The sequence below is a fragment of the uncultured Parabacteroides sp. genome (assembly GCF_902493135.1).
GTDB lineage: Bacteria > Bacteroidota > Bacteroidia > Bacteroidales > Tannerellaceae > Parabacteroides.
The window spans coordinates 1-103,902 of the sequence record NZ_CABUOD010000016.1 but is presented as its reverse complement, the minus strand read 5'-3'; the positions used below and the strand labels follow the sequence as shown (position 1 = coordinate 103,902).

The window sequence follows — 103,902 nt, the reverse complement described above, 5'->3', positions numbered from 1 at the left end:
TTCTATCCGAACCGGGTAAGGGAACTATATCTCTATTTTTCAGTTAAATGAAAGAGCCGTGGTGTTAAGAAAAGCCTATAAAACCGAGGAGAAAGAAAACGGATATAATCGAAGTAAACAAACCATCATCTCTGAAACCGAAATTAAATTCCTATATTTATGCCCTATAAAAGAAAGACAGGCAAACAGCATTGCCGGATTCTGGATGAATAACAAACAAATACAAAGTTATGATTGATTCTTTAACATCACTGCGGTTTATATTTGCCATAATGGTCTTTGGTGCACACTGTTACGTGATAGACAGTTTTTTCAGCACCCACTTTTTCAAAGAAGGATTTGTCGGCGTCAGCTTCTTTTTTGTATTGAGCGGTTTCATCATAGCTTATAATTATCAAAAGCGACTCAGCGAAAACAAGATAACCAAGCGAACGTTTTGGGTGGCACGCATAGCTCGCATTTATCCGCTGCACTGGTTGACCTTACTGATCGCCGTCGCATTGGGCAACAATGTAATCGCATCGGGGGCAACGGATTGGCTCAAACACTTTTTGGCTTCACTCACATTGACAAACAGCTACATACCTAAAGCCGATTATTTTTTCTCATTCAACAGCCCTTCCTGGAGCCTATGTTGCGAACAGCTTTTTTACTTCTGTTTTCCTTTCCTTATACCGCTAACCAGGAATTACAAACGCCTGCTCTGCGTTTTTATAATTGCAGCCATCCTGGTCATTACCGGCATGTATTTCACACCGGAAAACGACATTAAAGGATATTGGTACGTGAATCCGATCACCCGGCTTCCGGATTTCATTGTCGGTATGCTCCTATTCCAACTATACGACCGGCTGAAAGACAAGAAGATCTCTTTGTATCAAGGGACTATCATCGAAATAGCCTCCATAGCCTTATTCTTTGCCTTTTATTTCTATGCGATTGAGATACCCAAGGTATATCGCTACTCCTGTTACTATTGGCTTCCGGTCGCAATGATCCTGATCAGTTTCTCCCTGCAAAAAGGCCATGTCTCGCGTCTCCTGTCCAACCGCTTTTTAGTAATAGGAGGAGAGATCAGTTACAGTTTTTATCTGATTCATCTTTTTGTTCTGCTCACCTATTCGGAATGGCAGAAAGGAAGCAGTGTCCATATAGCGTGGTATATCGCAGTTCCGGTTCTATTCGGTATCGTCGTACTGCTCAGCCTGCTTTCCTACAACTATTTTGAAAAGCCGATGAATAAGCGTATCAAAAATACTTCAGGGCTGAAATTGAATCATACTTATTAACGATTATTTTTTCCACTCCAATGCTCTGAATCTGTCTTGCAAATCCTGTAACCGACCCATAATCTCATCGAAAGAGGGTGCATCGGCATAAATAAAGCCGATTTGCATTTGCTTATAGTCTTCCCGTAAAACATCTTCTATACTTGCAGGAGGAAGAAAAGATATTGTGTAGGGAAGATGAGTCGTGTAATCCAACCCGCTCCATGCAGTGAACTTCTTGCGATGAGCAACAATGTCCTCGTATAATTGTACATTCTGAATGGCTTCCATTGCAAACGGTTTGTCCATCATCTTTACAATGTCATACATGTGCCGTGTAATACGTTCGATATGCGTACAGCCCTGCGGACGGTTAAACTCCTCATGTAACAGAAAAACCTTTTCCAAAAATGTCCGTCCCGGCACTACGGTAGGGACTGTAAATATTGGTAATGAAAACTCTTCACTCGGATAAGCGTCTTCAATCATCGAACGCATTTCAACGTTTTCAGACGGTTCCATAAGAGAACGACAACTTATCTCAATCTTAACTCGCTCTGGTATATATTGCATCTTTGTTTGCAACACCGAATTATACTCAATAAACAGAACTACAGGGTCAAGGTCGCTGACTGATGTTTCCGGGACTATTATCTTACAACATTCTAATAACCCAAACTCCTTTAGCTTAGTTTCAATATCAATAGCAAAAATACCATCAATAAATTTCTTGGAGTCTTTCCGCAACTTAGTCCGTTGGCTTTTAGTTGCAACATCTGTAAAACCAAGATGTCGAGGAGCTATTGCGAGGTCAATATCTTCCGAAAAGCGTTCTATCAACCCCCAACCTTTGCTAAGACTTGTTCCTCCCTTGAATACAAAAGCTCTGGCATATGGCAAACAAAATATAGCGCGCAATGCCATACTGACCCAATAGTCCTTTTCTACGGCATTGTCCACAATCCCTTTATCCTCGGCGACATTAGCCAAAATGGTAAGTTGCTCTTCTTTTGTAAGCTTAGTCCAATTATTCATAATACAAGCCTTTGTTTAATCCATTGTGGAGCAATGCTGTAATCGTATCTAATCTCATCAGGCCTGCCATATTTTTCAATGGCTTGTTTTATAATAATAATCTGCTCATCAGTCACATTATCTTTCCCTAATTCTTTCATGGCTGCAACTATCAGTGGAAATAAAGCTGTCTTATAAGCAAAATTACGAGGCACGCTACGCTTGAAGATGATTTTACGGTTTCCGATAGTAAGCACCCGTGCTGTAGCATCTGTCAAATAGACCGCATTCATTGTAACTTGCGTGGAAAGTCCTAATTTGTTCAAAGCCGTCAGTCCACAAGGAATAATGCGAGCTTTATCCTTTTCCGCAATGGCATATGCTATATCTTCAATGGATGGACGAAGTACACCGAACTTATTTCGTAACGGATATAAATATAGACCTTGCGAAAGACGTATGAGCACACCCTCTTTCTCCAGTCGGGAAAGTGCACGAGTAACCAGGCCGTCGTTATTCAGATGGGCAAAGTCACTTACCATATAAAGCTTATTAGGTCCGTTTCTATCAATGATACTTCGTATCTCTTTCGTTAGTATTGTCTTCATAACCAATATGATTCATAGTACAAAGATATGATATTCCACTTGACGCGGCAACAAAATGTCCGAAATTCTTAAAGAAAATCGGACTATTTGAGCTTAGTTTAAGCTAAGCTAAATCTATTGATTAAGATTTATGTGTTTTCAAGTAAATGACAATAACCCCTTTTTTCTCCTTTTTCTATTTCATCTGAAATTCCAGTTCATTTCAATCTTACATTTTATCTCATCGGGCGGTTTTTATTTGACAACAGAGAATATGTGATCGGCAACTTATCCCGTCATCAGCATTGTTTCGTCAGCCTGACCGGGAAAAACGAGAAAATATGATAAAGCTAAACTCCCGGTGAATCGTATATTTGCAGACAAAGCCGGGACACTTTCCGTTTATGCCAAAACCTTTTTTCCGGTTTTCCCCCGTGAGGTGCGCAGAAAATTTCCACGACGACCGTCTTCGTTACCGTGAGGTGCCGATGTTATGGGTAATGACGACCGTCTTCCTGGCGATAAAGGCCGTTGTCATGGCGATGAAGACGGTCATCGTGAGAAAAAGCCGGCGAATAAATGAAAAAAGGCCCGTTTTCACCTTTCCGGACGAGCCTCCCGGATCTTTTCATCATTAAGTCCGACAATTGTTAAATAACCTGTTTTTTACAATAAGCAATAAAGGATTGGTAAAGGTAATTCCTTCCGGAGGATACAAAAAAATCAGGGGGCAAAGATAATCCCTGCCCCCTTTCTTGATTTTTAGTCCGTTATTATTTTGATTCCGGTGTCTTACTGAAAATAGCGTGGATACGTTTCATGTCGAACTTAGGGGTACGGTCGTAATAATAAATACCGTTTTGCTCCTGTTCCACATCCGTCAGTTGCGTATAGCAATAGCCCCAAATATCATTGGAAAGAGACAAGACAGCGTCTACCTGACCTGCCAGGCGTGCATAAAACTCTTCCAGTGAGCGGGGAGGTTCGCCATAGCCCCAAGAGGTATTCTGGGTACTCTCCATCTGCTGTGCCGGGTTCCATTTGATACCGCCGAACTCATCCACCAGATAAGGCATATCTTTCTTATATTCCGGGAAAGCATACTGGTCGGTATATTTCAGGCCGTTGTAACCGATATTCATCGGCATCAGATGAATTTCCCATTTCGGGGCTTCCATCAGTTTGCCGCCGTTATACAGTTTTTCCTTCAACTTGACAGGGTCCTGTTCATAGTTATGAACGGTCCAGATATCAGTTGCGATATGTGTTCCGCCGCTTGCCCCGTGGAAAGGACGCGTCGGGTCGATCATTTTCGTCAAGTTGTAGAGGTCGTGCATCAGACGCGGATACTGTACGCGGTCCGGCCAGAACTCCTCGTTGGTCGGCGTCCAGATCAAGAGCGACGGATGGTTACGGTCGCGCTGTACAATTTCACTCCATTCGGTAATGAAATTACGAGCCGTTTCCGTGTCGTTACAATCCATTCCCCAGCTGGAAGCTTCCCCCCAAGTCAGATAACCCATCTTATCCGCCCAATAATAGAAACGTTCCTCAAAAACCTTCTGATGCAGGCGGGCACCATTGAAACCAGCCTCCATAGAGAGTTCGATATCCCGTTTCAACGCCTCGTCACTCGGAGCCGTCCAGATGCCGTCAGGATAGAAACCCTGGTCGAGCACCAGACGCTGGTAGTAAGGCTTATTGTTCAGATAAATCTTATTGCCTTCGATATGCACCTTGCGCATACCGGCATAACCATTGACCTCATCAACAATATTGCCATTCTTATCCAAAACCTTGTACTCCAGATCGTAGAGGAAAGGGCTTTCCGGGCTCCAGGTCTTCATCTTCTTGACCGGAAGAACCACGGAAGACAAGGCGCTTGCCGAAACGGTCCGGCTGGCAACCATCTTGCCGTTGTCTTTCAGCGTCACCTGCAATTGTCCTCCTGCTTCCCTGTAAAAGCGGGGACGGACCACCAATTGCTGCTGATCGATATCCGGCAACACCTGAACCGACTGCAATCCTTCCGGATGGACCGCTTCCATCCAGACCGTCTGCCAAATACCGGTCGTACGGGTATAATTACAAGCATACGACTCAAATTGCAGGTTCTGCTTTCCGGCCGGCTGTGCCGCCCCGCGCACATCACTCTCCACGTAAACGACCAAGCTATGTGTCCGACCGGGTTTCACCAGAGAAGTGATATCCACGGCAAACGATGAAGTCCCGCCGAAGTGACGGTTCGCCAAAACACCGTCGATATAGACTTCCGACTTATAGTAGACCGCACCGAAATTAAGCAGGATGTTCTTTCCGTTCCATTCCTGCGGGATCGTGATCGGACGCTGGTACCAGAAATAATTGATAAAATCCGTATATCCTATGCCGGACAATTTACTTTCCGGGCAGAAGGGAACGGTGATCTTCTTGTCAAAGCCGTTCGATTTATAGAACTCGCGCTCCATTCCCGAACCGCCGAAATCAAACGAGCAGGTCCATTCCCCATTCAGGTTGACCCAGCCCGCCCGCTCGAACTGCGGACGGGGATATTCGGGACGCGGCATGGACCAGACAGCGGCCACGCACAGAAAAAGAGATAAAAAAGCGATGCTAATCCGTTTCATGCTTTTACTTTAATTCGTTAATAACCGATTGATTGGCTTTCTTTATGGCAGCTTCGTCGATCTTGATCACTTTGCGGTCGTAGGTCATCAAACCGTTTACTTCCCCTTCCACATCAGTTGTCTGCGTGTAGACGGCGGCAGAGAAGCCACGTTTCACATAATCTTTCAGGATATTGGCATATTTGACATATTCAGCCGTCACTTCGTCGCTGTTCTTAAATTGCACATATCCCCAGTTACGTTTGTTCCACCACAGGTGATTTTCCACCGGAAGGCCGATTCCGCCGTATTCACCCAACACATTCACCCGTTTCGGGTCGAACAGGAACATATCGGGAGCCGGATAGTTATGCAAATCCAGGATATCACCGCAAGGACGATGGTTACCGCCGCTTGCCGGGTTCACCAAGCGGGAAGGATCGTAAGTTTTTGTCCATTCGGCCGCTTTTTCCGTTTCAAACTGTCCCCATGCTTCGTTGAAAGGAACCCAAACGACTACGGAAGGATTAGATACGCAAAGATCCATAATCTCTTTCCATTCACGGTAATAATTCGCCTTGGATTCTGGCGTACGTTCATGGTCTTTTCCACCGTTATACACGTGGTGATCCCAGATGTAAGAGCCATGATCGCCGCTCGGCATGTCCTGCCATACCAGGATACCTTCCTTATCGCAATGATAATACCAGCGTGCCGGCTCCACTTTCACGTGCTTACGGATCATATTGAAGCCCCAGTCTTTCGTTTTCTTGATGTCGAACAGCAATGCTTCATCCGTCGGAGCCGTGTAAAGTCCGTCGGGCCACCATCCCTGATCCAACGGGCCGTATTGGAATAAATCCTGGTTATTCAACTGCATGCGCATGATGCCGGCGGCATCGCGTTTGGAAGAAATCTTGCGGAAAGCCGTATATGATTTTACTTCATCCAACACCTTCCCGTCTTTCGACAAAGAAACCGTCATATCATACAGATAGGGATTGGACGGACTCCAGAGTGTCGGGTTCTGCACGGATAAACGCAATTCCTTTCCCTGAACGCCTTTTGCGGAAGCCACGACCTGTCCTTTGTCCAACAACTTCACGGTTACGATACCGGAATTGCAGTCGCAGGAAGTTCCTACCGTCACATTCAATGTATTATTGTCGATATTGGGAATCGACTTTACGGAAGTCACATGGGCAGCAGCTACCGGTTCCAACCATACTGTCTGCCAGATACCGGTTACAGGCGTGTACCAGATACCTTCCGGACGGGAAGTCTGTTTGCCGCGCGGTTGATATCCCTTATCGCTCGGGTCCCAAACACGGACAACCAGCTTCTGGTTGCTCTTTCCTGTCAGATACGGAGTGATGTTGAAAGAGAACGGGGTGAAACCACCCTTATGGGAACCGATCAGAATGTCGTTGACAAACACATCCGCTTTCCAATCTACCGCACCGAAATTCAATACGATATCTTTATTTTTCCAGGCTGAAGGAACAGAGAAAGTACGCTTATACCATAATTCGTTCTTTTCGCCTACTTCTTTCTGTACGCCTGAAAGAGACGATTCGACAGCAAAAGGGACCAAAATCTTGCCATCAAATGTTGCCGGTTCTACATCGCCAACCGGTTTGATGGCATATTCCCATTCCCCGTTCAGATTTTGCCAATCGCCACGTTCCAACTGAGGACGGGGATATTCGGGAAGGACATTCGCCGGGTTTACCTGTTCCGACCACGGTGTCTTGATCTTATCTCCTACCGGTTTCCATTGAGCCTGTGCGCCCAAGGTCAGTGCCAATGCACAACATACAAATAAGGTCTTTTTCATGATTTATAATTTATGATTTATGAATGATTATAATTTTCAATTAACAAACTCCGGAGCTTCCGCCTCCAGCGAAGGGCTTGCCCCTTCGACTTCCGGCCAGCCGTCTTTCCAACGGATCCGGTCCAACATCAGGACACGCCCGGTGGGATTCTCACAACTCACGGCATGATAAAGAATCCAGTCGTTCCCACGATCGTCCGTAACGATTTCCGAGTTATGCCCCGTACCGACAAAAGCGTCATTCCCATGTATCAAGATTTCGTGATGGTTTTCCATCATCGGTCGTCCCTGTTTGTCCGTGAACGGACCGAACAGGTTGTCAGAACGGCCTACAACTGTAGTATAGGTACTTTTCAATCCCTCACAACAACTCCCTATCGAGGCAAACAGATAATAATAATCGCCTCTTTTATGGATGTAAGTACCTTCGTAGGCGGTTCCGGCAACCTGTTTCTTTTTGACTCCGTCCCGAACAGATAGGCCGTCTCCCGACAGCTCTATCCCATAGATACCGCGGAAACTACCCCAAAACAGGTATTTTTTCCCGTTATCTTCCATGAAAAATTGGTCTATTGAATTTTGAACTTGAATTGTCTTGCTTCGGAACAGCGGTCCCTTGTCTACGAACGGCCCTTCCGGCTTGTCTGACGTAGCGGCACCGATCCCGCAGGTCCATTCGCCTCCCCAGACAGACATGGAATAATAGAGTACATACCGTCCGTCGATATAATTAATGTCCGGAGCCCATAAGCCGCCTTTCGGCTCGAAAGTCGGACGTGTTTCTTCCGTAAAAGCCGTCCCTATCTCCTCCCAGTCCACCAAGTTGCGTGAACGGTGGATAGGCGTGTTGCGGATATCTTCGGTTGCATACAAGTAAAAATAGCCATCATCCGCTTTGATGACGGTCGGATCAGGCAAGCTGTAATCGATCACCGGATTCCGGTAAGTGCTCTTGGCCTCCGTAACCGGTTCTTCCGTCGGTTCGGGACGGGAAGAGGGTTTATACATCTGCTTTTCCAGCATCTTCATAAAAAAGCCGCCTACCACGGAACGGGCACGCATGTTGATGGACCGGCCATCGGTAGCCTCGTACCAATCGGTCAGGGGCACGCGGGGTTCGGTTTCGTTCACATATTTATAGGCGGGCGATAGCAAGCGGGAGAAATCATCCTGTGTATCAGCCAGGCAAGCCGTCCATAGGATCCAATCGATCTTGGTATAGGTCTTGCGGCTGTCAAGCGGAAGGCCGAACGGCTGTTGCCGGCTCAAATAAAAAGCGACCTCTTTCCGGGCGATCCTGTCCGGGAAGATATGCAAACCCAAAACTTTATCCCAAACCAGATTGTACTTCTGGCTCCAAGTGTTTTCCCGGTCGAATGTCAACCGGAAATGATCTCCATCGTCAGCCATCCGTTCCCATTTCTCCGCCATCCCGCGAGCGGCGGAAACATACCGGACCGCCTGTTCCTTATCTCCCAACATCTCGGCCAGCTTTCCGTATCCGGCAATACCCATGATCGCCTTTATCGAAAGGTTGGCATTATGGGCCAGATGTCCGGCAAAATCATCCGTGCACAACTGGTTTTCCGGATCAAGTCCTTCTTTCAACAAATAATTAGCCCAAACGCCCAATGTCTTCCAATGTTCACGGGCATAATCCGCATTCCCTTCACGCAGAGCGATGGCAGTTGTCAGAATCAACATATTCCCACATTCTTCAACCGGCATATCAAAGGGATACGTTTGCCCGTTGGCATGCGGGTAAGTTCCGACGTCATGGGCGGCAAAAGGCTTGTTCCATTGTCCGCTTTCGCTATAATAAAAAATCGGATTCAACATTCCTTTCAACAAATCCGGGTTATAAAGCAAAAACAAGGGAGCGGATGGATACGTCACATCGACCGTACCGATCGAACCATTACTGAAATTTTCCTTAGAAAGGAACAACAGGTTTCCATCTTTGTCTTCCACCAACTTATGCGCCGCCACTGCCTGCCTGTAAGCCAAAGCACACAAATCGGCATATTTTTTTCCACCGGCGCGCTCTGCATCCACCATCAGACGATTGTCAAAATCCCGACAACGCTTCATAAGGGAACGATATTCTTTGGCCGACTCTTCAAACGCTTGCCGGATATTTTTCTTTCCGTTATGTTTCCAATACGCCATCCGGTTGTCCTTGAAATACTGGATGGCATACAAGTCGTCATAGCCCACCATCAGGAACCCGGCCTTCGGAGAAGAAGACACTGCCTCCAAAATATGGCTGTAGACAAGTTGTTTCCGATCGCCAACCTCCATCACCGTCTCCTTTTCCACTTGTGCCGCCAAATAGAAATAGCCCCAGTCAATACGGACATCATCCCCTTTGCGTAACAAAACAGCCTGCTCAGCCGTTCCTGTCTTCAAATAAGAGATACCGTTTTCCACCTCCCTCTCAACCACGACCGCCTGATCCTCCGTGTTGACAGCCAAAGATGAAAAAGCCTCGACACTCACCCGTACCTCATGTTTCTTTTGATCTGTCGAACGAACCTGCCAAGAAATATAATTGACCGGCATGGACATCCGATCCAAATCATCCAGCAATAACGGAGCCGTAAAAACGACATCGAGCAAAACCGGACCACATTCAAATGTATAATAAGTTTGCGTGGGAAGGACATTCACAGACAACTGCCGGGCAGCAGTCGCAAAACGAACCGATGCTCCCTCTTCCGGTGTTTCCTTTCCCATGAAACGATAAGAAACACCATCCACATCCACTACCCCCAACAAGGCCTGTTCCTTGCCGGTCCAATGGCGGGTCACATCAGCATTCAATTCATCTGCAAACGACCAAACGCTGGTATATGGATCTACGGAAATAAGCGGATAAGAAGGAGCGCGCAATGCGTTCCTTTTATCCGGCTCAAACAAACTCCCTGAACCGCAGGACACGTTCAGCAGTATCCCTTGGCAACAAATCAATAGTATCAGAAAGGCCTTCTTCATTTCTAATAAATATATATATAATTAAACACAAACTGACTTGATAATAAATCATGTGCAAAGGTATTCTTTCGCCTTCTACCACATTTTCAATTATCAATCATTTACTTTCAAATATCAATCAAAACTACATGAAATCAGCTTGATACGCAAAACCGGATAGAATAACCGTTTTTCAAGCATCCTATCCGGCAATAACCTTATCACTTCAACCGAACCACTGGCGAATAGATAGCCTGATCCGCTCCGTTAGCCAAAACACCGACACGAGCGTAAAGGGCTTTTGCCTTTGCGATTTCAGTGTTACCACTAATATCGGCAGACAAGTTCACGCTACCGGGAGCGACATCCGAGAAGTCCTGACGGAACAAGTTGTTCACATCATCCGCAAACTGCGTCTTGCTCAATAACAACATCACCCGGCTGATCTTCGCATCCGGCACAATCCTGTTAATCGTAAACGACGCGTTCATTGCCGATCCCGTAATAGACAATTGTTCGTTCGAAATCGTAAAATACGGAGTAACTTCCAGATTCACTTCCGTATGTCCTTTCAAATTCACGGTTACGGACTCATGATTATTCACCCACGGTCCGTTCCCGTCTCTTGTCGTCAAACGATATTCACCATCAAACAAAAGAGCGGAGAAAGTACCATCTTGTCCTACAAAAACAGAAATCGGATCATTCTTCTCATAGCCATCCTGATACAACTGCAACTGGACTGCTTCGCCGGTACCACGCAAGTTCAAAGCCTGCCCCTGATAAGTAACTCTACCAACCAGTTTGGATTCTGGCGCATCAAAATTATCTTTTCCACAGCCGGAAAACAATACCAGCAGTAAAATTACCGAAAAAATATTAGATATAATCTTCATACTCATGCATTTTTAATTATTGATACGGGTTCTTTACCAACTTAGGATTATTGTTAACCCAGCCCAAATCGAGGAAGTTGTAATAATTCTGCATCCGGAAATAACGTGCATTCGGAGACATGAACAAGAAGTCTTCCACAAACACCCACTTGCCGTCATTCGGGTCACCCGGTGCAACCACACGATACGGCCAGAGGCGACGGTGACGAGCCTGCGGATCATTGTTGTTTCCATTCCAGACCTTATCAGCCAAACGCCAACGCTTCATATCCCAATAACGATGGTCTTCGAAAGCAAACTCAACGCGATATTCATGCACAATATTATCAAACGTCACATTAGCCAACGGCTTCACACCTGCACGATTACGCACGGCATTGATAAATTCGGCTGCACGTCCGTTTTCCAGTTCGAAAGACGCTTCGGCCGCAATCATATAGGCTTCAGACATACGGAAACGAGGCATCCACATTTCGGAATTACGACCACGTGTCGATGCCCCAGGAGTTTCATCAATAAATTTACGATAATAAAAACCTGTCTTATTAACATACTGTTCATTAGACTCTTTCGGGCCGTTCAATGCAGTCAAAGCATTTCCATTGGCGTCTTTAGAGTCCAAATCACCAGCTATCAGCTCCCATTCTCCATTATTCTTTACCAACTGACCTGCCTGCAATACGACCGGAACACTTTTCAATTCCGCACCCGGATAAAGGATAGTTCCCCATAAACGAGGATCACGGTCTTTGAATGGAGCATCAGACGAATCATAAAACTTAAATGTCCCATTTTCAGAAGTCACGACCTTACTATCCGCCCCAGGGGTATCCGTATCAAGCAATTCATAGGCTTCAACCAGATTTAAAACAGGACCGCCATAACTATTGTCAATATCCTCCGCATGAGACTTAGGAATATTATATTTCGTAAACTCAACAGTCTGCCCCGGATATTTATAATCCCGTGCCCAAATAACTTCTGTATTATTGTCTTTTACGGATGTCGCCTCATAAAAGTTTAATCCCTTATTGTCCGGACGCCGATCCTGCAGAATATAAGGACTGTCTTTAATCACATTTTCTGCGGCAGCCAAAGCCGTCTTATAATAATCGGATGCCTTATCAGCCGGAATCCCAACTTCCCCTCCATCTGTTCTAATCGGAGTTGACATTTTATTATTATAATTAGCGATCGAAGCAGCATAGACAGCGGCACGCGCTTCCAACATCTTAGCCGTCCACCTATTTGCACGAGCAGAATTTATCTGTTTCTCCGCCGGCAATAAATTATAAACAGCCTGACATTCACTTATGATATAATCATACATCTCTGCTTCCGTCGAACGCGGGAACTGCATCGTAGTTATATCCATACCGGATTGATAGTCAAACACCTCATCTCCGATTATCGGCATACCGCCCAAGCCACGGCACATATTGAAATAACACCAAGCACGTAAAAAACGCGCCTCCCCTTCTAATGGAGCTTTCTCAGAATCTTTCAGGACTTCCGTTTCACGCAACCCTTTTAAAAACTGATTCACATTACGGATGAACGTATAATCATACACTCGCCAAAGATCATCTTCGAACGTAGAGCGTTGATCCGGTCCTCCATCCATTTTTGCCGCATCATCAATATAAGTCATGGAATAGCTATCATTTATGTGTTGCCCCCATGTTACGCGACCATAATAATTCGCTAAAACAGATTTAATCATCACCGCATCACCAAAAATCTGGTCATCCGTCATGATCTTATCTGGCTCACGATCCAAAAAATCACTACAAGCCGTTGCCGAGAACAAACAAACTGCCAAGGCCGACATTATATATATCTTCTTCATTTCTACCTAAAATTTAAGGTTTACACCAATATTTATAATACGTGTTGTCGGATATCCCAAACCATTTCCTTCCGTCGATTCAGGATCAATACCCGGAGCATTGGTAAATGTCAACAAGTTGGTTCCCGCCACATAAAAGCGCAGATCCGAGATCAACGCTTTTTCCACAATATGTTTCGGGAGCGTGTATCCCAACTCCAAATTACGTAATTTGACATACCGGACATTCTTTTTCCAGAAGGTACTGTTCCAATAATTACTGTGCGAACTATTTCCAATCAACAACATCGGATATTTTCCCGGTATCAATTCACTGTCTGCATCCCAAATATCAGACAAACGCCATGTATCTTCCATATAATATTGCGGGTTGTTACCGCCATCATGGAACGGGTTACGTTGTTCCCATTGCTGATACCAGGATCCCATCGCGCCACCGGTAAAATCGAACGCCAAATCAAATCCTTTCCAACCGAATGAAAAATTCAAACCGAAATTAAGAATCGGAGTGGAATCTTCCCGATATCCAATCGGACGTTCATCCAAACTATTAATCACACCGTCACCATTCACATCCTTATATTTGATGTCACCCGGACGAAGCGTCTTATTACCCTGACGGTCATTGTCGATCGGATAAGTGGCGATCTCTTCCCAACTATTGAATTGTCCGATTGCTTCCAATCCCCAGTTCAGATAACCGAAACGATGGTTCAACGAATTGCGATACACATCCCAAGAATTAGAGAAACGCGGTTTATACTGTTCCCAATCATAGAAACGGGAATACGTAATATTACCACCGATAGAATACGTGAAATCCTCTACCCGATCCGTCCAACGAACAGCCGCATCATACCCCATGTGCACATCTGAATTCAAGTTTTCTTTCGGCAAACTGAAACCGACTTCCGAGGGCAACAGGACATCATAACGAGAAGCGGGAAGCCCGTCGCGCTGACGGCGGAAGAAGTCGAACTGTCCGGTCAAACGATTATCCAAGAAAGCGACATCAAAACCGACATCCAGAATCTTAGCTTTGATCCAAGACAATGTCGTCACCGGAAGTCCGCGCGGAACCGAACCTATCGTATATTTCCCATCAATAACAGAACCACCATTCTTATAGTTATAACCGCTCATATAATCAAATGCCGCATATCCGGAAACGTTATCGTCACCCACCATACCGTATGATCCACGGATTTTCAAATCGCTGAAAATATTCGAAAGCTTGGATTCCTTCCAGAAATTTTCTTCCGAAATACGCCAACCGACAGAAGCGGATGGGAAGAATCCCCAACGATGATTGGGCGGAAATTTCCAAGATCCGTCATAACGAGCCGAAAATTCAACCAGATATTTATTGGCATAATCATAGTTGCCACGGAACATCCAACCCAAACGAGCCTCCGTCTCATTCCCCTCATCATTATACGTATCCATTGTTTCGTAATCAATCAGATGCAAAGCATTAGCCGTCGGAATAGCATGAAGCCAAGAAGTCGGCGTATCTCGCTTAATCGATTCAAAACCAACAATAGCAGCCACATTATGATCTCCGAATCTTTTATTATAGGAAAGTTGAATATTCGACATCAATTCTTCATTATGTCCAACGCGTCTTTCTCTCCAAGGATTATTATTTTCGAAAATCACCGGATAAGTATCCGTGGCTTCATCATAACCATACAATTTATACGTATATTCCTGGTTATTCATCTGCTGATATGCCAGATAATACCCGACCAAAGCCTTTGCCTTCAAACCATCGAAAATATCATACTCCGCCGTGGCCTGTAATTGCGCCACACGCCAAGTTTCTTTATATTCTCCGGACAATTCATAATTCAACCATCCGAAATTCGTCGCGGCATTAGAAGAAGTCAATGTCGGATATTTAGGATTGTCATTTGCAAAAGGACGCTTTGTCGGCAAATTTCGATATGTCCCGAAACGAGGCATCCAATAATCATCTGCCTCCGGAACACCCGGGTTTTTCCTTTCTTCTATACGGCCATTCATGGAAGCTCCCACTTTCAAACGAGAAGTAATTTGCGTGTCTATGTTCATCTGAACATTGGTACGTTTAAATCCACCATAATTTACAATCATCGCGTCTTGGCTCATGTGACCGACAGAAACATAATAGTTCGTCTTATCCGAACCACCGGAGATATTGGCATTCAGATAATACTGAGGATTGGTTTCCCAGATGAAGTCATACCAGTCAAACGGCACATATCCCTTTTCTTTTCCCGCCAACCATTTCTGATAGTCTTCCTTACTATATGTATAGTCGGTCTTTCCTTGAACCGTTTCAGACTGGATATAATTGGTGATATAGGTCGCCGCATCCGCCGGTTTCGGGAAAGTAGACGGATTCTGCCAACCGTAGTATGCGTTCAAAGAAACCGTATTCTTAGTGTTCCGTTTACCTTTTTTCGTATTGACAACAACAACACCATTTGCCGCACGCACACCATAAATAGCGGCAGAAGCATCTTTCAACACAGAAATGCTCTCGATATCATTGAAGTCGATATTATTGAATTGGCCTGCATCCGATTGTACACCGTCGATCACATACAACGGATCACCCATGTTACGGATCTGGATACTGGTCGTAGCCCCCGGACGGCCATCCGTCTGGCGCGTGTTCAAACCGGCGATCTTACCGACCAGTGCACCCGAAGCCGTGGAGGCAACCGAACGGCTGATGTCATCCGATCCGACAGCCGTGACGGCACCCGTCAGCGTCGCCTTTTTCTGCGACAGACCGAAACCGGTCACCACCACTTCTTCCAGCGCCTGCGAATCTTCACGCAAAGTTACATTCAAAGTAGATTTTCCTTTGACCGAAACAGACTGCGTGACATAACCGATATAAGAAATTTCCAACACGGCATCAGGAGCCACAGTCAAGGAAAAAGCGCCATCCATATCTGTAATGATACCGTTGGTCGTCCCTTTTTCAACGACATTGGCTCCCGGTACCGGTTCACCCAAATTGTCGACTACGATCCCTTTTACTATATGTGTTTGTTGCTGTACGACAGCCACGGAAACTTCCTTTGCGGCTGCTTTCTTTTCCGGAACCAAGACAATCTGGTTGTTCGATATTTCAAATGTCATTCCCGTCGAAGACAGGATATTTTTCAAAATATCCTTAACTGCCTTGTTTTGAGCATTCACGCTTACTTGACGAGACAAATCGATCTTATTCTCATCATAGAAAAATGAATAACCGCTTGCCTCTTCGATCCGTGAAAGCGCCTCGCTCAACGAAACATTTTCCAACCGGAGCGAGATGGAACGAAGCTGAACTTCCGCTTCGGCCGTTCCGGGCAAACTCATCCAAAATAAAATGCTTATCAATAATGGCATCTTCCATTTCAAAATGCCACTGTTACCAAAGAACTTTCGTTTCTTCATAACCTTTTTAAGATTTAATAAATTACTAATTACTGATTTAATTGTTACAAATTCGAATTACTTTTTTACGTGTGTTTCATAGGCATCCTGATTTAATTGTTACTATTTTCTTGTTATTCTCACCGTATTATCTTCATCAAAAACATATTCTATCGGGGTTATCTTCGCAATCAGGCAAAGCACCTCCTCCAACGATTCATGTGTGATCGTAAAGGTATAGGCTTGATCGGTCGGCAACGACGGATCCAAACGGATATCCATGCCATACCATTCCGACAGATATCCGGCCAGTTCATAAATCGTCTTTTTCTCGAAACGCAAGGATTCTTTTGCCCAAAGGCAAGAGATAGAAACATCCGTGGTTTTCTTTTCTATGTCGGGAACATTTTTTTTACACACGGCTGTTTCGCCCGGATACAGATTTCTCGACACACCGGCATTTTCAACAACAATCGATCCCGACAACAGACTAACATCCACATGCTCTTGTTTTTCCCGCGCCTTCATGTTAAAAACCGTCCCGTGCACCTTTACGACCACACCGCCGCCTTCCACTACAAAAAGACGGTCCGGATCTTCCGCCACCTCGAAATAAGCCTCTCCGTCCAAACGGACGTTACGCTCTTTAGTCCAACGGGAAACAAAATATTCTAACGTCGATCCGGCATTCAGCCAAACGAAAGTACTGTCCGGCAAACATATCCGGGATTTTCCATTCAAGGAAGAATAAGCCAATACGGTATTGCTTGCCTTATACCACTCGGTCGTCATATAACCGGCAAAAGAAAACAAGATAAAAAATAAAACTGCAACCGCAGCAGTATACAAACGGAAAGAACGCAAAGACAACTTGAACACTCGCGGTTCTGCCCTTCTCATGCGCTCCTCCATCCTTTTCCATAAGGCATCGACATTGGAAACATACCGCATGTTTTCTTCCATGATGGACAACCAAAGGGATTGCCAACTTTGGAATCGGGCATGGTTTTCCACATTGGCAAGCCATACATCCAATTCTGCCTGTTCCTTCTCCGAAATCTCACACTTGAATTTCCGGATAATCACTTCCCACGGTATATTTTTGTCTCTTCGTACCATTTATGAAACGTGAGACTCGAAAAATGAAGGTATCCCCTAAAAACAAATCGATTTTTTTCCAATTCCCCGATTCCAAGCCATGACAATATCCTGCAAACAGGAAGAATGGCTTATTGTAAAAAAATCAAAAAGTTGAACAAGAAACGGGTCTTCCGCCCTGTTCTGCCAAACGGCGAATCTGATAAGAACGATTAGTCACTTTACCGGTGACAAACTCGGGAATATTATACGATTTCATCAAGCCGGCATAGTAGTCCGCCTCCTTTTGAGGGAGCAAAAACGGTTTACCGGTTTTGCCATCCTTCCCGACATACGCAATGAAAGGACGCGTGTACAATCCATCCAAACGCCTGCTGCTGAACACAACCCATCTTCCGTTGGACGACCACGAATGGTAACTTTCCGTATCATTGCTGTTGAGCGTTTCCGGATAGGAACCGACTCCGGACTTCAAGTCGATCATATACAGGTCGGCATCCTTATGCCAGATCGGGAAAGTGCCATAACCAGACAAAGTACAAAGCATGAACCGACCATCCGGAGAAACTCTTGGAAAAGAAACGCTTTTTCCATTCGCACGAGCATCAAACAGCGTATCCGCCTGCGAACCGAACGTTCCGGATTCAGGGTCGAACGAGATGCGGCACAAGCTATAAGCCAATTTTCCAATGGAATCAGGCATCAAGCAAGCCGGAGCAGTGCAATAAAACAAACTCTTACCATCCGGAGAAAAAGAGGGAAACGTCTCAAAACTTGACAGCGAAGCGAGTCCGGGCACAGACAAAAACGTATGGCGCTCCACATCGTAAACGATCACATCCGATGCCGTGTCATAAACCTCCGTCCGCTGAGTGGAATGCAACTGCTGGGTCGTCCTATTGATGGAAAAAGCGATGTAACGACCCGAAGGATGCCAATAAGGATAGGTAAAAGCTGATATCGTCTTATCTGTTTTCGTATCCAATAACTCGACCTCGTCTCCATCAACCAATACAGTCCCGGCCAACTTGGCACGCAAATGGAACAGCATCTTGTCCGGATCATGACCGCAGAAAGAATGGCAATTCACGCAATTATAGTCCGTCATCTTGTTCTCATAAACAGCCGTTTCACCGAAAGACTCCAATTCTCGCTGGTAAATTCCCATTTTGTTCCATAACGCATAGCCGGGTTCTATCAAGCGATATACCAAATAAGGATCTATAGGATCTGACACCACATGCAACGATACGGGCTGCCAGACCTCCCATTGGCCGTCTTTTTTGCGCGCTACAGTGACGCAAACAGAATCACCTTTCGCCTCTTGCAAAAGCTTCTTCCATTTTTTTTCCGGAATCCGGACTTCACCATCGGAAGCTTCCACCTTGAACTTCGCCGCTCCTGCTTCCAACAAGACTGACACACGACATCCGTCTGCGCGGACCGTGAAGTTCAACGGAGCTATATTGTACGGGATAGTGGTTTGCGCATAATCAGGAAATAGAACAGGCTTCTCGCCTAACCGTTTCCCATTTTTCCAATCCTCCGAACAAGCACAAAACAAAATTGCCGCCACCAAAAAGCAATAAAATCGTTTCATCGCGTACCTTTATTTCTTAAACATCAAATAAAACCAATAGGTATCCCCATACGAACCGGCCATGACATCCCGAAAATTGACATAGCCATGCTTCGTGTTCATATCCTGATCAAACGCACCGTAGCGCAGCTCGACTTTCATTCCGACCCCTTTTCCGGGCCACAATCGGGGAGTCTTCTGGTAGAACGCTACCACGGCTTCCTGTTGGTGGATGGAAAGGGAAGGCCACACCTTCGTCCGGTAATACTTCCGATGTAACTCGTCAAAACGGTTCAAAGTCTTGCCCAATAAATGAAAACTCAACAAGTATTGGAAAGCGACCGGCCGGTCCGGATTGTTCACAGCCAAGCGTTCCCACACCTCCAACAAATCCGAAGACACGGCATACTGTCCGTCTTTTCCCCACGCCCGCCTTTTCCCGCCCAACAACGGTTCTGCTTCCACAAGGTCATCCCGATACAAATACTTCCGCCATTCAACCGCCCATTCTTTGTAAAACAAGGTCTGCTCCAATATCCGGATGTATTTTTCCGCTACCGCATACGCACCGGTCAGGATATTCGTCTGAACCAAACGTTGCAAAAGGCGCGGGTTTCCATCTACAGAGGAGACATATCCTTCAAATGCGAACTTTTGAGCGGAAGAGAGATCCCCCATCTGGTAGCAAATATCCGACAACACGATTGCCCCCGGAACCGTACTGTTCCATTCGGGCAATAATCCGCCTTTGCCTTGTTGTGGATAATGGAACAATTTATCTCCCAATTCGCCCTGGCACGCCAAAGCCAAGTTCAGTAAGCTCAAAGTCCGCATGTCCGATACCGCCGCCTCATATCCGGCAACGACCTTATCCCATTGTTCTCCCCGCACATAACAATCCAACTCCATGTTTTTCAACCAAATGCCATTCTCTTTTTTTTTCATCCACCCCAAAAAGGCAATCAAAGGCAACAGCTGGACTGTGGTCCACCACCAAGCGGTCCGATCCGACACGCCTCTGCCTTTTCCGATCGGAAAGCAAGCCATTAAAATCCCCGAAAGAAAAGCCAACCAAGCCCAATAGAGCTTATTCGCCTTCAACAAAGGATCATAATAAAAATCCGGCAAAACGATCATCCGGTATTCCGGCTGCCAAAAGAAACGGTAAGACCACCAAAGCATCAGGACAATCCCGAACGGAAGTGCCAGACATCCTTGCCATCCCTTCTCCCGCAACAACATCTCCCGGAGCACGACTCCGGCAACGAACAAGGTTGCCACCGGCCCTGCCAATACAAACAAAACAGCCATCAACAGCCAACCCGCCAATACCCGTTTCCACGGTACGACAATACGCACATAGAGTACAAAAGCCCCAAGCATGCAACAATAAGCAACCGTTCCCTGCAATCGGTAATTCACATCGATGTGCAAAGGGAACAAGGCCAGAATCGGCAAAAGAGCTGGTAAATAACAAAAGACAGGCGATGTTGTTTGCCGGCAGATCCGTTGCATCAGCACACCTATCCCCAAAAACAAACCGGTCGAAACCAACGCACCACCCAAAGGAAGATGATAGAATTGCAAAAGGAAACCACCCAACCAGCAAGCCAACCCGCCAGGTTGCCGGCATGTTTCCTCAAAACAGGCCCAAGTGAGAGGAAAAACCTGCAATTGTTCGACATAATAAAAATAAAACGGATACCACATCTGTAAAAAGCAGAACAGACAGCAGCATACGGTTCCCCAAAAAAAGAATGATTTAGCCTTCATCATCTTATCTATTATATATCATGCGGTAGCCAAGAATCCATCTTCCGTGCCACCCTTGGATATATAGACTCAAAAAAGCACTTCCTCCCCTAAAAGAATCACCTTTTTTACCACAAATAAGAATAAGAATCACCCAAATGAATTCTGATTTTCTTTAAAGCAATCGTGATTTGCCCCTCCACCGTCTTCTCCGAGATATGGAGCTGTCCGGCTATTTCCTTATTGGTCAAATTTTCCTCCCGGCTTTTTCGGAATATTTCGCGACATTTGTCCGGCAAGAGCGACACCGCTTCCTCTATCAGAAGATGAAGTTCCTGCAACTCCAATTCCGAATCATAGTTTTGCACAATCTCCATACCCTTCATTTCTTCCAGATAAACCGGAATCTTCTTGTCCCGGATATAGGTAAAGGACTTATTGCGTGCCGCCTGGAACAAATAAGCTTTCAAGGTCAGTTTTATCTCAAAGTTCTGCCGGTTTTCCCATATATAGGTAAAAATATCCAGAACCAAGTCTTGTGATTTTTCTCGATCATGGATATAATAAGTAATAAAACGTTCCAAAGAATCCGCATACTGATAAAACAAATGCCGAAAAGCGATCTGATCTCCTTGTTTAATCAATTTCAGCAATAATATGTCATCACTATTCGTACTCATCCGGATTCCGACGTTCTTTTTTTATTTTCAATTTCGGGTACAAATATACGAAGCTTATTTAATCTTTTTTTACGTAAAACAAAAAATTTACCTACATTTGCAATGTCTGGAGAGACTGTATAAGGAATATTTCAGAAGTGCCTTTTTCTGTTAAAGTCGCCAATTTTTTAACAACACGCAAGGCACAGGTGACCTGCTATATCAAGTGGGTTGCTTGTTCGTGCGTGTACAGGGGTTTGGCGACACCTAACAGGAAAAAGAACAGCAGCCCACTTCTTTTTTAATAATCATGCCTTTTCCGGCTGTATGAAAGGCCACAATAAACATACGATAATAATGTTCGCTCAACAAAAAGAAGATTGTTTATTCGAAAACATCTATCTTTCCTACTTCCCAAAAATGAAACGCTTTGCACAAGAATACGTGATATCGGAACAAGATGCGGAAAATATCGTGCAAGACATGTTCACGGAACTTTGGGAAAAACGAGAAATATTTACTTGTCAAACAATCCGGATCGCCTATCTGTTCACCATCGTCAAGAACAAATGCCTCAACCACCTGCGACATAAAACGATTGCCCTGGAAACCACCAACAAAATGCAAGAGGAATATAACATGACCCTTCGCATGAATTTAGATTCTTTGGAAGCCTTTGAGCAACATATTTTCTCCGACCAAGATATTGAAGATTTAATTAACCGGGCCTTGGACAGCTTGCCCACCAAATGCAAGGAAATCTTTATCATGAACAAACTGGAAGGGAAAAAGAAAGAACAGATCGCCATCGAACTAAACATATCAACCAACACGGTCAGAAATCAAATCGGCATCGCTTATAAAAAGCTTAGGAACGAACTAAAGGACTATCTTCCTCTATGGCTTTTCCTTTTTTATTGCACATAAAATCGCGGAGAAGCTTACGAGTGGTAGCTTGAGAACGAAACGATAAATCCGAAATCCAACGTAAAAAAATGATTTTCTTTTGGTACATTTTTCCGGAGTAAGTGTTTACAGTATGTAACATTTCATTCGCATGGAAAGACAAATCGAAAAATATTTTCAAGAAGAACTGAATGCAGACGAAAGACTGGATTTCTTAAAACAGGTTGAATCTGATAACGAATTGAAAAAAGAATTCGTCAAATTCAAAAACACATACGCACTATTATCATTTTCCGATGCCGCCTGCGAGAAAAAGACTACTCGAGATAGCTACACTCAGTTCTTGTGTAAAATGAGAGCGAAACACATACGACAGATTTCATTCTACCTACTCAAATATGCAGCTATCATCACTTTACTCATTATATCCGCTTATCAGGCTGGAGTGAATCAGCATTCCGAAGCTTTACAGGAAAATATCGAAAACAAACTATACGTACCTGCCGGACAGCGCATCAAGCTTACACTTCAGGATGGAACCACTGTATGGCTAAACTCTCAAACAACTCTCACCTATCCTGCCATCTTTGACAAAAAGGAACGAAGAGTCTCCATAGACGGAGAAGCGTTTTTTAATGTAGCTCAAGACAAACACAAACCGTTCATCGTCTCATCGCAAGGCATAGAAACGAAAGTATTGGGCACACAATTCAACATTTGCAGCTACCGAAAAAACAACGATGTGAAAACCTGCCTGATAGAAGGATCGCTCCAAATCTATTTTACAGGGAAAGAAAATGAAAGTATCATATTGAGACCCAACGAGCAAATAAGCATAAAAAACGGAACCATAAGAATCGACACGATTTCCCATCATGACTATTTTTTATGGAAAGAAGGAATTTACAGCTTTAAAGACGAGTTGCTTGTTGATATACTGAACAAATTGCAACTCTATTATGATGTCCGGATAATCATAAAAAATTCCTCCATCAATCAAGAGAAATATACCGGAAAATTCCGACAACGAGACAGTATCGACGATATTCTCAGGATGTTACAAAGAATACATAAATTCAAAATACAAAAAGATGAAGAAAACAATATCATTACACTTAGTTAATCAAATGTTTAATATCTAAAAAAGAATGCCTATGGAAACACATCTGTAAAAACAATTATTGATATCGGAAACATCCGTTATCAACAGACAAGTCTTTATCTACAAAATTCATTTAGTATTCACTTTATTACTTAAAAAGAAATGAAAATTAAAACTTTGTTACCGTCCTTCATGCTTTTCGCCTGTACCTTCCAGACGATAGCGCTTAATTCGGAAACACAAAACACAATCATAAAACTGGAACAGAGCGTGATATCAGTCGGCCAGTTGATCACTCAAATTGAAGATCAAACCGACTATCTGGTCGTTTTCAAAAGTCGTGAAGTAGACATAGAACGTTACATTACCGTCCAAAACACATCCGGAAAAATGATATCCTATCTCGAAGAAGCTTTTAAAGGTACTGATATCACCTACGAATTCGACAACCGGTACATCCTCCTGTTGAAAAAGAACGGTACGGGCAGGACAGTTCTTATCGACCAACAAAGCCGGACCATTACAGGTACAGTAACCGACAACAACGGGGAACCCGTCATTGGTGCAAATGTAATCATAAAAGGGACTTCTATCGGAACAGTCACGGATGTCAATGGGAAATACACCTTGGAAGTTCCACCAAAAGCCGTCTTGCAAATTTCTTACATCGGCTATCTGACAAAGGAAATCGTTATCAATAACAACAAAACGGCCAACGTCATGCTGATCGAAGACACTCAAAGCATCGATGAAGTGGTAGTTGTCGGATACGGTACGCAAAAGAAAGGGGAAGTGGCCAGTTCCATTTCCACAATCAAATCTGATAATTTCGTAAAAACACCAACTACAGATGCCGCACAACTGATCAAAGGGAAAGTTCCAGGCCTAAGTATCATTACGCCGGATGCCAACCCGACTTCCACCTCGCAGATCGCCCTACGTGGAATCACCACTTTGAAAGCCAGTTCCAGCCCTTTGGTGCTCATCGACGGGATCCCCGGCGACCTGAACTCCGTCTCACCCGACGACATCGAACAGATCGACGTCCTGAAAGACGGTTCCGCCGCCGCGATCTACGGAACCAGAGGAACAAACGGCGTCATATTAATTACCACCAAGAATGCCAATGGAGAAATGCCTACGGAAGTAGATGTCAATGCTTATCTTTCCACCCAGCAAATAACAAAGACCTTGCCGTTCATGAAAGCAGACGAATACCGCCGACGCGTACAAGAAGGATGGCCGGGGGCCCAAGACGACGGTGCATCAACCGACTGGCTGGACGAAGTGACCCGCACACCGTTCACACAGATTTACAACATCAGCCTGCGCGGCGGTAGCCGTACGACTAATTATGTGGCCAGCTTCGAATACCGTGGTTTGAACGGACTGATCAAACGTACGAACAATCAGATGTTCTACCCGCGTGTAGAAATCACTCACCGCATGTTCAACAACAAATTGAAACTGAACGCAAGCCTGAGCGGTTACAAGCAAACCTACTTCTCTGGTTCAGACGGCGGAAGCTACAACAGCGAAGTGTACAGAAACGCTTTGATATACAACCCGACCACGCCGGTGTACGACAAAGATGGCAATTATTCGGAAAGCACGAAAAACGAATACTTCAACCCAGTATCCCTCCAGAACGAAGTGGAAGGAGAAAATCAAGCGACCAACCTGCGCATGTTCGCCAATATCACTTATACACCAATCGAAGGATTAGATATCAAATATCTGTTTTCTTCCAATACCTATAACCAAATCAGAGGATATTACGAGACCCAGCAACACAAATCCACTTGGAAAGACGGCAGAAACGGATATGCTTCCCGTGGCTCCACGCGTTCCAATGAAGATTTGTCGGAACTGACCGTACAATGGAGGAAAACTATATTTGAAGACCACTCGTTCACACTCTTAGGAGGATATAGTTGGCAAAAGACACATTATCAGAATTTTTACATGCAGAATTTCAATTTTCCCTCCAATGACTATACCTATAATAATATGGGTACAGGGCAGGCACTGAAAGACGGACGCGGAACGGAATACTCAACGGCAAACGAAAGCAAACTGATCGGTTACTTCGGTCGTCTGAACTACAGCTATAAAGGGAAATATATGTTTGCAGCCAGTCTCCGTCACGAAGGATCCACCAAGTTCGGGGCTGATCACAAATGGGGAAACTTTCCATCTGTTTCTGCAGCCTGGAACATCAAAGGAGAGCATTTCTTGGAAGACGCCGAAGTTTTGTCCATCTTAAAACTACGTGCCGGATATGGTGTTACGGGAACGGTTCCAAGTGATCCGTATATGTCACTGAACACGCTGAACTTCGGAACTTATGTTTATTATAACAATCAATGGATCAAAACCATCAGACCGGATTCAAATGCGAACCCCGAATTGAGATGGGAAAAGAAAAAAGAGATCAACATCGGTGTCGACTTCGGTTTTTGGGAAGATCGCATCACAGGTAATATCGATTACTACAATCGCAAAACAGAAGATTTGTTATGGGACTATGACGTGCCTTCTCCCCCTTACCTGTTCTCTCGTATGGTAGCAAACGCCGGATCAATGCGTAACCAGGGGATAGAAGCCGGTATCACGGTCGTTCCTGTCCAAACAAAAGATTTCCAATGGACAACATCTATGAATTACTCGACAAACAAAAACGAACTTTTGTCACTTTCCAACGATCAGTTCGTCTCCAGTGGTTACTCGGATCAAGGTTCTACGGGAGAACCCTTGCAAACGACAACTCACCGCATCCAGGAAGGGCAACCGATCGGTAATTTCTGGGGATACAAAAGTATCGATATCGATGAAAACGGACATTGGATCATAGAAGGAGCAGACGGCGACCCGAAACCTATATCCCAACTGCAACCAACAGACAAACAGATTATTGGAAACGGCCTATCCAAACATTACCTGAACTGGAACAACACGCTGAATTGGAAAAACTTCGATTTCAACGTGACCATGCGTGGTGCTTTCGGTTTCGACATCTTGAACATGCCACGCTTGCAATATGAAGCACCAGTCATGCTGTCAAGAGGGAATGTGCTAAGCGCGGCATTCGATACCAAATACGGGAAAGTTCCTTTAGCAGCCGACCAAGAATTGCAATATGTCAGTTACTACATCGAAAAAGGCAATTATTGGAAAATCGACAACGTGACCTTAGGATATACGTTCAATTTCAATACTTGGATGAAACGCCTGAGAATCTATGGCACGATTTCCAACCTCGCCACTATCACAGGCTACTCCGGCATTGACCCGGAAGTAAGTATTAGCGGCCTGGCACCCGGCGTTGACAATAAGAACCGTTATCCGTCTACACGGACTTACACATTAGGAGTATCTGTCAAATTTTAATCGTAACGTAATTATCATGAATACTTATATAAAATTATTTTTAGCATTATGTTGTTCCGGAACAATCGTTTCCTGTAGCAATGATTTGGATGAAAAAGTATATTCCAAAATAACCGAACAGACCTACAATTACACGGTCGACGATTTTTCACCGTCTGTTGCCAGCGTATATAGCCAACTCAGAAGTTTCCCGGACCATTGGGGATACTTCACGGCACAAGAAGTCAGTGCCGACGCCATTGTCATGCCTCCCAACGCTTCCGGCTGGGATGACGGCGGTGTCTATCGACGCATGCACTACCAGACGTGGAACTCCGAACAGGGACACGTCTCTAATATCTGGTCCGTCTTCTACCAAGGTGCCTTATTATGCAACAAAGTGATAGAACAAATAGAAAACGGTATTTTACCGGCACCTTCCGAAACAGATAAGACAATGGGACTGGCTGAACTACGAGCCATGAGAGCCTATTATTATTGGCAAATCTGCGATAATTTCGGAGACGCTCCATTAGTCACGACAACCACGATGGAACTACCCTCCAAAAGTAACCGCAAAGAAATTTTCGACTTCATCGTAAAAGAATTGCAAGAAGCCATTCCTTCTTTAAGTGAAGAACAGGGAGGGAATTTATACGGCCGGATGAACAAATGGGCGGCAAAAACGCTATTGGCAAACATATATCTGAATGCGACGGTATATACAGGCGAAGAACACTGGGACGACTGTATCCGGCAGTGTGACGACATCATAAACAGCAACAGATTCGCATTGTCCGACAACTACAAAGACCCCTTCCGCTCCACGGGAGTGGAAACATCCAAAGAAGTCATCTTCACCATTCCGTTCGATGCAAATATCGCCGGGGGTAATTCGATCCACATGTTTTCCTGGCACGGAGAACTGAAAAAGAAATACGAAACCGAAGCGACCCCTTGGGGATGCGGTTCAGCCATGGGTGTCACTCAATTCATCGACACGTATGCTCCCCAAGATACCCGTTTGACTGACAGTTGGCTGATAGGTGAACAATTGGCTGCGGACGGTAGTCCTCTATACGGGACATACGACAAAATGGGAGAACCTCTTGTCTATACGAAAGATCTTCCGGACGGAAATTACACCAGTGAGATGGAAGGTTACCGCATGAACAAATTCGAAATCGTAAAAGGCGAGCAATCCTCATCCGAAACGGATGTGCCTCTGTTCCGATACGCAGAAGTACTCCTGATGAAAGCGGAATGCTTATTGCGTTCGGGAAAACCGGGAGCCGGCCTCTTAGTCACGGAAGTCCGCAAACGGGCATTCAAAGACAATCCTGAATTAGCGATAGTAACCGATGCTCAGCTACAAGAAAACAGTTCATATCAATATGGCTACGTGGAACACTACACCGTTACAGACAAAGGGAACACGGACCTCATTCGGTTCGGAAGAATGTATGATGAACTAGGTTGGGAATTCGCATGGGAAATGCACCGCAGACGAGACGCCATCCGGTTCGGTGTTTACACGAAAAAAAGCTGGCTCTCGCATAAGCCCCAAGGTGATTACCGATCTGTCTTCCCGATACCCGAAAAAGTTTTGACCTCCAATCCCAACTTGGAACAAAACCCCCATTATAAATAATAAACGTAATCAACTTACAAACCTCGCAGGGAAGCAACCTCCCTCCATGCTTCCCTGCAAATAAAAAATGTCCTTATGAACAAACTTGTAATCCTTCTCCTATACTTTCTTCTCACAGTCACGGCTTTTCCATATACAACCACAGGACAGGTTCTTGATCCCGCCATGATAGACTCGTATATCGACCGGTTCAACATGCAAGACAAGGAATTGTATGTGCAACATATTTCAAACGGACAGGCGAAAGAATTCTTATCCGGCAATATACCGCTATTCGAATGTCCGGACAAAAACATAGAGGAAATCTATTATTTCCGCTGGTGGACTTTCCGGAAACATTTGAAAAAGACACCGGACGGGTTCATCGTAACCGAATTCCTTCCGGATGTCCCGTGGGCCGGAAAGCACAACGGCATCTGTTGCTCTGCCTGGTTCCACTTTCGAGAAGGTAGGTGGATGAAGCATTCCGGTTTCCTCAAAGACTATGCTTACTATTGGCTGAAAGGAGGAGGCGACACGCATTCCTACAGTTTTCCCGTTGCCCATGCAATCTACCAATATTGTCAGATTACAGGAAATTATCAATTGCTGAAAGAGTTATATCCAGAACTTTTACAAAACTATTCAGAGTGGAAGAAAAAAAAATTCATAGCTGAAAAAGGATTGTTCTGGCAAAAAGACGGAGAAGACGGCATGGAAGTTTCAATCGGCGGACACGGTTTTCGGGCAACCATCAACTCATATATGGCAGCCGAAGCCGCAATCTTATCCAAAGTCGCACATTGGAAAAACGATACCCAAGCACAAGCACTCGAAACCGAAGCCTGGCAGATCAAAGAAAACATGTTCAAATACTTATGGGACCCCAAAGCGGAATTTCTAAAAGTACTGCCTGTAGAAAAAAACGCTTCTTTAAAAGACGTACGCGAACTACATGGATATACGCCTTGGGCATTCAACCTGGCTTCCGCCGACTATGCCGTCGCTTGGAAATTCCTGATGAACACACGACATTTTCTCGCTCCTTACGGGCCAACAACTGCCGAACAATGCCATCCTCGATTCAAAATTGCATACGAAGGACATGAATGCCAATGGAACGGTCCTTCGTGGCCATACGCGACCTCGATGACATTGGTCGGATTGGCTAATTTGTTAAATAATCAAACACAATCTTTTGTAGATTCACGAGATTTCATAACTTTATTCTCGATTTATGCACGAAGCCTGTATAAGAAGGACGAGAATGGCATACTAACACCATGGATTGACGAAAACCTGAATCCTTTTACTGGCGATTGGATATCCAGGACAATGTTGTCAACACGTCACCGAAAACCCGAAGAACGCGGAAAAGATTATAATCATTCTTTATTCTGCGACCTCGTCATCAACGGGTTAATCGGAATCCGGCCAAGTGAAGAAGAGGAACTCGATGTCAACCCGTTGATACCGGAAGGATATTGGGATTACTTTTGCCTGGACAATCTGACTTATCGTGGCAAAACAATATGCGTGCTTTATGATAAGACAGGTGATAAATATAAACGAGGAGCCGGGCTGTCGATTTTCATCAACGGGACAAAGACAGCCACCTCTCCTACTTTGACAAAAATAAGTTGCAAATTATAACATTAAATTTTAAACCATGAAACAGTATTTTGTACTACCCTTTGCCTGTATGGCACTATGGGGATGCGGCGGGCAAGACCAAATAGAAACCCCGCCTTTGAAAATAATTGACCAGATAGACTTCTCGCACGTGCACATCCGGGACAACTTCTGGTCGCCCCGCCTCGCCAAGCACACATCGGCTACACTCCCTGTCTGTATCGACCAGATAGAGAACCAGACCGGAAGAATGCAAAATTTTGAAAATGCAGCCAGAGGGACAGGGAAACACTCCGGTATCTTCTTCGACGATTCGGACGTATATAAAGCGTTGGAAGGTATCGCCTACAGCCTGATCAACAACCCGGACCCCGAACTGGAAAAGAAAGCGGACGAATGGATCGACAAGATCGCGGCAGCCCAGCAACCGGACGGATATATCAATACCTTCTACACACTGACCGGGCAAGACAAACGTTGGAACAACATGGACAAGCACGAGATGTATTGTGCCGGCCACATGATGGAAGCCGCCGTCGCCTATTACCAGGCAACCGGAAAACGGAAACTGCTCGATGTGAGCATCCGTATGGCAGACCACATGATGGAGCTGTTCGGTCCCGACAAGCGCCATTGGGTGCCGGGACATGAGGAGATCGAATTGGCTTTGGTGAAAATATACCGGACAACCGGTCAGGAAAAATATCTCGACTTCGCCAACTGGTTGCTCGAAGAACGGGGACATGGGCACGGAAGCAAAGGCGATGAAGGAGAATGGGATCCCGCTTACTACCAGGATCTCATCCCGGTAAGGGAATTGACAGACATTTCAGGCCACGCCGTCCGCTGCATGTACCTGTACTGCGGGATGGCAGACGTGGCAGCCTTGAAAAAAGATACCGCTTATGTCGAGGCTTTGAACCGCCTCTGGGACGACGTAGTACTACGCAACATGTACGTGACCGGCGGGATCGGCTCTTCACGGCACAACGAAGGCTTCACCGAAGACTATGACCTGCCGAACCTCGATGCCTACTGCGAGACATGCGCTTCCGTCGGGATGGTCTACTGGAACCAACGCATGAACCAGTTCACAGGCGATTCGAAATACATAGACGTACTGGAACGTTCCATGTACAACGGTGCGCTGGCCGGCGTCTCACTGGTTGGAGACCGCTTCTTCTACGTCAATCCGCTGGAATCGAACGGAGACCATCACCGCCAGGCCTGGTACGGGTGCGCCTGCTGTCCGAGCCAGATCTCGCGCTTCCTGCCTTCCATCGGGAACTATATCTATGGAACATCGGACAAGGCCTTGTGGGTAAACCTCTTCATCGGAAACACCACCGAAGTCACGATCGACGGGAAAAAGGTCGTCATGAAACAAGAAACGGACTACCCCTGGGACGGGCTGGTCAAGCTGACCGTCACCTCCGAACAACCGCTCGGCAAGGAGTTGCGCATCCGTATCCCCGGATGGTGCAAGTCATACACCCTGTCAGTCAATGGGAACAAGGCCGACAGTACGACCGACAAGGGATATACCGTCATCAAGGAATGGAAGACCGGCGACTTGATCGTGCTCAACATGGACATGCCGGTCGAAAAAGTATCAGCCGACCCGCGCGTGCGGCAAAACACGGGCAAGCGCGCCCTGCAACGCGGACCGCTGGTCTACTGCCTCGAAGAGACGGACAACGCGAAAGACTTTGCCGGCCTCGCACTGACGCCCACCTCCTCATTCGAAGTCAAAGACGAACCGGACAACCTGGGCGGCATCCGCTCAATCAAAGCTACATCGAATGGACAAACACTACATTTCATTCCTTACTATGCCTGGGACAACCGCGAAGCAGGCAAGATGAAAGTATGGATCGATTATCAAGAATAACATAACATCATCCTATCACCATGAACAAATTGAAAAAAATTTTCCTGACAGCAGTCGCCACCCTCACGGTAGCGACTGTCTCGGCCGCCGGCGAAGAACCCGCAGCCGAAAGTTACCGGAACAACCGGCACCCGCTCTTGCAAAAAGACTACATCCAACTGCCTCTCGGAACCATCCGCGCCGAAGGGTGGATGCACGACCAACTGACTCGTATGCGCGACGGAATGACCGGCCACTTGGATAAGGTCTACACGAAAGTAATGGGTCCCCGAAACGGATGGCTCGGCGGTGACGGTGACGTGTGGGAACGGGGTCCGTACTGGATCGACGGACTTCTGCCGTTGGCTTATCTCCTGAACGACCAAGCCCTGATCGAAAAGGTACAACCCTGGATCGAATGGACCTTGGCATCACAAAAGCCCAACGGCTACTTCGGCCCCGACACCGACCGCGACTACGAACCCGGTCTGCAACGCGACAACGCGCAAGACTGGTGGCCCAAAATGGTCATGCTGAAAGTCATGCAGCAATACTACACGGCTACGCAGGACCGGCGCGTGATCGACTTCATGACCCGATATTTCCGATACCAACTGGACGAACTGCCCAAAAACCCGTTAGGCAAATGGACCTTCTGGGGCGAACAGCGCGGAGGGGATAACCTGATGGTCGTCTATTGGCTGTACAACATCACCGGCGACAAATTCCTGTTGGATTTAGGCGAGTTAATCCATAAACAGACGTTCAACTGGACAGATATCTTTTTAAATCAAAATCATCTCAGACGCCAACACAGCCTGCACTGTGTGAACCTCGCACAAGGCTTCAAGGAACCGATCGTTTATTACCAGCAAGGCAAAGACTCCAAGCAAATCCAAGCCACCCGCCAAGCGGTCAACGACATCCGTCACACCATCGGATTGCCCACCGGCCTTTGGGGAGGAGACGAACTGCTGCGCTTCGGCAAACCGACGACAGGCTCGGAGCTCTGTACCGCCGTAGAGATGATGTACTCACTGGAAACGATACTGGAGGTCACAGGAGACATGCAATGGGCCGACTACCTGGAGCGCGTGGCATACAACGCCTTGCCCACTCAAGTGACCGACGACTACTCCGCCCGCCAGTATTACCAGCAGACCAACCAGATCGCCGTCACCCGCGAGTGGAGGGAGTTCTCCACCCCGCACGACGACACCGACCTGCTTTTCGGCGAGCTGACCGGCTATCCCTGTTGCACGTCCAATCTTCACCAAGGCTGGCCCAAATTCGTCCAGAACCTCTGGTACGCGACTGCCGACAACGGACTCGCCTCCCTGCTCTTCGCCCCCTCGCAAGTAACGGCACGAGTGGCAGGAGGAATCGAGGTGAACCTGAAAGAAGAAACGGCCTATCCTTTCGAGGAGACAATACGCTACCATGTTTCGTTTACGGACAAGAAAGTGAAAAAGGCCTTCTTCCCCTTCCACCTGCGCATACCGGGCTGGTGCAAGCAGCCGATCGTCAAACTCAACGGTCAACCACTGACGGTCGATGCCTATCCCGGAACCGTCACACGTATCAACCGGGAATGGAAAGAGGGCGATATCCTGTCCCTCGAACTGCCGATGGAGGTGACCGTCAGCCGCTGGTATGAAAACAGCGCTGTTGTCGAACGGGGACCGCTGGTCTATGCCCTGAAGATGAACGAGAAATGGGAAAAGAAAGCGTTCGAAAGCGATAAGTCCGACGTGTACGGCAAATGGTATTACGAGGTGACGTCTGACAGTCCCTGGAACTATGCCCTGCCGGCCCGTTCCTTCTCGCCCGACAGGATCAAGGATGCTTTCACGGTGGAAAAATCAGACATTACCACCCCCTATCCGTGGAATGTCGAGAACGCCCCCATACGCATCAAAACGAAGGCAATGCGGCTAAACGGCTGGACGCAAGTCAGAGGCTCGGCAGGTCCGGTACCCTACTACACGCAGCAAGGCAAAGACTTCGGCGACGAGGAGACGATCGAACTGATCCCTTACGGATGCACGACCCTCCGGATTACGGAATTTCCGGTAAGATGACCCGGCTCTCCATCCCGCCCCACGTCCGTCCGGACAGGGCGGGACGGATCGTACCGGAAGCCCTCTACGTTTGCCGCATTGAACAATTTACGACGCCAAGTTACTACCACCCATAAACCGAATTTGTACCTCGATATTGAATGTTTTGCAAAATTCCTTTACATTTGTACTCTACAAAAAAACACTCGCAGGGCATGAGAACATTCCTTATCATTCTACTGGGCACGCTTTCGCTCCTCCTCCCCCGGTCCGGCTGGTCGCACGACCTTTATTTCCGCCACTATACCAACAAACAGGGATTATCGCACAACACGGTTTATTGCGCCCTTCAGGATAAAAAAGGATTCATGTGGTTCGGGACGGACGACGGGCTGAACCGGTTCGACGGCCACCAGTTCCGCATTTACCGCTATAACTCGTACGACCCGGAAAGCCTGCCGAACGACAGGATCATCAGCCTTTTCGAAGATTCGACCGGCAGGATATGGGTCTGCAACTATTCCCACACCTGCTATTACGACTATCAAACAGATGCTTTCCATCCCCTGACCTTTTCCGACAGCAACAACGCCCCGGAATATTTCCAACAAATCAGGGAAGATAAAAAAGGGAATTTGTGGCTGATGAGCTACAACCGGATCGCCCGCTATGCCCTTTCAGGCGAAAGCAGTCCGCATTTCTACCCCGAAGGGGAGCAGATAAGCATGATAGACATCACGATGAACGAAGAGAGCGAGCCGATCCTCGCCGGACGCAGCGACCTGTTTTTCTACAAACCGGAGGCAGACAAATTCGCCCGTATCCCGGTACTGACTGAAAAGGAAAAAGAAAATCCGATCAACCTCACCAAGCTTTGCCTCGTGCCGGACTGGGGAATACTGGTCGGGACAGACCGGGCAGGACTCAAGTTCTACGACCGGCACAGCCGGAAAACGGAAACAGTCATCCCGGACATACAGGTTCGCGACATCAAGCAGTGCAGTGAGAATACGTACTGGATCGCATCCGAGTCCGGTGTCTACATCCTGAATATGGCAGACCGGAGCATCACGCACCTGCAAAAATCGTTGACAAACGAATATACGATCTCCGACAATGCAGCCTATTCGATCACAAAAGACCGTGAAGGGGGGATATGGGTTACCACCTTTTTCGGAGGAATCAACTACCTGCCCAAAGAATATGTCCCGTTTAAATATTTTATCGGAGGGAAAACCCATCCGGGAATGCCGGGAAATGCCGTACGTGAAATCTGTCCGGACCGATACGGCAACCTCTGGTTAGGAACGGAAGATAACGGGATCAACCGCTATAACCCGACTACCGGCGAGATCACGAACTTCTCCCGTACCAACCCCCTCCACCCGCTTTCGGCAACCAATATCCACGGCCTGCTTGCCGACGGCAGCCGGTTGTGGGTAGGGACATTCAACACCGGAATCGACCTTCTGGACATCCCTTCCGGGAAAATCATCAAACGATATACCCGGAACAATACCGGCAACCTGCTTCCGGCAGACTTCATACTCTGCTTTTGCAAACTCTCCGAAGACGAAATCCTGATCGGGACCTCCGAAGGGCTTGTCCTCTTCCATAAAAAAGAAGAATGTTTCACTCCCTGGGGGACAGAGATCAAGTCGATGGTACGTCAAATCTACAAAGACAGCAAAGGCGATATCTGGGTTGCAAGCACTTCCGGTGCCTACCGTTATTCCACAACCGACAAGAAATTCGCACATTACACATCCAACCGCGAACGGTCGCAGACCATCGGAGACAACAACGTGACCTCCATATTCGAAGACTCGAAAAACAGGATTTGGGTGGCAACCGCCTATGGCTTCTCCCTCTATAACGAGATATCGGACTCATTCAACCGCATCACGGTTGAGAACGGACTGCCCAGCAATATCGTACACCGTATCCTGGAAGATGACGAACATCTTTTCTGGATTGCAACGGCTAACGGGTTGGTCCGCTTTAATCCGGAAACATATGTGATGAAGACTTACTCATACACGGATGGCCTGCCCGAAGCGCAATTCAACTATTGTTCCGCCTACAAAATGCCGGACGGAACCATGTATATGGGAACGATCAACGGAATGATCGCCTTTAATCCGCGTGATTTCAAGGAAGATGTTTACACTCCGTCCCTGTGCATCACCCGCATAGATGTGCAGGACGACCGCATCGGTGCGCCTAAATATAATGTCAACCGGATTATGAAAAACGGAGAATTGAAACTTCCGCATAACCGTTCCACCTTTACCCTTTCGTATGTGGCCCTGAGCTACACCTCGCCGGATGCGATCCAGTATGCCTACCGCCTGGAAGGAAGCGACAAGGACTGGATTCATATGAAACAGAATAAAGACGTGACCTTTGCCAATCTGTCGCCCGGCGACTATGTTTTCCGGGTAAAATCGACCAACAGCAGCGGGGTTTGGCAGGATAACGAAACGACTCTCCGGATCACGGTGACACCGCCGTTCTGGGCTACCGGATGGGCATTACTCATTTATTTCCTGATCGTATGCCTGCTGATCGTACTCTGGTATAACTATAAAAAAGCCAAACTGGAAGAGAAACACCGCATCAACCGCGAAATATTCGAAAGCAAGAAGGAGAAAGAGCTTTACGACGCAAAGATACAGTTCTTTACCTTTATCACGCATGAAATACGGACACCGCTCACCCTGATAAAGGCCCCGTTGGAAAAAATCCTTCGTTCGGGTGACGGAACGCCCGCCACACAGGAGAACTTGCGGATCATCGAGAAAAACACCGGACGGCTGTTAGACCTCAGCAACCAGCTGTTGGACTTCCGCAAGACGGAAAGCCGCGGGTTCAAACTGAACTATGTCACAACCGATGTCGTCCTCTGGTTGGAAACGATCCTGCATCCGTTCCGTCCGGCTTTCGAACAGGAAAACAAGGATTTCACGGCCAAACTGCCGGAACTGCCTTTCGAGGCCTGCCTGGACCGGGAAGCATTCTCCAAGATCGTCAGCAACCTGGTCAGCAACGCGCTGAAATATTCAGACAGCCGGATCGCCCTCGAACTGCTTCCTCCTGCAGGCGAAGAACGGATGTTCACCCTGCTCGTCACCAACGACGGGCATCTGATTCCCGACAACGAAGCGGAAAACATATTCAATCCGTTTTACCGCCTTAAAGAGACAGAAAATCAGTTAGGAAGCGGCATAGGCCTATCGCTTGCGCATTCTTTGACGGAATTCCACCGTGGCAAACTATTCTACCGGCAAACACCCGACGGGTTGAACCAATTCGTCCTGATGCTGCCCGAACAGCAGGAAGACAGTTTCCGGATTGTTGCCGGAAATGAAAAAGAGAAGCCGGAAATGGTGACCTTGCCCGAAGCAGGCAAATCAGTCGTTCTGATTGTCGAGGACCAGGACGACATGCGCCGTTTCATCGCCCGTGAACTGGCGGAAACGTATCAGGTATTGGAAGCCGAAAACGGAAAAGCAGCTCTCGACCAGATCCGTAAGAACACGGTCAACCTGATCATCAGCGATGTCATGATGCCCCTTATGGATGGTTTCGAACTTTGCAACGAAGTTAAAAACGATGTCAATATCAGCCATATCCCGTTTATCCTGCTCACGGCGCAACACAACCTGCAATCGCGCCTGAAAGGACTGAACACGGGAGCCGACGCTTATATGGAAAAGCCTTTCTCCATCGAACTGCTGACGGCACAGGTCGGCAACCTTCTGAAAAACCGCGAGCTACTGAACAAGACGTATCTGGAAAAACCGCTTGCTCCGGTTGCCTCCCTCGCCGTTTCACCGGTGGATGATATTTTCCTCCGCAAACTGAACGATTACCTGGAAGAGAACCTCAGCAACGAAGCCCTTTCCGTCGAAATGCTTGCCGACACGATGGGAATGAGTACATCCAGCCTCTACCGCAAGGTCAAGGGCCTGTCCGGTCTTTCCCCGAACGATTTCATCCGCATCGCCCGCTTGAAGAAAGCGATCCTGCTGATGCAGAACGGAGAGAACCGCATCAACGAGATCGCTTTCCAGGTAGGCTTCTCCTCCCCGGCCTATTTCTCGACTTGTTTCCAGAAACAGTATGGGAAAAGCCCGTCGGAGTATCTGAAACAGACGACTCTTTAATACTGAATATATTGCAGGGATAAAAATTGTAGTCAGACCGACAAGATCAAAGGCCGTTTTCTGTCTTCACTTGTTCAAGGAGACGGGTGATTTCGGCTGCCGATATGTTTTCGCGCTCTTCTTTATCGTACATATACAGCAAAACGATGGTTCCGGTTTCTTCGTCGACGGAGTAAGTAAAGGTAATTACGCGGGCCCCGTGGCTTTTGCCTTTGTTCTTGCTGGCAATTGCCATACGTACCTTGCGGACACCGCCGCCAAGGCTGACGCCGGCTTGGGGGTTGGCATGGAGTTCTCCTGCTAACTTTTCAAGATCCCGCTTCAATGACTTATACTTCTTTGCGAGACGTTTCATCTCGCGAAGAAACGCATTCTCCGGAATTATCTTATAAATCATTGAGAATTTCCTCCAATGTTTTCTGTTCCTTTCCCGCTTTCTTTGCCTGATAGAATTCAGTCAGCCCTTCACGAATGCCATTCAATATTTCCTGTTTGCTGATATATTCCACCTCTTCTTCCCGGACTACCTGTTGCTGCTTCACTTTTGCAAGAGCATGGGTCAGGGAACGCTTAACGGTTCTCAATACTTCCAGATCGTCGGTATCAAGTATGTCGCGCATGAGTTCTATGCGAAGTGCATCTATATCTAATGTTGCCATATCGGGAGATTTATGAGTTATGATTTCGGACAAAGATACGTTTTTTTATTTCTTTGTCCAAAATCATTTCACCCTATGTTTATTCCGCTACCGGGAAAGCCGTAATCCTGAGCCGGGCAGCCCCCATCGGGACCAGCGTGATTTCATCCAGGCGGTCGGACTTGCGGGCGTTTTCATAGGGCAGAACTCCGCACAGGCCGTATTCGTCGATCTTCCATTCCGGGACTAAACGCCCCTGCGCCTTGAACTCCATCGGGACGGAAGAGAGCGTGAAAGGATTGTTGTCCGACGGCCAGCTTTTGCGCTGCAGCGTGACGGGCGACTGGACTTTCAAGGCATAATTCCACGGGGCCTTCGGTAGGATCTCGAATGTCGGCCAGGCCGAAGCATCTGCCCCTTCCTGCCATTTGGAGTCCCAGACAGCCGTTTCGGTGCTCGGCATCTGCTTATATTCTTCATCGATCTTCAAAGAGAGCGTGAGCGGGCCGTAATCGACACTGACACTGTTCTTATTTGCCTGCCACCGGCGAACGGCATATTCCATCGGAAGGTTCAGGACAACCTCATCGCCGTCTTTCCATTCTCGTTCGATACAAGCGTATGTTCCGGGTACGAGCGTCGCTTGCTGCAGTTTCCCGTTAATCAGGACGGACGCGTTTTTACACCAGGACGGAATACGGAGATAGAAGGGGAAAGATACGGCCTCGGATGTTCCGACCGTGAAACGTGTCATCTCCTCAAACGGATAATTCGTCTGTTCATGCAAGGTGATTTCCGTTCCGTCGCCCACCTTTACATTTGCCTTACAAGAATTATATAAAACGGCAGCCACCCCGTTGTCCGGCGTCGCCAATACCAAATGCTCGACATAATAGGGCCAGCCGAAACCATGATTATGCTGGCAACAACGGCTGCTGAACGGGTTCATCGCCAGGAACGGACCGGAATTATCCAACCCCGGATGATGATTGCGTGAATCGCTGATCGCCATATTCGGACAAGTCAGATAACGAAGTGCCCGATAGTCAGGCATTAAAGAAGCCGGATAACTGTTGAACGCGACATCTTCGAGGTGATCGGCCCAATAAGGATCGCCACTGATCAGTAGCATGATCTCGTCAGACGCCATCTGCTCCACAAAACCGCAAGTCTCCGTTCCCTGCCGGGGATCGAAGAAGCCGATACGGGCATTCTCGTCCGCCCCGAACATTCCGCCGGGCACCTGCCCGAAAGCACGGCGTATCAGACTCTGGACATTATAGCTGGCAGCCAGCATGGCCGAATCTTTCGTAAACAGATAATAGGTGGCAGGTTCGCGGAAGCACTGGGCGACATTCACATTGTGCCAGTTCGGAAGCTGGGTCGATTTTGTCCAGTCCGCCGTATTGCGGTGAATCTTTTCAGCCAACGGAAGAAGAGACTCGTCGCCCGTACGGTTATACAGCCAGACCACGCTCCAAAGGTTATCTCCCCCGCGGCTATTCTCCCAATAACTCGACAGGAAAGCATCGTCGGGAACCGTTTGCAGATAATGGCAATAACGGGTCATGAAGTCGATCACCCGGTTGTCGTTCGTAAATTCATGATAGGATTGCATGATCCAGAGGACGATCATGTTCGGCCAGAAATCCTGCTTGCCGTTATTCAGATGCATCGGGCCGAAATTACCATCCGCCCGCTGGCTCGACAGAATGGCCTCTATCCAGAATTTCGTTTCCTTCAACAACGCCTCATCCTTCAAGGCGTACGCCATATTGCCATAACCACGCAGCCAGTAGGGCACTTCTTCCCAGCCCCATTCGCCTCCGTTCTTCAGCCAAGCATTGTTTCCCTTTTGCAACCAAGCGCTGATCTCCCCCAAATGGCCGCAAAGTCCGTCCTTCTGCAATTCGATCTGCCGCCTGATCCAGCCTTCCGGTTCTATGCTTCCGGCAGGCAGTTTGATGAATTGCCCCGGTTGCAACGGGGTCCGGTTGCTTACATAGTAGTCATTGCGAGATTCAGTGGACAAACGTTCCATCGTCCTGATCTCTTGCGTCTGCTTACCAGCACACGACGCCAACAGAATTGAGAATAGTAAAATCGTCTTTTTCATTTTTATCAGATTTATTGGGGCAAAGGAAAGGACTCAGGCAGGAAAAAACGATAAGGGATCAATCAAAAACATATAAAAATCGTTCTACCACTTCCTCCCGATGGAAAAGTGATAGAACGACCTTACTCTTTCAGCTGCTTCTCTTCCAAAAGAAAAGCAAGATCATTTTCTTAACTGCCGTACTCCGTAATACAGCAGGCGAAGTACGACCGACAACCCGTAAAAGCCACACGTGATGAGCAGCATCCACAGCGATTGTGTCCAAAGTTCGGACCAGCTTGTTCCGTATGTGATGATAGAAATAATGTTCATCAGATAGGCGAGTGCGATACAGACACAGAATATCTTAATTTCCGTTTTTTGTCTCTTTACAGATAATACGATGTCTTTCATAATCATGCGAAATTTAGATACGGTATTTTATATTCATCCGGGAAAGTAATCACCCGTTCCTCCTCAATCGCCTGCAAGCCTAACAAGCCCAAGACAGAAGAATAATAAGCCTCTTCTACCAGATTGGGAACCGGTCTGCCGGTAATAGCAGCTTCACAGAAAGCTGTGACCAGTTCGACAGAGCCGTCTCCGGCCGCCCCGACCGAGGATTGTCCGCTGATACTTGTCACTTTATCCATGATCAGATGTCCCTTGTTTACCGATGCCGTTTCAGGCACCCAGCTCGGGCCGGCGAAGGAAACATTATCGAAAATATTATGTTCGATCTGGTTGATCAACTGCATGATACCGGGAGCGGGTTCGACATCCTCAAAATAATATTTTCCCTTTTCCGGCTCCATAGTCCCCTTGCTTCCCAGAATTTCCTCTTCAAGGCCATAGAACTTATTGGCAATCATGGACTCGTAGGTCATCTTCACGCCGTTCGGATAATGATAGACCAAGTTTATACTGTCATACACATCACGGCCATCTTTCCAATAGACGATATCTCCCATCCCGGCCACCTTTTCGGGAAGCATCTTCAACGCCCAGTTTCCGACCTGCAGCTGATGGGTAGCCAGCTCTGTTACCAAGCCGCATGAATATTCCTTATATAAACGCCAGTTGATCTTACGCTCCAAATCGGGAGAAGGAACGGGACGGCGCCAGTCGTTATTACGGAACCAGTACGCCCGTATCGAGCCGATCTCGCCCAACAAGCCGGCATGGATCATTTCCATCGCCTTTATATATTTGGGGTCATATAAGCGCTGCTGGCCGATAAACATCACTTTACCGGATTCTTTGAATACATTGTACATATCCAGGCAATCCGGACAGGTCATCGCCATCGATTTCTCGCAGAACGTATGCTTGCCCGCATGCAAAGCGTCAATTGTGATATGTGCATGTTCATACAGCGGAGTCGCGATCATGACAGCCTGCACCTCTTTATCTTCCAGAAGTTTCCGGTAATCGTCATACGTCTTGGCTTTCGGATAGAGCGCCGAAGCCTCTTTCAGGTGGGGAGGATAATTATCACACAAGGCAACCACATCGGCACACGGGATTGTCTTCAGGTTATTCAGATGGTACTGTCCGCGTGAACCTGTACCGATAAATCCGATCCGCACTTTCTCCTTGGCGATCTGCGCCTTATCGTCAGCACTACAGGACTGCAACCAGGGAAACGCGGAAAGCAGCGCACCGCCTCCACCGATCATCCCCATCTCCTTGAAGAAGTCCCGCCGGCTTAAATTGACTGAATTCTCTTCATTTTTCATAACTTATATACATGTTTTTCATAAATATCAAATTGAGATGCGATTAGCGGAATACGCTCATCGTCGGCAATCATAAAGGCCGTCGTCAGAATCTCCGCCACTACCGGATCTTTCGCCACCACCGACACCATTTTCTTATCATCCACAAATGTTCCCGTATGCGGGTTCACGATGTGGCGCGGATGGGAAGGCATATTTCCCGATGTCGACAACGAACTGTCACACAACTTCAAATCGGCAATCCGCTCTTTCGTAAACGGATTGTCAAGGCCCACCGGCCAATATTCGCCGCATGGATGCGTACCGACCGCCAGAACCGAACTATTCCCGAAATTGACAAGCGCCTTGCCGACCCCGTTTTCTTCCAACAGTTCCCGTATTTTAGCAAGCGCATATCCTTTCCCGTACCCGCCGAGATCAATGTGCAAAGATTCGGAAAAGAAAAAAATGCTCTTATCTTCCTCCGTCAGCAATACCTGATCGAACCCCTGCAAAGTGATATCGAAATATCCTTCCGTCAACTCATTGTAACGCTTGCAGTTCTGCAATATGTCCCAAAGTTCTTCCCCCACCGTCACCGGATAATGTCCGGCTTCCCGGTTGACAAACGAGACTTCGCTCTCCGGATCGAACCGGTTCAGCATCTTATCCAGCCGCCACACTTCCGATTCGATCTTTTCCCAAACCGTACCAAGAAGACGGGGATCGCTGCCGACCATCAAGATGTCGAACTGCGTTCCCATAACCGACGACATGGATCCGTGGAAAAGCCCGGAAGCCGCATAATAGTTAGAATAAGACATAAGCCATTTGTTATTTTTTACATGGTACAAAAGAGGTGTGCGTACACACTTTGCAAATATAGGGGATTTGTTCGTTTCACAAATAGAATTAGGCAACCTTTTTCTCAAAAGGTTGCCTAATTAGCGTTTATTTTCGTTTAAAACATTTACAACTCAATCTTCGCCAAGCAGAATTCCGGATTTACGACAATGGCATAGACGTCGTTTGCGCCCGGCGTTGCGCCGATTCGAAGCGTAGGCATCTTTAAATCCTGTATTTGCAGGAGATTTCCTTCGTAATCATATACGAAGATGGTTTTCGGAAGCTTCGTTTCGTCACGGCCGACAGTCGACTCGTCAATCGGGTCCGTTTTATAGTCCCGTTGCAGCGTGACGATATAATCTTTTGTCCATAGGACTTGAACCATGTTCATTTTTGTCGCATCCGGTTTGATCTGATTTCCGGTTTGCCGGTAAGTTTGTTCTCCCCTTTTTTCCCATAAAAGTTCAAAGGTGTCCCCTTTCTTTTGATAAGCCGCCATATAATTAATGTAGAACGGAGCGTAAAGCAACAATCCTTTATCCGGATGATAAGCCAAAGTCCCCTGCGCTACATCGAACAGATTCTCTATTTCTCCCTCAAACAGCGGTTTGCCGAAATATTTTCCTTTATAAAGAAACGACTGTTCTTTCATCGGATCGAAAGCGAGCAAGTCGTCAGGCGTGACGGCGATCAGCGGCATTTTTCTCGCAGTCTCTTTTTCTTCTTGCTTGAGTAAAGCCGGACGGCCCGATTTCAAGTTATCCATCGAATAAGTATGCAGCCGGTTCTTGCTGATATCGCCGACCAAAAGCAGGTCGTTGTCAGCCACACAGTAGGTAGCCATCGAAAACTCTCCGGGGCCTTGCCCGCGCCGGACACATTTGCCTACCTCTTTATAACTCTTTTTATCGATTATATGCGCTTGTTCTTCTTCCCCGAAGGGATCCGTCCAGATCAAATAGTTGTCCGAGACAAATATTTCGCCAGGAAGATCCGTGGTGATGTCATCATAAACAACTGTAACTGCTGCATCTTTATACACCACTTCATGCGCCGGCTGGGAACAAGAGGCAAACAAAACGGCGCAAACCGCTACAAGGAAAGAAAGGAAGCCGATTTTTTTCATAACATTGAACTTTAATTGTTGATCCGTCACAAATATACATCTTTTTCCCATAAATCTCCTTGCAACAGTCATATATGAACTGATTGTCTTTTCAGACCTTATTGTCATAAACGTATGCAAACCCATTGGTCCGAATCGAAACAGCATGGCATATATTTTGTTTTTCTACCCCGTTTATCTCAAATTTCCCTTGCGGGTAATATTTTTTAAGAAACACATAATTCAGCAATCAACTAAATATCAACGACATACTCATTTATTGGTTTTTAGAGGGGAATATTGTATTTTTTTACGGGAAAAACAGGGTTTATCACGTATCAAAAAAGTGGCCTGCCCATATCATTTTGATGTGGCCGAAGTTGAAAAAAGAAACCTGCCATTCGTTTATTACAAGATAATAGCTTACATTTGCATCTAAAAGTATTATCTAAAATCTATGATTCCGATGAGTACACAAATTGGTAAAAGCCTGATAGCGCTTTTCTTTTTAGCAATGATCATAACCGGTTGCAATACCAACAAAAAACGGACGGCCGATAATGATATCAAATTCGATTCTATCCGGGTGGATAGGACCTATCATCTGCTGGATAATCCCGATAATCCCAATTGCAACCTGCAATTGAACTTCACCTATCCAGCCCAATTTTCCAATAAAGAAATTCTGAAAAAGATACAAAATGACTTCGTCCTTTCCTACTTCGGCGAGAATTACGAAGGCCTGACCCCGGAAGAGGCGGCCGCCAAATACACGGAAGATTATCTGAACAACTATAAAGAGCTGGAAGCCGATTTCAAGGCGGATTTGGAAAAGAAAGACGATCTGCCGGTCGGAGCCTGGTTCTCTTATTTCGAAATGTCGTCGGATGAAATCGTCTACAACCAGAATGACATCCTGAGCTATACCGTAAGTTTCGAAAATTATACAGGCGGCGCACACGGTTCGCATGCCTACAACAACCATGTAATCAACCTGAAAACAGGCAACGCCATCACGGAAGAAGATATTTTCATCGAGAACTTCCAGGACAGCCTCGCACAGATATTGATCGACCATATTGCCAAACAGAACAAGGTGGAGAATGCGAAAGACCTGGAAAACATCGGCTTCTTCAGTGTCGAAGAGATCTTTCCGAACGGTAATTTCCTGGTTGACGGAGACGGCATCACATATACCTTTAACGAATATGAGATCGCCGCTTACGTGGTAAGAGAAACAAACGTGTTCTTACCCTACACGGAAATCCAATATCTATTGAAGAAAGACAGTCCGATATATCAATTGACAATGGGCAATTAACCATTCAAAGGAAATAAATATAATTCATAAATGAACGACAATACAACACTCCCCCAATTGTCAATTGTCAATTGTCAATTGACAATTCTAAAGTCTTACTTTCCAACGCTGACCGATGCGCAAAAGGTACAGATAGATGCCTTGTTTGACTTATATTCAGACTGGAATTCCAAGATCAATGTAATTTCACGCAAAGATATAGAGAACCTGTACCTGCACCACGTGCTTCATTCGCTCGGCATTTTGAAAATGATGAAATTCAAAGAAGGATCGACAGTTATGGATATCGGTACGGGAGGAGGTTTTCCCGGCATACCACTTGCGATCCTGCTTCCGGAAGTACAGTTTCATTTGGTAGACAGCATCGGGAAAAAGATCAAAGTCGGACAAGCTGTCGCCGAAGCGATCGGCCTGAAAAACGTCACTTTCCGCCATTGCCGCGCCGAAGAGGAAAAACAAATGTTCGACTTTGTCGTGAGCCGCGCCGTCATGCCGCTGGCCGATCTGGTAAAAATTGCTCGTAAGAATATAAAAAAGGAACAACAAAATGCACTTCCCAATGGTTTGATTTGTTTGAAGGGAGGAGAGTTGCAGCAAGAAATATTGCCATTCCGCAAGCAAGCTGTCAGCCTCAACCTGAGTGACCATTTTAAAGAAGAATTTTTCAAAACTAAAAAAGTTGTTTACGTACCGTTATGATTACAATAAAATCGTTCGAGTTCAATTATTTCCAGGAAAATACATTCCTGCTGTATGATGATACACGCGAAGCCGTGCTGATCGATTGTGGCTGCTGCCGCAAGGAAGAGGAAAAGGAGATAACCGACTTTATCCTCGAAAACAAGTTGACATTAAAACATTTGCTCTGCACGCACCTGCACGTGGATCACGTGTTCGGAAACGGTTTTATACATAAGACATACGGTTTGAAACCCGAAGCGAACAAGCTGGATGTCCAGAAACTGCCCTCTCCCGACGAACAGGCCAAGTTGTTCGGACTTCGTCAGCATGTCGAGAACGTCCCGGTTGAAAAATATATCGTAGGAGGCGAAATCATCAAGTTCGGCACATCCGAACTGCAAGTGCTGACTGTTCCCGGCCACTCGCCCGGCAGTGTCGCTTTCTATAACAAAAAGAACGGCTTCGCGATCGTCGGCGATGCACTGTTTGCCGGGAGTATCGGCCGTACCGACCTTTGGGGCGGAAACCAGGAAGTATTGGTTGCCGCCATCCGCGACAAGCTCCTTTCGCTTCCCGACGAGACGGTAATCTACCCGGGACACGGACCGGAGACAAGAGTCATCGATGAAAAGTTTAATAACCCCTATTTATAATTGACAATTAAGAATTAAAAGACAATTCATAATTCATAAATCATAATTCATAATATTATGGACACTAATAAATTTGTAAACCGCCACGTCGGCATTTCGGCAGAAGACATCCCTTCCATGCTGCAAGCCATCGGCGTCAAGTCGGTTGACGAACTGATCGATCAGACCATCCCGTCCGACATCCGTTTGAAAGAGCCGCTCAACCTTCCCGAACCCATGACGGAACGCGAGTTCGCAGAGCACATCTCGGAACTGGCTTCCAAGAACGAAGTCTTCACTTCTTATATCGGAATGGGCTGGTATGATACGGTTTGTCCGGCGCCTATCCAGCGTAACGTATTCGAAAACCCGGTTTGGTACACTTCCTACACCCCGTACCAGGCAGAAGTTTCACAAGGACGCCTGGAGGCATTGTTGAATTTCCAGACCGTTATCGCCGAACTGACCGGCCTGCCGCTGGCTAACTGTTCCCTGCTGGATGAAGCGACAGCTGCCGCCGAAGCGGCAACCATGTTCCACGGAAGCCGGAGCCGGGCACAGGTGAAAGCCGGAGCCAATACGTTGTTTGTCGACGAAAACGTATTCGCCTCTACACTGGCCGTTATCAACACCCGTATGATCCCGCAAGGCATCAAGGTGGTTACGGGCGATTACAAGACATTCGAATTCACTCCGGACGTATTCGGGGCGATCGTCCAGTATCCGAATGCCGACGGTTCGATTGAAGATTATAAAGAATTTATCGTGCGTGCCAATGCCGGCGGAGCACGTGTCGCCGTTGCCGCCGACCTGATGAGCCTCGTCTTGCTGACACCTCCGGGAGAATGGGGGGCAGACGTCGTATTCGGGAGCAGCCAGCGTTTCGGCATCCCGATGTTCTACGGGGGCCCGTCCGCCGCATTCTTCGCTACGAAAGACGAATACAAGCGTTCCATCCCCGGACGTATCATCGGCATTTCCAAAGATGCCTATGGACACGCGGCTTACCGCTTGGCTTTGCAAACACGCGAACAGCATATCAAACGTGAAAAGGCTACCTCCAATATCTGTACCGCTCAAGCCTTGCTGGCCACGATGGCAGGTTTCTACGCTGTTTACCACGGTGCCGAAGGCTTGAAGAACATCGCAGGCCGTATCCATGCTTCGGCCGGTTTCCTGGCTGGAGAACTGGAGAAGCTGGGCTACAAGCAACTGAACAAAGACTATTTCGACACACTGAAAGTCCAATTGCCGGAACATGTATCCATCAATGCACTCCGCGAGATCGCATTGGAATGCAAGGTGAACTTGCGTTATTTCGAAGCCGGACAGATCGGCATCAGCTTGGACGAAACGACCGGACCGACCGATATCGGCGTATTGCTGTATATCTTCGCAGGGGCAGCCGGAAAGGATTACATGCTGAAAGAAGCCGTTCCCGAAAAGACTTATTTCGATCCGAAGTTCGCCCGTACTTCCGAATTCCTGCAAGAAGACGTATTCAAGAAATATCATACCGAAACGGAGCTGATGCGTTACATCACCCGTTTGGGACGCAAGGATGTTTCATTGGCCCAATCCATGATCTCCTTAGGTTCTTGTACGATGAAACTGAATCCGGCATCGACCATGCTTCCGCTCAGCCGCCCGGAATTCATGAATATACATCCGTATGCGCCGGAAGACCAGGTGGAAGGCTATAAGGAACTGATAGAAAACTTATCGGCTTATCTGTGCGAGATTACCGGATTCAAAGGCTGTACGCTGCAACCGAATTCCGGGGCAGCCGGTGAATATACCGGTTTGCGCGTAATCCGGGCTTATCTGGAAAGCATCGGGCAGGGACATCGCAACATCGTCCTGCTCCCGGCTTCCGCCCACGGTACAAACCCGGCAAGTGCGATCCAGTGCGGGTTCACGACCGTTACGGTAAAATGTGACGACAATGGTAATATCGACCTGGATGATTTCCGGGCAAAAGCCGAAGCCAACAAGGACAACCTGGCGGCCAGCATGATCACCTATCCGTCCACTCACGGTATCTTCGAAGTGGACATCAAGGAAATGTGCGACATTGTCCACGCTTGCGGCGGTCAGCTCTATATGGACGGCGCCAACATGAACGCACAGGTCGGCCTGACCAATCCGGGTACTATCGGTGCAGACGTCTGCCACCTGAACCTGCATAAGACCTTCTCTTCACCTCACGGAGGAGGCGGTCCCGGCGTCGGTCCGATTTGCGTTGCCGAGCACCTCGTCCCGTTCCTGCCGCAACATCCGGTATTATGGGGCAACGGTCTGAACACAGTCTCCGCAGCACCATACGGTAGCGCGGGCATTCTGCCGATCACATACGCTTATATCCGTATGTTGGGAACAGAAGGATTGGAAACGGCCACCAAGACCGCGATCCTGAATGCGAACTACCTGGCGGCTAAATTCAAAGACACGTACGGAATCGTTTACACAGGTGCCACAGGGCGCGTCGGTCACGAACTGATCCTGGAATGCCGCACGGTAAAAGAACGTTCGGGCATCGATGAAGGCGATATCGCCAAGCGCCTGATGGATTTCGGCTACCATGCGCCGACCCTTTCCTTCCCGGTTCACGGCACTCTGATGGTCGAACCGACCGAAAGCGAAAGCAAAGCCGAACTGGATCGTTTCGTCGAAGTACTGGAATGTATCTGGAACGAAATCAAGGAAGTGGAAGAAGGCAAGGCTTCGAAGGAAGACAACGTATTAAAGAACGCTCCTCATCCCGAATACGAAGTAACGGCCGACGAATGGAAACACGAGTATCCGCGTAGCAAGGCCGCCTTCCCGCTGGAATGGTTGCACGACAGCAAGTTCTGGATCAACGTAGCCCGCGTAGACAATGCGTATGGCGACCGCAATCTGATCCCCACACTTTGCGCATGTGAAATTTAATATAAACCGGTGCAAACCAATTACTTGACTCCGACTTGACAAGACGGAGTCAAAGCACTTTTATCACAATCTTTCAGGCACGGATTTCACGGATTTACACGGATAAATTTATTTTCTTTCCGTGTTTTCCGTGTAATCTGTGCCTAAATTATGGCGATTAGCAAGGTGGTAAGTAAAAAGAAAGGATATGCTCAAAAAAACCTAAAGTGTGCAGATTCCGAACGAAAGTTCTTTGATATAAAGAATGTTTGATTACTTTTGCAGGTCAGTATTCAGAAGGTTAATTCAAACAAATATCCAATATAGAAATCTAATATTCCTATAATATGAGTTTAAAAATTATTGTATTGGCGAAACAGGTCCCGGACACACGCAATGTGGGAAAGGATGCGATGAAAGAGGACGGAACTATCAACCGTGCCGCTCTTCCCGCAATCTTCAACCCGGAAGACCTGAACGCATTAGAACAAGCCCTCCGCTTGAAAGACGCCTATCCGGGAACTACGGTAACCCTGTTGACAATGGGCCCGGGGCGTGCTGCAGAAATTATTCGTGAAGGTTTATACCGGGGAGCAGACGGTGGTTATCTGCTGACCGACCGTGCATTTGCCGGCGCCGACACGTTGGCAACGTCTTATGCGCTTGCCACAGCGATCAAGAAAATAGGTGACTACGATATTATCATCGGAGGACGCCAGGCTATCGACGGCGATACGGCACAAGTAGGCCCCCAAGTTGCTGAAAAGTTAGGATTGACACAGGTCACATATGCCGAAGAGATCCTGAACGTAGACGAGAAGAATCGCAGCATCACAGTAAAACGGCATATCGATGGCGGTGTCGAAACAGTAGAAGGCCCGCTGCCTATCGTGATCACGGTCAATGGTTCGGCCGCCCCCTGCCGTCCGCGTAACGCCAAGTTGGTGATGAAATACAAACGGGCATTGGGCGCACAGGAAAAAGCTCCCGCTCCCGCTTGCCATCCGGAAGGCGTATCGGCGCTGTCATACCCTGAACTGTATGAAAAACGTCCGTACCTGAATATTCCTGAATGGAGTGTTGCCGATGTGAACGGAGATCTTGCACAATGCGGTTTGTCCGGTTCGCCGACAAAGGTGAAAGCCATTCAAAACATCGTGTTCCAGGCAAAGGAAAGCAAGACGCTGACCGGCTCGGACAAGGATGTGGAAGATTTGATTGTTGAACTGTTAGCTAACCACACTATCGGATAAGATTATGAATAACGTATTTGTATATTGTGAGCTTGAAGGTACGACGGTTGCCGATGTAAGCCTCGAACTGCTGACCAAAGGTCGCAAGTTAGCCAATCAGTTGAACTGCCAACTCGAAGCCATCGTAGCCGGTTCCGGACTGGAAGGAATTGAAAAGCAGGTGATGCCTTATGGTGTGGACAAGGTGCATGTTTTCGATGCCCCGGGCCTGTTCCCGTACACTTCCCTTCCTCACTCCTCTGTTCTGATCAACCTGTTCAAAGAAGAAAAACCGCAGATCTGCCTGATGGGAGCAACGGTTATCGGCCGCGACTTAGGTCCCCGTGTTTCTTCTGCACTGACGAGCGGCCTGACTGCCGACTGTACTTCCCTCGAAATCGGTTCGCACGAAGACAAGAGAGCAGGTCAGACATACGAGAACCTGTTATACCAGATCCGCCCCGCGTTCGGCGGTAACATCGTGGCGACGATCATCAACCCGGAACACCGTCCTCAGATGGCGACTGTACGCGAAGGCGTGATGAAAAAAGAAATTCTGGACGCCGATTATAAAGGCGAAGTGGTAATACACGACGTCGCCAAATATGTTCCGGAAACGGATTATGTCGTAAAGGTCATCGACCGCCACGTAGAAAAGGCCAAACACAACCTGAAAGGTGCCCCGATCGTTGTAGCCGGCGGCTACGGAATGGGGTCCAAGGAAGGTTTCGATATGTTGTTCGAACTGGCCAAGGAACTTCATGCCGAAGTGGGCGCCAGCCGTGCTGCCGTTGACGCCGGTTTCTGCGACCATGACCGCCAGATCGGCCAGACAGGTGTGACAGTCCGTCCGAAACTGTATATCGCTTGCGGTATCTCCGGACAGATCCAGCACATCGCAGGTATGCAGGATGCAGGTATCATCATCTCTATCAACAACGACGAGAACGCTCCGATCAACACGATTGCCGACTACGTGATCAACGGCACCGTGGAAGAAGTGATCCCGAAGATGATTAAGTATTACAAACAGAACAGCAAGTAAAGAGATGGCAAATTATTATACAGACATTCCGGAACTCAAGTATCACTTGAACAATCCGATGATGGAACGTATTTGCGAACTGAAAGAACGCAATTACAGAGATAAAGAAGAGTTCGACTATGCACCGCAGGATTATGCCGATGCGATGGACTCGTTCGACAAAGTGCTTGAAATCACAGGCGAAATCACAGGCGAAATCATTGCCCCCAATGCCGAAGGTGTCGACGAAGAAGGTCCTCACTGCGCAAACGGACGTGTGGAATACGCTTCCGGGACCAAGCAGAACCTGGATGCAATGGTGAAAGCCGGCCTGAACGGTATGACGATGCCGCGCCGTTTCGGCGGTTTGAACTTCCCGATCACGCCGTACACCATGTGCGCCGAAATCGTGGCCGCCGCCGATGCCGGATTCGGAAACATCTGGTCGTTGCAGGATTGTATCGAAACATTATATGAATTCGGAAACGAAGACCAGCACAGCCGTTTCATCCCGCGTATCTGCGCCGGAGAAACGATGTCCATGGACTTGACGGAGCCGGATGCCGGTTCCGACTTGCAGTCCGTGATGCTGAAAGCTACTTTCGACGAAAAAGAAAATTGCTGGTTGCTGAACGGAGTGAAACGTTTCATCACAAACGGGGATGCTGACCTTCATCTGGTTCTGGCCCGCTCGGAAGAAGGAACGAAAGACGGACGCGGCTTGTCCATGTTCATCTATGACAAACGTCAGGGAGGCGTCGATGTCCGCCGAATCGAAAACAAGTTGGGTATCCACGGTTCTCCTACTTGCGAACTGGTTTACAAGAACGCGAAAGCCGAACTTTGCGGGGACCGCAAGTTAGGTTTGATCAAATATGTAATGGCGCTGATGAACGGTGCCCGTCTGGGTATCGCCGCACAATCTGTCGGTCTGAGCCAGGCCGCCTACAACGAAGGTCTGGCATACGCCAAAGAACGCAAGCAGTTCGGCAAAGCGATTATCGACTTCCCGGCTGTGTACGACATGTTGTCTATCATGAAAGCGAAGCTGGATGCCGGCCGTGCGTTACTGTACCAGACTTCCCGCTATGTGGATATCTACAAAGCGCTGGACGACATCGCACGTGAACGCAAGTTGACACCGGAAGAACGCCAGGAACAGAAGAAATATGCCAAATTAGCCGACTCTTTCACTCCGCTGGCAAAAGGCATGAACTCCGAATATGCCAACCAGAATGCATACGACTGTATCCAGATTCATGGTGGTTCCGGTTTCATGCTGGAATATGCCTGCCAACGTATCTACCGCGATGCCCGCATCACCTCCATCTATGAGGGAACGACACAGTTGCAGACGGTTGCAGCCATCCGTTACGTGACAAACGGTTCTTACCTGGCCACCATCCGCGAATTCGAAGCAATCCCCTGCTCTCCGGAAATGGAACCGCTGAAAGCACGCCTGGTTGAAATGGCCGATAAGTTCGAAGCCTGCATGAACAAGGTGAAGGAAACCCAGAACCAGGAACTGCTCGACTTCGTTGCCCGCCGGTTGATGGAAATGGCTGCCGACTGCATCATGGCCCACCTCCTGATCCAGGATGCGACAAAGGCTCCCGAATTGTTCGCCAAATCGGCTGTCGTATATCTGAACTATGTCGAAGCGGAAGTTGAAAAACACTGCAGTTTCATCAACAGTTTCAATGCTGACGAATTAGCAAACTACAGACAATAATAGAGCGTATATTTTTCAAAAAAGCCGGATATCTTCTCTTGATTTCCGGCTTTTCTCTTATGTTTAGGACCGTATTAAGCCGATCGATGCCATAATATCCATTGCATGATGCCACGCAAGAATAAATAAGCCAGGAACGCCATCCATAATGCATGATTGCCCATCATCCCGAAAAAGAGGTAATAGATCAAAAAGAAAGTGCCGGAAGCGACCAACATCGAATAAAGCATCAGGCGGGTGGCCGTCGCCCCGATCAGGATGCCGTCCCAAAGAAAAGCGGCAAAGCCGGCAAACGGGACGGCCAGTACCCAATAGAAATAGGTTCCGGCCTCTTGGATGACCGCAGGATCATTTGTCAGAAGAGACAGAAAATCTTTCCCCCCTACTCCATAAAGCAACGTAAACGAAAGAGACAGCCCGATCCCCCAGCCAAACAGCAAACGGATCATCCGGCTGAGGGCTACTCGGTTCCGGGCGCCGATATAACGTCCCGCCAAAGCCTCGCCCGCATAGGCAAAACCGTCCATGATATAGGAGAAAAGCGTAAACAGCTGCATCAGCAACGTATTAACGGCCAAAACGATATCCCCTTGTCTTGCACCCGTAGAAGTAAAAAATGTAGTAACCGCCACCAAGCAAAGCGTACGAAAGAAAATATCGCCATTCACCAGGAAGAAACGGCGCATGGCGACCTTATCCATGACCTCCTGCCAGCAAATACGGACATCCAGCCGCTTCCGGTAGAATGCGTACCACAGGAATACAGCCATCCCGAAGCCCCCATATTGGGCGATCAACGTTCCCGTCGCAACCCCTTGCACCTTCATGCCGAACACAAAAACAAAGATCAGGCTCGCCACGATATTCACGACATTCTGGGTGATCGCAATAAACATCGGGAAACGGGAATTCTGCATTCCGATAAACCAGCCGGAGAAACCATACAACCCCAACACGGCCGGTGCGCCCCAAATACAAATATTGAAATATAAGGTAGCCAAGCGCTCCACCTCGTCCGTCGTATCCAACAAGAAGAAAGCTATTGACCGTATCGGATACTGGAGCAGAAGCAAAGCCATAGAAATCAACATCCCGACACCGACCGACCGAAACAAAACCCTCGTGACCTCCCGGAGATCCCGTCTCCCCAAAGCCTGCGACGTCATCCCGCTCGTTCCCATCCGCAGGAAACCGAACAGCCAGTAAATAATATTGAACAACATTCCTCCTACCGCGATCGCCCCGATATAGGAAGCGGCTCCCAAATGCCCGACGATCGCCACATCGACCAGTCCCAACAGAGGAACCGTTATATTGGAAACAATAGAGGGAAGCGCTAACTGAAGTATCTTTTTGTTCATAATTTATCGTATATATAAAAAGCTTATTCCTTACTTTGCCGGCAAAGTTACAGAATTATTGCTTCAAAAGCTCTGGTTAGCGGCACTGACCGAATCGAATTCATCGATATTGATCAAGGCAAAACGGACCAGCATCAGTGTGGGCAGCAGGCCTGTCAGATCCCCGTCCCCAAACGCGAAGTGTCCACCTCTTTTGCCTTTTTCTCTTTATAGCCACCGAAACTATACCGTAATGTCAGTGTCACATTCCGGCTATCCTGCCACAGTTTCATCCGGCTTTTCTGTCCCTGTTCATCCACATGGGTGACGGGATTGGCTCCCTCGAACAAATCATTGCCCCGAACCGTCAGGCGCATCTTCTTTTTCGCGAATGTCCAGGCCAGACCGGCCGACACATTGTATATCAGATCGATATCATATAGTCCCTGTATAACCGGAGAGATACAATAGCCCCGCAACTCCAACGATAAGTTCCGGTCCTTGGTCAAGTAGAAGGTAGTGTTCAGTTCAGCCCGGCCAAACAGTTTCTTGCGGTCGAAAGAGACATCATAGAGTACCCCCTTGTTATGAATGGCACAACCCATCAACGTCAGCCTGGAGCTCATAAAATCAAAAGGCCTGAAAGGGACGACGGCAACCGCTCCGAACATATTGTAGATATCCATATTCACCGTCTGGAAGACGGACCTCAACGCATCGTGGCGCTGGTACGTCATCTGGTGTATTTTATCGGGCTGGATATTGGCAAACAGGCCGAATACATATTTGCTTTTGAAGATATAATTCAGTTGCATGGAATAGGAAAGTTGCGGTTTCAAGTCCGGATTGCCGATCATGGAGCTATACACATTCATGTAATAAGTATTAGGAGTCGTCATCCAATAGGACGGATACGACTTATCACTGGAGAACGAGAGCATCAGCATGCCGGACGGATGCACCTTATAAGTAAAATTAAGCTGCGGGAAGAGGCTCACCCTGTTCCACAATGTTTTCTTCTTACCGGCAGAATCGACAGATGCCTTGTAGTACTGCAAGGAAACGGAGGCATCCAGCGAAATCTTCTTTCCGAGCGACTTGGTAAAACCGGCAAAACCTCCTACCGAATAGTCCTTTTGTTTCAGCCGGAACGTTCCTTCCGCCGCTATTTCCCTGTCGACCGACTGGCTGGATTCGTTGTGCGTATCCGACAAGGAGGCATCCGCTCCGTAATTCAATACCCATCCTTTTTCCAACTTACGACTGTCGTTTATATACAGGTTTCCACGTCGTACCCGCTGGGAAGACAAGGTAGAAATCGTCTGTTCGTCTTCTTTCTCAAAATCATTCACCAAGTGTTGCATATCGTTATTCTTATAGAAAGTATAATCCATCCCGGCATTGAATCCCTTGTGACTGACATAATCGATCCGGGCATTATGCAGGTCGGAAGCACCGGACAATTCCAGTTCCGTTTCTACCCGCTGGATACCGACAAAATCGGTAGAAGCCCCTCTCCTCGATATTTTGTCTGGATCGTAAAAACGTCCCGTATAGGAAACGGACAACCGGTCCTTGTTCTTCAGATCAAAATCGAATGCTCCCCTTATATTATGAGATAAGTTCACAAAATCATACCAATCATCCTGCCGGATGTCATACGGCTGCCCGTTTACTGTCGGCCGTGCAAACATATCTTCCTCCTGTCGGCCGCGGTCATAGGAGGCGGAATAGGAAATATCGGCCGAAAAGCTTTTTCCCACATACGACAGGTTCGCCCCTCCGGAGGGGGAAAAGAAATATCCCTGTTCGCCCGTCAACGAGAGTTCCCCTTTCAAGACATCTTTTAAAGATTTCTCATTCTCCATTATGACATTGATGGAAGCCCCTTTCACACCGAACCGGGGAGGCGTGCTGTACATCACATCTATCTGCCTGACTTTGGAGGAAGAGACCGACTTAAGCATGTCGGCCAGTTGCTCCGCCGTCATCGAACTTTTACGCCCGTTGATCAAGATAGCCGTAGATGCGGTCCCGATAACCGAGATATCATCCCCTTCTTTCCGCACGCCGGGTAATTCGCCTATCACATCGAAAGCCGTGGCGACCGGCTTGTCCTTGACCAGGTTCGGAATATCATACTGCAATTTTCCTTCCGACACTTTTACCAACGGTCGTTCCGCCTTTACAAAGACTTCCGGCAGATCGACCGTTATGCTGTCGTTCACAAGAATCTGCTCCTGTTTCGCCGTACTTTGGCCCCACATAGGCATTCGGACAAGTAAAAATCCAATCCATACATAATAACAAATGTGTTTCATCGTATTCTTTTTTCGGGTAAAGGTTGCATACGGAAACGATAGTTCCAAACATCTCCTTTCTTTCGTAAGACTATATAACATCCCCCGATCCTAATGTTATTTAGTCTTACCAAATGAACCGGATCAGACAAACTTTCCTTACATTTGTTTATATGAAATCTTCGTTCAAATATGTAATCATTCTCGTCATCCTGTCGTTGTCCGGCATCTTCATCTATCAGCTATTCTGGATAACCGGGCTCTACCACTCCCGGCAAAAACAGAACCGGGAAGAGATCCGGATGGCGATCAAAAATGCAGATCATATCGAATTGTTCGACCGGGCCGATTTCCTCAGCAAGGTCACGCACAGGCAGAGAGAGACATCCGTCATTGCCGATACGAAAGGCGGTGCGGCTCTCAGCACCCGGTTTACGGACAAGGATTCGGTTATTCCCGAACTGAGCGTCCAGCCCTTGGATACGAATATCTATCATCCCCGATACCGGAGCCAGATCCTCCGTAACGAAGCGGACAAAATGCTAAAAAGCACGGCAGTGGAGGTCGGCCACGATTTCAATTCGTTAGGAGAATTAGGGTTACAGATGCAGCAGACCTTGCATGAAGTGATCGACTCGGTCAAACCGGTCGACCTTGCGAAGTTCGACAGTATCCTGTCTTCCCATCTGCAAAAAAGAGGACTGTATATCCGCCATTATACCGAAATATGGAATCTGGAAGACAGTTCCATCCTCGCCTCGTCCGTTCCGGCGAACCTGGACCGGGCAGAATACGACCTGCACAAATGGGAATACACGACCTATCACAAAAAGGCTTATCTGGTTTACACCGATCCGACCCGGTGGGATACGATCCGGATGATGTCGGGCATCCTGTTCTCTTCATTCCTGATCCTGCTGATCCTGATCCTTTCTTTCGCTTATATGTTCTGGTTCCTGATCCACCAGAAGACAGTGGAACAACTGAAGGATGACTTTACGCACAATGTCACGCATGAACTGAAAACCCCGATAGCAATCACCTATGCGGCAGTCGAAGCGATGATCCATTACAACATAACCGGAAACAAAGAAAAGACAAACAAATACCTGCATGTCTGCCATGAGGAACTGCAACGTCTCGGCAACATGGTCGAACAGATCCTTTCACTCAGCCTGGAACATAAAAAGGACTTCAAACTCAAATACGAAAGAGTAGACCTGAACGAGCTGCTCGATAAAATCGTCGGACAACAGGCCATCAAATCCTCCAAACCTTTTCATGTGGGGCGGGAACTCCTGCCGGACGGGATTATGCTGGAAGCCGACAGAACACATCTTTACAACATCTTGAGCAACCTCCTGGACAATGCCGTCAAATATTCCGGTGATAATCCGCAAATCCGGATAGCGGCAGAAGAACACGACGGTTCGGTCATCATCCGCATCACCGACAACGGCATCGGAATAGAAGAAGAGCACCTGGCGCATATCTTCGATAAATTCTACCGGGTTTCCAACAGCAAGCGACCTCCCGTAAAAGGGTACGGCATCGGGCTGTTTTATGTCAGGACCATGATACACAAGCACAACGGTACGATCCGGGTAGAAAGCCAGCCCGGAAAGGGAAGTTGTTTCATAATCACATTACCGCAGACGCATGAAAGATAAGAAATCGATATTATTAGTTGAAGACGAGGCAAGCCTATCCATGATCATCAAAGATGCACTGGAAGAAGAAGGCTACTGGGTCATAACAGCCGGAAACGGCCTGCAGGGGATCGACAGTTTCTACAAGTACGCTCCCGACCTGATTATCGCGGATGTCATGATGCCGGAAATAGACGGGTTCGAAATGATCCGGCGGATACGAAAGGAAAACAAGGAAGTGCCCGTGCTCTTCCTGAGTGCCCGCTCCTCGACAGACGATATCGTCTCCGGCTTCGAATTAGGTGCAAACGATTATGTCCGCAAGCCTTTCAGCCTGCGCGAACTGGTCGTCCGCACCAAAGCCCTCCTCATCAAAAACAAACAGGAGGAAGAAAGAGCCGGATTCTACGAGATCGGGCTTTACACTTTCTATCCGAAAGCCCAGACCTTACTGATGGCCGGCGAAAGCGACAAGCTCTCCTACAAAGAATCGGAAATATTGAAACGCCTATGCGAAAACGAGAACCTGCCGGTCTACAGCAAGGACATTCTGCTGAGCCTATGGGGAGACGACAGTTTTTATAATACGCGCAGCCTGCATGTTTTCATCACCAAGCTGCGCCATAAACTGGACAAAGACCCTCGCATCAAGATCTTGAACGTAAGAGGGATCGGTTACAAATTAATCTGCGAACCGCTTTAAGTCCTTTCATCCAAGTGCGCAGGCGCTACTCTGATATAAAAAAACGAAGGCCGCGGGATTCACATCCGACGGCCTCCTACACTAACCCTTAACTTTAACCAATGAAAAACAATAATCTACTTAATTAGTTTTTTAGCGAAGCGATTGCGGCTTCGTAATTCGGTTCGTTTGTTATTTCGGAAACCAGTTCCTCATAAACAACTTTACCCGCTTCATCGACAACTATCACGCCACGGGCTAACAAACCCTTCAGCGGACCATCGATCATCAGCATCCCGTACCCGTTTTCAAAACAAGAACAACGGAATGCAGAAAGTGGAATCACTTTATCGATACCTTCCGTGGTACAGAAACGTCCTTGCGCAAAAGGCAAATCCTTTGACACGGCAAGCACCACAGTATTCGGAAGAGAAGCGGCTTCTTTATTAAAACGTCTTACCGATGCGGCACACACGGCAGTGTCCAAACTCGGAAATACGTTAATCACAACTTTCTTACCTTTTAGATCTTTCAGATGCAATTCGGATAAATCGCTCTTTACACCTTTAAAATCGGGAGCCTCCGCTCCAACTGCGGGCAATGAACCGTTCGTATTGACTTCATTACCTTTAAATGTTATCTTTGCCATCTTTTGTAGTATTTTATGTTCTCTATCAAAAGCGGCTTACAAATATAAGCTGCTTTGTATAACTTAAACAAAGGAATCTGAATAAAGTTTTTCTATTTAACTCTTTTTAATTACTATGCAAGATCAGTCTTTTCCTATCTTTGAACCCAAATAGAAAGAATATGGATGGGTTGATCATTTGCTTACTTGTTATTATCATTGTCTTACAGCTTGTTTTCCGCTTCCGGAAAGAAAATTCAGATACCGCAAACGAACTGAAAAGACTGCTCGGCGAGATGCAACGTTCATTCGAACGCATTGAAAAGAACTTCCGGGAAGACTTCCGCCTCAACCGGGAGGAAGGGCGCATTGTCGCCCGTGACAACCGGGAAGAGCTGGCTCGTTCCATGAGCGAATTCCGGGAAGCGTTCGAACGGGGCATTACCTCTTTCAACAATCTGCAACGGGAAAAATTCGCCGACCTGGACGAACAGCAACGCCTGTTGGTCGCCAATACGGAAAAGCGGTTGGATGAAATACGAATAACAGTGGATGAAAAACTTCAAAAAACACTGAATGACCGGATCGGACAATCTTTCCGTCTTGTCACCGAACAATTGGAAAGCGTACAGAAAGGACTCGGAGAAATGCAGACGTTGGCACAAGATGTCGGCGGTTTGAAACGTGTCCTCAGCAATGTGAAGACACGCGGCAACATCGGGGAAATCCAGTTAAGCATGCTTCTCGAACAAATCCTGGCGCCGGAACAATACGAGGCGAACGTGCATACCCGCAAAGGATCGGATGCCGTCGTTGAGTTTGCCGTCAAACTTCCGGGACGTGACGATGTCCGCGAATTTGTCTATCTGCCGATAGACGCAAAATTTCCCAAAGACGTCTACGAACAGCTGCTCGATGCATACGATCATGCCGACACACAAGCAATAGAGACGGCCGGAAAGCTATTGGAAACCACCATTAAAAAGATGGCAAAGGATATTTCCGACAAGTATCTGGCTCCCCCCGCCACCACCGACTTCGGCATCATGTTCCTGCCTTTCGAAGGAATCTATGCGGAGGTCGTACGCCGTTCCTCCCTGCTGGAAGAACTACAGCGCAACTATAAGGTGGTCGTCACCGGTCCGACAACACTTGCCGCCATCCTGAACAGCCTGCAAATGGGATTCCGCACGCTCGCGATCCAGAAACACTCCGGCGAGGTATGGACCATCTTGGGAGCGGTAAAGAAAGAATTCGAGAAGGTTGGCGGAATGCTGGAAAAAGCACAGAAGAACTTGCAGACAGCCAGCGGGCAGATCGAAGAGGTGTTAGGGACACGTACACGTGCGATCCAGCGCAAACTGAAAGATGTGGACACTCTGAGCGACAGGGAGGCACGCGCCGTCCTTCCCGAAATCGGTTCACTAACGGATGAAGAAGACGAAAACGGATTATGAAAAAGAAACAGATGCCACACGCATACGCGATCATATTATATAGTAATGGAACGGAAGATCATACATATCGACATGGACGCATTCTACGCATCCGTAGAACAGCGGGATAATCCGGAACTTCGCGGGATTCCGCTCGCAGTCGGCCATGCGGAGGAACGGGGTGTCGTAGCGGCAGCAAGCTACGAAGCCCGGAAATTCGGCGTGCGCTCCGCCATGTCGTCACAAAAGGCCAAACGTCTATGCCCGCAACTCACCTTTGTTCCCGGACGGATAGATGTCTATAAAGCGGTGTCCCGCCAGATACACGAAATCTTCCACGAATATACGGACATTATCGAACCGCTTTCACTGGACGAGGCGTTTCTCGACGTAACCGAGAATAAACAGAATATCCCCCTTGCCGTCGACATTGCCAAAGCGATCAAGCAAAAAATCCGGGAAGAGTTGCACCTGGTGGCATCGGCAGGAGTATCGTATAATAAGTTTTTGGCCAAAATCGCCTCCGACTACCGCAAGCCGGACGGACTTTGCACCATCCATCCGTCCCAGGCGGAAGAGTTCATCAAGCACCTGCCGATCGAATCCTTCTGGGGGATCGGACCGGTCACCGCCCAGAAGATGCACACATTGGGCATCCACAATGGCGAACAGCTGAGAGCATGTTCACAAGAAATGCTTACCCGCCAATTCGGTAAAGCCGGCGTTCTATATTATGAGTTTTCAAGAGGGATAGACCTGCGCCCGGTCGAGGCTGTCCGTATCCGTAAATCCGTGGGGTGCGAACATACGCTGGAAAAAGACATTTCCCGGCAATCGTCCGTCATCATCGAATTATATCATGTTGCAACCGAACTGATCGAACGGCTGCAACGAACCGGTTTCAAAGGGAACACTCTCACTCTAAAGATTAAATTCCATGATTTCAACCAAAAGACCCGAAGTATCACCCAAAGCCACGAACTGACCACGTTAGCCGAAATACTACCTTTAGCCAAAGGATTGTTGAAAGACATCGAATATACGACCCACCCGATTCGCCTGATCGGACTTTCGGTCTCCAATCCTTACGAAAAGAACGAAGAGAAAGCCCGCTGGGAACAACTCAGTTTCGAATTCAGCGACTGGGATACCTAACAGGCTTTCTTCCTATCGGACTATTATCGGTTACTCTAAATAAGTGTATCCATACAAGCCGGAACGATAGTTGGAAAGGAACTCCTTGCCTTCTTCCACCGAAATCTTGCCTTCCTTTACGGACTTAGTCACCCAGGTTTCCAGCGTCCTCACCAGTTTTTTAGGATTATACTGGACATAATCAAGCACTTCGGCAACCGTTTCTCCGTCGATGACCTGTTCGATGTTGTAGTCCTTCTCATCCACCGTCACATGCACGGCATTCGTATCGCCGAAGAGATTGTGCATGTCTCCCAGAATTTCCTGATAGGCTCCCACCAGAAAGACACCGATATAATAAGCCTCTTTCCCTTTCAGCGAATGTACCGGCAGATCATGAGAAACATTGCGTGTCGAAATAAAGTTAGCGATCTTGCCATCCGAATCGCAGGTTATATCCTGCAAAGTCGCCGTCCGGTCAGGCCGTTCGTCCAACCGTTGGATAGGCATGATCGGGAAAATCTGATCGATCGCCCAAGAGTCCGGCAAAGACTGGAAAAGGGAGAAATTGCAGAAATACTTATCAGCCAACAGCTTGTCCAGTTTACGGAACTCATCCGGAGCATGTTTCAGACCGGAAGCGATCTGGCTGATCTCGCGCGTCACAGACCAATACAACCGCTCGATCTGAGCGCGGGTCTTCAAATCGACAATGCCATGACTGAACAAATCCAACGCCTCCTCGCGTATCTGTTGCGCATCGTGCCAAGCTTCCAACATACGGCTCTGATTCAGCTTATCCCAGATCTCATACAGTTCCTGCACAAGCTCATGGTCGGATTCACTCACTTCGAACTCCTCATCCATTTCGGGGAGCGTGGCTGTTTCCAGCACTTCAAATATCAAGACGGAATGATGGGCAGTCAACGAGCGTCCGCTCTCGGTTATGATATTCGGATGCGGGATACCGTTCTTGTCACTGACATCGACCATTGTGGATATAGAGTCGTTCACATATTCCTGGATCGAATAATTAACGCTGCTCTCGCTATTGGAAGAACGGGTACCGTCGTAATCGACTCCCAGTCCGCCGCCAATATCCACAAACTCGATATTGAAGCCCATCGCATGTAGTTGTACATAAAATTGCGACGCTTCGCGCAAAGCCGTTTTAATACGGCGTATCTTGGTCACCTGGCTACCGATATGGAAATGGATCAGCTTCAGGCAATCTGCCATATCTTTCTTTACCAGGAAATCAAGCGCTTCCAGCAATTCACTGGACGTCAACCCGAACTTGCTGGCATCGCCCCCGCTCTCTTCCCATTTGCCACTACCGGAAGAAGCCAGTTTGATACGGATGCCGATATTCGGACGGACATTCAGTTGCTTGGCCATCTTGGCGATCAAGGCCAGTTCGTTGATTTTCTCGACAACCAGAAAGATGCGTTTGCCCATTTTCTGTGCCAGCAAAGCCAGTTCGATATAGCTTTCATCCTTGTAACCGTTGCAGATAATCAAAGAATCCGAATCCGTATTGACCGCAATCACCGCATGGAGTTCCGGCTTGGAACCGGCTTCCAACCCTAAGTTGAACTTCTTGCCATGACCGATAATCTCTTCCACTACCGGACGCATCTGGTTTACTTTAATAGGATAGATAATGAAATTCTGCGCCTTATAACCATATTCATCGGAAGCCTGCTTGAAGCAGTTCGCTATCTTTTCAATACGGTTATCCAGAATATCCGGGAAACGGATCAGTACAGGAGCCTCCACATCCCGTAATTGCAGTTCGTCGACCAGCTCTCTCAGGTCCACACCGACGCCGTCTTTACGAGGAGTTACCACTACATGACCTTTGTCATTGATACCAAAGTACGAAGTACCCCAACCAGTGATGTTGTAGAGTTCTTCTGAGTCTTCAATACGCCATTTTCTCATTTCTTCTTCAGTGCAAAAAATACATTTTTGTATTTGGAATAAATAAACAGATCTTGTGCAGACGTGACAAGTCAATAATCTATCGACGAGCTTATCTATCAAAATGGTTGTAAATATAAGCAATAGATATATAACTATGGCAGATTTGGTCAAGAAAAACATTTCAAGCGATACAAGATACCGATTATTAAACTTCTTAAGTTCCCTAAATTTCTTTTATGGATTTTCCTATTCCGACCAAAGAACACCGACCATGAATCAACGCCATTACACGCTTATAATCAAAAGCTGTCAATAAAGAACAACGGGCTTACGTACCATAGTCTCAGTAGGACTAAGGTGTTGTAAGGAAAATGTAAGTTCCTATAAATTAATTGATTCATGTTGTTTGTGTTTAGGGGAAAAACAAGATCGCATTTTTATTCTTGTCCCATTTGTAAATCAAGTTGTACAGGTGATTTGTAAGTGGTAGTATGAAATATCGTTAAAGACTATATCATTGGAAAGGTTTACGGTATAATAAAAAAATGTTGTGCATTACTAAAAGAACTGTTTTTGATTAAGTTGCTTATAATTAACTGTTTAATATCTTCGAGGAATAAGTGCTTGCCTCTTTGGGGGATAAAACAATAAAAAATAATCATCAATTAACTTTTTTGTTTTTATAAATTAATTAATTTTGCATTATGCTATGCTTGACATAACGGAGGGACTTTTTCGGAGGGGAATGCGGGAAGTCTTAATTTTCATTGTTAAGGTGTTTGATTGCCAATTTCAGTTATATCCAAATATTGTATGTAGTCCTACTGAGACTATGGTACGGCAGGAACACCAACCGCAATTACAAAATTGTTTAACATTAAATATAAGAATGTGTATTATGGTAAAAAAGTTAACATTTATCTTGCTATTTTCTCTAATAGGGATTAGCTTGATCGTTGCCCAAAACGTAAAAGTGACGGGAACGGTTACTTCAGGAGATGATGGATTACCTATTATCGGAGCTTCCATCGTAATTAAAGGTACTACACTCGGTACGGTAACGGACTATGACGGAAAATTCACATTAGAAGTCCCGTCAAATGCCAAAGTTCTTCAAATTTCATTTGTAGGAATGAAAACTCAGGAAGTCGGAGTGAAACCCGTTATCACGGTCGTTTTACAATCTGACGTGGAAAATCTGGATGAAGTTGTCGTGACAGCCCAAGGATTGACCCGTAAAGAGAAATCATTAGGGTATGCGACCCAACAAGTCAAAGCGGAAGAACTCCAAGCCGTTAGACAGACAGATTTAAATAATGCTTTGGTCGGCAAGATTTCAGGAGTCCGTTTTATGGGTGGTTCCGGCGCGACATTTGATGCCGGAAAAATCGTATTGCGTGGGACAACCGGCTTGACAGATGTAACAGGATCAGAGCCTTTGTACGTTGTCGACGGAGTCATTTCAAACGCCAACGCAATCAATATGGATGACGTCGAGTCAGTCAACGTGTTGAAAGGCCCGGCAGCAACAGCGCTATATGGAGCCCGTGGTGGCAACGGAGCCATCATCATCACCACAAAAGGGATAAAAGGTGATAATATGGAATTTAATGTGAGCCATACGATCTCTTGGGAAAAGCCCTATATCCATGCAGACATTCAAAAAGATTACGGTGGTGGTAACCTGGGAGCGAAAGGAGAAATGTATACATTCAATTACGACCCCGCCAAACATCCGGAATATCTGCAACAATTGAACGGCGTGAAATATTTCGATTACGGTTCGGACGCAAGCTGGGGCCCCGCTTTCGATGGCCGGGAATATGCTCCCTGGTATGCATGGGACCCCACTCACCCCAAGTTCGGACAAACAGCAAAATGGGAGTACAAAATGGATCCGAACGACTTGTTCGATACAGGTTTGACCAACACAACCAACCTCTCATTCGCCCGCTCAGGCAAAGACTATATGACACGTATATCTTTTACGAACTCCGCTCGTGACGGTATCGCCCCAAACAGTGACGCCGTTCGTCGTTTCCTTTCTGCAAAAACGCAATTTAAACCGGTGGACCGTCTGACGGTTTCTTTAGATTACAAATATACATATCGCAAGAACCACAATGCAGCCAAGGAAGGTTACGGAGGAGAAGGCAACGTGCTCTACTCTTACCTGCAATGGGGACAAACCAACCTCGACATAAACGATCTGCGGAACTACAAACGACCGGACGGAACGTTTTATGCTTGGAACATCAAAAGCCCGACAAACACCGATGCCAACTTCCACGACAACCCGTTTGCTCTATATAACGAGATCAACAAATCCGAAATTTATCAGTGGAATGTGTTCAGTGCCGACGCACAACTCGATCTCCCGTGGAATTTGAAAGCAGGAGTCAGAATGAACGGAAATATCCGTAACTATTTCAAGGATTTCGAAATGCCTTTCAACTTTCTTGACCAGGTTCCTCGTCTGGAAGAAGAACAAAACTCTTTGATCGATTTACAGGTACAAGGACGTTTGACTTGGAGCGACCGTTTTATCGACGACCGCCTGTCCGTAGACGCAGCTCTCTTCCTTGAAAACAGGAACTACACCTATAAGGTCACTACCGCTTTCACACGTGACGGTCTGACACAAGACGACTTTTTCTCTACAGCCGGTTCGATAGGACTTCCGGGTGGTAGCACATCCAAAACAGAGATGAAGGAACAAAGCATATACGGTACCGGAACACTCGGATGGGACGACACTTACTATTTCGACTTCTCCCTGCGCAATGACTGGACTTCCACATTGCATCCCGACAAAAACAGTTACCTGTACGGCGGCGTTTCCGTAGCAGCGATAGCCAGCAACTGGTTTAAAGATGCCGCACCATGGCTTAATTTCTGGAAAATACGCGCTTCCATGGCACAGGTAGGTTCTACCATGAGCGCTTATAACGTATATCCGACCTATAAGGTGAAAAACGGTTCCGGCACATTAATCAAATACGGCTCATTGTCCAATATGTGGAACGATGCGAATCTCAAAGACCCGTATATCAGACCGACTATTTCAACATCCTACGAAGTCGGTACGGAATTCAGATTACTGGACAACAGGATCTGGGGAGACTTCAACTTCTACAATCGTGATTCAAAAGATCAGATCATCAACGTCAACACGACTCCCGCCAGTGGTTATACCAGCCGTAAAATGAATGCAGGCTTGATCCGCAACCGAGGTTTCGAACTGAGCTTAGGTGGCGCTCCTATACAGACAAAAGACTGGGGTTGGGAAATCAATGCCAACATCTCAAAGAACAACAACACACTGGAAGAGTTGGCTGACGGCTTGGATTCATACCGGATCACTTATATGGGACTGATGACCTATATCTACACATATGCAGAAGTAGGCAAACCGATCGGTGTCATCCGTGGATCAGGTTGGGAAAGAGACGATAACGGCAATTTGATCCTGCACAAACTGACCAATCCGAGCCAGATTGCCAAATATGGCGAATACATCCCCGGAATGGAATCAAATGCAGAAAAAGAATTAGGCAACGTTCAGCCGGACTTCACCGGCGGATTCTCGACCTCCGTCCGTTTCAAAAACTTCCGTTTAGGCGCTTCATTCGACTTCCAGATCGGTGGTAACATTGCTTCCTTCACCAACGAAAACGGAGAAGGTTCCGGTATTTTGTCATCTACGACCGGACGGAACGACAAAGGCAACCCCATCCGTAACCCGTTATCAGAAGGTGGTGGTGTCCGTTTGGATGGTGTCGTAGCCAATGCCGACGGTTCTTATAGCCCGGTAACAACTTATATCGATGCCCAATATTATTTCCAAAGCATGAAGTCCACATTGTTCGAAGACTATGTATATGATGCAAGCTACTTGAAATTGCGCGAATTGTCGTTGACATATGACGTTCCGTCCACCTTCCTGAAAAAGACACGTACAGGTGTCAAAAAAGCAAGCGTGGCATTCGTAGCTCAGAACCCCTGGTTGATTTGTTCGGGCGTGCCTAATATCGACCCGTCGGAAGCAGGTAATGCTTATTGGGGCTTCTTGGAAGACGGCCAAGCAGCAGCGACCCGTTCGTTTGGCTTTACTGTAAATCTCACTTTCTAAATTTATAAGGAGGAATTATATATGAACAAAATAAAATCATTGATATGCGCATTGACCGGCGCAATAACATTATCCGGTTGCGGGGATTTCGGTGACACCAATATCGACCCCAACAACCCGTCCCAGCCCAATGCAAGTTTTATGTTTGCATATGCTTGCAAAACGATTCCGAATTTCACATTGACCGGTACCTACAATCCCTGGAACCAGTTGTATCCCCAATACTTGTCGGAACGTAAGACAATCCAGCATTCGACTTTCTTACAATCCAACTACGGTATCGGGACCTTCTATACGGAACCGTTACGAAATCTGGAAACAATCATCAAGTTGAATACGGATGAAGCGACCCGTAACGAATCATACGTCGTAGCCTTCGGAAGCACGGAAAACCAGATAGCAGCCTGCCGGACATTACGTGCATTCATTTATATGCACCTGACAGACGCCTTAGGTATGCTCCCCTACTCGGAAGCCCTGAAAGGAGACGACGGCAATTTCACTCCTAAATATGACACACAAGAATTCATTTACACGGATCTGGATAAAGAGTTGACAGAAGCCTATTCACAATTTAATGAAAGCGGCACATTAAGCAAGGATTACGACATACTCTATAACGGGAACATCGGCTATTGGAAAAAGCTGAATGCTTCCATTCGTATGATGATGGCGATCAAGTTGTCCGATGTCGCTCCCGATACCGGCAAAGAACGTTTCAGCCGGGCTTATGCCGATGGTGGTATGACCGACAATGCAGAACGGTTGGAATACAAATATCTGGCAGAATCGGCCAATGAAAATCCCTTATACAACAACATCGTCGTACAGGGCCGGGAAGACTTCGCTCCATCCAAAACATTATTAGATCAGCTGATCGCTTATAATGACCCGCGTCTCGAAGCTTATGCCGATCCTAACAGTGAAGGCAAATATGACGGGATGCCGTTCGGTATCACCATCAGCGAGTTACCCGATTACACGAATGTAACGGCCATTTTCGATGAACGTTATTATAAGCAAAATTCACCTATGGTAGTCATTTCTCCCTCCCACATCCTGTTGATCCAAGCAGAAGCAGCCTTAAGAGGATGGATTTCAGCCGATGCCGAAAAGTTGTACAAAAGCGGGGTTACCGCATCATTCGACCAGTATGGCCTGGCTGACAAAATCGATGAATATCTTGCACAACCCCAGATCGCTTTTACGGGTTCTGCTACCGAAAAGATTGAAAAAATAGCCATGCAACGTTGGTTGGCCAACTTCATGCAAGACGGCTTTGAAGCTTGGTCGGACTGGCGTCGTCTGAATGTTCCGAAGCTGAAACCGGGTCCGGGATCTACCGCTCCACACATTCCTTATCGTAAAGTCTACGACACACCGGATTTCAACTCGAATAAGGACAACTATGACGCAGCCATCGCCCTACAGGGTCCGGATACAGACGACACACGTGTATGGTGGGATGTCGCTCCTAATGATTGATAGCTTAATAACTAATATACCAGACCAAGACTTGACACACTTTTTATAAACATTTTTGACCAGGGTCTGTAGTGATACGGACCCTGGTGTTTTTTTATAAAGTCCCTCCCCAAAAAGCGTTGCCTGCCGCGGTGCGGATGTCCGGTAGAACGATCTATATAAAAACACAATACCCGGCAAATACTTAATTTACCGGGTATTGCTTTCAAACCATGTGATTCCGGAGCGATTCGAACGCTCGACCCACGCCTTAGAAGGGCGTTGCTCTATCCAGCTGAGCTACGGAACCATCCTTATTTGCGGTGCAAAGGTAGTATTATTATTTAAATACACAAAGGCTTTATGCCATTTTTTCACTTTAGAGGATATAAACCGGTATTCCTATCAGAAGCACTTCCGCCTCGTCAATTTGGACATAACGATCACTCACAACATTCACAAAGCAATACGCCACTGGATAATAACAGGTTAGAGCTTCTTTTTCACAACATTCTTTCCTTCACATCATCCACAACCTTCACACCACACTGCGATTCCATCTTCTATCCATTGCATTCTCGAACCATCATATTTTGATCAGCCGGTAACAATTTCCGCGTCTGGTGTGCACACATCGCAGGCCGGAAGCGTTCAAGGTACGGGCGAAGGCCAATGAGGAGCGATTGCTGAATTTTCGTCCGGAAGTTACGGATATATAATCCAGCAACTCGACAGCCGTATACAATTCAAAATCCTCATCACTCCCCGGAACACGGAAATAGCTGTATAGGTATTGTATTTCAAGAGGGAGCTGCTGAAAATCCATATTCGCCTGCTCCATTGCCAACTCCTCCTCCTTGTCCAGCCAATAGCGTTCCCCGTTACGGATAGCGGCAAGCGCCTGAGCATAAAGCTGCCCATAATCGGGAGGAGTCGAGATGTCGATCGCACCGTTCACCTTCACACAAAGATATCGCCTGCTCCCGGTCGGGTCTGTCAGCAAGTCCATCGGATTAGCCGTTGCCGAGAACGAAGCGAGCCGCCTCATCTGCCGGAACGTCTTTTGATGCGGAGCACGTACTTTCAAGTCGGGTTTCTGGATAAGATGTTTCAAATCGGCCTGATACTTACGGCCTAACCGATCGAACTCATCAATCGTGATCAACAGGTTACGCGCCATCAGCAACTCCGCTTCCGCCTTGTTCTCCAGATTGATACTTTCCGCATGATATTCCTGCAAAGACGGAGGCAGCAACAGACGGAAGAAAACCGATTTCGATATTCCTTGCCCGCCGACCAATACCGGAACCAAACTATTCGCATACAGCCGGTCGCGCTTATACCAATGCGCCACCATGCTGAGGAACCAGATGTAAAACCGGTCACGCCACAGCCGGTCACCCGTCGGCACCGTGTCGGCAAGCGGACGTATCCGGTCTTTGCCGTCCCATTCCGGCAACTGGCCTAAAAACGATTCCAGCGGATTATAGGCCGGAACCCGCGGGGAATAGAGATACCGGCGCACATCCTTATCCCATATTTCCAGGCCTTCTTCCATCGCATTCAGACAAATCCCATTCAGCACCTCAGACGTAACCGGACGAAAATGGAAACAAAACGATTGCCGTTCACGATATTCCACCTCGTCGCGTATCTCATTCTTACGAAACTCATACCGGCGTTTCAGGAACTCCTCCATCCTGACCAGCAAATTCATGGAGGGTGGGACGCAAGGTTTCCGCCCGAACACCTTCCGGCTGCCATACACATTATGCACGGTCAGCCGTACCAGCCGTTCATCGCTCCTATAATAAGTATGGAAATAGATCCATTTCACCACATCTTCTTCCGGGATTCCGGAAGCGAAACACAATTCCGCCACAGCAATCAGAAACCCTTTCGGCTCCTCCTCCTGCCAACCGGCCCCTTTCTCGCGAATCACTTGCGCCAGGCAGTTCTCAAACATCATCTCAATCTTTTTATGCCGTTCGAATCCCGGCAGGACACGGTCGAGCGGATCGTCCGAACGCTCGACCAGCTCTGTGTACCCCGGTTCCTCCGGCATCCCTGCGGGTTGTTCCATCCGTACGGGCTGCGCTTCGGGATTGTAGAAACATCCCGGATCGAAAGAGAGGCGACATCCCCCGTCAAGCAGAGGTTCCCGATGTGTGACGGCACGCTGCAACTGCGTCTCGAAATGCAGCACCGCACGCCGATAAGCGTGGGCATGAAAGCAAGCCGCCTTTTCCTCCGTCTCCGGCAGGCGCCCGTCCGGCAACGTGTACCTCACAACCACTTTCACGCTCTGTCCGCCGGCCCCGACAAAAGCCAATAGCGGTTGGTTATACAAAACCAGGCGATCCCGTATCCGCCCGGCCTCCTCCACACTTGCCAAACGGTCTATCACAACCAGCACCAGCCCGTTGTAATGACGCCAAAGACGATCCTTATAACCGGAAGAGAAAATTACAGACGGGATTTTCCCCGCTTCAACCGGACGGCTACCAGGCGAGCAATACGGAATCGACTGCCGTAAGGACAACACGGCGTTTTCCCTTTTCCCGTCTTTCAACATTTCTACTACAGCCTGGAGCTCCATCAACTTATGGCTGCCGCCATTTCCTTTTACCCACGTAACTTTCATCCGACCTCCTCCTTATTCGCCAATACATAAACCGCCACTTTCGGTCCCCCCAACCGCAGGATATTCCCTCCGGCTTTCAAGCGGTTCAAATCCGCCTGTGCCTGATAGCGGGAGCAAGCATTCAGTCCCATGCAGGTAGAACTTCTGATTTCGCCGTTTCGCCGGAGATACCGCAAGATACGCGCCAGCCGCTCTTCCTCCGGAAACGCGTCCTGCTTCCGGAAGCGGGAAGCCCGTTCGAACTTCATCAGGTCCATTCTACGCCTCAACGATTTGGCGGCCCTGAATACTACACGCGAAAAACGAATACTTTCCGCCCGTATATCCTTTGCATCGGAAACAGGCGGACAAGAGGCCGTCGCCTCGAATATTCCGATGTCTTCCAGCTCGACACGGTCTCCATCGGAGAGGGCGCCGACCATCTCTTCTTTGAACAGGGACATGATACCTTCCACTTCGCCGGCATTAAAGGTGCTTCGTTCGGCAATCCGCCGGCATAAATCCTTAAAGGACAGCACATCCCGGTCCACGATCCGCACATGTAAAACAGGTTTCGCGCCTGTTTCGACCAGAGAGGAAGGGGGATTTTTGAAAAACTGATACTTTGCAGCCATTCTTTGTTGTTATTTGTTTACTCCCTCTATCCTTAGACATTAAGAGTGTATTTATATTGATTTAAGATCAACGCCACATCTCATTCGATTTGCGACCTATATGGAAAAGCTTTGCGATATATATGGAGAAAGAGAGCGACATAGTTCGTCAAGCTTTGCGACATGGGAGACAAGGCGACTCATACGTGTGTAAAGATATAAAATATATCGGACAAATCCTTAGATTTTCAAGAGAAATGCAATAAACAACAGAAGTTTCCGGGGATGTGAAAGCAGTGAAGGACGTGAAGGTTCGCATAGCGGTTAAAATAGCGCATATCGACATGATTAACAATCGCTTGTATATATGTGAAAGATGTGAATGTTTTCGAGTATCAGAACGGATAACCCACCGCAAAATGCCAAGCGAAATTGCGGCCAAAGTTCGGATGCAGGATGGCCCATTTCCTTTTGCCGCTTTCCTGAGGGTTATAGGCTTTCATGCCGGTATCGAAGCGAATCAGGAAGAAATCGAAATCGAGGCGGAGGCCTAATCCGTAAGAGACGGCAATCTCCTTGTAGAAGCGGGAAAAATCGAAGTTGCCGTTCGGACGGCTCTTATCCTTATGGAAAGTCCAGATATTACCGGCATCGATAAAGGCGGCCATCTCGAATTTCCAGAATAGTTTCGTGCGGTATTCCAAATTCAAATCCAGACGGATATCACCGATCTGCTGGGCAAAGGACTTGACCGAATCGACCGGCATGCTACCCGGACCGAGCGAGCGGACAGACCAGCCGCGGAGACTATTGGCGCCTCCTGAGAAATAGCTGCGCTCGAACGGCAACATCTTCGAGTTGCCATACGGGTAACCGACCCCGACCCCGGCATGGAAAGCCAGCTTGTTACGGCTGTCCAGCACGATACTTTTGCTGAAATCCACATCGCCTTTCACAAACTGGGCATAATTAATTCCGAACAATTCATATCGTCCTCCATTATCCTTATCCGCTCCCGTCAGGTTGGAAAGAGCATATAGCAAGTTTCCGGCCATCTCGAACGAGAAACGGATGGAATGGGTATTTCTTAGACGATTCTGAGGATCGTAGTTGTTAAAAGAGTAGGTATAACCCGTACCGACAATAAACTGGTCGGTAAAATTATAGAGCAACGTGGATTCAGGCAAATCCTTTTTAAAGGTAGAATCGACCTTCGGCAAGTGCACATAGTCGATATCCAACAACTTGAACACATGGCGTGCCTGCATATTGCTCCGCTCCTGCCAGATATAATTCCATCCGGCAGAGACGATGGCTCTTTTGAACTCCGGACGTGTCTGTATGCTATAGCTCACCTTCAGTTCGGTCGTTGCACGAATCTTACGACGGAAATTCTCATGCAGGAAGGGGAACAGGAAACGGGGGAACAAGACAGACGCCTCCGCACCGAACTCCCAAAAGTTGTTTCCTTCCGACTGGCTGCCTGACAACGCCTCATAAGCACCACGGATTTTGGCCGAGAAAACCTCCGAGCCCTTGAACAAGTTCCGGTGCTGATAGTTCAAACTCGAAGCAAAGCCAAAATCCCCTGCCGAGTTCGTCCCTTCCAGATCGACCCCGAAACCTTGCAACTTGGCGGGAGAAGTCAGGATCGTACAATTGAGCTTCATCGTGTCGTTCTCTTCGACCTCCGAAAAGCGGATATTCACATTGCGCAAAGCACGCAACGTGGCAAACGAAGAATAGGTCTGCTCCACCGTCCGCTCGTTATACAGGCGTCCCGGCATGATATAATTGCTCTTGCGCAAAACTCCGGGACGGATGCTTCTGCCGTTCTTGCCGTACAGGATATCGATACCGCCAGTCCGGACCGTATCGTAAGGCAACGCGTTGTTTTCCTCCAACGTCAACGGATCGTAATCGGTCACGATCGAAACGTCTTTAATGTAATACCGGCGATGCAACGTGTCGACCACCGTCCCGTCGGGCTTCTGCAAACGGTAGGGTTTCAGCAACATGTCCAGATCCACGATATTGCGGTTCAATGAGCTATCGGCAATATAAGACAGGTAATCCCGGTTGAAGGCATAATACCCCCGCCGCCGGAGCAAAGTCGTGAGGCGTTGCCGCTCCTTGTCCAGTACATCGCGGTCAAACAGGGCGCTGTCTTTTATCAGGGAAGTATAATCGTCGGAATAAGTACGGAAAGCCGAAGCCAGGACGGAACGGTGGGGCGGTTTGAGTTTGGCGATGCTGTCGATCTTCGGATCGTTCAAATCCACCGAATAGTCATGGATGCGGTAAGGGATGTTAGGGACGATCTTATAGGTCACAACCGCCTTTTTGCTTCGCGAAGTATCGATAGAAGCCGAGACTTCGGCATTCATATATCCTTTATTGATGAAGAAACGTTTCAACTCGTCGACCGATTGCGTTACCAGCGCCGTATCCAGGATAACGGGCGCCTCCCCCATCCGGCGAAGCTGTTTATTGATCCATTTCTTCTCGTTCCGGCCCGACCAGTCGTACACGAACAACTGCCATTTCATCAACCCGAATGCCTTAAAATTGGGCTGCTGGCGCAAATAAGGCTTCAAATCGCCGGTTTTATACGTCTTGCCATCCGACACGATCTCCACTTTGTCCAGCAGGTATTCTCCCTCGCCCACATATTTCGTCGAGCTACAGGAGAAGAACAGCAATAGGAAAAAAATGAAATATAGTGTCCGGATTCCCTTCATCATTCAAGCTTTTACGCACGCAAATGTAAAAATAAAATGTGGTTTATGTTTTATCATTTATCATTTATCAATGGCACATAAATCATAAATCATAAAAACCTATTACCTTTGCCGCATAAAAAGAGGAAAGATGCTAAGCAAGGGGAAAGTCAAATACATCCATTCGTTAGAAATGAAGAAACATCGGAACGAACTGAATGCATTCGTTGCCGAAGGGAACAAACTGGTGGCCGACATGATGTTTGCTTTCGAATGCGAACTGATTCTCGCCAAACCCTCCTGGATGGCGATGCAGGGAAACATTCCGGCGAAAGAATTGTTGGAAGCGGAAGACGAAGACATCCGCAAAGCCAGTTTCCTGAAAAACCCGCAGGATGTACTCGCCGTATTCAAACGTCCGGACTGGTCGCTCGACGAAGCCGATCCTTCCTCATCGCTCGTTTTAGCTTTGGACGGCATACAAGATCCGGGGAATCTCGGAACCATCATACGGCTTGCCGACTGGTTCGGCATCGAACATATCGTTTGCAGCCCCGACACCGCGGATGTCTTCAGCCCGAAAACCGTACAGGCCACAATGGGCGCACTGGCACACGTTAAAGTCCATTATACGGAACTGGAAGACTACCTGAAAAAACAGGCGGCGAAGCAGGTTCCGTTGTTCGGCACATTCCTCGACGGAGAAAACATGTACACGAAGGAATTGTCGGCAAACGGAATCATCGTGATGGGGAACGAGGGGAACGGAATACGCCCGCAAATAGGAGAGTTGATCGACCGGAAACTCTACATTCCGAGCTTTCCACCCGAAAGAGAGACTTCAGAGTCTTTGAATGTAGCCATCGCTACGGCCGTCATCTGCGCCGAATTCCGCCGTCGTCAGGGGAATGCCGGCCAATAACAACAAACAAGCCGCTTCGCCGATCGCGGCCGCTTGCGGAAGCCCTAACTCCCGACAGGCATCGAAACCGGGTTCCATCAGCATGAGACTTTTGGCCCGTAGGCATGACACTTTAGTTTCTCCGGCATGCAACTCTTTCCCGACTTCCACCACCGGAAAAAGGATGCCGTCATAGAACTCGGTCCCTGCAATCTCGCTGTCCAGCGGATAGACACCGGCCAAACATCCCTCGTCGTCCAACTCGACGTAATGCATTCGGAAAAGTCCGTTCCAATACACGTAATGGGAAGCGACTCTGCGCATATTGCTCTCTATTTCACCTCCTGTTTCCGCACGGCAGACGAATCTTTTGCCATATCGGTCAGGCGGCCGTAATTATATTTCATGAGGCTCAGGCTATCCAGATAGACCTTGTAGTAAGAGGAGTCGGCATTGTTCATAAAGATATACCCGTACACGCGTTTGACCTGCTTGGTAGGAACCGTCTTCAAAACGGTTTCGTGATAGCCATCGCGAAGCACCTTGTCATTGACGGTCACGATTGTATCGCCCTGATCGGCGCTCATGCGTATTTCCGGTTGATACGTCATATTCTTGTTGATGCCCCAGACATTCATACCCAAGACAAACGAACTGCCGGACGAATAGTTCGTTTCCGGCTTGATGTCGAACGTCACACCGTTAAACAAAGCATCGGGTTCGAGTCTCAAAGAGGTACGGCGAGGCCAGATATCCACCGAATCCTGTTTGGAAACAGGGGCCGCCGAAGCCTGCACATCGCCCAACGCTTGTTGCCGTTTATTCAAATCGGCCAGCACGCGGTCATACACCTTCATATAAATATCCAGATGCCGTCCATACCAAACGAGCGAACTATCGTACTCGGCCTGCGTGATATCATATTTGCGGAAGATGGACCGGTATAAGGCCTCTTTGCGGGCATCATCGGAAAACTCCTTGGCGTCCAGGCTGATCATGGCTTCCGCCAATTGCATATCCACCTGTACGGCCTGCATCTTCTTTTCCGAAAGAATGTCATCCGGTACTTTGCTACAGGCAACCAGCCAGGTTGCCAGCAACAAAACGACACTATATCTATGCAGCCTGTTCCGCATCAATTCTTTTATTTTTCTTTTGAGAGACTTGTCGACAATGTATGACGGTAGAACAGCAACAACAAAAAGACGCCTACGCAAATCGCCGAATCGGCCAAGTTAAAGATCGGACGGAAAAAGATGAACTCCTCTCCTCCCCACACCGGAATCCATTCGGGCAACACCGTCTGTATCAAAGGGAAATAGAACATATCGACCACTTTCCCGTGCAACCAACCGGCATAACCGCCTCCCTCCGGCATAAACGAGGCGACCTGCCCGAAGCTATGATCGAACACTACCCCATAGAATATGGAGTCGATGATATTCCCGATAGCCCCCGCAAAGATCAACGAGATACAAGCGATAAAGCCAAAGGTGTAATTCTGTTTCACCAGCTTATAGAGGTAATAACCGATAAAACCGACGGCCACGATGCGGAATACCGACAAAAAAAGCTTGCCGATCACTTCTATCCCGAAAGCCATTCCCGGATTCTCGGTGAAGTACAGATAAAACCACGGGGTGATTTCAATGCTCTCATGCAATTGCATGTGAGTCTTAATCCATATTTTAAGAGCCTGGTCAAGAATAAGGAGCAGCATCACAATCAACGCTGCTCCCCAACCTTTGGAATATCTCATTTACTTGGCACCTCCCTGTTTAGCTTCGATACTCAACGTAGCGTGAGGTACTGCACGTAATCTTTCTTTCGGGATCAATTTACCGGTCTCGCGGCAAATACCGTATGTCTTATTCTCAATCCGGATCAATGCCGCCTGCAAGTTCTGGATAAACTTCATCTGGCGTTGTGCCAAACGACCGGCCTCTTCCTTCGATAAAGTCGCAGCACCTTCCTCCAATACTTTAAACGTAGGAGACGTATCGGCGACATCATTGCCGTCAGAATTGGTGACACCGGATCTCAACAGGTCATAATCTTTTTTCGCCTTTTCCAGCTTTTCCAATATTATGGCGCGGAACTCCTCGAGTTCGGCATCCGAATATCTTGTCTTTTCTGCCATGGTTCATTTAAATTAATAATTAACAATCAAGAATGAATAATGAATAATGAATAATTCAACAATGAGAAAGATTTCCTTTTCTCTTGCCCACAAATATAAGCAATTCTTCCATTGTTCATTATTAATTATTCATTATTCATTGAATATTTATGCTTTTTCGATCCGGACCGAAAGCTTGAAGTCTTCGAAATCCATCTCGGTCGCGTCGCTGATCACATCCGTAATTTCCACTGATACAGCCAACACCTGGTTTGCGATATAGGAATTGAAGTCCTTGATCGCCTCGTCCATCCCATCGTTCGAAAGGACAGTGACGGATATTTTGTCGGTGATGTCATAACCGCTGCTCTTACGCAGGTTCTGGATACGGTTTACCAACTCACGCGCCAGTCCTTCCTTGCGGAGTTTTTCCGTCACGGTGATATCCAGCGCCACCGTCAAGCGGCCTTCGTTCGCAACCAACCAGCCCGGTATGTCTTCGGAGATGATTTCGACGTCTGCACGTTCGATCATCGCCTCCTGTCCTTCGACGGTCAGCGTGAACGTTCCGGCATTCTCGAACGCATTGATTTCGTCCTGGCTCATCGCCTGGATAGCGGCGGCCAATGCCTTCATGATCTTGCCGTAACGCGGGCCCAGCTTCTTGAAGTCCGGCTTGATCTTCTTCACTAAAATACCGGCGGCATTATCGACAAACTTCAGTTCCTTCACATTGACCTCGTTCAAGATCAGCGCTTTCACGGCTTCGATGCTTTCCTGCTGGTGGGCATCCACAACCGGGACCATGATGGTTTGAAGCGGCTGACGCACCTTGATGTTCACCTTACGGCGCAAAGCCAGCACCATAGAAGACACATCCTGAGCCATCTGCATACGTTCTTCCAGGTCCTTGTCGATCATTGCCTCATTGCAAACCGGGAATTCGGACAGGTGGACAGATTCAACCTTTTCGCGTCCGGTAGCGGCGATCAGGTCACAGAACAACCGGTCTGCATAGAACGGCGCGATCGGAGCCATCAACTTGGCAACCGTTTCCAGACAGGTGTACAAAGTCTGGTAAGCGGACAACTTGTCGGTCGTCATGCCTCCACCCCAGAAACGGCGGCGGTTCAGGCGCACATACCAGTTACTCAGGTTATCGTTTACGAAATCGGAGATCGCACGTCCGGCACGGGTCGGTTCGTATGTATCCAGGAATCCATCCACATCCTTTACCAACGAATTCAGCAACGACAGAATCCAACGGTCGATTTCGGGACGTTCTTTCCAATCCACATCCGGTTCGGAATAATCGAAACCGTCCACATTCGCATACAAGGCGAAGAACGAATATGTATTATATAATGTACCGAAGAACTTGCGGCGAACTTCTTCGATACCGTCGATATCAAACTTGATGTTATCCCACGGAGAGGCATTCGTAATCATGTACCAGCGCAAAGGATCGGAACCGTACTGTTCGATCGTGGCGAACGGATCGACGGCGTTGCCCAGGCGTTTGGACATCTTGTTGCCATTCTTGTCCAGCACCAAGCCGTTCGAAACGACGGCTTTATACGACACGCTATCGAATACCATCGTAGCGATCGCATGTAAAGTGAAGAACCATCCGCGTGTCTGGTCGACGCCTTCGGCGATGAAATCGGCCGGATAAACCTTGCGGTCGTCGAAGATTTCCTTGTTCTCAAACGGATAATGAATCTGAGCATAAGGCATCGCGCCGGAATCGAACCATACGTCGATCAGGTCGGTCTCGCGCTTCATCGGCTTACCGCTTTCGGAAACCAGGATCACATCATCCACATACGGACGGTGCAGGTCGATCTTTTCGTAGTTTTCCTTCGTATATTCGCCCGGTTGGAATTTCAATTCCTTATACGGGTTGGACTCCATCAGCCCGGCTTTTACGGATTTCTCAATTTCATTGTACAGTTCTTCAACCGAACCGATGCAGATTTCTTCCGCCCCGTCTTCGGTACGCCAGATAGGCAACGGCGTTCCCCAGTAGCGACTACGGCTCAGGTTCCAGTCCTGAAGGTTTTCCAACCATTTGCCGAAACGTCCCGTGCCGGTGCTCTGCGGTTTCCAGTTGATCGTATTGTTCAGTTCGATCATCCGTTCGCGGCAAGCGGTCGTGCGGATAAACCAGCTATCCAGCGGATAGTACAACACAGGCTTGTCCGTACGCCAACAATGCGGATAGTTGTGCACATGCTTCTCGATGCGGAACACACGGTTCTGCGCTTTCAGCATCATGCAGATTTCGATATCCAGCGTTTCGTCTTTTTCGCCTTTGGTCGCATCATAAGCGTTCTTCACGAACTTACCCTGCCACGGGTCGTAGTCGGCCGCATTCATGTGCTCCTGTACATATTCGGGATCGAGGTCTTCCAACAGATAGAACTTACCTGTCATATCGACCATCGGACGGCGGTTCCCGTCTTTGTCGATCATCATCAAAGGAGGTACGCCGCTTGCTTTTGCCACACGGTCGTCATCCGCACCGAAAGTCGGAGCGATATGTACGATACCCGTACCATCTTCAACCGTCACATAGTCGCCGGTGATTACCCGGAAAGCGCCTTCGCCCGGATTGACCCACGGGATCAGTTGCTCGTAGCGCATGCCGGCCAGTTCCGGACCTTTCCATTCGCCGACCACTTTGAACGGCACCAGTTTGTCGCCCGGTTTATAATCGGCCAGAGCCATATCAGCTGCTTTCGGATTGAAATACACATTCAACAAGTCCTTAGCCAAAACAGCCGTCATCGGCATGCCCGTGTACGGATTATAAGTCTGGACAGCCACATAAGTAAAATTCGGGCCTACGCAAAGAGCCGTGTTGGAAGGCAATGTCCACGGAGTAGTCGTCCATGCCAGGAAGAACGGTTCGCCGAACTCCGCCATCTCCGGTTTCGGATCGAGAATGCGGAACTGGGCCGTACAAGTCGTATCCTTCACGTCACGATAGCAGCCCGGCTGGTTCAACTCATGCGAGCTAAGCCCCGTTCCGGCAGCCGGCGAATACGGCTGGATCGTGTACCCTTTGTAAAGCAATCCTTTCTTATACAGTTCCTTCAGCAGGTACCACAATGTTTCGATATAACGGTTGTCGTAAGTGATATACGGGTTTTCAAGGTCGACCCAATATCCCATCTTCTGTGTCAGATCCGTCCATTCCTTCGTGAACTTCATCACGTCGCGGCGGCAGGCGGCATTATATTCGGCCACAGAGATCTTTTTGCCGATATCTTCCTTGGTGATACCCAATGTTTTTTCAACTCCCAGCTCTACCGGAAGTCCGTGTGTATCCCATCCCGCCTTACGGTTGACAAGATATCCTTTCATGGTCTTATAACGGCAGAAAATATCCTTAATCGAACGGGCAATCACATGGTGAATACCGGGCATACCGTTTGCAGAAGGAGGACCTTCATAAAAGACAAACGAGGGATGTCCTTCGCGGATTTCAAGACTCTTATGGAAGATGTCGCCATCCTGCCATTTCTTCAGCACCTCTTTATTGACGTTCGACAAGTCAAATTTCGAGTATTCGGCAAATTTCTTACTCATATGCGTTATATTTATCTATCTTCTCAAAAATTGCCGCAAAGGTAGTGATTTAATTCGAATTAGGCAATATGGGAACCACAAGGTATCAAATCTCTCCGGACGTATTTCCCAGCGCCATCAATAATGCCACCACTTCCGAATAATTCTTCCGGCCGGAGGGGATGTTGTTTCCTTTCAGGAACCAGTTGTAAACGGTACTCTGGATCTCGCCTATAAACGGGCTGTACAAATTCTCCCAGTAAGCGACTTTCCGGTTGTAAAGATCTTTTACTTCGGGGGAGATCGTCTCTTTCCATTCATTAAACTCCTCTTCCGACAATAAGCCGTAGGCATTGCTCAACACATAAGGCAACAAAGCAAAATAAGCCGAAAACCGGATTTCCGGCACTCCGGAACGGGAACAGACGAGAAAACCATACAAATTCGCTTCCGCCTCACTGGAAACTCCCAATACATGCGCCATTTCATGTGCATAAGTAAACGGATACTGGACCGGGAGCAGATCAGGGTTCAGATTATATTCGGTAAAAAATGGTCCCATATACCCCAATACCCCCACTCCACTCATCAAAAAGGGCATTAACATCGGCTTCGGATGCAAATACCCGGCAGGACTGACTAAAGAGAAACGCCCGGCAATTTCATGATATCCCTTTTTCACTTCCTCTGCGACGAGGGCCTTATCTATTTTTTCGACAGGCGCAAAGGACGCATTCAACGAATCTGTATAAGTAAATAAGAACGAACGGAAAGCGTCGGCTGAATAAGCCGCATACGGGATTTCCGTCCGTGTAAAAAAGTCTTTCCTGAAATAATTCAATCCCCAAGCCAGATAAAACCAGACATATATCCACAACAAATATTCGATCATCCGTCCGGCTGTCGCCCGCCAGGAACGTTTCTTCACAATGGCATAAACCAGATAAGCAAGCAAACCGGCCATACTACCGTATATCAGGCAATCACCTATCGAAAAAGAAAATAGAGAAGAAAAACAGGACAAAGCACCCGATATATAGGGATATACATTCCGGGCATACGCCTCTCCCATATCCGGCGAACGCATGGCGCACCAGATACCGGCCAGAAGGAGAGACAAGACTATCCAGCGTATATATTTCAATTTGAAATATTTTTATTCAATAACTTCTTCACTTCCGCTTCCGACAGATTCCGGCGACGGGCATAATCTTTCATCTGTTCTTCATCAATATTACCGATCATGAAATATTGGGAATCCGGATGTGCAATATAAATGCCGCTCACCGTCGCCGTTGGGTACATAGCGCCGTTTTCCGTCAACCGGACACCGATCTGTGACATATTTAACAACTTATCCAACGTATAGTTCAAAAGCTGGTCCGGCAATGAAGGATAACCGATAGCCGGACGTATTCCCTGATATTTCACTTTATACAGGTCGGAGATGGAAAGCGATTCATCCGGAGCATATCCCCAATATTCCTTACGGACCTTTTCATGGAGATATTCGGCCGTAGCCTCGGCCAGACGATCGGTCAGGGTTTGCAACAACATGGAATTATAGGTATCTCCCTCCTGCTCGAACCGTTCTTTCAGAGATTCGGCGCCGGCACCGGCCGTCACCACGAAAGCGCCGACATAATCCGTACGTCCTTCCGATAACGGCATCACATAATCGGCCAGCGACTTATAGATGCCTTCCTCTTTCTTCGCCTGTTGGCGCAAAACAGGAAGCAAGACTTCTCCTATCCGGATATTATCTCCGTCACCATTCGCCGGGAAGAAGCCATAAACCGCCTTGCAATACTCGGCTTTCATCTCGACCAGACGATCCAGCAACTTAACGGCATCCTTATATAACTGCATAGCCTCCGACGCCTTTGCACGGTCCGCTTCCGGAAATTCGGCCAGCCAGGCGGCACGACAAGCATCGCAACTGTGGACTTGCGTAATTTCCGAAAAACGCCCGTTCAGTTTCCAAGCGCTAAAGAAGAAGGTCCAATGGATATATGGGATTATTTCCTCCAAAGGAATAGAAGGAATCACCTGTACCCCGCTCCGGGCCGGAACGACCGGATTATAAGAAGCCCAGTCGATCACCGGACGATTCGTCCGGGCTTCCGCCAACGGGACCAGTATCTCTTTTTTCTTATTCACAGAGGCACGCAGAGCTTCATACTCACTGTTCAACTGGGCCACATAAGCATCGCGCGTATCCGGGTTCAACAGTTTGGCCGCAATCAACGGGTTTTGCGAGGCGTCCAGCACATGAATGACCGGATAGTCATAATGCGGAGCGATCTTAATGGCCGTATGCAACTTCGAAGTCGTGGCGCCGCCCACCATTATGGGAATGCTCAGGCCGGCTTTCTGCATCTCGTCCGTCACATGTACCATCTCTTCGAGCGAAGGCGTGATCAGACCGGAAAGACAGACCAGGTCGGGCTTTTCTTCGATTGCTTTTTTTACGATCACGTCCGCCGGAACCATCACCCCCAAATCGACCACCTCATAATTGTTGCAAGCCAGGACAATCGAAACAATATTCTTTCCGATGTCATGCACATCGCCTTTCACGGTCGCAAACAGGACCTTCCCCGCCTTAGCAGAATCAGATGAGACCTTTTCCGCCTCGATTGCCGGTTGCAGGATGGCAACGGCCTTTTTCATCGTGCGAGCAGTCTTGACAACCTGTGGCAGGAACATTTTTCCGGCGCCGAACAATTCGCCGACCTTATTCATCCCCCCCATCAACGGTCCGTCGATAATATCCACCGCACGCGGGTATTCCTTCAAGGCTTCCTGCAAATCTTCTTCCAAATGATCGCCGACCCCTTTTATCAGAGCATATTCCAAACGCTCCTTCAACGGATATTCACGCCAGACCTCCTGCTTTTCCTCTCCACCCTCCTGCACTTTCACATGCAGGTTCTGGGCATATGTGATCAGCTCTTCAGCAGCTTCCGGACGGCGCGCCAGAATGACGTCTTCCAACAACGTACGGAAAGCCGGTTCGATATCTTCATAGAGTACGGACGACGACGGGTTCACGATCCCCATGTCCATGCCTTTGTTAATCGCATGATACAGGAATACGGAATGCATGGCCTCCCGTACATAATTATTTCCACGGAAAGAAAAGGAAAGATTGCTGACACCGCCGCTCACCTTCGCCCCCGGCAGGTTCTTCTTTATCCATTCCACGGCACGGATAAAGTCAAGTCCGTACCCGTTATGTTCTTCCATACCGGTAGCGATAGCCAGCACATTCGGATCGAAAATAATTCCGTTCGGATCGAAATCGACTTTCTCCCGAAGGAGACGGTAAGCGCGTCCGCAAACCTCGACCTTCCGTTCGAACGTGTCGGCCTGTCCTTTTTCATCAAAAGCCATTACGACCGTAGCCGCCCCCAGCTGTTTGATGCGGGCGGCATGTTGCAGGAATACCTCTTCGCCTTCTTTCAAAGAAATCGAATTCACGATGCTTTTACCCTGCACGCACATCAAGCCTTTTTCGATCACCTCCCATTTGGAAGAGTCGATCATCACGGGAACACGGGAAATATCGGGCTCGGAAGCGATCAGGTTCAGGAAAGTCGTCATCTCCTTCACGGCATCCAACATTCCGTCGTCCATATTGATATCGATCACCTGCGCACCGTCTTCCACCTGCTTGCGAGCAATCGTCAAAGCCTCTTCATAATTTTCCTCCTTGATCAGGCGCAAGAACTTACGTGAACCGGCCACATTGCATCGTTCACCGACATTCACGAAATTATTCTCCGGCTTTACTTCCAGCAACTCCAGACCGGACAACCAAAGACAATCGGGCCTCGGAGCCGGTACATGCGGCTTGGCCCCTTTCACCAATTCGGGATATTTGGCGATATGGGCCGGCGTCGTACCGCAACAGCCACCCAAGATATTCACCAGCCCTTCGTCGATAAAGGGTTTTACATGGACAGCCATCTTTTCCGGCGTCTCGTCATAGGAGCCGAAACTGTTCGGCAGGCCGGCATTCGGATAAGCACTTATATAATAAGGAGCATGTTTAGCCAGTTCAGCCAGGTAAGGTTTCATATCGGCAGCACCGAAAGAGCAGTTCAGGCCGACACTGACTATATTGGTATGCCCGACGGAAGCCAAAAACGCAAGCAACGTCTGTCCGGAAAACGTACGTCCCCCCTGGGCAGACAACGTCAGAGAAAGCATAATCGGCAAATCCTTGCCTTTTTCCTTCAGCACGGTCTCGGCGGCTTCCAGTCCGGCTTTCACATTCAGCGTGTCGAAAGTCGTTTCAAACAGGACGATATCCACGCCCCCGTCTACCAAAGCGTCCACCTGTTCCTTATAGGCGTCATACAAATCCATATAGGTGACAGCCCGGTAAGCCGGATCGCCCACGTCGGGACTCATCGAGGCCGTCTTATTGGTCGGGCCGATGGAACCGGCAACAAAAATCGTGCGATCCGGATGTTCCGTCATGAAACCGTCGGCCACCTCGCGCGCCAACTTTCCGGCAGCCAGATTGATATTCCGTACCTGTCCCTGCATGCCGTAATCTTCCATCGAGATGGCGTTGGCATTGAAAGTGTTGGTAGCAAAAATATCGGCACCGGCATCCAGATACTGACGGTGGATCGATTTGATCACATCCGGCCGGGTGATGCACAACAGGTCGTTATTTCCTTTCAGGTCGCTCGTCCAATCGGCAAACTGTTCTCCGCGATAGTCCTTCTCGGTCAGTTTAAAGCCTTGGACCATCGTACCCATTCCTCCGTCCAGAATCAAAATGCGTTCTTTCAGGAGATTCAAAAATATTTCTTTATCCATAAAGGTTCGTTACCGTTTAAATGCACGATCCATCTCCCGGCGGTCGTCCCGTTCCTTGATAGAGTCGCGTTTGTCATATTCCTTCTTACCTTTGGCGATAGCCACAACGACTTTGGCCAGTCCTTTATCATTAATAAAAAGACGTGTCGGAATAATTGTAAAGCCATTATTGCGGGCAGCGCTTTCAATCTTCCGCAATTCCTTTTTAGTCAGCAACAGCTTGCGGTCACGGCGAGCCGTATGGTTATTGTATGTCCCGTAGAAATATTCTGCCACATACATATTCTTCACCCACAATTCACCCTTCTCCACAATACAAAACGTATCGACCAGACTCGCCTTTCCCAGACGGATCGATTTGATCTCCGTACCGGTCAGCACGATCCCTGCCGTAAACGTGTCGAGCAACTCATAATCGAAAGTCGCCCGCTTGTTCTTTATCTGTATGTTATTACTAATCTTCTCTTTCATCTTATTCTTCTATCAAAAACGTAAACCGGGCATCAGCATGGAAAGAATGACCTCGATCAACCAGGGCGTCAGCAAAATCAGACCGGTCGCGGTCCCGACAAACTTCAGGCGTATCTTCTCCTCCACCTGCATATAAGGGCCGGCCCCTTCCCATACGATATAAAATGTATATAACACGAATATACGCAAAAAGAAAAACTCCGGAAGCAACATCAACACGATGTTCAATGCAAACATCAGCGAAGACGAATAGCCGACAAAGCGTTGACACAGTTTCATATCCTTCTCCCGTTTGAACCATCCCTGCCAAATCTCATTCAGCAAATAGGAAGCCAGATAAAAGCCGCCGAACGCAGCGACTAATGTCCGGATAGACGACTTCAACGCCAGTTCGACATCAAACTCCTTCCGAGTGAACAGCACGCCTAAAAAAGCAGCAACCGTAACGAATCCGATGAGGGGATACACAAACCGGGATAAAAACTCATCGTCCTTTTCTTCTTTTCTCGTCAGAATATCCCACGCCTTTCCCGGCTGGGAGATGATGGCTACAACCAATTTAAATATCTCTTTATACATTTTTCAATACGCTCGTTTGCTATTTATCATTTTATTTGCCTTTTCCTGTCAAGTCTATTGTAAACACGTCGGAACTTTTCCAGTTTATCGATGCAGAATCCTTCCCGAACGAATATGCATAGTTAATCCGGAACTTCAGTTCATCCGAATGATTCTTTTCCGCCTTTTTCACCAGATCTTCGATATTAAACGCACAAGGAATAATCATCGCCTCGCCTCTTGTCGTGTCCGCCTTGATTCTGATAGTGCGGAGGTAGAGGCTATAAATATTATCGTCTCCCAACAATTTATCCGAATTATAGGACAAAGAGAAACTGTCCACTTGGTTTGCCGGGTGATTGCTTATCTCCGTGAACAGGAACAAATTGCCTCTGATATAAGCGGAACGCGCCTGGAGGGAAGAAAGCAACAGTTCGTCCTTTGCAACGCTGGAAGTATCGGTCAATGTATTATAGAAGTTCCAACGATTGACCTCCGAGATCGTATTCTCATAGATAACCGCCTCGATATAACTGGTATCCGTTCCTGTCCCCATATTGTTTGCAGTCCCATAATCGATGGAATAATCAAACAAAATACATTCTCCGTTTTCCACATTGGCATTCTGGAAATCTTCCGAAGAAACCACAACGTCTCCCTTGGTATAAATAGCTTTACCCGGTCCGTATCCGGTCACCACGACCCCAGCCTGATTTGCCATCGTCAACTGGGTGGCCGGATCTCCCAAACAAGAACTCAACACAACCAAACAAAAGGTCCAAACGCCATATAATACTGTTTTTCTCATTTCCATAACAAATTTGAAGTCGTATTTATCTCCCTCTCTTAATGGAGGAAACGCACAAAGGTACGAAAAAAGGTTTATACGGCAAAAGCCTGAAGATTAATTACAACTGAAAGGCATTGGCTAAAAAACAAACAAGCATCGAATAGAAATCCGGTGCTTGTCCGTTTTCCATCCGATGCCTATCTATTCTCACTTATTTATAGATATCAATTTGTAGTTTCCTCAATCAAGAATTGAGAAATCTCAGAATATCCCCAAGTCGCGATCTTTGTCGAATCCGAGTTGAATGTCAACGGATACTTCACACGATAATTTACACTCTTTTTCCCTGCTGCCGATTCTTTACTTTTCAACATGGAATAAAATTGACCACCTTCAATAGCGATCGGATCTATCGCATTGCTCATAGTGGGAGCTTTTCCTTCTTCCTTCTTTTGAGCACGTACACATAATGTATAAACACGTTCTGTTCCATCCACTGTTTCCGGCTCCTGATCATAGTCCATAGTTATTACGTAACTGTTCTTCTGATCCGTCAACACAGAAGCAAAAGCAGGGACAGCAATGATTCTCTTATAGTTATTAGACATCAATAATCCTGTTCCACAGTCAGATAAGAGCAATTCATTATCCAATGCCGTTGAATCTAAAGACGAAAAATTCAAATTATATTTAGCGAATGGTGACGATGCTATTCCTGTCGCCACATAAAAACCATTAGTAGAGACATTTGCATTATCCGGTGAATCATAATCAATCTGTACATTAGCTACTATACAATCTCCAGAACTATACGTCGGATCGTTTGCAATTGACGAGATATACAGAGGAATAGAAGTGTAAGGATAACCGACAGGATAAATCAGTGTTTTCATCGAAGAAGAATAATCCACTATTGCATATATCCCCGGAATCGTCTGTTGATTACCGCCGCCATCCAAACAAGAGGTTAACGAAAACATGCCTGCAGCGATTGCTGCCAATCCTAAAACTTTAAGTTTCTTCATTTTTACTGTTCTTTAATTATAAATTATTTATTATTTATTTGTTCTTACTCAAAAGCCGAAACGGAAACCCGCCTGCAAATTCACATTAAACGGTTTCTCGGAACGGATCGTCTCGATATCGCTTCCGTTATCGAAATAATAACCGGCTCCCACCTCCGCATAAACACTCAAGAAACGGAGCAACGGATAGCTGGCACCGGCACGGGCATTCACAGACCACATCCATTCTTTCATACGGATATGCTTCTTCTCGTGACGGATTTCATTGTCTTCCACAAATATTTTGGCATTCAGCTTGCCGGCAACATTGACCTCGGTCATGCCACCCGCCGCTGCATAAAATTGAATACGTCTCCATTCTGCAATCTTATAAGACAAAGAAAGAGGGATTCCTATAAAATGCAACTTCTGCTTCGTTTCGCCATGATATATAGCCCCAGTCTCCCATTCGGAAGAGAGGAGTGTATAGTTCAAACCGGATTGAAGGGAAAAACGATCATTCAAAGAATAACTGACGCCCAATCCGACCGAAACCGGTGTCTTATGGCGAATATTCGTTTTCGGAGATTGGTTATTGAAATACGGGGAATTCAATTGCAACAACTCCTGATCTGTCATCAACGTATTCTTCAAGGCATAAGTATTCAAAGAATTGGATGTCCCGGCACTCACGCTGCCGCCTCCCATACCAAAACTCCATCTTTTTGCCCGCGTTTTCTTTTCTTCTTTTTCCACTGGCGCTGCATCCGCGAGTAAAGAGTGCGTTTCCGTCGGCATTGCCGTCTCGGTCGTTTCCGCCACCTCGGTTACCTCGGCTACTTCAGCTGCTTCGGAAGCAACCACTGCGACAGCGTCCTTGTCTTCCGCCGAAAGGACAACGTCGTCTTCCGTTATGTCCGACCGGAATGCAGTAGCGGCCGCAACTTGCGCAACGACACGTTTTGCCACCCGGTTAACAGGAGCGGAAGCTGTAACTGCAGGTATCACCGGCTCGGACTGTTCAGCCAGCCGGCTCTCTACAACCTCGGTTTCTTGCTGGATCGTTTCGGCTACAGGCAGATGTTCCCGGTCGTGGTTAGAGACATAAACCCCACCCGTCACAACTAATAAAGAAATAACGGCTGCCGCCGCCCAATAGCGTAAAGTCCTCCGGAAAGGGACAGACTTTTTAGCTGCGAGGCGGTCAGCTATCGCTTTCCAATCGCCCGGCATCGTATCCGCTTCGAAGTCCTGCAGCTTCGAACGGAACAAATCGTCAAATGTATCTCTTTCCTTATCCTTCATTTCTTTTTACTCAATACAATTCATTAATCCTGCGTTGCAATAATTGTTTGGCACGCGTAAACTGCGACCGGGACGTGCTCTCCGTTATATTCATCATCTCGCTGATCTCCTTATGCGAATAACCTTCTATTGCAAACAAGTTGAACACTGTTCGAAAACCGGCAGGAAGCTCCTGCACCAATTTCATCAACTCGACTGCCGACATATCGGATATCGCGGAACTGTCCGGGTGGATCAACTCCGCAGTATTATCCAGATCGGTAGCCTCACGCAAGACATCCGATTTGCGCAAATACTCCAACGCACAATTGACAAAGATCTTTCGCATCCACCCTTCAAATGACCCGATCCCCGAATAAGAGTCCATGCCGGTGAAGACTTTTACAAAACCATCCTGCAGCAAATCACGGGCAGTCTCCCTGTCGCTAACATAACGCAGACAAACCCCCATCATTTTACGGGAATACGTTTCGTACAGCTCCTTCTGAGCCAGCCTTTCCCCATTCTTACAACCCTCTATCAGTTGTTTCTCCGTCATTTAATGTGTGCCTTCATGCCCTTTCCAGGGCCATACATTTATTATGATGTTCAGATGATCCGAAACGCTGCATTCCGGATGAAATATTTTTCCTGAAAACGCACAAAGATACTGTATTCCGGCAAATAATCGGAAAAGGAAAGAGAAAAGATCATTTAGGGAAGGATGAAAGATAATAATAGGTTTCTTTCGATAGCGCACTTTCGATATGGTAGCGGGTGGAAGATGAAACGGAAAACGTATATCCCCGCTCCGAAGCCGTATCGACAGGCAGATAGATGGAAGTATCCCGGATTCCCGTCATCAGGATATTCCGGGCGGATGCCGGGTCTATCGAATCCGTCAGCGAATAATAGACGGTATAAGTCAACACATCCTTTTCCGAATCCGGTTTCTGCCAGAAGAGCTTCAACTCGCTCCCTTCCTTTTCCACCCGTATCTCTTCCGGGGCGGCGGGAACCGTATCGTCCAACCATGACAAAGGCGGAAGCTGTGCCGGATATTTATAATATTTATCTTTCAACTCGTCGTACAACCCTTTCGTATTGTCGAGGATGTTCGCACAACGGAAAAACGCGCAGCCGGCCCCTCCGTAGTAACGGCTGTAGTCGATCTGGTCCGTGATGTCGTTGACGGTCCAGTCCGCCTCTTCTTTCAACATCCGGTATGCGCCCAATCCCGGAACCACAAGGCGTCCGTTGCAATTATCGACCCAATTGTCGACAAACGGGAAAAAGTTATCATGCAGGTAATACATCATCGGGACGATCATATCCTGCTTCCCATTCTGCATCCACATTTTCGGATCCTGGAAGACGCTTTCGTAGGCCGTCCATCCGGCGTTAGGGACACGTTCGATGCGGTTATATTTTCCGAGGGGCGAACTGCTGACCTGCACCCAGGGCTTTACCGATTTGACATAGTCGTAAATGCGGTAAACCATCTTATTGATATTCTCCCGACGCCATTCCGCCAACGGGCGCTTCTTGCCGTATTTATTGTATAACGCCTTATCGGGAAAGGATTTTGCTTGTTCCGGATAACGGATATAATCAAAATGGATACCGTCGATATCGTATCCGTTCACCAGCTCTTTCACTAAAGACAATATATAGTCGGAAGTTCCGGGAACGCCGGGGTCCAGATACCACTCGCCGTTATGACGCTTGCATAGTTTCGGCTGACGCTTGACAACGGAGAGTTTCCCCTTCTCTTTCACGCTTTTGTCCGTTCCCAGCGGGAAAGTAACGAACCAGGCGTGGCATTCCATCCCGCGTTTGTGGCACTCGTCGACCACGAAAGCCAACGGATCATAGCCCGGCATCGTTCCGTATTTTCCGGAGAAAGTCTTGCTTGCCGGTTCAATAGCCGAGCGCCAGATGACGTCGCCCCGCAAACGGACCTGCAAAAAAACGGTATTGAAATTCGCATCCTGCAAACGGTCCAGAATGTCGCAGACGTCGCGTTGTTGCATCTTCCGTCCTGCCTCCGTCGTTGCCGGCTTGTGCGGCCAGTCCAGACCATAAACGGTTGTCAGCCATACACCTCGAATCTCGCGCTTGGGAGGTTCGACCGCATTCGAAACCGATATCAGTAACAGGAGCAATAACGACAGGCAATACTTTCTCATTTCACACATTTATTCAGCGGTACAAATGTACTGCTTTTTGCGCTTCTACGGGATAATCTGTTGTAAGGAAGTCCACGCCATTTTCAATCATTTCTTTCATCACCTGAGGATCATCGACCGTCCAGACATTGATTTTCAGTTTCAGGTCTTTTGCTTCGGCAAACCATTCGGGATGTTTCTGCATGACCTTATAATTATAATCGAGACCGGCAAAACCGAGTTCTTTCAACTGTTTCGGAGACAAGTCGCCGTTCAGGTAGTAGACCGGCGTCTTCGGGGACAGGCGATGCAGCTCCTTTGCAGCTTCCAGGCTGAAAGCGATATATTCGGTGCGCTTCGTCAATTTCTTGCCGTTCACCATGTCGACTGCAATCTTTGCCGCTTCCCGATCCCGCTGGGGAGTTGCATGGGATTTCAATTCGAAGATCAGCTTGGTCTTTTTCAGCTTCTTCGCCCTGTCCAAATACTGCTCCAATGTCGGAAGCGTTTCGCCATTCGGGAGTTTCAGGTCTTTCAGTTCCGCATAGGGAGTCGTCTGGATATGCTTACCCTGAATCTTGCTATCGTGGAACACGACCGGGACATTGTCTGCGGTCAGGTGCACGTCGAACTCGGAACCATAGACTTTGATCTCATTCGCCCGTTCCAACGAACGAATGGAGTTTTGGGCGGAACCTTCCGTTTTCCAATAACCGCGATGGGCAATCACCTTTGTCTTCCTTTTAGCCGACACGGGAACCGCCACCAGCACGCACAAAAGAAAAAGGAGAAAGAGTTTCAAGTGTTTCATAATGTAGTAGTTTATATGTTATTTTCGGATCAAGCCAAAAGTAAAGGATTATTTTCCAATCTCTGACAAATAACGTTCCGCCTCGATTGCAGCCGCGCAACCGCTACCGGCAGCCGTAATAGCTTGGCGATAATGCGGGTCAGCCACGTCACCGGCAGCAAATACCCCCGGCACTCTTGTTTTCGGCGTGCCCGGAACCGTCTTGATATAGCCGATCTCGTCTGTTTCTACCCAGGGTTTGAATATCTTGGAGTTCGGAGTATGGCCGATAGCCAGGAAGAAACCGTCGATTGCGATATCCACCTTTTCTTCGTCCGGTTCACCCATACGTTTTACCAAATGTGCACCTTCGACACCGTCTTCACCGAAAAGGCCGATCGTGTTATGCTCGAACAAGACCGTGATATTCGGAGTGTTCAGGACACGTTCCTGCATGACTTTCGATGCACGCAAATAAGGTTTGCGGACAATCAGATACACCTGTTTCGCCAAGCTGGACAGATAAAGCGCTTCTTCACAAGCCGTATCGCCACCGCCGACGACAGCCACCACTTTCTTGCGATAGAAGAAACCGTCGCAGGTCGCACAAGCCGAGACACCCATTCCGGCATATTTCTGCTCATCCGGCAATCCTAAATATTTGGCAGTCGCTCCGGTCGAGATGATCAGCGTTTCCGTCTCGATCACCTTCTCGCCGTCGATCGTCACTTTATAGGGAGCGGCAGACAAATCCGTTTCAGTCGCAATGCCGATGCGGATATCCGCACCGAAGCGGGCAGCCTGCTGTTTCAAGTCTTCCATCAGTTCCGTACCGGTAACACCTTCAGGATAACCGGGGAAATTCTCAACTTCGGTCGTAGTCGTTAGCTGTCCGCCAGGCTGAATGCCTTCATAGAGAACAGGAGACAGATTTGCACGTGAAGCATAGATAGCCGCAGTATAACCGGCCGGGCCCGAACCGATAATCAGGCAACGGACTTTTTCATTCTGAGTTGTATTCATCATCTTATTTTTTAATTCTTAATTTTTAATATCCCATCATCTAAGGTCCACGATTTCAGCATCGGGATAGTCTTTCTCGTTAAAAACAAAATAGCTATCCGGTTGGTTTACTCCCGTTTTCATTTTACTGAGACGGATCGTACTGCTGATTCCATTCTTTGAAAAAACGGCGATTGACACCGGAAGACCGGAAAACTTCTCTATCTGGAGTTCCACCCGTACGATATCGCTTTTCTTTCTGGGAATCAGCTCGATGTCGTAAGCGGCTTTGCCATTCGGAGCCGTGCTCTCACCCTTATATTTAGCAGTAAAACCTTTTTTATAGGAACGGAGCAACAGGGCCGGATTCGTAGCCTGCAACTCTTCACCGGTCGGGGTGGAGACGTTGACTTCCCCGTTGCGCTCGACAAACGACCATTGTGTCGTTCCGTCGAACCAAGTGATCATGTCAGGAGTCTTCAGTACGAATTTATCGCCTTTGATATCGACCGTGCCGTCAAAACTCTCCGATACTTTCTGCACATCCGACCGCGTCTGCATCGTAAAATAAGCAGTCAAGCCGTTGGAATCCTCATAAACGGACGCGGCCTTATCCAGAATGGAAGCGGCATTCTGCGCCAATGCTCTCATACCGGATACAGCCCAGAGGCACAGGAAAGCGACCACCAAAAAGCGACAAACTTTTATTTTATTTTCTCTTTTCATGTTCATCTTCATTATCCTGATTTATCTCTTATTTCAATGAATTCAACAACTGTTCCAAGCCGTATTCGTCCTGGATCAAGACCTGACGGGCTTTGCTGCCTTCGAAAGGACCGACAATGCCTGCCGCTTCCAACTGGTCCATCAGGCGGCCTGCACGGTTGTAACCGATTGCGAACTTTCGCTGGATAAGCGAAGTCGAGCCCTGTTGCTGGATCACGATCAGACGGGCAGCTTCGTCGAACAACGGGTCGCGATCCGACAGATCCACCGACCCGGCCGAAGAGGACTCACCGCCTTCACCTACATATTCAGGCAACAGGTAAGCCGTCGGATAAGCCACTTGCGCACCGACATAGTTCACGATATCTTCCACTTCCGGCGTATCGACAAAAGCACACTGGACACGCGTCGGCTCGCTGCTTCCGGTAATCAGGATCAGCATATCGCCCTTACCGATCAGACGGTTGGCACCCGGAGTATCCAGAATCGTGCGGGAGTCGATCTGCGACATCACCTTAAACGCGATACGGCTCGGGAAGTTACTCTTGATCGTACCAGTGATCACTTTCGTGTCCGGCCGCTGGGTTGCCAGGATCATGTGGATACCGACGGCACGGGCCTTAGCCGCGATACGCGAGATCGGCAACTCGATCTCTTTGCCCGAGGTCGCGATCAGGTCGGCAAACTCATCGACGATTGCAACGATATAGGGCAAGAACCGATGTCCTTTCTCCGGGTTCAGACGGCGTGAAATGAACTTCTCATTATATTCCTTTATATTACGTGCCGAAGCCTCCACCAGCAACTTATAACGGTTTTCCATCTCGATCACCAAGGAATTCAAGGTCGCCACCGCATCGCCCGGCTCCGTCACGATCGGCTTGTCGGCATTCGGCAATTTCGCCAGATAATGACGTTCGATCTTCGAGTAGATACTAAATTCCACCTGTTTGGGATCGACCATCACGAACTTCAGTTCGGCCGGATGCTTCTTATACAGCAGAGACGTGATTATCGCATTCAAGCCGACCGATTTACCTTGTCCGGTCGCACCGGCCACCAACAGGTGGGGAGTCTTGCACAAGTCGAACATGAACACCTCGTTGACAATCGTCTTTCCGATCGCCACCGGCAAATCATACGAACATTCCTGGAATTTGCGCGAAGCGACCACCGACTGCATCGAAACAGTCTGCGGTTTATTGTTCGGGACCTCGATCCCGATCGTTCCCTTACCCGGCATCGGCGCGATAATACGGATCTGCAAGGCTGAAAGGCTCAAAGCGATGTCATCTTCCAGGTTCTTGATCTTGGAAATACGCACACCGGCTTCCGGGATGATCTCATAAAGCGTGACCGTCGGTCCGACCGTCGCCTTGATAGAGGCGATATTGATGCCGAAATCCTCCAACGTCTGCTTGATCATCTGCTGGTTCTCTTCCAATTCCTCGCGGTTCACCTCGACATTGCCCGAATCGTAAAATTTCAGCAGGTCGAGCGTCGGGAACATATAGCGGGACAAGTCCAGGCGCGGATCATATTTACCCAATTGGGACTGATCGAAAGTTTCTTCGTCTTCCGGCACTTCCACTTCAAAGGTCGTACCACCGTCGACGGATGCCTCGACAACCGGATCATCTCCCCTGGCTACTTCAAATTCAAAATCATTCTTTTGCGGACTCTCCTTTTCTACCGGCCTTTTCTTTTCTTCTTCGGCTTTCCGCATCTCGGTTTCCGTATCGAAAACATATTCGTCCGGTTCGACGGCCTCTTCCATTGTCTCGCGATATGCAGCAGGCTGAGGAATTGCCGCCGTTTTTTCAACCGGAACATAGACATCCGTTTCCCCTTCCTCCTCTTTTTCCTCTCCCGGCACTTCCGTCGTTTCATTCTTTTCCCGTCTCAAACGGTTCTTCAACCATCCGAAAGAGAAGACATTTTGCAGGAACGGAATCGTCCGTTTACTCGTGAAGATCGCAATAATCAGAAACAGGCCGACCAGCAGCAGGACCGTACCCGGTATCCCGATATTATTCATCATCACCTCCGACAAATAATATCCGTGCTGACCGCCCAAATAAATAAATGTATCTTCATATCCGCGGATAAAGATAAAAGCAAAGAACAACGATCCCCATATCAGCATGGCCGCACTGAACAGGAAACGTTTCAGCAACGACACCCGGCTCAGGTTCATTAGCTTCGCCCCGACCGAACCGAGGAAAAACAGGATCAGGAAAGAAGAAATCCCAAACCACCGGTTCATCAGCAAATCGGCAAGGAAAGCCCCGCGCACGCCCGTCCAGTTCTCTACCGATCCACGATTGATCACCAAATCCGACAACGGGACATTCTCGATCTTGCTCTGATCCGCGCCTCCCGTAAAGAAAAACGAAATCAATGCCAGACCGACATATATGGTAACAATGGAAATAACTAATCCGGTAATAAAACGGGTCCGCTCGCTGGTAAAGAAATTCCGAATCCCTTTAAATTTACTTTCCCCGTTATTCGTATTTTGTTTTGCAGTCGTCTTTTTAGCCATTACACAATTAAATTTACAACTCGCAAATGTACATAGAAAATTTCAAGTTCCCTACGACATTCGCATTTTCCCCCGGCAACTGCATCTAATTCTTTCGAAGCTATCAGAAAAAAACAGTTTTTCACCCTTCATTCCGTAATCGCCGCCGGGATTACAAATAAATACCGACTAAAGTCAGAATCCTTATTAGCTTTACAAAGAAAAAATTGTTACTTTTGCAAGTTATAAACGCAAGGTATCTACAAAGATCATTCGCATGGAAAAAGAAAACAACCCGATATACGAACGCAACACGCTGGAATTTGTAACCGTTGCACTGGAATTTTGTACGTTTGTCGAGAATGCCGGCAATAGCGGGCTTTTCGACTTTTTGGATAAGGCGGTCAAGATCTTGCCGTTGCTGTATCTGAAAGCCACCCTTCTGCCCGAAACGGAAGAAGACGAAGATGCAGAACCGGAGTTGACTGTCACGGAAGAAATGTACGAATCGGTCCGCAACCGGATCGCCGGATTGCTCGGAGAGAAAGACTCCTACCTCGAGACGTTCCATCCGGACATGCAATACAGCGACACGCCGATCGCCGCCTTTATCTCGGAGAATCTGGCCGATGTTTACCAGGATACGGGCAACTTCATCTCTTTGTTCCGCCAGGGCAATGAAGAAGTGATGCTCGAAGCAATCGTTTTGTGCCGTAAAAACTTCCGCGAATTCTGGGGACAACAATTATTAAATGCATTGAAAGCGCTCCACGCCGTGCGATACAGCGATGAAGGGCTTTTAGAAACCGACGAAGAAGAATGACACAACAATATACACATTCGATAACAAAAGAAGCAATATCCGGACTTCCCTTAGAGGAATTTGCCGGACGGATCATCGTGATCGACACATTGAGAGATGCGGAGAAAGCAGTCAGCTACCTTTCCGAATTCCAGTCTGTCGGGTTCGACACGGAAACCCGCCCGAGCTTCAAGAAAGGACAACGGTTCAAAATATCGCTTATGCAGATTTCGACCGACGATACTTGTTTCCTGTTCCGCCTGAACCGGATCGACATCCCGGAAGTTCTCGAAGGATTTCTGTCAAACGGAAAGGTGCTGAAGATCGGCCTTTCGCTACGTGACGATTTCGGGGCGATGCGCAAACGCACGGACATACAGCCCGCCAATTTCCTGGACTTGCAGAACTACGTCGGACAGTTCGGCATCGAAGACGCCAGCCTGCAAAAGATATACGCCATCCTGTTCAACAAGAAGATCTCGAAGGGACAGCGTCTGAGCAACTGGGATGCCGATGTCCTCAGCGATGCGCAGAAAAAATATGCGGCCCTCGACGCATGGGCCTGCCTGAAAATATACAATCAATTGAAACAGATATAAATGAAGGAGTGTAAAGTATTTCTCAAACCGAAAAAAGAGGAATCGTTGCTGCGTTTCCATCCGTGGGTATTCTCCGGCGCCATCCAGACGATCGAAGGCGAACCGGAAGAAGGCGACTTGGTAGAAGTGTATGGGACGAACGGGCGTTTCCTGGGTATCGGACATTATCAGATAGGCAGTATCGCCGTACGCATCTTATCTTTCAACCCGGTCACGATCGATGCCGCTTTCTGGGAAGAACGCATCCGTATCGCTTACACACTGCGCCGGGCACTGGAGCTTGCCGGAGTGGAGAACAACAATACCTACCGGTTGGTGCACGGTGAAGGGGATAATCTTCCGGGGCTGGTCATCGACATGTATGCCCACACCGCCGTCATGCAGGCGCATTCCGTCGGCATGCACTATGCCCGCCACCAGATTGCCGAAGCCTTGAAAGCCGTGTTGGGAGATTCTTTACAGAATATATATTACAAATCGGAAGCGACCTTGCCTTACAAGGCCAACCTGGGCAGCGAAGACGGCTACCTGTACGGCGGCGAAGTGGAGGACATCGCACTTGAAAACGGCTTGCAATTCTGCGTCGACTGGCAAAAAGGGCAAAAGACAGGTTTCTTTGTCGACCAGCGTGAAAACCGTTCGTTGCTGGAACGCTATGCCAAAGGGCGTTCCGTACTGAACATGTTCTGCTACACCGGCGGGTTCTCGTTCTACGCCATGCGCGGAGGCGCCAAGGTCGTTCACTCGGTCGACAGCTCTGCCAAAGCGATCTCGCTGACCAACAAGAACGTGGAACTGAACTTTCCGGGCGATCCGCGCCATGAGGCTTATGCCGAAGACGCTTTCAAGTATCTCGAAAAGATGGGAAGCAACTACGACCTCATCATTCTGGACCCGCCCGCTTTCGCCAAACATAAAAACGTATTGCGCAACGCCTTGCAGGGTTACCGCAAACTGAATGCCATCGCTTTCGAAAAGATCAAACCGGGAGGCATCCTGTTCACCTTCTCCTGCTCGCAGGTGGTAAGCAAGGAAAACTTCCGCCTGGCCGTATTCAGCGCCGCCGCCCAGTCCGGCCGCAGTGTCCGCATCCTGCACCAACTGACACAACCCGCCGACCATCCGGTCAACATCTACCACCCGGAAGGGGAATATTTGAAGGGGCTGGTTCTCTATGTGGAGTGAGAAAAGGTATGAATCATAAATTTAATCAAGAGAGGCGCAAATTGTTTACGGAAATATTTCTTTATTTCGTAATAGGTTGTACCTTTGTCTCGCTTTTAAGAGAGATGGAAGTATTATCATAAGTAAAACATATAAAACTTATTATTATGTCTAAAGTAACAGTTGTTGGCGCCGGTAATGTAGGTGCTACTTGCGCAAATGTTCTTGCCTTCAATGAAGTGGCAGACGAAGTTGTAATGCTTGACGTTAAGGAAGGTGTTTCCGAAGGTAAAGCAATGGATATGATGCAGACTGCTCAACTGCTCGGTTTCGATACTACAGTTACAGGTTGCACAAACGACTACGAAAAAACAGCTAACTCTGACGTTGTTGTCATCACTTCAGGTATTCCCCGTAAACCGGGCATGACTCGCGAAGAATTGATCGGTGTTAACGCTGGTATCGTGAAGAGCGTGGCTCAGAACATCCTGAAATATTCTCCGAACGCAATCCTGGTAGTGATCTCCAACCCGATGGATACCATGACTTACCTGTCATTGAAGTCGCTGGGCCTGCCGAAAAACCGTATCATCGGTATGGGCGGCGCTTTGGATAGCTCTCGTTTCAAATATTTCCTGTCTCAGGCTTTAGGTTGCAATGCCAACGAAGTCGAAGGCATGGTTATCGGCGGTCACGGTGACACGACTATGATCCCGTTGGCTCGTCTGGCCACTTACAAAGGTATTCCTGTAAGCAAATTGCTGAGCGCAGAGAAACTGCAGGAAGTTGTCGCTTCCACTATGGTTGGCGGTGCAACACTGACTAAGCTGTTGGGTACTTCCGCATGGTACGCACCGGGTGCTGCAGGAGCATTCGTTGTTGAATCTATCATCCACAACCAAGGCAAGATGATTCCTTGTTCTGTTTATCTGGAAGGTGAATACGGAGAATCTGATCTTTGCATCGGCGTTCCTGTCATCTTAGGTAAGAACGGTATCGAAAAGATCGTTGAACTGGAACTGACAGCCGAAGAAAAAGAACTCTTCGCCAAGAGTGCAGCAGCCGTTCACAAAACAAACGAAGCGTTGAAAGAAGTCGGCGCTCTCTAATAATCGGAAAAAGGTTTGATAATATAATATAGAGGATAATCCGTGACGGGTTATCCTCTTTTTTATCTTATATAGCTTAAATGTTTAGAAACATGCCCATCTTCCGGCTTTCTACACCCGGATGTTGCCACTCTCCACACCCGGATGTACGGGACGGCTACACCCGGATGTACAGGACTTTGCCATACTAACCCCATGTAATTAAATCATTTGACAAGGATAAAAAGGCTATATCTATCACCCGGACATCGATAGGGTGTGACACTGGTGTGATACAAGAGTGATACATGAATCCGGCATGTATCACTCTCGCACATTATGTTTATCAATGCTTACAAGAGGAAGTGTGATAGAGTGATAGAGAATCCTGCAAAAACAGTATGAATATCCGAAACATTCTTCCCGTTCGGCCCTCCCGTTCGTAAATAATATGTATATTTGTGGATTACATAACAAACAAAAAAACAGTAACTATGAAAAAGGAAGAGTCGGATCTGAAAATCATGGAAGAGATGGAAAGAAAAGAGTTGCAGGACAGGTATATCCGTTTTGATTGGGCCATCAAGCGTCTGTTGCGCCAGAAGGCCAACTTCGACGTGCTCGACGGTTTCCTGACCGTCATGCTGAACG

The 103,902-nt window shown here is 47.7% G+C and carries 72 protein-coding genes and 1 tRNA gene; 28 read left to right on the top strand and 45 right to left on the bottom strand.

Features of this window, described 5'->3' with window-relative positions; translation table 11 throughout:
- Positions 1-230: 230 nt before the first annotated feature.
- Positions 231-1,289: an acyltransferase gene (locus tag RDN79_RS09445; protein WP_298551208.1), complete on the top strand. Its 1,059-nt coding sequence runs from the start codon at positions 231-233 to the stop codon at positions 1,287-1,289.
- A gap of 3 nt (positions 1,290-1,292) precedes the next feature.
- On the opposite strand, the gene RDN79_RS09440 is transcribed toward RDN79_RS09445, so the two are convergent.
- Both RDN79_RS09440 and RDN79_RS09435 read right to left on the bottom strand, forming a co-directional pair.
- On the bottom strand, positions 1,293-2,303 hold the full coding sequence (locus RDN79_RS09440) for a nucleotidyl transferase AbiEii/AbiGii toxin family protein (RefSeq protein WP_298551206.1): 1,011 nt from the start codon (positions 2,301-2,303) through the stop codon (positions 1,293-1,295).
- The gene (locus RDN79_RS09435) at positions 2,300-2,890 is read right to left on the bottom strand and encodes a DUF6088 family protein (protein ID WP_298551204.1); all 591 of its coding nucleotides are present in this window, start codon (positions 2,888-2,890) and stop codon (positions 2,300-2,302) included. Before RDN79_RS09435 ends, RDN79_RS09440 begins: the two co-directional genes overlap by 4 nt.
- Positions 2,891-3,303: 413 nt before the next feature.
- On the opposite strand from RDN79_RS09435, the gene RDN79_RS09430 reads away from it, so the two are divergent.
- Positions 3,304-3,507 carry a hypothetical protein gene (locus tag RDN79_RS09430; protein WP_298551201.1) on the top strand — a complete coding sequence of 68 codons (204 nt, stop codon included), beginning with the start codon at positions 3,304-3,306 and terminating at the stop codon, positions 3,505-3,507.
- Between the two features lie 135 nt (positions 3,508-3,642).
- Here the strand turns inward: RDN79_RS09430 and RDN79_RS09425 are convergent, their stop codons facing one another.
- The 10 genes from RDN79_RS09425 to RDN79_RS09380 all read right to left on the bottom strand — a co-directional run bounded on the left by RDN79_RS09425 (position 3,643) and on the right by RDN79_RS09380 (position 21,553).
- Positions 3,643-5,496, bottom strand: a complete 1,854-nt coding sequence (locus tag RDN79_RS09425) for a glycoside hydrolase family 2 protein (RefSeq protein WP_298551200.1) — start codon at positions 5,494-5,496, stop codon at positions 3,643-3,645.
- 4 nt (positions 5,497-5,500) lie between these two features.
- A complete protein-coding gene (locus RDN79_RS09420; protein ID WP_298551198.1) occupies positions 5,501-7,312 on the bottom strand; it encodes a glycoside hydrolase family 2 protein in 1,812 nt (603 codons plus the stop codon).
- A 36-nt stretch (positions 7,313-7,348) separates the two neighbouring features.
- The gene (locus tag RDN79_RS09415; RefSeq protein WP_298551196.1) at positions 7,349-10,306 is read right to left on the bottom strand and encodes a glutaminase domain-containing protein; all 2,958 of its coding nucleotides are present in this window, start codon (positions 10,304-10,306) and stop codon (positions 7,349-7,351) included.
- A 200-nt stretch (positions 10,307-10,506) separates the two neighbouring features.
- Complete coding sequence (locus RDN79_RS09410) at positions 10,507-11,181, bottom strand: DUF3823 domain-containing protein (RefSeq protein WP_298551194.1); 675 nt, start codon at positions 11,179-11,181, stop codon at positions 10,507-10,509.
- A 16-nt stretch (positions 11,182-11,197) separates the two neighbouring features.
- The gene (locus RDN79_RS09405; protein ID WP_298551191.1) at positions 11,198-13,030 is read right to left on the bottom strand and encodes a RagB/SusD family nutrient uptake outer membrane protein; all 1,833 of its coding nucleotides are present in this window, start codon (positions 13,028-13,030) and stop codon (positions 11,198-11,200) included.
- Positions 13,031-13,036: 6 nt separating this feature from the next.
- On the bottom strand, positions 13,037-16,465 hold the full coding sequence (locus RDN79_RS09400; RefSeq protein ID WP_298551189.1) for a TonB-dependent receptor: 3,429 nt from the start codon (positions 16,463-16,465) through the stop codon (positions 13,037-13,039).
- A gap of 102 nt (positions 16,466-16,567) precedes the next feature.
- Positions 16,568-17,563: a FecR family protein gene (locus RDN79_RS09395; RefSeq protein ID WP_298551188.1), complete on the bottom strand. Its 996-nt coding sequence runs from the start codon at positions 17,561-17,563 to the stop codon at positions 16,568-16,570.
- Between the two features lie 124 nt (positions 17,564-17,687).
- Positions 17,688-19,142, bottom strand: coding sequence for a hypothetical protein (locus RDN79_RS09390; RefSeq protein ID WP_298551186.1), 1,455 nt, complete (start codon positions 19,140-19,142; stop codon positions 17,688-17,690).
- A 9-nt stretch (positions 19,143-19,151) separates the two neighbouring features.
- Positions 19,152-20,897 carry a DUF6057 family protein gene (locus tag RDN79_RS09385; protein WP_298551183.1) on the bottom strand — a complete coding sequence of 582 codons (1,746 nt, stop codon included), beginning with the start codon at positions 20,895-20,897 and terminating at the stop codon, positions 19,152-19,154.
- 104 nt (positions 20,898-21,001) lie between these two features.
- Positions 21,002-21,553 (bottom strand): RNA polymerase sigma-70 factor, encoded by a 552-nt coding sequence (locus RDN79_RS09380; protein WP_298551181.1) that lies wholly within the window; start codon positions 21,551-21,553, stop codon positions 21,002-21,004.
- 336 nt (positions 21,554-21,889) lie between these two features.
- Here RDN79_RS09380 and RDN79_RS09375 point away from each other — a divergent pair, with 336 nt between their 5' ends.
- The 8 genes from RDN79_RS09375 (at position 21,890) to RDN79_RS09340 (ending at position 38,270) form a co-directional block, all read left to right on the top strand.
- Complete coding sequence (locus RDN79_RS09375; RefSeq protein ID WP_298551212.1) at positions 21,890-22,459, top strand: RNA polymerase sigma-70 factor; 570 nt, start codon at positions 21,890-21,892, stop codon at positions 22,457-22,459.
- A 130-nt stretch (positions 22,460-22,589) separates the two neighbouring features.
- Positions 22,590-23,561, top strand: a complete 972-nt coding sequence (locus tag RDN79_RS09370) for a FecR family protein (RefSeq protein WP_298551179.1) — start codon at positions 22,590-22,592, stop codon at positions 23,559-23,561.
- Between the two features lie 141 nt (positions 23,562-23,702).
- Complete coding sequence (locus tag RDN79_RS09365) at positions 23,703-26,930, top strand: TonB-dependent receptor (RefSeq protein ID WP_298551177.1); 3,228 nt, start codon at positions 23,703-23,705, stop codon at positions 26,928-26,930.
- A 16-nt stretch (positions 26,931-26,946) separates the two neighbouring features.
- The gene (locus tag RDN79_RS09360) at positions 26,947-28,560 is read left to right on the top strand and encodes a RagB/SusD family nutrient uptake outer membrane protein (protein ID WP_298551175.1); all 1,614 of its coding nucleotides are present in this window, start codon (positions 26,947-26,949) and stop codon (positions 28,558-28,560) included.
- 75 nt (positions 28,561-28,635) lie between these two features.
- Complete coding sequence (locus RDN79_RS09355; protein WP_298551173.1) at positions 28,636-30,192, top strand: glycosyl hydrolase family 65 protein; 1,557 nt, start codon at positions 28,636-28,638, stop codon at positions 30,190-30,192.
- 16 nt (positions 30,193-30,208) lie between these two features.
- Positions 30,209-32,062 (top strand): glycoside hydrolase family 127 protein, encoded by a 1,854-nt coding sequence (locus tag RDN79_RS09350; protein ID WP_298551171.1) that lies wholly within the window; start codon positions 30,209-30,211, stop codon positions 32,060-32,062.
- 20 nt (positions 32,063-32,082) lie between these two features.
- Positions 32,083-34,122: a beta-L-arabinofuranosidase domain-containing protein gene (locus RDN79_RS09345; RefSeq protein ID WP_298551169.1), complete on the top strand. Its 2,040-nt coding sequence runs from the start codon at positions 32,083-32,085 to the stop codon at positions 34,120-34,122.
- A 194-nt stretch (positions 34,123-34,316) separates the two neighbouring features.
- Complete coding sequence (locus tag RDN79_RS09340; RefSeq protein ID WP_298551168.1) at positions 34,317-38,270, top strand: hybrid sensor histidine kinase/response regulator transcription factor; 3,954 nt, start codon at positions 34,317-34,319, stop codon at positions 38,268-38,270.
- A 46-nt stretch (positions 38,271-38,316) separates the two neighbouring features.
- Here RDN79_RS09340 and RDN79_RS09335 read toward each other — a convergent pair whose 3' ends face one another.
- The 7 genes from RDN79_RS09335 to RDN79_RS09305 form a co-directional block, all read right to left on the bottom strand.
- On the bottom strand, positions 38,317-38,667 hold the full coding sequence (locus RDN79_RS09335) for a type II toxin-antitoxin system RelE/ParE family toxin (protein WP_298551166.1): 351 nt from the start codon (positions 38,665-38,667) through the stop codon (positions 38,317-38,319).
- Entirely contained in the window at positions 38,657-38,929 is a 273-nt protein-coding gene (locus RDN79_RS09330) for a hypothetical protein (RefSeq protein ID WP_298551164.1), read from the bottom strand. Before RDN79_RS09330 ends, RDN79_RS09335 begins: the two co-directional genes overlap by 11 nt.
- 79 nt (positions 38,930-39,008) lie before the next feature.
- Positions 39,009-41,024 (bottom strand): beta-L-arabinofuranosidase domain-containing protein, encoded by a 2,016-nt coding sequence (locus RDN79_RS09325; protein ID WP_298551162.1) that lies wholly within the window; start codon positions 41,022-41,024, stop codon positions 39,009-39,011.
- Positions 41,025-41,186: 162 nt separating this feature from the next.
- Positions 41,187-41,417 (bottom strand): hypothetical protein, encoded by a 231-nt coding sequence (locus RDN79_RS09320; protein ID WP_298551160.1) that lies wholly within the window; start codon positions 41,415-41,417, stop codon positions 41,187-41,189.
- Between the two features lie 2 nt (positions 41,418-41,419).
- Positions 41,420-42,742 (bottom strand): Gfo/Idh/MocA family protein, encoded by a 1,323-nt coding sequence (locus RDN79_RS09315; protein WP_298551158.1) that lies wholly within the window; start codon positions 42,740-42,742, stop codon positions 41,420-41,422.
- The gene (locus RDN79_RS09310) at positions 42,739-43,545 is read right to left on the bottom strand and encodes an FAD:protein FMN transferase (RefSeq protein WP_298551156.1); all 807 of its coding nucleotides are present in this window, start codon (positions 43,543-43,545) and stop codon (positions 42,739-42,741) included. Before RDN79_RS09310 ends, RDN79_RS09315 begins: the two co-directional genes overlap by 4 nt.
- Positions 43,546-43,691: 146 nt before the next feature.
- On the bottom strand, positions 43,692-44,693 hold the full coding sequence (locus tag RDN79_RS09305) for a hypothetical protein (protein WP_298551155.1): 1,002 nt from the start codon (positions 44,691-44,693) through the stop codon (positions 43,692-43,694).
- 445 nt (positions 44,694-45,138) lie between these two features.
- Here RDN79_RS09305 and RDN79_RS09300 point away from each other — a divergent pair, with 445 nt between their 5' ends.
- The 7 genes from RDN79_RS09300 to RDN79_RS09270 all read left to right on the top strand — a co-directional run bounded on the left by RDN79_RS09300 (position 45,139) and on the right by RDN79_RS09270 (position 54,204).
- Positions 45,139-45,993 (top strand): DUF3298 and DUF4163 domain-containing protein, encoded by an 855-nt coding sequence (locus RDN79_RS09300; protein ID WP_298551153.1) that lies wholly within the window; start codon positions 45,139-45,141, stop codon positions 45,991-45,993.
- Positions 45,994-46,023: 30 nt separating this feature from the next.
- Complete coding sequence (gene rsmG / locus RDN79_RS09295) at positions 46,024-46,692, top strand: 16S rRNA (guanine(527)-N(7))-methyltransferase RsmG (RefSeq protein WP_298551151.1); 669 nt, start codon at positions 46,024-46,026, stop codon at positions 46,690-46,692.
- Positions 46,689-47,327 (top strand): MBL fold metallo-hydrolase, encoded by a 639-nt coding sequence (locus RDN79_RS09290; RefSeq protein WP_298551149.1) that lies wholly within the window; start codon positions 46,689-46,691, stop codon positions 47,325-47,327. Before rsmG ends, RDN79_RS09290 begins: the two co-directional genes overlap by 4 nt.
- A 57-nt stretch (positions 47,328-47,384) precedes the next feature.
- Positions 47,385-50,237, top strand: coding sequence for an aminomethyl-transferring glycine dehydrogenase (gene gcvP, locus RDN79_RS09285; protein ID WP_298551147.1), 2,853 nt, complete (start codon positions 47,385-47,387; stop codon positions 50,235-50,237).
- Positions 50,238-50,563: 326 nt separating this feature from the next.
- Positions 50,564-51,469: an electron transfer flavoprotein subunit beta/FixA family protein gene (locus RDN79_RS09280; RefSeq protein ID WP_122131544.1), complete on the top strand. Its 906-nt coding sequence runs from the start codon at positions 50,564-50,566 to the stop codon at positions 51,467-51,469.
- Positions 51,470-51,473: 4 nt separating this feature from the next.
- Positions 51,474-52,493, top strand: coding sequence for an electron transfer flavoprotein subunit alpha/FixB family protein (locus RDN79_RS09275; protein ID WP_298551143.1), 1,020 nt, complete (start codon positions 51,474-51,476; stop codon positions 52,491-52,493).
- A 4-nt stretch (positions 52,494-52,497) separates the two neighbouring features.
- Positions 52,498-54,204: an acyl-CoA dehydrogenase family protein gene (locus RDN79_RS09270; protein ID WP_298551141.1), complete on the top strand. Its 1,707-nt coding sequence runs from the start codon at positions 52,498-52,500 to the stop codon at positions 54,202-54,204.
- 74 nt (positions 54,205-54,278) lie between these two features.
- On the opposite strand, the gene RDN79_RS09265 is transcribed toward RDN79_RS09270, so the two are convergent.
- Positions 54,279-55,565 (bottom strand): MATE family efflux transporter, encoded by a 1,287-nt coding sequence (locus RDN79_RS09265; protein ID WP_298551139.1) that lies wholly within the window; start codon positions 55,563-55,565, stop codon positions 54,279-54,281.
- Between the two features lie 155 nt (positions 55,566-55,720).
- Positions 55,721-57,811, bottom strand: a complete 2,091-nt coding sequence (locus tag RDN79_RS09260; protein ID WP_308573174.1) for an outer membrane beta-barrel family protein — start codon at positions 57,809-57,811, stop codon at positions 55,721-55,723.
- Positions 57,812-58,017: 206 nt separating this feature from the next.
- On the opposite strand from RDN79_RS09260, the gene RDN79_RS09255 reads away from it, so the two are divergent.
- The gene (locus RDN79_RS09255) at positions 58,018-59,514 is read left to right on the top strand and encodes a cell wall metabolism sensor histidine kinase WalK (RefSeq protein WP_298551136.1); all 1,497 of its coding nucleotides are present in this window, start codon (positions 58,018-58,020) and stop codon (positions 59,512-59,514) included.
- Positions 59,504-60,196 (top strand): response regulator transcription factor, encoded by a 693-nt coding sequence (locus RDN79_RS09250; RefSeq protein ID WP_298551134.1) that lies wholly within the window; start codon positions 59,504-59,506, stop codon positions 60,194-60,196. Before RDN79_RS09255 ends, RDN79_RS09250 begins: the two co-directional genes overlap by 11 nt.
- A 124-nt stretch (positions 60,197-60,320) precedes the next feature.
- Here RDN79_RS09250 and tpx read toward each other — a convergent pair whose 3' ends face one another.
- Positions 60,321-60,824, bottom strand: a complete 504-nt coding sequence (gene tpx, locus RDN79_RS09245) for a thiol peroxidase (RefSeq protein WP_298551132.1) — start codon at positions 60,822-60,824, stop codon at positions 60,321-60,323.
- A 161-nt stretch (positions 60,825-60,985) separates the two neighbouring features.
- Between tpx and RDN79_RS09240 the strand changes: the two genes are divergently transcribed.
- Together RDN79_RS09240 and dinB are read left to right on the top strand one after the other, a co-directional pair.
- Complete coding sequence (locus RDN79_RS09240) at positions 60,986-62,260, top strand: DNA recombination protein RmuC (protein ID WP_298551130.1); 1,275 nt, start codon at positions 60,986-60,988, stop codon at positions 62,258-62,260.
- Positions 62,261-62,305: 45 nt separating this feature from the next.
- Positions 62,306-63,394: a DNA polymerase IV gene (dinB, locus tag RDN79_RS09235; protein ID WP_298551128.1), complete on the top strand. Its 1,089-nt coding sequence runs from the start codon at positions 62,306-62,308 to the stop codon at positions 63,392-63,394.
- Positions 63,395-63,424: 30 nt separating this feature from the next.
- Here the strand turns inward: dinB and speA are convergent, their stop codons facing one another.
- Positions 63,425-65,317, bottom strand: coding sequence for a biosynthetic arginine decarboxylase (gene speA, locus RDN79_RS09230; protein ID WP_298551126.1), 1,893 nt, complete (start codon positions 65,315-65,317; stop codon positions 63,425-63,427).
- Between the two features lie 880 nt (positions 65,318-66,197).
- Between speA and RDN79_RS09225 the strand changes: the two genes are divergently transcribed.
- Both RDN79_RS09225 and RDN79_RS09220 read left to right on the top strand, forming a co-directional pair.
- Positions 66,198-69,431 carry a SusC/RagA family TonB-linked outer membrane protein gene (locus RDN79_RS09225; protein ID WP_298551124.1) on the top strand — a complete coding sequence of 1,078 codons (3,234 nt, stop codon included), beginning with the start codon at positions 66,198-66,200 and terminating at the stop codon, positions 69,429-69,431.
- A 21-nt stretch (positions 69,432-69,452) separates the two neighbouring features.
- Entirely contained in the window at positions 69,453-70,916 is a 1,464-nt protein-coding gene (locus RDN79_RS09220; protein ID WP_298551122.1) for a SusD/RagB family nutrient-binding outer membrane lipoprotein, read from the top strand.
- 215 nt (positions 70,917-71,131) lie between these two features.
- Here the strand turns inward: RDN79_RS09220 and RDN79_RS09215 are convergent.
- The 4 genes from RDN79_RS09215 to RDN79_RS09200 form a co-directional block, all read right to left on the bottom strand.
- Positions 71,132-71,205, bottom strand: a tRNA-Arg gene (locus tag RDN79_RS09215).
- A gap of 276 nt (positions 71,206-71,481) precedes the next feature.
- The gene (locus tag RDN79_RS09210; RefSeq protein WP_298551120.1) at positions 71,482-73,539 is read right to left on the bottom strand and encodes a VapE domain-containing protein; all 2,058 of its coding nucleotides are present in this window, start codon (positions 73,537-73,539) and stop codon (positions 71,482-71,484) included.
- Positions 73,536-74,153 (bottom strand): HU family DNA-binding protein, encoded by a 618-nt coding sequence (locus RDN79_RS09205; protein ID WP_298551118.1) that lies wholly within the window; start codon positions 74,151-74,153, stop codon positions 73,536-73,538. The genes RDN79_RS09210 and RDN79_RS09205 overlap by 4 nt, the downstream gene beginning before the upstream one ends.
- 374 nt (positions 74,154-74,527) lie before the next feature.
- On the bottom strand, positions 74,528-76,876 hold the full coding sequence (locus RDN79_RS09200) for a BamA/TamA family outer membrane protein (protein WP_298551116.1): 2,349 nt from the start codon (positions 76,874-76,876) through the stop codon (positions 74,528-74,530).
- A 127-nt stretch (positions 76,877-77,003) separates the two neighbouring features.
- On the opposite strand from RDN79_RS09200, the gene RDN79_RS09195 reads away from it, so the two are divergent.
- Entirely contained in the window at positions 77,004-77,774 is a 771-nt protein-coding gene (locus RDN79_RS09195) for an RNA methyltransferase (RefSeq protein ID WP_298551114.1), read from the top strand.
- Here RDN79_RS09195 and RDN79_RS09190 read toward each other — a convergent pair.
- The 18 genes from RDN79_RS09190 to RDN79_RS09105 all read right to left on the bottom strand — a co-directional run bounded on the left by RDN79_RS09190 (position 77,694) and on the right by RDN79_RS09105 (position 99,619).
- Entirely contained in the window at positions 77,694-78,077 is a 384-nt protein-coding gene (locus RDN79_RS09190; RefSeq protein ID WP_298551113.1) for a hypothetical protein, read from the bottom strand. The genes RDN79_RS09195 and RDN79_RS09190 overlap by 81 nt on opposite strands.
- Positions 78,078-78,085: 8 nt before the next feature.
- A complete protein-coding gene (locus RDN79_RS09185; RefSeq protein WP_298551111.1) occupies positions 78,086-78,889 on the bottom strand; it encodes a DUF4296 domain-containing protein in 804 nt (267 codons plus the stop codon).
- An 8-nt stretch (positions 78,890-78,897) separates the two neighbouring features.
- Positions 78,898-79,512, bottom strand: a complete 615-nt coding sequence (locus tag RDN79_RS09180; protein WP_298551109.1) for a lipoprotein signal peptidase — start codon at positions 79,510-79,512, stop codon at positions 78,898-78,900.
- Positions 79,513-79,893 carry a TraR/DksA C4-type zinc finger protein gene (locus RDN79_RS09175; protein ID WP_005641525.1) on the bottom strand — a complete coding sequence of 127 codons (381 nt, stop codon included), beginning with the start codon at positions 79,891-79,893 and terminating at the stop codon, positions 79,513-79,515.
- A 147-nt stretch (positions 79,894-80,040) separates the two neighbouring features.
- Positions 80,041-83,466, bottom strand: a complete 3,426-nt coding sequence (gene ileS, locus RDN79_RS09170; protein WP_298551105.1) for an isoleucine--tRNA ligase — start codon at positions 83,464-83,466, stop codon at positions 80,041-80,043.
- 85 nt (positions 83,467-83,551) lie between these two features.
- Complete coding sequence (locus RDN79_RS09165) at positions 83,552-84,589, bottom strand: DUF3810 domain-containing protein (RefSeq protein WP_298551103.1); 1,038 nt, start codon at positions 84,587-84,589, stop codon at positions 83,552-83,554.
- Complete coding sequence (gene metH, locus RDN79_RS09160; RefSeq protein WP_298551101.1) at positions 84,586-88,281, bottom strand: methionine synthase; 3,696 nt, start codon at positions 88,279-88,281, stop codon at positions 84,586-84,588. Before metH ends, RDN79_RS09165 begins: the two co-directional genes overlap by 4 nt.
- A gap of 9 nt (positions 88,282-88,290) precedes the next feature.
- Complete coding sequence (smpB, locus tag RDN79_RS09155; RefSeq protein WP_005641532.1) at positions 88,291-88,752, bottom strand: SsrA-binding protein; 462 nt, start codon at positions 88,750-88,752, stop codon at positions 88,291-88,293.
- Between the two features lie 12 nt (positions 88,753-88,764).
- On the bottom strand, positions 88,765-89,331 hold the full coding sequence (locus tag RDN79_RS09150; protein ID WP_005641535.1) for a YIP1 family protein: 567 nt from the start codon (positions 89,329-89,331) through the stop codon (positions 88,765-88,767).
- 31 nt (positions 89,332-89,362) lie between these two features.
- On the bottom strand, positions 89,363-90,118 hold the full coding sequence (locus tag RDN79_RS09145) for a hypothetical protein (RefSeq protein ID WP_298551097.1): 756 nt from the start codon (positions 90,116-90,118) through the stop codon (positions 89,363-89,365).
- Positions 90,119-90,324: 206 nt separating this feature from the next.
- A complete protein-coding gene (locus RDN79_RS09140; RefSeq protein ID WP_298551095.1) occupies positions 90,325-91,125 on the bottom strand; it encodes a hypothetical protein in 801 nt (266 codons plus the stop codon).
- Between the two features lie 48 nt (positions 91,126-91,173).
- On the bottom strand, positions 91,174-92,409 hold the full coding sequence (locus RDN79_RS09135; RefSeq protein WP_298551093.1) for a porin family protein: 1,236 nt from the start codon (positions 92,407-92,409) through the stop codon (positions 91,174-91,176).
- 10 nt (positions 92,410-92,419) lie between these two features.
- Positions 92,420-92,947: an RNA polymerase sigma factor gene (locus tag RDN79_RS09130; protein ID WP_298551091.1), complete on the bottom strand. Its 528-nt coding sequence runs from the start codon at positions 92,945-92,947 to the stop codon at positions 92,420-92,422.
- Between the two features lie 151 nt (positions 92,948-93,098).
- On the bottom strand, positions 93,099-94,577 hold the full coding sequence (locus RDN79_RS09125) for a glycoside hydrolase family 10 protein (RefSeq protein ID WP_298551089.1): 1,479 nt from the start codon (positions 94,575-94,577) through the stop codon (positions 93,099-93,101).
- A gap of 13 nt (positions 94,578-94,590) precedes the next feature.
- Entirely contained in the window at positions 94,591-95,367 is a 777-nt protein-coding gene (locus tag RDN79_RS09120) for a glycerophosphodiester phosphodiesterase family protein (protein WP_298551087.1), read from the bottom strand.
- A gap of 48 nt (positions 95,368-95,415) precedes the next feature.
- Positions 95,416-96,369 carry a thioredoxin-disulfide reductase gene (trxB, locus tag RDN79_RS09115; protein ID WP_298551210.1) on the bottom strand — a complete coding sequence of 318 codons (954 nt, stop codon included), beginning with the start codon at positions 96,367-96,369 and terminating at the stop codon, positions 95,416-95,418.
- A 36-nt stretch (positions 96,370-96,405) separates the two neighbouring features.
- Positions 96,406-97,074, bottom strand: coding sequence for a LolA-like putative outer membrane lipoprotein chaperone (locus RDN79_RS09110; protein WP_298551085.1), 669 nt, complete (start codon positions 97,072-97,074; stop codon positions 96,406-96,408).
- A 28-nt stretch (positions 97,075-97,102) separates the two neighbouring features.
- Positions 97,103-99,619 carry a DNA translocase FtsK gene (locus RDN79_RS09105; RefSeq protein ID WP_298551083.1) on the bottom strand — a complete coding sequence of 839 codons (2,517 nt, stop codon included), beginning with the start codon at positions 99,617-99,619 and terminating at the stop codon, positions 97,103-97,105.
- Between the two features lie 256 nt (positions 99,620-99,875).
- Between RDN79_RS09105 and RDN79_RS09100 the strand changes: the two genes are divergently transcribed.
- The 4 genes from RDN79_RS09100 to mdh all read left to right on the top strand — a co-directional run bounded on the left by RDN79_RS09100 (position 99,876) and on the right by mdh (position 103,272).
- Positions 99,876-100,421, top strand: a complete 546-nt coding sequence (locus tag RDN79_RS09100) for a DUF5063 domain-containing protein (RefSeq protein WP_298551081.1) — start codon at positions 99,876-99,878, stop codon at positions 100,419-100,421.
- Complete coding sequence (locus RDN79_RS09095; RefSeq protein WP_298551079.1) at positions 100,418-100,999, top strand: 3'-5' exonuclease; 582 nt, start codon at positions 100,418-100,420, stop codon at positions 100,997-100,999. Before RDN79_RS09100 ends, RDN79_RS09095 begins: the two co-directional genes overlap by 4 nt.
- Positions 101,000-102,184, top strand: a complete 1,185-nt coding sequence (locus RDN79_RS09090; RefSeq protein ID WP_298551077.1) for a class I SAM-dependent rRNA methyltransferase — start codon at positions 101,000-101,002, stop codon at positions 102,182-102,184. It abuts the gene before it with no gap.
- Positions 102,185-102,330: 146 nt separating this feature from the next.
- On the top strand, positions 102,331-103,272 hold the full coding sequence (gene mdh / locus RDN79_RS09085) for a malate dehydrogenase (protein ID WP_298551075.1): 942 nt from the start codon (positions 102,331-102,333) through the stop codon (positions 103,270-103,272).
- The last annotated feature ends 630 nt before the right edge of the window (positions 103,273-103,902 follow it).

What these genes read in the sequence shown, in the direction of transcription:
- RDN79_RS09315 (WP_298551158.1), bottom strand. Translation starts at nt 42,742, where the DNA reads ATGAAAAATGAAGAGAATTCAGTCAATTTAAGCCGGCGGGACTTCTTC.
- RDN79_RS09405 (WP_298551191.1), bottom strand. Translation starts at nt 13,030, where the DNA reads ATGAAGAAGATATATATAATGTCGGCCTTGGCAGTTTGTTTGTTCTCG.
- RDN79_RS09325 (WP_298551162.1), bottom strand. Translation starts at nt 41,024, where the DNA reads ATGAAAAAGACGATTTTACTATTCTCAATTCTGTTGGCGTCGTGTGCT.
- RDN79_RS09185 (WP_298551111.1), bottom strand. Translation starts at nt 78,889, where the DNA reads ATGCGGAACAGGCTGCATAGATATAGTGTCGTTTTGTTGCTGGCAACC.
- mdh (WP_298551075.1), top strand. Translation starts at nt 102,331, where the DNA reads ATGTCTAAAGTAACAGTTGTTGGCGCCGGTAATGTAGGTGCTACTTGC.
- RDN79_RS09310 (WP_298551156.1), bottom strand. Translation starts at nt 43,545, where the DNA reads ATGTCTTATTCTAACTATTATGCGGCTTCCGGGCTTTTCCACGGATCC.
- RDN79_RS09375 (WP_298551212.1), top strand. Translation starts at nt 21,890, where the DNA reads ATGTTCGCTCAACAAAAAGAAGATTGTTTATTCGAAAACATCTATCTT.
- RDN79_RS09360 (WP_298551175.1), top strand. Translation starts at nt 26,947, where the DNA reads ATGAATACTTATATAAAATTATTTTTAGCATTATGTTGTTCCGGAACA.
- RDN79_RS09205 (WP_298551118.1), bottom strand. Translation starts at nt 74,153, where the DNA reads ATGGCTGCAAAGTATCAGTTTTTCAAAAATCCCCCTTCCTCTCTGGTC.
- RDN79_RS09305 (WP_298551155.1), bottom strand. Translation starts at nt 44,693, where the DNA reads ATGAAAAAAATCGGCTTCCTTTCTTTCCTTGTAGCGGTTTGCGCCGTT.
- RDN79_RS09100 (WP_298551081.1), top strand. Translation starts at nt 99,876, where the DNA reads ATGGAAAAAGAAAACAACCCGATATACGAACGCAACACGCTGGAATTT.
- RDN79_RS09300 (WP_298551153.1), top strand. Translation starts at nt 45,139, where the DNA reads ATGAGTACACAAATTGGTAAAAGCCTGATAGCGCTTTTCTTTTTAGCA.
- RDN79_RS09265 (WP_298551139.1), bottom strand. Translation starts at nt 55,565, where the DNA reads ATGAACAAAAAGATACTTCAGTTAGCGCTTCCCTCTATTGTTTCCAAT.
- rsmG (WP_298551151.1), top strand. Translation starts at nt 46,024, where the DNA reads ATGAACGACAATACAACACTCCCCCAATTGTCAATTGTCAATTGTCAA.
- RDN79_RS09200 (WP_298551116.1), bottom strand. Translation starts at nt 76,876, where the DNA reads ATGATGAAGGGAATCCGGACACTATATTTCATTTTTTTCCTATTGCTG.
- RDN79_RS09335 (WP_298551166.1), bottom strand. Translation starts at nt 38,667, where the DNA reads ATGATTTATAAGATAATTCCGGAGAATGCGTTTCTTCGCGAGATGAAA.
- RDN79_RS09350 (WP_298551171.1), top strand. Translation starts at nt 30,209, where the DNA reads ATGAAACAGTATTTTGTACTACCCTTTGCCTGTATGGCACTATGGGGA.
- RDN79_RS09355 (WP_298551173.1), top strand. Translation starts at nt 28,636, where the DNA reads ATGAACAAACTTGTAATCCTTCTCCTATACTTTCTTCTCACAGTCACG.
- ileS (WP_298551105.1), bottom strand. Translation starts at nt 83,466, where the DNA reads ATGAGTAAGAAATTTGCCGAATACTCGAAATTTGACTTGTCGAACGTC.
- RDN79_RS09400 (WP_298551189.1), bottom strand. Translation starts at nt 16,465, where the DNA reads ATGAAGAAACGAAAGTTCTTTGGTAACAGTGGCATTTTGAAATGGAAG.
- RDN79_RS09180 (WP_298551109.1), bottom strand. Translation starts at nt 79,512, where the DNA reads ATGAGATATTCCAAAGGTTGGGGAGCAGCGTTGATTGTGATGCTGCTC.
- RDN79_RS09320 (WP_298551160.1), bottom strand. Translation starts at nt 41,417, where the DNA reads ATGAAAGACATCGTATTATCTGTAAAGAGACAAAAAACGGAAATTAAG.
- RDN79_RS09395 (WP_298551188.1), bottom strand. Translation starts at nt 17,563, where the DNA reads ATGGTACGAAGAGACAAAAATATACCGTGGGAAGTGATTATCCGGAAA.
- RDN79_RS09130 (WP_298551091.1), bottom strand. Translation starts at nt 92,947, where the DNA reads ATGACGGAGAAACAACTGATAGAGGGTTGTAAGAATGGGGAAAGGCTG.
- RDN79_RS09270 (WP_298551141.1), top strand. Translation starts at nt 52,498, where the DNA reads ATGGCAAATTATTATACAGACATTCCGGAACTCAAGTATCACTTGAAC.
- RDN79_RS09190 (WP_298551113.1), bottom strand. Translation starts at nt 78,077, where the DNA reads ATGCGCAGAGTCGCTTCCCATTACGTGTATTGGAACGGACTTTTCCGA.
- metH (WP_298551101.1), bottom strand. Translation starts at nt 88,281, where the DNA reads ATGGATAAAGAAATATTTTTGAATCTCCTGAAAGAACGCATTTTGATT.
- RDN79_RS09240 (WP_298551130.1), top strand. Translation starts at nt 60,986, where the DNA reads ATGGATGGGTTGATCATTTGCTTACTTGTTATTATCATTGTCTTACAG.
- RDN79_RS09175 (WP_005641525.1), bottom strand. Translation starts at nt 79,893, where the DNA reads ATGGCAGAAAAGACAAGATATTCGGATGCCGAACTCGAGGAGTTCCGC.
- RDN79_RS09370 (WP_298551179.1), top strand. Translation starts at nt 22,590, where the DNA reads ATGGAAAGACAAATCGAAAAATATTTTCAAGAAGAACTGAATGCAGAC.
- RDN79_RS09280 (WP_122131544.1), top strand. Translation starts at nt 50,564, where the DNA reads ATGAGTTTAAAAATTATTGTATTGGCGAAACAGGTCCCGGACACACGC.
- RDN79_RS09340 (WP_298551168.1), top strand. Translation starts at nt 34,317, where the DNA reads ATGAGAACATTCCTTATCATTCTACTGGGCACGCTTTCGCTCCTCCTC.
- RDN79_RS09435 (WP_298551204.1), bottom strand. Translation starts at nt 2,890, where the DNA reads ATGAAGACAATACTAACGAAAGAGATACGAAGTATCATTGATAGAAAC.
- RDN79_RS09260 (WP_308573174.1), bottom strand. Translation starts at nt 57,811, where the DNA reads ATGTGGGGCCAAAGTACGGCGAAACAGGAGCAGATTCTTGTGAACGAC.
- trxB (WP_298551210.1), bottom strand. Translation starts at nt 96,369, where the DNA reads ATGAATACAACTCAGAATGAAAAAGTCCGTTGCCTGATTATCGGTTCG.
- RDN79_RS09385 (WP_298551183.1), bottom strand. Translation starts at nt 20,897, where the DNA reads ATGATGAAGGCTAAATCATTCTTTTTTTGGGGAACCGTATGCTGCTGT.
- RDN79_RS09365 (WP_298551177.1), top strand. Translation starts at nt 23,703, where the DNA reads ATGAAAATTAAAACTTTGTTACCGTCCTTCATGCTTTTCGCCTGTACC.
- RDN79_RS09150 (WP_005641535.1), bottom strand. Translation starts at nt 89,331, where the DNA reads ATGTATAAAGAGATATTTAAATTGGTTGTAGCCATCATCTCCCAGCCG.
- RDN79_RS09345 (WP_298551169.1), top strand. Translation starts at nt 32,083, where the DNA reads ATGAACAAATTGAAAAAAATTTTCCTGACAGCAGTCGCCACCCTCACG.
- RDN79_RS09425 (WP_298551200.1), bottom strand. Translation starts at nt 5,496, where the DNA reads ATGAAACGGATTAGCATCGCTTTTTTATCTCTTTTTCTGTGCGTGGCC.
- RDN79_RS09410 (WP_298551194.1), bottom strand. Translation starts at nt 11,181, where the DNA reads ATGAAGATTATATCTAATATTTTTTCGGTAATTTTACTGCTGGTATTG.
- RDN79_RS09135 (WP_298551093.1), bottom strand. Translation starts at nt 92,409, where the DNA reads ATGAAGGATAAGGAAAGAGATACATTTGACGATTTGTTCCGTTCGAAG.
- RDN79_RS09090 (WP_298551077.1), top strand. Translation starts at nt 101,000, where the DNA reads ATGAAGGAGTGTAAAGTATTTCTCAAACCGAAAAAAGAGGAATCGTTG.
- speA (WP_298551126.1), bottom strand. Translation starts at nt 65,317, where the DNA reads ATGAGAAAATGGCGTATTGAAGACTCAGAAGAACTCTACAACATCACT.
- smpB (WP_005641532.1), bottom strand. Translation starts at nt 88,752, where the DNA reads ATGAAAGAGAAGATTAGTAATAACATACAGATAAAGAACAAGCGGGCG.
- RDN79_RS09105 (WP_298551083.1), bottom strand. Translation starts at nt 99,619, where the DNA reads ATGGCTAAAAAGACGACTGCAAAACAAAATACGAATAACGGGGAAAGT.
- RDN79_RS09255 (WP_298551136.1), top strand. Translation starts at nt 58,018, where the DNA reads ATGAAATCTTCGTTCAAATATGTAATCATTCTCGTCATCCTGTCGTTG.
- RDN79_RS09250 (WP_298551134.1), top strand. Translation starts at nt 59,504, where the DNA reads ATGAAAGATAAGAAATCGATATTATTAGTTGAAGACGAGGCAAGCCTA.
- RDN79_RS09095 (WP_298551079.1), top strand. Translation starts at nt 100,418, where the DNA reads ATGACACAACAATATACACATTCGATAACAAAAGAAGCAATATCCGGA.
- RDN79_RS09225 (WP_298551124.1), top strand. Translation starts at nt 66,198, where the DNA reads ATGGTAAAAAAGTTAACATTTATCTTGCTATTTTCTCTAATAGGGATT.
- RDN79_RS09145 (WP_298551097.1), bottom strand. Translation starts at nt 90,118, where the DNA reads ATGAGAAAAACAGTATTATATGGCGTTTGGACCTTTTGTTTGGTTGTG.
- RDN79_RS09415 (WP_298551196.1), bottom strand. Translation starts at nt 10,306, where the DNA reads ATGAAGAAGGCCTTTCTGATACTATTGATTTGTTGCCAAGGGATACTG.
- RDN79_RS09110 (WP_298551085.1), bottom strand. Translation starts at nt 97,074, where the DNA reads ATGAAAAGAGAAAATAAAATAAAAGTTTGTCGCTTTTTGGTGGTCGCT.
- RDN79_RS09390 (WP_298551186.1), bottom strand. Translation starts at nt 19,142, where the DNA reads ATGAAACGATTTTATTGCTTTTTGGTGGCGGCAATTTTGTTTTGTGCT.
- RDN79_RS09330 (WP_298551164.1), bottom strand. Translation starts at nt 38,929, where the DNA reads ATGGCAACATTAGATATAGATGCACTTCGCATAGAACTCATGCGCGAC.
- RDN79_RS09140 (WP_298551095.1), bottom strand. Translation starts at nt 91,125, where the DNA reads ATGAAGAAACTTAAAGTTTTAGGATTGGCAGCAATCGCTGCAGGCATG.
- RDN79_RS09420 (WP_298551198.1), bottom strand. Translation starts at nt 7,312, where the DNA reads ATGAAAAAGACCTTATTTGTATGTTGTGCATTGGCACTGACCTTGGGC.
- RDN79_RS09125 (WP_298551089.1), bottom strand. Translation starts at nt 94,577, where the DNA reads ATGAGAAAGTATTGCCTGTCGTTATTGCTCCTGTTACTGATATCGGTT.
- gcvP (WP_298551147.1), top strand. Translation starts at nt 47,385, where the DNA reads ATGGACACTAATAAATTTGTAAACCGCCACGTCGGCATTTCGGCAGAA.
- tpx (WP_298551132.1), bottom strand. Translation starts at nt 60,824, where the DNA reads ATGGCAAAGATAACATTTAAAGGTAATGAAGTCAATACGAACGGTTCA.
- RDN79_RS09120 (WP_298551087.1), bottom strand. Translation starts at nt 95,367, where the DNA reads ATGAAACACTTGAAACTCTTTCTCCTTTTTCTTTTGTGCGTGCTGGTG.
- RDN79_RS09195 (WP_298551114.1), top strand. Translation starts at nt 77,004, where the DNA reads ATGCTAAGCAAGGGGAAAGTCAAATACATCCATTCGTTAGAAATGAAG.
- RDN79_RS09220 (WP_298551122.1), top strand. Translation starts at nt 69,453, where the DNA reads ATGAACAAAATAAAATCATTGATATGCGCATTGACCGGCGCAATAACA.
- dinB (WP_298551128.1), top strand. Translation starts at nt 62,306, where the DNA reads ATGGAACGGAAGATCATACATATCGACATGGACGCATTCTACGCATCC.
- RDN79_RS09440 (WP_298551206.1), bottom strand. Translation starts at nt 2,303, where the DNA reads ATGAATAATTGGACTAAGCTTACAAAAGAAGAGCAACTTACCATTTTG.
- RDN79_RS09380 (WP_298551181.1), bottom strand. Translation starts at nt 21,553, where the DNA reads ATGAGTACGAATAGTGATGACATATTATTGCTGAAATTGATTAAACAA.
- RDN79_RS09290 (WP_298551149.1), top strand. Translation starts at nt 46,689, where the DNA reads ATGATTACAATAAAATCGTTCGAGTTCAATTATTTCCAGGAAAATACA.
- RDN79_RS09210 (WP_298551120.1), bottom strand. Translation starts at nt 73,539, where the DNA reads ATGAAAGTTACGTGGGTAAAAGGAAATGGCGGCAGCCATAAGTTGATG.
- RDN79_RS09275 (WP_298551143.1), top strand. Translation starts at nt 51,474, where the DNA reads ATGAATAACGTATTTGTATATTGTGAGCTTGAAGGTACGACGGTTGCC.
- RDN79_RS09445 (WP_298551208.1), top strand. Translation starts at nt 231, where the DNA reads ATGATTGATTCTTTAACATCACTGCGGTTTATATTTGCCATAATGGTC.